The sequence below is a fragment of the uncultured Slackia sp. genome (assembly GCF_944321625.1).
Classification (GTDB): domain Bacteria; phylum Actinomycetota; class Coriobacteriia; order Coriobacteriales; family Eggerthellaceae; genus Slackia.
In genome coordinates this window covers 1-99,037 of record NZ_CALUMA010000029.1, presented here as the reverse complement: position 1 = coordinate 99,037, position 99,037 = coordinate 1, and the positions used below count along the sequence as shown (strand labels likewise).

General features: G+C 60.0%; 75 protein-coding genes, 5 tRNA genes, 1 pseudogene and 1 riboswitch. Of the genes and pseudogenes, 59 read left to right on the top strand and 22 right to left on the bottom strand.

All coding sequences use genetic code 11. From position 1 onward, the window contains the following. From Q0J60_RS02995 to Q0J60_RS02985, 3 genes and pseudogenes are all read left to right on the top strand, one after another. Positions 1-348: pseudogene (locus Q0J60_RS02995) on the top strand (peptidylprolyl isomerase); the annotation flags it as partial. A gap of 179 nt (positions 349-527) precedes the next feature. Further along, a tRNA-Ser gene (locus Q0J60_RS02990) sits at positions 528-619 on the top strand. Between the two features lie 50 nt (positions 620-669). Further along, positions 670-762 (top strand) — tRNA-Ser (locus tag Q0J60_RS02985). Positions 763-830: 68 nt separating this feature from the next. Here the strand turns inward: Q0J60_RS02985 and Q0J60_RS02980 are convergent. Continuing rightward, on the bottom strand, positions 831-1,427 hold the full coding sequence (locus tag Q0J60_RS02980; protein ID WP_294438749.1) for a helix-turn-helix transcriptional regulator: 597 nt from the start codon (positions 1,425-1,427) through the stop codon (positions 831-833). 310 nt (positions 1,428-1,737) lie between these two features. Further along, a complete protein-coding gene (locus Q0J60_RS02975; RefSeq protein WP_294438748.1) occupies positions 1,738-2,478 on the bottom strand; it encodes a hypothetical protein in 741 nt (246 codons plus the stop codon). Between the two features lie 60 nt (positions 2,479-2,538). Between Q0J60_RS02975 and Q0J60_RS02970 the strand changes: the two genes are divergently transcribed. From Q0J60_RS02970 to Q0J60_RS02950, 5 genes are all read left to right on the top strand, one after another. Continuing rightward, on the top strand, positions 2,539-3,495 hold the full coding sequence (locus Q0J60_RS02970; protein ID WP_294438747.1) for a LytTR family transcriptional regulator DNA-binding domain-containing protein: 957 nt from the start codon (positions 2,539-2,541) through the stop codon (positions 3,493-3,495). Between the two features lie 223 nt (positions 3,496-3,718). Continuing rightward, complete coding sequence (locus Q0J60_RS02965) at positions 3,719-3,883, top strand: hypothetical protein (protein WP_294438745.1); 165 nt, start codon at positions 3,719-3,721, stop codon at positions 3,881-3,883. Between the two features lie 99 nt (positions 3,884-3,982). Continuing rightward, positions 3,983-4,834 (top strand): ABC transporter ATP-binding protein, encoded by an 852-nt coding sequence (locus Q0J60_RS02960; RefSeq protein WP_294438744.1) that lies wholly within the window; start codon positions 3,983-3,985, stop codon positions 4,832-4,834. A gap of 2 nt (positions 4,835-4,836) precedes the next feature. Further along, a complete protein-coding gene (locus tag Q0J60_RS02955) occupies positions 4,837-5,598 on the top strand; it encodes an ABC transporter permease (protein WP_294438743.1) in 762 nt (253 codons plus the stop codon). 105 nt (positions 5,599-5,703) lie between these two features. Further along, positions 5,704-7,116, top strand: coding sequence for an ATP-binding protein (locus tag Q0J60_RS02950; RefSeq protein WP_367178767.1), 1,413 nt, complete (start codon positions 5,704-5,706; stop codon positions 7,114-7,116). A 12-nt stretch (positions 7,117-7,128) separates the two neighbouring features. Here the strand turns inward: Q0J60_RS02950 and Q0J60_RS02945 are convergent, their stop codons facing one another. Beyond that, positions 7,129-8,271, bottom strand: a complete 1,143-nt coding sequence (locus Q0J60_RS02945) for a DUF1648 domain-containing protein (protein ID WP_294438750.1) — start codon at positions 8,269-8,271, stop codon at positions 7,129-7,131. Between the two features lie 5 nt (positions 8,272-8,276). Further along, a complete protein-coding gene (locus tag Q0J60_RS02940) occupies positions 8,277-8,801 on the bottom strand; it encodes a GntR family transcriptional regulator (RefSeq protein WP_294438741.1) in 525 nt (174 codons plus the stop codon). Between the two features lie 326 nt (positions 8,802-9,127). Here Q0J60_RS02940 and amrA point away from each other — a divergent pair, with 326 nt between their 5' ends. Together amrA and amrS are read left to right on the top strand one after the other, a co-directional pair. Then, entirely contained in the window at positions 9,128-10,579 is a 1,452-nt protein-coding gene (gene amrA, locus Q0J60_RS02935; RefSeq protein WP_294438740.1) for an AmmeMemoRadiSam system protein A, read from the top strand. A gap of 124 nt (positions 10,580-10,703) precedes the next feature. Further along, positions 10,704-11,582 (top strand): AmmeMemoRadiSam system radical SAM enzyme, encoded by an 879-nt coding sequence (gene amrS / locus Q0J60_RS02930; protein WP_294438739.1) that lies wholly within the window; start codon positions 10,704-10,706, stop codon positions 11,580-11,582. A gap of 55 nt (positions 11,583-11,637) precedes the next feature. Here amrS and Q0J60_RS02925 read toward each other — a convergent pair whose 3' ends face one another. The 3 genes from Q0J60_RS02925 to Q0J60_RS02915 form a co-directional block, all read right to left on the bottom strand. Then, positions 11,638-12,837, bottom strand: coding sequence for an MFS transporter (locus tag Q0J60_RS02925; protein WP_294438738.1), 1,200 nt, complete (start codon positions 12,835-12,837; stop codon positions 11,638-11,640). Between the two features lie 3 nt (positions 12,838-12,840). Further along, complete coding sequence (locus Q0J60_RS02920; RefSeq protein ID WP_294438737.1) at positions 12,841-13,263, bottom strand: universal stress protein; 423 nt, start codon at positions 13,261-13,263, stop codon at positions 12,841-12,843. A 579-nt stretch (positions 13,264-13,842) separates the two neighbouring features. Continuing rightward, entirely contained in the window at positions 13,843-15,093 is a 1,251-nt protein-coding gene (locus Q0J60_RS02915) for a Bcr/CflA family efflux MFS transporter (protein WP_294438736.1), read from the bottom strand. A 598-nt stretch (positions 15,094-15,691) separates the two neighbouring features. Here Q0J60_RS02915 and Q0J60_RS02910 point away from each other — a divergent pair. The 19 genes from Q0J60_RS02910 (at position 15,692) to Q0J60_RS02820 (ending at position 38,829) form a co-directional block, all read left to right on the top strand. After that, a tRNA-Arg gene (locus Q0J60_RS02910) sits at positions 15,692-15,768 on the top strand. Positions 15,769-15,924: 156 nt separating this feature from the next. Beyond that, positions 15,925-17,274 (top strand): magnesium transporter, encoded by a 1,350-nt coding sequence (locus tag Q0J60_RS02905; RefSeq protein WP_294438735.1) that lies wholly within the window; start codon positions 15,925-15,927, stop codon positions 17,272-17,274. Beyond that, positions 17,274-18,665, top strand: coding sequence for an Nramp family divalent metal transporter (locus Q0J60_RS02900; protein ID WP_294438734.1), 1,392 nt, complete (start codon positions 17,274-17,276; stop codon positions 18,663-18,665). The genes Q0J60_RS02905 and Q0J60_RS02900 overlap by 1 nt, the downstream gene beginning before the upstream one ends. A 464-nt stretch (positions 18,666-19,129) precedes the next feature. Further along, a complete protein-coding gene (gene serC / locus Q0J60_RS02895; RefSeq protein ID WP_294438733.1) occupies positions 19,130-20,242 on the top strand; it encodes a 3-phosphoserine/phosphohydroxythreonine transaminase in 1,113 nt (370 codons plus the stop codon). 154 nt (positions 20,243-20,396) lie between these two features. After that, positions 20,397-21,560, top strand: a complete 1,164-nt coding sequence (locus tag Q0J60_RS02890) for a phosphoglycerate dehydrogenase (RefSeq protein ID WP_294438732.1) — start codon at positions 20,397-20,399, stop codon at positions 21,558-21,560. Between the two features lie 253 nt (positions 21,561-21,813). Then, positions 21,814-23,088: a DUF1015 domain-containing protein gene (locus Q0J60_RS02885; RefSeq protein ID WP_294438731.1), complete on the top strand. Its 1,275-nt coding sequence runs from the start codon at positions 21,814-21,816 to the stop codon at positions 23,086-23,088. Positions 23,089-23,265: 177 nt separating this feature from the next. Continuing rightward, positions 23,266-24,708 carry a citrate synthase gene (locus Q0J60_RS02880; protein ID WP_294438730.1) on the top strand — a complete coding sequence of 481 codons (1,443 nt, stop codon included), beginning with the start codon at positions 23,266-23,268 and terminating at the stop codon, positions 24,706-24,708. A gap of 179 nt (positions 24,709-24,887) precedes the next feature. Then, on the top strand, positions 24,888-26,042 hold the full coding sequence (locus tag Q0J60_RS02875) for a pyridoxal phosphate-dependent aminotransferase (RefSeq protein WP_294438729.1): 1,155 nt from the start codon (positions 24,888-24,890) through the stop codon (positions 26,040-26,042). 521 nt (positions 26,043-26,563) lie between these two features. Then, the gene (locus Q0J60_RS02870) at positions 26,564-27,565 is read left to right on the top strand and encodes a hypothetical protein (protein ID WP_294438728.1); all 1,002 of its coding nucleotides are present in this window, start codon (positions 26,564-26,566) and stop codon (positions 27,563-27,565) included. A gap of 591 nt (positions 27,566-28,156) precedes the next feature. Then, positions 28,157-29,224: a UDP-glucose 4-epimerase GalE gene (galE, locus tag Q0J60_RS02865; protein WP_294438727.1), complete on the top strand. Its 1,068-nt coding sequence runs from the start codon at positions 28,157-28,159 to the stop codon at positions 29,222-29,224. Between the two features lie 399 nt (positions 29,225-29,623). Continuing rightward, positions 29,624-32,296, top strand: a complete 2,673-nt coding sequence (locus Q0J60_RS02860; RefSeq protein ID WP_294438726.1) for an ABC transporter ATP-binding protein/permease — start codon at positions 29,624-29,626, stop codon at positions 32,294-32,296. A 281-nt stretch (positions 32,297-32,577) separates the two neighbouring features. Next, positions 32,578-32,653 (top strand) — tRNA-Arg (locus Q0J60_RS02855). 228 nt (positions 32,654-32,881) lie between these two features. Further along, entirely contained in the window at positions 32,882-33,937 is a 1,056-nt protein-coding gene (locus Q0J60_RS02850) for a transglutaminase family protein (protein WP_294438724.1), read from the top strand. Between the two features lie 52 nt (positions 33,938-33,989). Continuing rightward, positions 33,990-35,105: a type II secretion system F family protein gene (locus tag Q0J60_RS02845; protein ID WP_294438723.1), complete on the top strand. Its 1,116-nt coding sequence runs from the start codon at positions 33,990-33,992 to the stop codon at positions 35,103-35,105. A gap of 3 nt (positions 35,106-35,108) precedes the next feature. Continuing rightward, on the top strand, positions 35,109-35,435 hold the full coding sequence (locus tag Q0J60_RS02840) for a hypothetical protein (RefSeq protein WP_294438722.1): 327 nt from the start codon (positions 35,109-35,111) through the stop codon (positions 35,433-35,435). Beyond that, positions 35,432-36,178, top strand: a complete 747-nt coding sequence (locus Q0J60_RS02835; protein ID WP_294438721.1) for a DUF4860 domain-containing protein — start codon at positions 35,432-35,434, stop codon at positions 36,176-36,178. The genes Q0J60_RS02840 and Q0J60_RS02835 overlap by 4 nt, the downstream gene beginning before the upstream one ends. Next, positions 36,171-36,869: a hypothetical protein gene (locus Q0J60_RS02830; protein ID WP_294438720.1), complete on the top strand. Its 699-nt coding sequence runs from the start codon at positions 36,171-36,173 to the stop codon at positions 36,867-36,869. The genes Q0J60_RS02835 and Q0J60_RS02830 overlap by 8 nt, the downstream gene beginning before the upstream one ends. A 2-nt stretch (positions 36,870-36,871) precedes the next feature. Continuing rightward, a complete protein-coding gene (locus Q0J60_RS02825; protein WP_294438719.1) occupies positions 36,872-37,531 on the top strand; it encodes a hypothetical protein in 660 nt (219 codons plus the stop codon). A gap of 224 nt (positions 37,532-37,755) precedes the next feature. Further along, positions 37,756-38,829: a type IV pilus twitching motility protein PilT gene (locus tag Q0J60_RS02820; protein WP_294438718.1), complete on the top strand. Its 1,074-nt coding sequence runs from the start codon at positions 37,756-37,758 to the stop codon at positions 38,827-38,829. Between the two features lie 676 nt (positions 38,830-39,505). On the opposite strand, the gene Q0J60_RS02815 is transcribed toward Q0J60_RS02820, so the two are convergent. The 4 genes from Q0J60_RS02815 to Q0J60_RS02800 form a co-directional block, all read right to left on the bottom strand. Then, the gene (locus Q0J60_RS02815) at positions 39,506-40,603 is read right to left on the bottom strand and encodes a hypothetical protein (RefSeq protein WP_294438717.1); all 1,098 of its coding nucleotides are present in this window, start codon (positions 40,601-40,603) and stop codon (positions 39,506-39,508) included. A gap of 528 nt (positions 40,604-41,131) precedes the next feature. After that, entirely contained in the window at positions 41,132-42,028 is an 897-nt protein-coding gene (locus Q0J60_RS02810; protein WP_294438716.1) for a DUF362 domain-containing protein, read from the bottom strand. Positions 42,029-42,320: 292 nt separating this feature from the next. Further along, complete coding sequence (locus tag Q0J60_RS02805; protein ID WP_294438715.1) at positions 42,321-42,506, bottom strand: hypothetical protein; 186 nt, start codon at positions 42,504-42,506, stop codon at positions 42,321-42,323. Next, positions 42,506-43,210, bottom strand: coding sequence for a hypothetical protein (locus Q0J60_RS02800; protein WP_294438714.1), 705 nt, complete (start codon positions 43,208-43,210; stop codon positions 42,506-42,508). The genes Q0J60_RS02805 and Q0J60_RS02800 overlap by 1 nt, the downstream gene beginning before the upstream one ends. An 815-nt stretch (positions 43,211-44,025) precedes the next feature. On the opposite strand from Q0J60_RS02800, the gene Q0J60_RS02795 reads away from it, so the two are divergent. Both Q0J60_RS02795 and Q0J60_RS02790 read left to right on the top strand, forming a co-directional pair. Next, on the top strand, positions 44,026-50,886 hold the full coding sequence (locus Q0J60_RS02795; RefSeq protein ID WP_294438713.1) for an InlB B-repeat-containing protein: 6,861 nt from the start codon (positions 44,026-44,028) through the stop codon (positions 50,884-50,886). A 15-nt stretch (positions 50,887-50,901) separates the two neighbouring features. Then, the gene (locus Q0J60_RS02790) at positions 50,902-51,465 is read left to right on the top strand and encodes a hypothetical protein (RefSeq protein ID WP_294438712.1); all 564 of its coding nucleotides are present in this window, start codon (positions 50,902-50,904) and stop codon (positions 51,463-51,465) included. A gap of 222 nt (positions 51,466-51,687) precedes the next feature. Here the strand turns inward: Q0J60_RS02790 and Q0J60_RS02785 are convergent, their stop codons facing one another. Together Q0J60_RS02785 and Q0J60_RS02780 are read right to left on the bottom strand one after the other, a co-directional pair. Then, complete coding sequence (locus tag Q0J60_RS02785; protein WP_294438711.1) at positions 51,688-53,097, bottom strand: amidohydrolase; 1,410 nt, start codon at positions 53,095-53,097, stop codon at positions 51,688-51,690. A 557-nt stretch (positions 53,098-53,654) separates the two neighbouring features. Continuing rightward, a riboswitch (Lysine riboswitch) is annotated at positions 53,655-53,823 on the top strand. Next, positions 53,800-54,075 (bottom strand): hypothetical protein, encoded by a 276-nt coding sequence (locus Q0J60_RS02780; RefSeq protein WP_294438710.1) that lies wholly within the window; start codon positions 54,073-54,075, stop codon positions 53,800-53,802. It overlaps the preceding riboswitch by 24 nt. Between Q0J60_RS02780 and Q0J60_RS02775 the strand changes: the two genes are divergently transcribed. From Q0J60_RS02775 to Q0J60_RS02750, 6 genes are all read left to right on the top strand, one after another. Further along, entirely contained in the window at positions 54,053-55,330 is a 1,278-nt protein-coding gene (locus tag Q0J60_RS02775; RefSeq protein ID WP_294438709.1) for a diaminopimelate decarboxylase, read from the top strand. The two genes, Q0J60_RS02780 and Q0J60_RS02775, sit on opposite strands and share 23 nt — an antisense overlap. Positions 55,331-55,360: 30 nt before the next feature. After that, the gene (gene dapA, locus Q0J60_RS02770; RefSeq protein WP_367178769.1) at positions 55,361-56,248 is read left to right on the top strand and encodes a 4-hydroxy-tetrahydrodipicolinate synthase; all 888 of its coding nucleotides are present in this window, start codon (positions 55,361-55,363) and stop codon (positions 56,246-56,248) included. A 255-nt stretch (positions 56,249-56,503) separates the two neighbouring features. After that, a complete protein-coding gene (gene dapB / locus Q0J60_RS02765) occupies positions 56,504-57,223 on the top strand; it encodes a 4-hydroxy-tetrahydrodipicolinate reductase (protein WP_294438707.1) in 720 nt (239 codons plus the stop codon). Between the two features lie 340 nt (positions 57,224-57,563). Beyond that, positions 57,564-58,283 carry a 2,3,4,5-tetrahydropyridine-2,6-dicarboxylate N-acetyltransferase gene (dapD, locus tag Q0J60_RS02760; protein ID WP_294438706.1) on the top strand — a complete coding sequence of 240 codons (720 nt, stop codon included), beginning with the start codon at positions 57,564-57,566 and terminating at the stop codon, positions 58,281-58,283. 323 nt (positions 58,284-58,606) lie between these two features. Beyond that, complete coding sequence (locus tag Q0J60_RS02755; RefSeq protein ID WP_294438705.1) at positions 58,607-59,992, top strand: helix-turn-helix domain-containing protein; 1,386 nt, start codon at positions 58,607-58,609, stop codon at positions 59,990-59,992. 212 nt (positions 59,993-60,204) lie between these two features. Next, positions 60,205-60,480, top strand: coding sequence for a DUF1653 domain-containing protein (locus Q0J60_RS02750; RefSeq protein WP_294438704.1), 276 nt, complete (start codon positions 60,205-60,207; stop codon positions 60,478-60,480). Here the strand turns inward: Q0J60_RS02750 and Q0J60_RS02745 are convergent. Further along, positions 60,477-62,201, bottom strand: a complete 1,725-nt coding sequence (locus Q0J60_RS02745) for a response regulator transcription factor (RefSeq protein ID WP_294438703.1) — start codon at positions 62,199-62,201, stop codon at positions 60,477-60,479. The two genes, Q0J60_RS02750 and Q0J60_RS02745, sit on opposite strands and share 4 nt — an antisense overlap. Positions 62,202-62,634: 433 nt before the next feature. Between Q0J60_RS02745 and Q0J60_RS02740 the strand changes: the two genes are divergently transcribed. Further along, the gene (locus Q0J60_RS02740) at positions 62,635-64,434 is read left to right on the top strand and encodes an FAD-binding protein (protein WP_294438702.1); all 1,800 of its coding nucleotides are present in this window, start codon (positions 62,635-62,637) and stop codon (positions 64,432-64,434) included. A gap of 1,387 nt (positions 64,435-65,821) precedes the next feature. On the opposite strand, the gene Q0J60_RS02735 is transcribed toward Q0J60_RS02740, so the two are convergent. Continuing rightward, complete coding sequence (locus Q0J60_RS02735; RefSeq protein ID WP_294438701.1) at positions 65,822-66,433, bottom strand: GNAT family N-acetyltransferase; 612 nt, start codon at positions 66,431-66,433, stop codon at positions 65,822-65,824. A 130-nt stretch (positions 66,434-66,563) separates the two neighbouring features. Between Q0J60_RS02735 and Q0J60_RS02730 the strand changes: the two genes are divergently transcribed. Both Q0J60_RS02730 and Q0J60_RS02725 read left to right on the top strand, forming a co-directional pair. Next, a tRNA-Ser gene (locus Q0J60_RS02730) sits at positions 66,564-66,651 on the top strand. Between the two features lie 182 nt (positions 66,652-66,833). Continuing rightward, complete coding sequence (locus Q0J60_RS02725) at positions 66,834-66,980, top strand: hypothetical protein (protein ID WP_294438700.1); 147 nt, start codon at positions 66,834-66,836, stop codon at positions 66,978-66,980. A 113-nt stretch (positions 66,981-67,093) separates the two neighbouring features. Here the strand turns inward: Q0J60_RS02725 and Q0J60_RS02720 are convergent, their stop codons facing one another. After that, positions 67,094-69,016 carry an MDR family MFS transporter gene (locus Q0J60_RS02720; protein WP_294438699.1) on the bottom strand — a complete coding sequence of 641 codons (1,923 nt, stop codon included), beginning with the start codon at positions 69,014-69,016 and terminating at the stop codon, positions 67,094-67,096. 310 nt (positions 69,017-69,326) lie between these two features. Here Q0J60_RS02720 and Q0J60_RS02715 point away from each other — a divergent pair, with 310 nt between their 5' ends. From Q0J60_RS02715 to Q0J60_RS02700, 4 genes are all read left to right on the top strand, one after another. Then, positions 69,327-69,956 carry a TetR family transcriptional regulator gene (locus Q0J60_RS02715; RefSeq protein WP_294438698.1) on the top strand — a complete coding sequence of 210 codons (630 nt, stop codon included), beginning with the start codon at positions 69,327-69,329 and terminating at the stop codon, positions 69,954-69,956. 35 nt (positions 69,957-69,991) lie between these two features. Next, positions 69,992-70,441 (top strand): tRNA adenosine(34) deaminase TadA, encoded by a 450-nt coding sequence (gene tadA / locus Q0J60_RS02710; RefSeq protein WP_367178768.1) that lies wholly within the window; start codon positions 69,992-69,994, stop codon positions 70,439-70,441. A 135-nt stretch (positions 70,442-70,576) separates the two neighbouring features. Beyond that, positions 70,577-71,554 (top strand): 4-(cytidine 5'-diphospho)-2-C-methyl-D-erythritol kinase, encoded by a 978-nt coding sequence (gene ispE / locus Q0J60_RS02705; protein WP_294438696.1) that lies wholly within the window; start codon positions 70,577-70,579, stop codon positions 71,552-71,554. Positions 71,555-71,625: 71 nt separating this feature from the next. Next, entirely contained in the window at positions 71,626-72,180 is a 555-nt protein-coding gene (locus tag Q0J60_RS02700; RefSeq protein WP_294438695.1) for a LemA family protein, read from the top strand. Between the two features lie 53 nt (positions 72,181-72,233). Here Q0J60_RS02700 and Q0J60_RS02695 read toward each other — a convergent pair whose 3' ends face one another. Beyond that, positions 72,234-72,614: a metallopeptidase family protein gene (locus tag Q0J60_RS02695; protein ID WP_294438694.1), complete on the bottom strand. Its 381-nt coding sequence runs from the start codon at positions 72,612-72,614 to the stop codon at positions 72,234-72,236. Positions 72,615-72,750: 136 nt separating this feature from the next. Here Q0J60_RS02695 and Q0J60_RS02690 point away from each other — a divergent pair, with 136 nt between their 5' ends. From Q0J60_RS02690 to Q0J60_RS02655, 8 genes are all read left to right on the top strand, one after another. Further along, positions 72,751-74,190 carry a DUF4190 domain-containing protein gene (locus Q0J60_RS02690; RefSeq protein WP_294438693.1) on the top strand — a complete coding sequence of 480 codons (1,440 nt, stop codon included), beginning with the start codon at positions 72,751-72,753 and terminating at the stop codon, positions 74,188-74,190. Between the two features lie 15 nt (positions 74,191-74,205). After that, entirely contained in the window at positions 74,206-75,108 is a 903-nt protein-coding gene (locus Q0J60_RS02685) for an acetamidase/formamidase family protein (protein WP_294438692.1), read from the top strand. Positions 75,109-75,881: 773 nt separating this feature from the next. Beyond that, positions 75,882-77,270 (top strand): APC family permease, encoded by a 1,389-nt coding sequence (locus Q0J60_RS02680; RefSeq protein ID WP_294438691.1) that lies wholly within the window; start codon positions 75,882-75,884, stop codon positions 77,268-77,270. A gap of 174 nt (positions 77,271-77,444) precedes the next feature. Continuing rightward, the gene (locus tag Q0J60_RS02675; protein WP_294438690.1) at positions 77,445-77,864 is read left to right on the top strand and encodes a PaaI family thioesterase; all 420 of its coding nucleotides are present in this window, start codon (positions 77,445-77,447) and stop codon (positions 77,862-77,864) included. Positions 77,865-77,884: 20 nt separating this feature from the next. After that, the gene (locus tag Q0J60_RS02670) at positions 77,885-78,100 is read left to right on the top strand and encodes a hypothetical protein (RefSeq protein WP_294438689.1); all 216 of its coding nucleotides are present in this window, start codon (positions 77,885-77,887) and stop codon (positions 78,098-78,100) included. 409 nt (positions 78,101-78,509) lie between these two features. Then, positions 78,510-78,833, top strand: coding sequence for a hypothetical protein (locus tag Q0J60_RS02665; RefSeq protein WP_294438688.1), 324 nt, complete (start codon positions 78,510-78,512; stop codon positions 78,831-78,833). Positions 78,834-79,132: 299 nt separating this feature from the next. After that, the gene (locus Q0J60_RS02660; RefSeq protein ID WP_294438687.1) at positions 79,133-79,807 is read left to right on the top strand and encodes an FAD-binding protein; all 675 of its coding nucleotides are present in this window, start codon (positions 79,133-79,135) and stop codon (positions 79,805-79,807) included. A 27-nt stretch (positions 79,808-79,834) separates the two neighbouring features. Next, on the top strand, positions 79,835-80,836 hold the full coding sequence (locus Q0J60_RS02655; protein ID WP_294438685.1) for an FAD-binding protein: 1,002 nt from the start codon (positions 79,835-79,837) through the stop codon (positions 80,834-80,836). 561 nt (positions 80,837-81,397) lie between these two features. Here the strand turns inward: Q0J60_RS02655 and Q0J60_RS02650 are convergent. Then, a complete protein-coding gene (locus Q0J60_RS02650; RefSeq protein ID WP_294438684.1) occupies positions 81,398-83,155 on the bottom strand; it encodes a response regulator transcription factor in 1,758 nt (585 codons plus the stop codon). 311 nt (positions 83,156-83,466) lie between these two features. Then, positions 83,467-84,663, bottom strand: a complete 1,197-nt coding sequence (locus Q0J60_RS02645) for a pyridoxal phosphate-dependent aminotransferase (protein WP_294438683.1) — start codon at positions 84,661-84,663, stop codon at positions 83,467-83,469. A 387-nt stretch (positions 84,664-85,050) separates the two neighbouring features. Between Q0J60_RS02645 and Q0J60_RS02640 the strand changes: the two genes are divergently transcribed. Then, entirely contained in the window at positions 85,051-85,845 is a 795-nt protein-coding gene (locus tag Q0J60_RS02640) for a ZIP family metal transporter (protein WP_294438682.1), read from the top strand. A gap of 27 nt (positions 85,846-85,872) precedes the next feature. Here Q0J60_RS02640 and Q0J60_RS02635 read toward each other — a convergent pair whose 3' ends face one another. Together Q0J60_RS02635 and Q0J60_RS02630 are read right to left on the bottom strand one after the other, a co-directional pair. Beyond that, positions 85,873-86,472: a nitrous oxide-stimulated promoter family protein gene (locus Q0J60_RS02635; protein ID WP_294438681.1), complete on the bottom strand. Its 600-nt coding sequence runs from the start codon at positions 86,470-86,472 to the stop codon at positions 85,873-85,875. Beyond that, positions 86,465-87,112 (bottom strand): DUF1836 domain-containing protein, encoded by a 648-nt coding sequence (locus Q0J60_RS02630; protein ID WP_294438679.1) that lies wholly within the window; start codon positions 87,110-87,112, stop codon positions 86,465-86,467. Before Q0J60_RS02630 ends, Q0J60_RS02635 begins: the two co-directional genes overlap by 8 nt. Positions 87,113-87,344: 232 nt before the next feature. On the opposite strand from Q0J60_RS02630, the gene Q0J60_RS02625 reads away from it, so the two are divergent. Beyond that, on the top strand, positions 87,345-88,262 hold the full coding sequence (locus Q0J60_RS02625) for a DegV family protein (RefSeq protein ID WP_294438678.1): 918 nt from the start codon (positions 87,345-87,347) through the stop codon (positions 88,260-88,262). Between the two features lie 332 nt (positions 88,263-88,594). On the opposite strand, the gene Q0J60_RS02620 is transcribed toward Q0J60_RS02625, so the two are convergent. Continuing rightward, positions 88,595-90,262, bottom strand: a complete 1,668-nt coding sequence (locus tag Q0J60_RS02620) for an FAD-dependent oxidoreductase (RefSeq protein ID WP_294438677.1) — start codon at positions 90,260-90,262, stop codon at positions 88,595-88,597. Positions 90,263-90,518: 256 nt separating this feature from the next. Here Q0J60_RS02620 and Q0J60_RS02615 point away from each other — a divergent pair, with 256 nt between their 5' ends. The 5 genes from Q0J60_RS02615 (at position 90,519) to glmS (ending at position 98,928) form a co-directional block, all read left to right on the top strand. Next, on the top strand, positions 90,519-91,973 hold the full coding sequence (locus Q0J60_RS02615) for a LuxR C-terminal-related transcriptional regulator (RefSeq protein WP_294438675.1): 1,455 nt from the start codon (positions 90,519-90,521) through the stop codon (positions 91,971-91,973). 125 nt (positions 91,974-92,098) lie between these two features. Further along, complete coding sequence (locus Q0J60_RS02610; RefSeq protein WP_294438674.1) at positions 92,099-92,617, top strand: ferritin; 519 nt, start codon at positions 92,099-92,101, stop codon at positions 92,615-92,617. 399 nt (positions 92,618-93,016) lie between these two features. Then, positions 93,017-93,691 carry an ATP-binding cassette domain-containing protein gene (locus Q0J60_RS02605; RefSeq protein WP_294438673.1) on the top strand — a complete coding sequence of 225 codons (675 nt, stop codon included), beginning with the start codon at positions 93,017-93,019 and terminating at the stop codon, positions 93,689-93,691. Positions 93,692-93,778: 87 nt separating this feature from the next. Then, the gene (locus Q0J60_RS02600) at positions 93,779-96,589 is read left to right on the top strand and encodes a YhgE/Pip family protein (protein ID WP_367178766.1); all 2,811 of its coding nucleotides are present in this window, start codon (positions 93,779-93,781) and stop codon (positions 96,587-96,589) included. A 497-nt stretch (positions 96,590-97,086) separates the two neighbouring features. Continuing rightward, positions 97,087-98,928 carry a glutamine--fructose-6-phosphate transaminase (isomerizing) gene (gene glmS, locus Q0J60_RS02595; protein WP_294438671.1) on the top strand — a complete coding sequence of 614 codons (1,842 nt, stop codon included), beginning with the start codon at positions 97,087-97,089 and terminating at the stop codon, positions 98,926-98,928. Positions 98,929-99,037 lie beyond the last annotated feature (109 nt).

Below are 99,037 nucleotides of genomic sequence, written 5' to 3'. Positions count from 1 at the left end.
ACCAGCCTTGAGGAGCAGAGCAAGGAGGACTCCTTCATCGAGTGGTATCAGAACTACAAGGATTCCGCTGACATCCAGATCAACGACAAGCCCGAGGGCCTTCCCTACGACATCGATCTGAGCGGTTTCACCAAGACCGAAACCGATGATGCCACTACCGAGGATGGCACTGACGCCTCTGCCGACGATGCCGCAACCGATGAAGGTGCCACCGAGGGCGGCTCCGATGAAGCTGCCTCCGATGAGGGTGCCGAGGATGATGCCGCTTCCGACGATGCTGCAGCTGAAGAGGGTGACGAAGAGTCCGACCCCGCCACCCAGCAGCCCCAGGAAGTGACCACCGAGTAGGTTGAAAAGGACTCGTCGAATGACACCCGTCCTCCAGGTGTCATAACGCAATCAAACCAAGAAGCCGCCTCCAGGCGGCTTCTTTTTCTCTTTATGAACTTTTGCGAATTTCGTCACATTGCCAGCTTTTTTGCTATACTACGTTCTCGCTGCACATGATATGCAGTCATTCGAGCAGTGGAGAGATGTCCGAGCTGGCCGAAGGAGCACGATTGGAAATCGTGTATACGCCAAAAGCGTATCTGGGGTTCGAATCCCCATCTCTCCGCCAGAAACTTCAAGCGCCGTCCTTTTGAGCGGCGCTTTCATGTATCACCCTACGGAGGGGTGGCAGAGTGGTTGAATGCGGCGGTCTCGAAAACCGTTTTACCCGTAACCCGGGTAACGAGGGTTCGAATCCCTCCTCCTCCGCCAGAGAACAGTAAGAGCCCCGACATCGGGGCTCTTTTCGTATCCAAAGGTCGTGTGGGGAATCGCTTGGGCTACCCCACAAGCTTCTGGATAATGCTCAAGAGGCCCCATCCGCAGCAGAATCCGACGATCATCGCCACGAGGGTTTTCACTATGAGTTTGCCCCACCACGCCCGTCCGGCCTTCTGGTTCTCTTCACACAGCGCATCGGGGTCTTCCCCGCGCATGAACGCCTCGATGGACTTATAAGTGAACAGCTGGTTGTCGTGCTTGATTTTCTCCACCATGCCGGCAGCCACCGCCGCGGGGATAAACACTACGAGGGCGGGCACCAGAATCACCGGCAGACTCAGGTCCATCAATGCGGTTGCGACGGCCCAGATGACCGCGGCCGCCCCGCATACGACCATGACCGCGGCGAGCTTGTTCATGCGTTTGGCTTCTTCAGTGATAACCGACTTCATTTCCTCAACATCTCCTTTGATCAGCGAGTCGACGCTTACCTCGAAGAGATTGCTCAGAAGAAGCAGGCTTTGCACGTCAGGATAGGTTCGGTCGGTTTCCCAGTTGGAAATTGTTTGGCGTGAGACGAAGATCGCCTCCGCCAATTGTTCCTGGGACATACCCAGCCGAGCGCGGTGATCCTTGATGTGCTGGCTCAGTTCCACGTGCAATCCCTTCTGGTCGGAAATGTGCCGGATTGCGGAGAACTTTACCACCAAATGGCTTTGACACGCGCCATCGCGCCGCGAAATAAGCCTGTCAAAAGGTTTTTACAAGCCGTGTGAACTGGGGTTTCTTTCTAAAAGAATCGAGGCGACGCCCTCTGGGCAAAGCCCAGATCAAGGAAAATATGTGCGGCAGCTCCAGTGTGGCGCCACCCCGATGAAGGCAATCGTTCATTTGGGTGGTTTATTTCTGTAGTCTTGTCTTTCTGGCCGTGCTGCGCCGTGGGCTCGCGGATGAATCGCCCGCGCCTTATATCCTTTCAATTTCGCGAACGATGCGCTCCTTATAGCGGCGATGTGCCCAAACGACGAATCCTGCGCTCGCTGCTACCCAGAGCAAACAGAGCACGGCGATGACTGCCGGCGAAAGCGTGGCGGGCGCGCCTGTTACCAAACAGGCGGCTTCCGCCGCGAACCCCATCGGCAGAAAGCACGCCATATAGCGCAGGGAATTCGAGATCAGTCCCAGCAGCGGCACGATCGCCAGAACCACGATAGGCAGCGAATAGATGCTGCTTTTCATCTGGTCGGACGCAAGGAGGCCGCATCCTAGGCTCACAAGAAGAATAGGGAGTGATGCCGGAATGGAAAGCGCAAGCGTCACACTGAGCCGTTCAAGGGAAAATCCCAGCGTAAGGCCGCAAAGCACCACGGTGATAAGCGTCCATACGTAAGAGCACAGGAATTTTCCTGCAGCAATCTGCCTCGTGGTCATACCCGATTGAACGAGCGTCGCGGGCACCCCTCGTTCTATTTCCTCGGACATGGTGTACAGCGAGCAAATGGAGCCGGTGAAAGCGGGTGAAACGGCGATGACGGTGGTCATGAGGAACGCGTCCGACGTGAGGTCCGGACCGCCAGCTATGGAGGAGAAGACAAGCATCAGCAGCACGCATGCCGCCAACATGACAAGCATCACCGGCGTGCGCGCGGCGACGCGTATGTCGTGCGTCGCCAAGATGCCTATGTTTCTCAATGCGTTGCTGTTCATGGTTTGCCCATGATACTTGATTGGTGAGAGCGGCGCGATACATCGGGGCCTTCATATATAATGATGCGGCCCAAGTCGGACGAATCGCAGGAGATGGAAGTGGCGGATTACGGCACCATAGAGGAGCTGCTCGAAGGCGAGCGAGACAAGAGCGTGCATATCGAATGCCGCCGCGATGCCACCGATCGCGCGGTCCGTTTCATCCATCGCACATACGCGAACAGGCGATGCGCCTTCTACGTCGAAACCGATAAGGGGTTCGACCGCGATACGGTTCATTCCTACCTGCGCTTCTTCGCGCGCATAGCGGGTGGCACCATCACGGCGGAAGAGACCATCGCGCACTTCGGGCTCAAAGACGTCGCGCGAACCACGGTCAAGAACCTTTCCGCCGAGCAGCGAGCTCTTATGAATTTCGCTCGTATGAGCCTGTTTGAACCCGAGGTGGTGTTCTGCGAGCGCCCTTTGGTCGATATTTCCCCCGATATGCGCAGTCTGGTCCAAGCATGGCTCGGACAGGTGGTGGAATCGGGCGGCATCGTGATTACCTGCGGCGAACCTTTGCGCGAGGCGCTGCTTATGCCTGGCTCCGCGTTCTATGAGGAAGATGGCCGCTTCTACCAGGCGCAGACCGACGACGATGAAGAAGATTCCGTCGAATATGCCGGCGACGAGGTCCACGTGTTCAAAGTGGTGGCCAAATCCGGCGATGCCACGCTGCTGTTCGATCCGCGCGAGGTCGATTTCGTCGAAAGCGTTAACCGCGCGAACTTCGTCAGCGTGCGCGGTGAGCTCTATCCCGTGCAGATGACGCTCGACGAGTTGGAGGCGGAGCTCGAGCGCTACGGTTTCTTCCGCTGCCATCGTTCCTATATCGTGAACGTGCAGAAGGTGGCGAAAGTGGAGCGTTTCACGCGAAACAGCTTCAACCTCACGCTTGCTGACGCAGCGCGCACGTCCATCCCTCTTGCCAAAGGTCGTGCTGAAGAGATGCGCGAGCGTTACGGCTGGCGCTAGGGCAAACCGATTGCAAGATTGGCATTCCCGCGGGGCACAATCGCGCCCTGCTCCGTTCGTGTGCGCTGCGAATACAGTGCTCCATTCGTATCCTTCTATGCTCCTGTCGTAGCGAACGCGGCTCTCGTCAGGCGAAATCCGTTGTTTCATCGAGGCGGTGGCGCAATCATGGCTTCAACGAAAAGCCGTCCGGCATCCCCGGACACGATTGAAAGGAACGGCCATGATTACCGCAAGCCAACTCACCATCCTTGTCGCGGCTATGGCGCTCGTGTGCGTCATCAGCTTGATGCTGCACATGCGCGCCGAGGCTACCCGCAAACGCGTGGACGCCATCGAGCGCCGTATGGACGCGCTCGCCGCTTCCGTCGCGAAGGAGGTGCGCTAGCCATGCATGCCACCATCATCGATCTCGTCGTGGACGCGTGGTTCGCTGCGATGGATATCTTTTTGAGCAAGAAAGGCGCGAAGGGCAAAGGGGGTAACCATGGCAGCAACTAGCATCGTGCTCTCGATGGAAGGTGTATGCCTCTCCTTCGGCGCCAAGCGCGTGCTCGACGGGCTCACGTTCTCCGTCTCGCGCGGCGAATGCTTCGGGTTCCTCGGGCCGTCCGGCGCAGGTAAAACCACGACCATCAAGCTGCTTACTCGGCAGCTCAAGAAGGACTCCGGTCGCATCAACCTCTTTGGACGTCCCATCGAGAACGCATCGGACGCCGATTACGAGCGCATCGGCATTCTGTCAGACACAAGCGCGCTGTATGAGCGCATGAGCATCGAGGACAACCTCAAGCTCTACGCGAAGATTCGCGGCAAGGGCGCGGGCGATATCGACCGCCTGCTTGAGCGCATGAACCTCAGCCAAGACCGCAAGACGCTCGTCAAAAACTGCTCGAAGGGCATGCGACAGCGCGCAGCGCTCCTGGCGGCGCTCATCCATAGCCCTGAGCTGCTGTTCCTCGACGAGCCCACGAGCGGTCTCGATCCCGCGGCGCGCGCCGAGGTGCACCGCATGCTCGCGGAGCTCAAGGCTGCGGGCACGACGATCTTTCTCACCACGCATGATATGGCCGAAGCAGATTCGGTGTGCGACCGTCTTGCCATTCTGGATGAAGGACGCATCGTGGCCAGTGACGAGCCTGAATCGCTTAAACTGAGGTTCGCGCGCAATCGCGTGGTCGTTGTCACGCGTTCGCGCGGCACGCTCGAGGTGACGAAGGATGCTGCGTCGGCGGAAGAGATTCGTGAGCTCTTCGCATCCGACGAGGTGCTTTCCATCCATTCTGACGAGCCCAACCTCGAGGAAGTGTTCCTCGAGCTGACCGGAAGGGAGTTCTAGCGATGAACGCCGCAATGAGAAAGACGGGGGCGCTCCTCGCGAAGGATATCGTCGACCTGTTCAAGAACCCCACGATGCTCGTGGTGTGCCTGATGCCGGTGGCGTTCATGGCACTCTACACGTTCATGATCGGCGACGCCACCAGCGATGCGGGCATCACGGCCGAGCAGCAGGCGGCGGCGAACCCGATTATCGATCAATTCATGTTGGGATCGTCGCTTTGCATGACCATCGGCATGGTGTGCACCATGACGGTGCTTTACGGCATCGCCGAGGAGAAGGAGAAGCGCACGTTGCGCACGCTCATGCTTGCCAACGTGGGCGCCTCACAGATCGTTGTCGCGAAAAGCGTCGTTGCACTGATAGCATCGACCGCGGTGAACGCCATCTGTTTCTTCGTGGCGGGCGGAGAGCCTCCTATGCTGGGAACGTATCTGGCACTGGGCGTTTTGGGGTCGCTGCCCATCATCCTGTTCTCGCTCGTGCTAGGGCTTGCGTGCCGCGACCAGATGACCGCGGGCGTGTACAGCGTGCCGGTGCTGCTGTTGACGCTTGTCCCGATGTTTGGCATGTCCAACGAGAGCATCGAGAAGGTGGGCCATTACCTGCCCACCGGAGGAATCTACGACCTGATGGGCATGGCCATCGAAGGCAATATGAACCTTCAAGACGCGCTTATACCTCTGGCGGTGACGGCAGTGTGGATCGTAGCGGGCGCCGTGGTGTTCTCCCTACTCTTCAAACGACTCGCGCGAGATAACTAATTACGAAACACCTGATTTCAATGCACGCGATGGGTATCGGCAGGGTTCCGACGTAACCACCTTATTAAAAAACATGTATTTAAAATACACGTTTTCATAAATTTCATGTATCATGAATACATGAAATTATATCGATACAAGGTGGACCACATGAGAAGAAGCATAGAGACGCTTATTGAGGCGTGGGCAACCGCCCCAGTGAATCGCCCTCTTCTGCTGCGCGGCGCGCGCCGCGTGGGAAAGACGTATGTTATTGAGGAAGTGGGTAAACGTATCGCTGGCGACGGGTTCGTCAAACTGGATTTCCAGACTGACCTCGAGCTCATATCCCCTCTTTTTGATGGTCCCACCGATGACGTCGACGCCATCATGCGTCGTGTTTCGGAATATAAAAGAACGAAGCTCGACAAAGCTACGGCGTTCGTGCTCTTCGACGAGATACAGCTATGTGAACGTGCCTTAAACTCGCTTAGATTCTTCTCGGGTTCTGGTTGGCGCGTTGCGGCTACGGGGAGTCAACTTGGCGTCGCAACGCGCAAGCGTGACCTACCGTTTCCGAGTGGCGTCCAACAGGAGACCCTGCATCCGCTTACGTTCGAAGAATTCCTTTGGGCGCTGGGCGAAGAGGAAATGGCTGAAGCGATTAGAAATCACGTGCGCACGCTCGAGCCCTATCCTGCGCACAATCATGCTTCCGAACTTTTCCGCCTGTATCAGGTTGTCGGAGGCATGCCTGCAGCAGTTGCGGCGTATATCGAGACACGCAATCTGGATGAAGTGCGCGTCCAGCAGCGCGAGATTGACGAAACGTACACGGCCGACATGACCGACCCTGAAAATGGCATTAGTGGATTGGCGGCTCGCAAAGTGTGGCGGAGCATTCCCTCGCAGCTGCTCAGATCGTCTACGAAGAAATTCAAATACGCTCAGGTGGAGCGTGGCGGCAGGCGGGCTAAACTCATGGAGCCCCTTGATTGGCTGGCGGGGGCGGGCATGGTATCCATCAACCAACTCACCGAGTGCGTTGAAGCGCCGCTTGTTCCTTACGAGGAAGAAGAGGGAAGCTATTTTAAGGTATATCTTGCCGATACGGGACTCATGTTTTATAAGCTTGCGGTGAATCCGAGATTGTGGTTGGAGGCGGAAATGTCGTCGACCCTGCCGATCTCGTCTGACTTCCGCGGGGCGCTTGCTGAAAATGCGGTAATGCAGGCATTGATGTCAAACGATTTGAGAACGTTCTACTGGACACCGCCTGCTTCGTGGGGAGGCATGGGAGAACTGGACTTTTTACTGCAAGATGACTGCATGCGCATCATTCCTATCGAAGTGAAGTCTGCGCGCAACGTGCGTGCCAAAACGCTTTCAACGTTTATGGAGAAGTCGCATGCTCCCTATGCTGTCGTCCTATCCGACCGCGATTTCGGGCGTGTTCTGGGGGAGGCGGGCGTGGAAATTCATCAGATTCCCCTCTATGCCGCATATTGCATTGGTGACAGCTGTGTTCGCGTTGGCTGATTTAACGATTGCCTACACCAGCATGCTCACGGCCACGATAAACGCGATGGTGAGCACCGGGACTCCCAGCATGAGCGCCCAGGCAGCTGGGCGGGCGAAGTTCATCGTCCAGCCGATGCCGAATCGCTCGGGTACGATGAAGCTTGCGTCGTCAGGGTTGAAGTAGAACACGCCAAGCTTCCAGTGCTCGTCTTCGTCGGCGAGCAGGGCATCTTCATCCTGTATCCTCTTGAACATGCGCGACCCCGCCTGGCCGTACACCACCGAAAGCGCAATGGCGCCGATGACCACGGGGATGCATAAGACCATGATGATGACGCCGGTCTGCCCCAATCCGATGAACCCGGCGGAGGAAAGCAGGAAGAGAACGCCGATGCCGCCGCTCATGAGCACGCCTACAACCAGCAGATATACGCTTTGCGCGCGGGCGAACATACCGTATGCCAGCGCCGAGGTGGCGGGCGCGCCGGGGTCGGTCGGGCGCTTCGACCGCAGGATCATCCAGTGGCACAGCGTGAGGCACGCCGCCATGAACAGCTCGAAAACAATGGGGAACCCGATGGCGCTGCCGAGCGTTTTCGGCGCCCAATCATTCACGTTGCCGGCGAAATCGGCGTGCATGGGAAGCATGTCAGGCATGGCGGGGTACAACGCCAGACCAAACGCGAGAGTTCCCACGATGACGGGGATGTAAAGCAGGTTCCATTGCAGGGGCAATGCTTGAGACTGATCCGTCTCGACAATGGTTGCGATGGCTTGTTGCGCCTGGGCAGTCCACCCCTCTGCGCGCTTGATGTCTACGACACGCCTGCGGTTGCGCAGCATGAGCGCAAACGAAATAACGATAGGAATGAACAGGGCCGCACACTCCAATGCGATGCCGATGGCGGCCGGCTTGCCGTCCGACTGCGCTGATCCTTGAATCAGGAATACGCCGGCCACCAGCGCCGCAATGGAGGAAACCGCGGTAACCACGACCATGATTGTCGCGTAACGCTTCTTGAGTGCGATGAGACGCGGGTCGTGCTGCGCCGATGGCGGCACCGTCACGGCAAAGCACTCATTGCGGCGCATGAGGTACGGCGTGAATGCAAGGAGCAGCCCCGTTGCCAGCGCAAGGGCGACGAACATACCCACGGTTGCGACAGCGATCATATCGCTCACACCCCCTGCGGTGTTACGCCGAGGGCGTTCGATATGCCGCGAGCTTCTTGCGGACCCCTTTCTTTAAGGGGATTTCCGTTGGCATTGCGCCCCGATACACGCATATCACGACGGGTGCCCACCACGCCGGGGTCTGCGAACGCGCGATCGGCCTGCGATTTTGCTTCTTTCAAAAACTCTTCTTCGGTGCCGCCCTGCGCGCAGTGTTCAAGGGCAAGCTGATAGAGGGTTCCCGCGAGCCGTTCGGCCTGGGCGGCTTTTTTCTCGGGGCTTGCTACCTGCTGGAAGTCGGCTACCACGGCGCCCGCTCGGCCGCGCATGAACAGGTAACCTTCGTCGCGCAGCACCGCATATGCCTTGTTCACGGTATGCAGATTGATGCCTAAGTCGCTTGCAAGGGCACGCACGCTGGGCAGTCTATCGCCTGGAAGAAGCTCGCCGCGCCCGATAGCGGCAACAATCTGATCGCGAATCTGCTGATACACCGGGTCGGGCGACATTTGGTCTATGCGAAGGATCATGGCATCCTCCTTTGGGTTAAACATTAAATGTTATAGAGCATATATAACATTTAATGACGGGCGGTACAAGAGCGTTCATTCGAAAGCATATGTAAGACTGCGTTCAGGAAGGGAGTCCTCTCTATTCTCTCAACCGCCGTCCAAGCGATGCCGTGAGGCATCATCAAGAGGGTGAATGTCTTACGCGCACCACGATGTGCTTGCGCGAACGGCGCCAGGGGATTAAGGTTGAATCAGTTCGTGTTGCGCTTGGACGCGACACGCATTGAGGCGCGATGCGCCACCGTGGGCGCGTCGTCGTGTTCGCCGCAGAGGAGATGATTGCCATGTCCGTTCTTGCTGCTTTTGCCGTTCCCCATCCCCCGCTGATTGTGCCCGGAGTGGGCCATGGCCGCGAATCGGGAATCTCGGCAACCGTCGAGGCATATCGCGAGGTCGGTCGGCGCATTGCTGCACTCGCACCCGAAACCATCGTGATTTCGAGCCCGCATTCCACGGCCTATCTCGACTACCTGCATATTTCGGGCGGTCCAGGTGCTTCGGGCACGTTTGCGCAGTTCGGTGACACGCGAGACGGAAGCGTCGTCGAGTATGACGAAGGATTCGTGCATGTGCTGTGCGATGCCGCCGATGCTGAAGGGGTGGCAGCGGGAACCGCGGGTGAACGCACGCCTGATCTTGATTGGGGCGTGCTCGTGCCGCTCCATTTCGTGCAAGAGGCGTATGAAAAGGCGCGCGCAGCAGGCGAGAACCCTGCGCCGTACCGCGTGGTGCGCATCGGGCTTTCGGGTCTTTCTCCGCTTGAACATTATCGTTTAGGGATGTTGGTGCAGCGGGTTGCCGAAAAGCTGAACCGTCGTGCGGTGTATATCGCATCGGGCGATTTGTCGCACAAGCTGACCGAGGATGGCCCCTACGGCTTTGCGCCCGACGGCCCCGTGCTCGACGACTATGCCTGCCGGGCGTTTGAGGCCGGAGATTTCCTCGCTCTGCTCACGGCGGATGCCGGCATGTGCGAGCGTGCGGCGGAATGCGGATTGTGTTCGTTCCAGATCATGGCCGGCGCGCTTGACCGTACGCCGGTGGACGCGGAGCTGCTTTCGTATGAAGGGCCGTTCGGCGTGGGGTATGGCGTGGCGGCGTTCACGCCCACGGGGCCGGCGGGCTCCGATTCTGCGCGAGCGTTTGGCGAACAGTATGAAGCATGGCGCATGCGGGAGATGGAAGACCGTCGTGCAGACGAAAGCCCTTGGGTGCGTTTGGCTCGGTTCTCGCTCGAAAGCTACGTGCGCGACGGCAGGCACGTGCGCGGCGCTAGGGATTTGCCTGATGATCTGGCCGCGGCGTTGCCTGAAGAACTGTTCTCCATGCAAGCGGGCGCGTTCGTTTCCCTCAAGAAAGACGGCCATTTGCGTGGCTGTATTGGAACCATTTTGCCCACGCGGCATTCGCTGGCGGAGGAGATATGCGCCAATGCGATTTCGGCCGGATGCCGCGATCCGCGATTCAATCCGGTTGAGCCGGATGAACTTGATGACCTGGTGTATGACGTGGATGTGCTGTCGGAGCCGGAGGATATCGCAGGGCCGGAAGCGCTCGACCCCAAACGCTACGGTGTCATCGTGAGCTGCGGCGGGCGTCGCGGTCTGCTGCTCCCCGACCTTGACGGGGTGGATACCGTGGAGGAGCAGGTGCGCATCGCCGCGCAAAAGGGTGGCATCGACCCGACCGAGCCCGGCGTGACCTATCAGCGATTCACCGTCACGCGACACGTGTGATGCAACGGCGCTGTGGCTCCGTTTCGGTTTCTGGAAAGCTGCTCGAGCGCGCCGCTTGATGCGTGTCGCCTGTGCCGGCGCAATCATCCGGCCGCCGCGCTGCGCATGTATATAAGGGGTTCTCATGGTGGAAGAGCAAAACCGCATCGTTTGCGAGACCTGTCCGCATCACTGCCGACTTGTGGAGGGCGCTCGTGGCGTGTGTCGCGCCTGTATCAACGACGGCGGGAGTATTGTGCCCGAAAACTACGGACGGCTGACCTCTCTGGCGCTCGACCCTATCGAGAAAAAGCCGCTCGCGCGCTTCATGCCCGGCACCTTCGTGGTATCGGTGGGTAGCTACGGTTGCAACCTGCGCTGCCCTTTCTGCCAGAACGCCGAAATTTCCCAAGCGGGGGCGAGTGATGTTCCATGGCGCAGCGTCAGCCCCGAAGAACTCGTGTCGCTTACATGCGAGGCGCGTTCGCGCGATCCCCGCGTGGTGGGTATTGCCTATACCTATAATGAACCGCTTGTGGGCTGGGAGTATGCGCGTGATTGCGCGCGGATTGCCCATAAGGAAGGCTTGGTTAACGTATTGGTGTCCAACGGATGCGTTGAGCTTTGCGTGATTGACGAGCTCACTGGCTTAATCGACGCGGCGAATATCGACCTCAAGGGGTTCACCGATGCGTTCTACGATGCGTGCGCGGCGGGGCGGGGAGCGCTCGAATGCGTAAAACGCACCATTGAACGCCTTGCCGCCGACCCGTCATGTCATCTCGAAGTGACCACCCTCGTTGTGCCGGGTATGAATGATTCTGAAGCTGAGATAGATGCCGCCGCCCGCTGGCTCGCCGGCCTTGATGGCGGGCGCGGTGCCGAGACGCTGACCTACCACGTCACGCGGTTCTTTCCCCAATGGAGCATGACCGACCGCGCCGCCACGCCGGTGCAGGATGTTCACCGTTTGGCCGATGTAGCGCGGCGGCACCTAAACCACGTATATATAGGTAATTGCTGATAGCACGCGAATTACAACGGATTGCGCTTCGACGCAACGGTGTGGGATGCTGCCGCTATGCCCGCTTCGTCTTGACCTGGCCTTTCGCGATGACCACGAGGTAGAACACCATCGCGATACCGATAAGCCCTGCCATGGCAAGGTACACGCCGCTGTAGCCAACCAGGGGCACGAACGCGCCCAACAGAACCGGACCCAGTCCGACGCCGCCGTCCATCAGCACGTAGTACGTGGAGTTCGCCAGGCTGATGCGACGTACCGACGCCTTCTGCAGCGCGATGGTCAGGCCGCACGACTGCAGCGTGCCGATACCCGCGCCCAAAAGCGCCGCGCCCAGCAGCAGAATTGCGCCGTTGAAGGCGAGTCCCACCGCCGCCATACCTACAATCGCCAGCACGAAAGCGGGAATCATGACCACATTGGCGCCGCGTCGGTCGAAAATCTTGCCTGTGAACAGGCGAGATATAAACATCGTGATTGCGTATGCCACAAAGAAGAAACTCGCCGCGGTCTGGATGCCAACCTGCTCGGCGTACGACGAGAGGAACGTCAAAATGCTCGCGTAGCCAAAGAACACCAGGCATGCCACGATGCCGATGGGAATGGCCGTGGGCTCGATGAAGTCTCGCAGATGCGCCGCGCCGCCTGAGAACGGCTTGCGCTCCTCGCGAGGCGGCTTGAACCACAGGAGGCTCGCCAGGCAGATGAACGCGATCGCCAGGCACACCGCGAACAGCCCGCGGATTCCCACCGCCTGCGAAATCGCCATGCCCATGAACGGCCCGATTGCGGTGCCCAGCGTGTTGCTCAGCATGAAGTAGCCCACGCCTTCGCCCTTGCATTCCTCCGGGATGATTGAGGTCACGATGGTGCTTACGGCAATCGAGGCCGCGCCGTACGATATGCCATGCAGGATACGGATAACGAACAAGAACGCCAACCCCAGGTCAAGGAAGTACAGCGCCGACATCACACATTCTGCCACCACTGCGATCACGAGCATGCGTCGACGTCCGATGGAATCCAGGATGCCGCCGCCCACCAGGCGCGCGATGAGGGCGCCCACGATGAAGATGCTGGCGACCAGGCCCGCGAACGAAGCCGGTGCGCCGTATTCCTCCATCGCGTAGTCCGCCGTAATGACCATGAGAGCGAAATAATTCGCCATGATGAGGAAGTTGATGCCCGCTCCGATGATGAAATCGCGGGTCCAAAGCTTCGGTTTGGGTTTCGTCTGTGCGTCGGTCTGTGCCATGGTCTATGCGTGCATCCCTTCTTTGGCGATGAGCACGGCGCATTTCTCGGAGCGCTGCACTACCGCGTAGCTCACGCTTCCCAAGTAACCCTTGGCGCCGCCTACGCCACGACTACCCATGACAATCAGGTCGCATTCGTTGTCCGCCGCGCAAGAAAGAAGCAGGTCAGCAGGGGAATCGCCGCGCAGAAGCTCCACGCGGGTGGGGTTGGGCACCTGTGCCAGCTGCTTCTCGAGGTCGTCGGCCAGCGCCTCGGCCTGGCGGATGATGCTGTCCTGTGCGGCGCCGGCGCCGTATACCTTGAGAATGTGTGCGGCAAGGATTTCGATATCCTGATCCTGCTTGGCCACGTCGACCGCTAGCTTGAGCGCGTTCTTCGAAGCCGCCGACCCGTCATACGCCAAAAGAATCCTTTTGCACCACATGATTTGCCTCCTCCAAGCCAAGCACCTCGCGCGGCGAGGCGCTTCTTCGTCATGCGGCAGATGATACTCCTTTGTGACGCGACGTGATGCATCTTGTTGAGCGTGTCCGCTGCTTCTACTATCGCTACTAGGGAAGCGTATTGGTCCAGCTGCGCTTCCGGGCATGGGGCTCGCGTATAAAAACAGCCTTATTGGCTAACTTTTTGACCCCTTGGTATAAAAACGGCTTTATTTGCGTGGTCGCCTTGGCGCAATCAAGCAAGAAATCTGCTTTGCGCACGATACGGGTTGTTACGACCTGGTGTTTTACATAGAACGTCATAGAGATGCTTCAATGGCAGCCCGATCAACCACGCAAATAAAGCCGTTTTTATACCGACCACGCAATTTCTTAGCCAATAAGGCTGTTTTTATACCGGTCGGGGCTGTACTAGGAGCAGGGTGTATCGTTCGTGGCTGCATTAGGGATGGGACGCTCCGTCCGCGGATGTGTGTCGGCAGCATACCGCGACAATCGTTGTCGCTCATCTCATGCGCGGTCACGCCGCCCATGGTGCTTTCGGCAGCTGTCTATCAAATCTATAGTGGCTTGACCGGGGCTTCGTCTTTTACGCAGACCAGGGGGATGCGGCTGCGCAGAAGCGCGATCCAACCTATCAGACTTACCAGCATGAAGCCCGCCATCAATGCGCCCACGCCGAACACGTAGGTAGGCCACGGCAGCGCCGCCAGCACCATACCAAAGCTGCCGATGCACGTGCGGATGCAGTTCATGAGTGCCGACGCGCTGCCGGCATCGTGCGCGTTTTGTTCCAGCAGGATGTTCATGCTGTACGGGCGCGTGCACGATTCCGCCAGCGCGAACACGATGAAGATGATGCAGAACGCATAAGGGCTTGTGCCGCCGACGAGCATCTCGGCCACACCGGTGAGCACCGCAAGCGCAATCATGATGGTGGTGAAACGGCGCACCGACACGCGTCGCGACACGGCGATCCAGATGAGCGGACCGGCGGCGGTCACGATGGCAGCCACGGCGAAGAACGCGCTGTATCCCGCCTCGCCTACGGCGAAGAAATCAACATAGATATAAGAGCCGACCGCGATATACCCCATGAACCCAACTTCAAACAGGCTCGTTATCAGGAGGAATGCCATAAATCCTGGATTTTTGCCCACCACAGCAAGCTGCCCGATGGTTTGCGTGAGGCCTCCGGTGTAGCGGTCGCTCGCGTCGAGCGTTTCCTGGAAGAGAAACGCCAGCACCAGGCACAGCGCGCCCACCACAGTGAGAATCCAGAACGTCATGCGCCAGTCGGCAATCGCCAACACGCCTGCTCCAATGACGGGCGCGGCGGCGGGACCCACCACGAACAGCACCTGGATGATAGAGAGGATGCGTTCGCGCTGCTTCACCTCGAACGAATCCTTGACCGCGGCAGTGCACACGGCGCTGATGGAGCCTGCGCCCAGCGCCTCTACGATGCGTGCGGCAATCAGGAATTCGATGCTCATAGCCGCCGCGCACGCCGCCGACCCCGCGACGTACAGCACGATGCCCAGCAGCAGCACGGGACGGCGTCCGAATTTGTCGCTCATCGGGCCAAACACGAGCATGCCCAGCGCAAAGAAGAAGTAATATCCCACAAGCGTCATGTTCACCATGCCGGCGTCGGTGCCGAAATATTCGGCCATGTGTGGCACCGCGGGCGTGTACATATCCAGCGAAAGCGGCGTGATGACCGACGAAATGACCAGCAGAATGATGAGCCCAGCCGCCCCAAGTCGAGGCTGCGGTTTCACGAGCCATGTTGAGATGGTGCCAGTCATGGGGTCCTTTCCTTGTGTAACGTTGCGCTGCCCGATGCGACGTTGCGTTGCCCGGTTACCCGCTGCGGAGCAGACGGTCAATTTGTTTCATGCATAACGTTCGCTATTCTAGCGCAGGCGTTCAAGAGGCTGTGTTGAGGAAAGGTATTTTGCTTTAGCAAAACGCCAGAGGGCGATCGATGCTTGCTTGGGAAGAGGCCAAGAGTTCAATACTTAACTTAAATGCTGTTCGGGGTTCAATACTTGCTTCTGGTGAAGTTGGTTTACGAATAGAGCAAGTATTGAACGGTGATTCGCGTTTCTATGCGTTTACTGGTGATAATGAAGGAAATAATGCCAGGTCAAAAGCTAGTGCTCCGGAGCCAATCAACACTTTTGACTGTCGAAGGGTTCAATACTCGATTTATTCGTAAATCAACTGCATTTGCTTCGAGTATTGAACTCTGGGAGACAATCGTTGCGGTTTTATGTCGGCGATATTGCGGTCGCATGTGCGATGCCTATGGCTCTTGCGGGTCAAAAAACTTTTCGGAAACTTGAAAAAAGTTCTTGCATCGCCTTAGGGTCGGCGTTATTATTATCGAGCTGCATTTGAGATGCGCCGTTACCTCAGCTGGATAGAGGGACTGACTACGAATCAGTACGTCGGGGGTTCGAATCCCTCACGGCGCACCATTTTTCTTCTTGAAGATGCAGTCGCAGCGCCTCGGGCGCTTTTTTTATTTGTCCGAAGAAAGGTCAGACTTGAAGGTTCGAAAACACATCATCCGTTAACGACCTTCGCCTGGGGCTTCTGCCGCGGCGCTGGTCGTCGCGCGCGAAAGGAAGCCCATGTTCTACCTCTCCAGCATGCTGGGCCGGCCGGTGTATGATTCCGCCGGCGAAAAACTCGGAGTTGTATCCGACCTCGCCATTTCCACCGGCGAAGTATTCCCCCGCATCACGTCGCTCGCCTTCAAGGGGCCGGGCCGCACCCCGTTCATGATCAGTTGGCGCAAATACGTCGCCGACTTCACCGAAGATTCGGTCACGCTCAACACCGAGTCCTACAACATCCGCTTCAGCTATCTCCAGCCTACCGAGGTCCTGCTTGCGCGCGATCTGCTCGACCAACAGATCGTGGACACGCAGGGAATGAAGATCGTGCGCGTGAACGACCTCAAGCTTTCGCCTTCGGGCACGCAGCTGCGCCTGTTGGGCGCCGAGGTGGGCATCCGCGGCATCCTGCGCCAGCTTCATCCGCTGCTCGAGCGCGTGGTGGTGGGCGTATCGGGCCTGTTCCAGAAGAAGATCGACGAGAAGATCATCGCGTGGAACTACATGGACCTGCTCGACCGCGACCTGTCCAAGGTGAAGCTTTCCGTCACGCATAAGCGTCTGGACGAGTTGCATCCCGCTGATGTGGCAGACATTTTGGAGCAGCTTGATCCCAAGCAGCGCGCCGAGGTTTTCAAGCATCTGGATGAGGCCCGCAGCGCCGAGGTTATCGCCGAGTTGGAGGATGACGTTCAGGCCGAAACGCTGGACGACCTGGACGATCGCCAGGTGTCCAACATGCTGGGTCAGATGGATCCCGACGATGCAGCCGACATCATCCGCGACCTTCCGTACGAGAAGGCCGAGACGTTGTTGCGCCTGATGGGCGTGGAAGACGCCGCCGAGATTCGCAGCCTGCTGGGCTATCGCGAAGACACCGCGGGCGGCATGATGACCACCCAGTACGTGGCCATGAGCGAAGACTCCACCGTGATGGAAACCATCGAAGTGCTGCGCGGCTTGGATGAGGATTTCCCCACCGTGCACTTCGTGTACGTGCTCGAGGAAGACACCGAGAAGCTGGTGGGCGTGTTGTCTATGCGCACGCTGCTTCTGGCGCACCGCGACCAGCAGCTCCACGAAATCATGTACGACGAGATGCTCACTCTTTCTCCCGACGATCCCGAGGAAGAAGTGGCCGAAGACATCGCCAAGTACGATATGGTGGCTTTGCCCGTTGTGGATGAATCCGGTCGCATGCTGGGCCTGGTCACGGTCGATGACGCCCTGGATGTTATCGAGGAAAGCACCGAGAGCGAGAAGACCACCAACCTGTGGCTCAAGATTCTGGTGGGCGTGCTGTGTGGCCTGGCGTTCCTCGCGGTGTACACCGCCGTGCTCCTGCGCGTTGTGGGGGCCGTGTAATGGTTATCAGGAAGAATGCTTCATACGACGAGGTGATGCAAGCGGCCGCCGAGGGCGACCGCGATGCGCAGAAGATCGTGCGCGAGGGTGCGCAGGCACGCGAGGCCGAAGGTACGCATGAGGGCACGCTTGCCGCTTCCGCGACCGACGAACCCAAAAAGCGCCCGAAAGCCCTGCTCATCCTGGCAGCCATGGGTCCCGGCGTGGTGAGCGCCATGGCCGGTAACGACGCCGGCGGCATTTCAACATACTCCACCGCGGGCGCCAACTTCGGATACGGCACGCTGTGGGTCATTCCCGTCATGTGCATTCTGCTGCTGGTGGTGCAGACCACCGCCGCGCGCATGGGCGCCGTCACGGGCAAGGGCTTTTCCGCGCTGATCCGCGAGCGCTTTGGCATTCGCCTGACCACGCTTGCCATGTGCGCGCTGCTGGTGGGCAACGTTGCCACCACGTTCTCGGAGTTCGCCGGCATCGCCAGCGGCATGGAGCTGTTCCACGTTCCCACCTGGGTGAGCGTGCCGTGCGCCGCGCTGGTGGTGTGGCTTTTGGTTGTCAAGGGCAGCTACAAAAGCGTCGAGAAGATTTTTCTGGCGGTATCGCTGGTGTTCGTCACCTATGTGGTGGCGGCGTTTTTGGTGGGGCCCGACTGGGGGCAGGTTGCGCACGACACTGTGGTGCTGCACGTGCCCGCCGACCCGAGCTTCGTGTCGCTGGTCATTGCTATGATCGGTACCACCATCGCGCCGTGGATGATGTTCTTCACGCAGAGCAACGTGGTGGACAAGGGCGTCACCGACGACCCCGAGGAAATGATGCTGCAGAAGGTGGACGCCTGCACGGGCACCATCGTCGCGTGCCTGGTGGCGTGGTTCATCATCGTGTGCACGGGGTCGGTGCTTTACCCGCAGGGTATCGCCGTTGATTCCGCGGCCGCTGCGGCGAGCGCTCTGGCGCCCATCGCTGGCGATTACGCGCAGGTGCTGTTCGCGGCGGGTCTGACCGCGGCGAGCTTCTTGGCCGCGTGCGTGCTGCCGCTGACCACGTCGTTCGTGATTTGCGAGGCGTTCGGCTGGGAGGCCGGCATGGACTTCACCTGGAAAGAAGCGCCCATGTTCAAAGGCATCTTCACGGGTGTCATCGTGATTGCGGCCGTGGTGGTGCTGATTCCCGGGCTCAACTTGATGGGTGTCATGCTTACCGCGCAGTTCATCAACGGCATCATTCTGCCTATTCTGCTGGCGTTCATGGCGCTGATCGCCGCCGACAAGCGCATCATGGGCGTGCACAAGAGCGGCCCCGTGGGCAAAGTGATCATCTGGGCCACCGTAGGCGTGGTGGCGATTCTCACCGTAGCGCTGCTCGTAATGCAAGCGCTGGGGATTGGGTAATGTCAAAGGGGGAGGAGGAAAGGGATGTTTCCTTTTCCTCCTCCCCCTTTGGAACCCCCTCCTCCTTTTTCTCGCTCCAGGGCGCATCGGAAACCGGCCAATCGGGACTTCATTGCCCATCGGGTGGGCATTGCTTTTATTCGCTCGCGGTTTGCAAGCCGGGGCGAGGTTGGAACACCACCAGGTACCGCTTCTCAACTTTTTCGCTCTATTGTAATAAAGTGGACGTGAATCTTACGATTTGACGTTACAATGGACAGACCCGCTTGCAAGGCGGGTCTTTTCGTAATGACGATCGGCTGAGCGTTGCTGAAGCGACATGGGTCGCTTTCGTCGCGAGATGCAGGTGTTGCGGCTGCGAAACGGAGTGTTCTGGTTGCGGCGCGGACATCGTTTCACGGCGCTGCGACGTTCCGGTATGTGATGCAAAGCGTTCTCGAGATGTGCGAAGGAGGATAGGCGCCATGACAAGAGTGTATAACTTCTCGGCGGGACCTGCGGTTTTGCCGAAAGCCGTGCTGCGCGAAGCGGCCGATGAGATGCTGGACTACCAGGGGTGCGGCATGTCCGTCATGGAAATGAGCCATCGCTCCTCCGCGTTCAAGAGCATCATCCAGGAGGCCGAGCAGGACCTGCGCGACCTCGCGGGCATTCCCGATAACTATCGCGTGCTGTTCCTCCAGGGCGGCGGATCCACCCAGTTCGCCATGGTGCCCATGAATTTGATGCGCGGCGCAGCCGGTAATCCGGGCCACGCTGATTACATCGTGAGCGGCACCTGGTCCAAGAAGGCCCTCGCCGAGGCGCAGCGTTTTGGCGACGCGCGCTGCATTGCCACCTCGGCCGACACGAACTTCGACCGCGTGCCCGATATGGCGAACATCCAGGTCAACGCCGATGCCGACTACCTGTATATATGTATGAACGAAACGGTGAACGGTAACGTGCTGCGCGAGCTGCCCGACGCGCAGGGCAAGCCGCTTGTGGCCGATATGTCGTCGTGCTTCCTCTCCGAGCCCATTGACGTCGAACGATACGGCCTCATCTTTGCCGGCGCTCAAAAAAACGTGGGGCCTGCGGGCGTGACCATCGTCATCGTTCGCGACGACCTGATTTCCGATACCGATCTTCCCGGCGTGCCCACCATGATGCAGTACCGCACGCACGCGGATGCGGGCAGCCTCTACAACACGCCGCCGTGCTACGCCATCTACATCTGCGGCAAGGTGTTCAAGTGGCTGAAAGCGCAGGGCGGCCTTGCCGGTATGCAAAAGGTCAACCAGGCGAAAGCCCAGGTGCTCTACGAATATATCGACAAAAGCGAACTTTTCCGCGGCTTCGTGCGCCCTCAGGACCGTTCGCTCATGAACGTCACCTTCACCGCCGGCGAGGCGCTTGACGGCGAATTCGTCGCAGCGGCCAAGGCGGCCGGCTTCGAAAACCTCAAGGGCCACCGCAGCGTAGGCGGTCTTCGTGCCAGCATCTACAATGCCATGCCCATCGGAGGAGTCCAAGCGCTCGTCGAATTCATGCGCGAATTCGAAGCGCAGCATTCGTGTTCATCACAGTCTATGTAGGGGGAGCGCGGCGCGCCATCGCTGTCGCTCCTCGCGTCGTACCCTCGCGTGCGTCGCGGCTCCCCCGCCTCTCAACGCCGTCGCCACGCGGCGTTTTCTGTTTGACCATGTGCATTACCCAGGTTGTCCATCCAGAAATACGAGGAGATTCACCATGCGATACATCAAGACCATCGACGACATCACCAAAGACGGCCAGGTCACCTTCGGCGAAGGCTACGAGTTTGTGGACGAAGCGGCGCAGGCCGACGCCATTCTCATGCGTTCCACCGACCTGCACGGCTACGACCTGCCCGAAAGCATTCGCGCTATCGCGCGCTGCGGCGCGGGCGTGAACAACATCCCTGTGGAAGATTACGCCAAGCGTGGCGTGGTGGTGTTCAATTCGCCCGGCGCCAATTCCAACGCCGTGAAGGAAATCGTCATCGCCATGATGGTGCTTTCGAGCCGCGGCGCCCTGCAGTCCATGCGCTGGGTGCGCGAAAACGCCGACGATCCCGATATCTACGTGCATGCCGAGAAGGCCAAGAAGGCGTTTGTCGGCCACGAGCTCAAGGGCAAGCGCGTGGGCGTGGTCGGTCTGGGCAACGTGGGGTCCAAGGTTGCCAACGCGTGCGTTCAGCTGGGCATGGATGTGTATGGCTACGACCCGTTCATCTCGGTCGAGCACGCGTGGGCGCTCTCGCAGGAGGTGCAGCGCGTGGCCACGCTCGAGGATTTGTGCCGCGGCTGCGATTACCTGACCGTTCACGTGCCGTCCAAGGCCGACACCATCCGTATGATTGGCGCGAAGCAGATCGATATGCTGGCGCCTGGCGCCGTGCTCATCAACTTCTCGCGCGAGACCATCGTGAACGAAGATGCCGTGGATGCGGCGTTGCGCGAGGGCAAGCTTTCGTGGTTTGCAACCGACTTCGCCACGCCCAAGACGGTGAAGATGCCCAACACGTTTGTGACCACGCATCACGGCGCCGGCACGCTGGAGGCCGAGGCTAACTGCGCCGACATGGCAATCTCCGAGCTCAAGGATTACCTGGAGAACGGCAATATCGCCAACTCGGTGAACTACCCCACGTGCTCCATGGGCAAGGCGCGCGCCGCAAGCCGCATCGCCTGCCTGCACGCCAACGTGCCCAACATGATCGGCCAGATTACCGCTTTGCTGGCAAAGGATAACGCCAACGTGCAGCGCATGGTTAACGAAAGCGCCGGTGAAAACGCCTACACCATGTTCGATACCGACGAGCATCTGGACGACGCGACCATCGAGGAGCTCAAGCGGATCCCCTCGATCTACCGCGTGCGCGTGATTAAGTAGTGATTCCGTCGGCTTGCCAGCCGACGGAACAGCTCGACGCTGCGCGGCATTCTGGCGGTCTGCGCCCTCTCGGGCACGGAAGCGAGGAACTAAACAGGCCACTGGCCTGTTTACTGTCGCTCACGTACACAGTACGCTTCGCTCCTCGTTCAAGGCAACTCAACTCGCCAGAATGCCGCTCGCTGACTTTTCGGCGACCTGTAAAAAGCGTTTTACTCCGCGGTTCCGCGGCGGGATTCGGAAAGGACTCATCATGATTATCAGACCGTTCGCGGCGATTCGTCCTCGTGAGGATGTGGCGGCGCAGGTGGCGGCGTTGCCGTATGACGTGTACGACCGTGCCGAAGCGCGACATGCGGTTGAGGGCAAGCCGCTGTCGTTTCTGAACATCGACCGACCCGAGACGCAATTCGCGCCCGACGCCGACATGTATGCTCCCGAGGTTTACGCCAAGGCACGTGAGCTGTTCGACGCGCGGCTGGCGGACGGCACGTTTGTGCGCGAGGAGTCGCCGTGCTTTTATCTGTACGAGTTAGAGATGGACGGGCGCGTTCAGACGGGCATCGTGGCGTGCTGCCTCATCGACGATTATCTGAACGGCACCATCAAAAAGCACGAGAATACGCTCGAGGCCAAAGAGCGCGACCGCATCAACCACATCGATGCGCTGGACGCGCAGACGGGTCCGATTTTCCTTGCGTATCGCGATAATGACCAGGTGACAGAGCTGGTGGCGCAGGCGCGTACGCGGGAGCCGCTGTATGACTTCGTCGCCGATGACGGCGTGGCGCATCGCGTGTGGCGTATTGATGCGCGTGCTGACGTAGAAGCGCTTGCCCAGGCGTTCGCCCAGGTACCGGCGGCGTATGTGGCCGATGGGCATCATCGTACTGCATCGGCCGTGAAGGTGGGGCTCGCCCGCCGTGCCGCCAATCCTGACTTCGATGGGTCCGAGCAGTTCAATGGCTTTCTGTCGGTGCTGTTCCCCGCGAGCGACCTGGCGATTCTTCCTTATAACCGCGTGGTACATGACCTCAATGGCCTTACGGTTGACGAGTTTTTGGCTCGCATTCAAGAGGCGTTTGAGGTCCTGCATAAGCAGTCGCAGCCGCTCGAGCCGGTGGATAAGGGCGCCGTGGGCATGTGTCTGAACGGCGAGTGGTACGGCCTGGGCGTGTTGCCAGAGTTCGAAAGCGGCGATCCCGTGGCGGGCCTCGACGTGTCCATTCTGCAGGAGCGCGTGCTAGGGCCGGTGCTGGGAATCGACGACCCGCGTACCAACCCACGCATCGAATTCGTGGGCGGCATCCGCGGCCTGCATGCGCTCGAGCATCGCGTGATGCTTGCCGATGAGGCGGCGCGCGAAGCCGGCACGCTGGAAGAGCAGGGTCCCGCAGTCGCGTTCGCCATGTTTCCCACGTCGATTGAGGAACTTCTTGCCGTGGCCGATGCGGGTCTTCTCATGCCGCCTAAGAGCACCTGGTTCGAACCCAAGTTGCGCAGCGGCCTGTTCATCCATCAGATTTAGCACGCGACCCATAAGGGTTCCGGCAGGCGCTCGGAGCTCCTATGGGTATCGCGATGTCACGCGCTGTTTTCCGTAACAACTTTGTCACAGGCCGATTTCGCTGTTTCCAAGGCGAGCGCTATCGCGTACTATAGTGCCCGTGCCTTGAAGGGATTCATGCATAACGAAAGGGTTTCTATGAATACATCCGCTCCCATCGAGCGGACGGCCGCCAATGCCGTCGCTCAAACCGGCCTGTCCGATCCCGACAACCTTGCCGCCGACCCCGCTGTGGTGGCCGCGGACATCAAGCGATCGCTTCCTCTTTACACCGATCTGTCACGCATCCATTCGATCGACCCGTGCTATTTCAAGGCGTACGACATCAAGCGCGGCTTGCGCAACGCCGACGGCACCGGCGTGGTTGTGGGCGTGACCAATATCTCCAACGTTCACGGCTATGTAGTATCCGAGGGTGATAAAATCCCTGATGAGGGGCGTTTGTCGTATCGCGGATACAGCATCAATGACCTGGTTGACCATGTGGTCGAGGAGGGTCGTTTCGGCTTTGAGGAAACGGCATACCTGCTGATGGCGGGCGAGCTTCCCACGGCGGAGCAGCTGGCTGCATTCCGCAAACTGCTGGACGCCGCGCGCAACCTGCCCGACGGTTTCACCGCCAACTACATCATGAAGCCCCCCACGCGCGACATCATGAACGCCATGGCGCGCTCGGTGCTGCAGCTGTACGCGTTCGACCCGCACGCCGAGGACCGCACCTTCGAGCACGAGGTCGATGCGGCCATCATGCTGCTGTCGCGCCTGCCGCGCATCATGGTGCTGTCGTACCACGTGATGCGCGACAAGTTCTTCGGCGACTCGATGTTCATCCATCATTACATTCCTGGCCAGACCACGGCGGAGACCATCCTGTCCATGCTGCGCCCCGACCGCTCGTTCACCTCGGAAGAGGCGCATCTGCTCGACCTGATGCTCATGCTTCATGCCGAGCACGGCGGCGGCAACAATTCCACGTTCACCTGCCGTTGCCTGACCAGCTCCGATACCGATCCGTACTCGGCGTACGCGGGCGCTATCGGAAGCCTGAAGGGCGCGCGCCACGGCGGCGCGAACAACCGCACGCTCAACATGACCGACGACATCAAGGCCCACGTGGCTGACATCACGGACGAGGGCCAGGTGGCCGATTATCTGCGCAAGATCGTGCGCAAGGAGGCCTATGACCAGACCGGCCTGATTTATGGCATGGGGCACGCGGTGTACACCAAGAGCGATCCGCGCGCGAAGCTGTGCCACAAGTACGCCGAGCGCGTGGTCGCCGGCACCGAGTTCGAGCCTGATTTCCGCCTGCTTGAGATCATCGAGCGGATGGCGCCGGTGCTGCTGGCCGAGGCGGGCAAGAGCAAGGATATCTGCGCGAACGTGGACCTGTACAGCGGCTGCGTGTACACGGCGCTGGGCATTCCGCGTGATTTGCTGACGCCGATTTTCGCCTGCGCTCGCATGGCGGGTTGGAGCGCGCATCGCTTCGAGGAGATCGTGTCCAGCAAGCGCATCATGCGTCCGGCCTACAAAAAGACCGGTCACGCGCGCGACTACGTGCCCATGGGGGATCGATAGTCGAGCGGCCATCTGCTGGCTTATTCTGCTCTCGGCGGTATAATCGGCCTTTGAGCAACAACGAAGTCCGTCGCGACCATGCGGCGGACTTCTGGTATTCAACGCTGTGTGCGACGTCGCGTATGTGCAGGTATGCGCGTCGCGCCAGCGCTGCGTGACCAAGGATGATTGGAGTCAGCATGTCTCTTACGCTTAATTCGACCCTTGCCGCCCTTAAGCCTTCGGGTATCCGTCGTTTCTCAGCGATGGCAAAGGCCACGCCCGGATGCATTTCGCTCACGCTGGGCGAGCCGGACGGCAATACCGACGAAACGGTAAAAGCTCAGGTGACAGCTGATCTTGCTGCTAATCTGACGCATTATCCCGCCAACAACGGCCAGCCGTATCTGCGCGAGGCGATTGCCGCCCATATGCGCGACGTCCGCGGGTTGGGCGCGCTTGGCTACACGCCTGACGAGGTGGTCGTGACCAACGGCGCCACGGAGGCTTTGTGCGCGACGCTCGGCGCCATGCTCAACCCGGGTGACGAGGTCATCATCCCCACGCCCGCCTACATCTTGTATGAATCCATCACGATTCTGAATAGCGCCACGCCGGTGTATCTGGACACGTGCCCGACCGGCTTCCAGATCACGCGCGAGGCGCTGGCGGCTGTCGCGAGCGAGCGCACCAAGGCGATAATTATCACGTCGCCCAACAATCCCACGGGTTGCGTTCTGAACGCGGATAGCCTCGATGCCGTGGCAGACTTCGCGGTCGAGCATGATGTGTTTGTCATCTGCGACGATGTATATGGCCGTCTGGTGTATGCGGATGGGTTCCAAAGCTTTGCCGCGCGTCATCCCGAGCTGCGCGACCGCATCGTGGTGTGCGATAGTTTTTCCAAGCCGTACGCGATGACAGGCTGGCGCCTGGGCTGGATCGCCGCCGATGCGTGGTTCGTCGCACAGGCCGCGAAGGTTCATCAGTACATGGTGTCGTCGGTGCCGTCGTTTGTGCAGCATGCGGCAGTGGCGGCGCTTGAATCCGATATTGAGCCGGCTCTTGAGATGTATCGCGAGCGCCGTGACCTGGTGCTTCGCCGACTCGATGAGATTGGGCTGCCCGTGAATCGTCCCGATGGCGCCTTTTATGTGTTCCCGTCCATCGAGCAATTTGGCCTGTCGTCCGAGGAATTCTGCGAGCGCCTGATCAGGGAGGCCGGTGTGGCGCTGGTGCCGGGCTCATTGTTCGGGGCTGAGGGCCACGTGCGTCTGTCGTACTGCTGCTCGATGGAGGATATCGCCGAAGGCCTCAACCGCCTTGAGTCGTTCGTGCGCAAGCTGGAGGCGTAGCTTCGACGTGATGACGCGCGAAGGGTGCGAGGCGAAGAGCCGCTCGCATGCAGGCTGCTGCTGCAACTCCGCCCGTGGCATCAGGAGTGCGGCATCTAGAGTGTGGCACCAAGAGTCGACCTTCGGGGGGGGGTCGACTCTTTCGTTTTGTCCCCGACCTTGGGTGTGTTTCTGTTGCCCCCCTTCGTTCATGCTGCGTCATGTTTGGCGTTTTCTTGAGGAATGCCCCTTTGTTGGCCGTGGCCCAACGCATCCATCGCGCGCCGCGCAACACTTGACGATGCCGTGAAAACCCATGCCGCCAAACCCATGCTGTGAGAACTCACGTCATCGAGCGCTGCGAGAACTCGCGTCATCGGGTCCGTGACTCATCGAACTCGTGACGCGAGAACCCAGGCCGCCGGATCACGGTGTCCTTCCTTGCCGGATGGGAGTTCGGCCAGCTGGTCATTCTTGCTAGATGCGCATTCGTCATCTGCATCCGAGGAGAAGCACAGAAACACAATTTAGGAGCACCCGCCATGCCAATTTGCCTCAGCCACCAATCCGCACTCGAATACCTTAGGGCAAGTGACGAGCGCGACCCTCATCTGCTATCGGCTCCCCGAACTGGAAAAATAGAAGGCACCACGATAGCGAATGCGGAGGAAGCCCTTGCTGAGGCTTCGCTCCAATTTTTCCTCGAACGACCGGTCCATCTTCTTGTTGCCAGCGATAAGAACACCTCAGGAACAGCTGGGGTGGTGCGTCATGTCAACACATCGCCTCTTCCACGGCGCGCCGTTATTCAGGCAATGCCCAGCTTGTTCGTCGCCGCGCCGGAGTTTGTTTTTCTTCAAATGGCGAGCCTCCTCTCGGAAGCCGACGCAATATTGCTTGGCTTTGAGCTATGCGGGTCGTATGTTCCTGACGTCCACGACATGAGGGGGTTTCGCATAAGAGACCCTCTGACCAATATGAGACGTATAGGTGCATTTCTAAATGGGTGTTCAGGACAGCGGGGTGTGCATATGGCGCGAAAAGCCCTTGCGCATGTAGTTGACGGCTCAGCATCGCCTATGGAAACCGCCATGGCCGTAATGCTGACTTTTCCAACGCGTTTGGGTGGGATGGGCTTTGAGCGACCTGAGCTGAACAAGGAAATCGTCACGGAAGCGGGCGTGCGCAAGATTGACCTCTTATGGCCGAGGCTGAAGTTCGGGTTGGAGTATAACGGCAGGCCATACCATGCGGGCGAGCAGGCGCACGAACGCGATGAGCGCAGAAAGAACGCCATCCTTGCTTCGGGCGTGGAGCTTATGACCGTCTATTACAAAGATATAGCTCAGTCTTTTTATTTCGATCAACTAGTGAGCCGTATTTGTAAAGCAACCCATCAGCGACGTAGGGTTAGGGTGAAGGACTTCAAATTTCGACAAAGCCTTTTACGCGCGAAAGTGTTGCCTGCCTTACGAAGCTCCGAGTCTTGGATGGCATCTCCTCGTGAGAATGGAGGGGTTGACTGCCTACGGTGTGCCGATTGATTCATTGCGGATGTCTGGGGTTTCAATGCCCCATTTAATGAGTGCAACTTGGTTTGATGGGCAGCGTATTGGATTGGCTGTTTGATCAAGGGGCGCGCATGCGCGGACAAGTAGGACATAGTTGAATTGCGAGATTGCGAGTGGTCAAAAAACCAACCGAATGGGCGGCGTGTATGTTCGATTTGGCGCGCATGGTCAAATATGCATCGAATGGGCGAATATGACGTTTGCGAGTGGCGGTTTGAGGGGTTGAAGCCACACCAATATGCAACCTGGTGGCTTATTGTGTGCGAAATTCACAATGTTGTTCTTGTTGCAGACACGTTGGGTTGCTAATTTTATGACTGGGGGAATCGTGAAAGTTGGGAAATCGCCCATTCGATTAGTTTTTGACCTCAAGGAACGACTCCAATGCGTTGCTCGCCCAGACGAATGTTGTTTTGACCATGCGCGTAAAATTCGCGGCAAATTAATATGTCTTACTCGTTATCGGCGCACCCGCGTCTCGACTGGATAGATGGCGAGGCTATACTAGAAAAGTTTTATGTATCAAATCAGGTTTTGGATAGAGATAAAGATTGGGGAGCCGTTATGTCCGATAAGAAAACCATTCTTGTGACCGGTGGCGCCGGGTTCATCGGTAGCCATACGTGTGTCGAGCTGTTGCAGGCGGGCTATAACGTGGTCGTTGTGGACGACCTGTCCAACTCCAGCGAGAAAGCCATCGAGCGTGTGCGCACCATCGTCGCCGAGGCCGAGGCGGCGGGCAAGGCCCCCGCGGGCGCCGCGGACAGCATCAGCTTCCACCAGCTCAACATCCTCGACCGCGATGCGCTGTCCGCTGTGTTTGACGCGCAGCCGGTGGACGCTGTCATCCATTTCGCCGGTTTCAAGGCCGTGGGCGAAAGCGTGGAAAAGCCGCTCGAGTACTACCATAACAACCTGACCGGCACGTTCGTGCTGTGCGATGTGATGCGCGAGCACGGCTGCAAGAGCATCGTGTTCTCCAGCAGTGCCACCGTGTACGGCGAGCCCGACAGCGTGCCTCTGACCGAAAGTGCCCCCAAGAAGCCCGCGACCAATCCCTACGGTTGGACCAAGTGGATGATCGAGCAGATTCTGACCGATCTGCACACCGCTGACCCGGAGTGGGACGTCGTGCTGCTGCGCTACTTCAACCCCATCGGCGCGCACGAGAGCGGCCTGATTGGCGAGGACCCCAAGGGCATCCCCAACAATCTGGTGCCTTACGTTGCGCAGGTGGCCGTGGGCAAGCTCGAGGCAGTGGGCGTGTTCGGCGACGATTACCCCACGCCCGACGGCACCGGCGTGCGTGACTACATCCATGTGGTCGACTTGGCGCGCGGGCACGTGGCGGCGCTCAATTGGATGGCCGGTCGCACCGGCGTCGAGGTGATCAACCTGGGCACGGGCAAAGGCTCCAGCGTACTCGACGTGATTCATGCGTTCGAGCGCGCGTGCGGCCACGAGCTGCCCTACGTGATTAAGCCGCGTCGTGCGGGCGACATCGCCGAGAACTATGCCGATCCCGCCAAGGCGCGTGAGCTTCTGGGTTGGCAGGCGGAATACGACCTCGATCGCATGTGCGAGGACAGCTGGCGCTGGCAGTCGGGCAACCCCAACGGCTACGCGGATTAAGAGATATAGGGAATACGAAGAAACACGGGCTGCCTGGCAAGTGAGGCGGGCCGCCTGGCAAGCGGGCGGTTTGGTGAGCGAAATCGGCGCGGAGCTTCTGCCCCGCGCCTTTTCTCTGTCTTAACTATCCCGCCCCTGTGGTAACGACATGAATACAAGTCGGGTTTTTGCCCTTCATCTCAGGCGGCTGCGTTATCCTACGATAGATTTACTGTTGCCGCCACGATAGGTGCATGTGTGTGAACCATGCAGGCGAATGGGCACAGGCACGTGGGCGAATCGGCGAACTGGTATCGCGCCCGGTTGGCATCCGGCTTCGTCCGTCATCTGGCTCCGTCCGTGTTCACGCCTGCATCTGCCCTTGCATCGGCGCGGCCCGCATAAGAAAGCGAATCTCGCATGCTCGAGCTCAAAGACATCAAGAAGGATTACGTTTCCGGCGATACCACGGTGCACGCGCTCAAAGGCGTGAGCCTGCAATTCCGCGACAGCGAGTTCGTGGCGGTGCTCGGCCAGTCCGGCTGCGGCAAGACTACGCTGCTCAACATCATCGGCGGCCTGGACCACTACACCTCGGGCGACCTGGTGATTAACGGCACATCCACCAAAAAGTATATGGATCGCGACTGGGACTCCTACCGCAATCACAGCGTAGGATTCGTGTTCCAAAGCTACAACCTCATCCCGCACCAGACCGTGCTTGCCAACGTCGAGCTGGCCCTCACGCTGTCCGGCGTGTCCAAACGCGAGCGTCGCGAGCGTGCGGCGAAGGCGCTTGAGCAGGTGGGCCTGGGCGACCAGCTTCACAAGAAGCCCAACCAGATGTCGGGCGGTCAGATGCAGCGCGTGGCAATCGCGCGTGCCCTGGTGAACGACCCGGCCATCGTGCTGGCCGACGAGCCCACGGGCGCACTCGACTCCGAAACCAGCGTGCAGGTCATGGAAATCCTCAAGGAGGTGTCCAAGGATCGCCTGGTGGTCATGGTCACGCACAACCCTGAGCTCGCCTACCGGTACGCCAATCGCATCGTGCAGCTCAAGGACGGCGAGCTGGTGGACGATTCCAACCCCTACGAGATCTCGCAGGCCGACCGCATCGCGCTGGAGGACCGCTCGCTGGGCGGCTCGCCGCGCACGTCCATGAGCCTTGCTACGGCGTTCTCGCTCTCGCTGAACAACCTGTTCACCAAGAAGGGCCGCACGCTACTCACGGCGTTCGCGGGCTCCATCGGCATCATCGGCATCGCGCTCATTCTGTCGCTGTCCAGCGGCGCGCAGAATTACATCAAGGACATGGAGGAATCCACGATGGGAAGCTATCCGCTGACCATCCAAACCTCCACGATGGACCTCACGTCGCTCATGGGCTCCATGATGGGCACCATGGCCGATGACACGTCGGCATCCGAGGAGGGCGTGGTGCAGTCCAAGGACGTGATCACCGGCATGGTGACGTCCATGGCCAACGACACCACCGAAAACGACATGGAATCCATCAAAGAGTGGCTGGATTCCAACCCTGACAACCTGCAGGATTACGTCACCGATATCCAATACAGCTACAAGACGCCGCTCAACGTGTATCGCGAGACCGACGACGACACATACGTTCAGGTGAACCCCACAACCGTGATGGACGCGCTGGGCTTTTCGACGTCGGGCTCGGTGCAGACCGAAATGCTGGGAAGCATGTCGGCCATGGGCAGCGGCTACGATGTGTGGGCGGCGTTGCTCAGCAACCAGGAAAGCGTCGAGCGCGACTATGACCTGGTGACCGGCAGCTATCCGCAGGCGTGGAACGAAGTGGTGGTGTGCCTGGATTCCGACGGCAACATCTCGGACTACACGCTGTACTCGCTGGGCCTCAAAGACCAGGACGAGCTGCGCGACATGATGAGCGACGCGCTGGCGGGCAAAACGCTCGAAGACCCCGAAGCGGAGCAATACACCTACGACGAGCTGCTGGGCCTTACGTTCAAGCTGGTGCCCGAGCCGGCGTATTACGAGGAGCAGGACGACGGCACCTGGACCGACATGTCCGACGACGCCGACTACGTGAACGAAATCGCGGCGGCGGGTGACCAGATCAAGGTCGTGGGCATTGTGAAGCCCTCCGAGGATTCGTCGGCCAGCAGCAGCACGGCCATGTACGGCGGCGTGCTGTACACCAACGCGCTTATGGAGCACCTGATTCAAGAGGTGGACGAAAGCGCTGTGGTGCAGGCGCAGCGCGACGACGCCAATACCGACATCTTCACCGGATACGCCTTCCCCGCCGAGGACGAGGAAGACCTGACCATGGACGGCATCCAGGAGATGATCGACGAGATGCCCTTCGCGCAGGGCGAGCAGATTCAGGCATACATCGACCAGATGCGCGAGCAGGGCATGTCCGACGACGAGATCGCCGCTGCCTTCCAAAGCCAGATGTCGCGCGAAACCAGCAACGCTACGTATGAGGGCAACCTGGAAAAGCTGGGCGTGGCCGACGTGGACGATCCGTATGCCATCAGCATCTACCCGATCGACTTCGAGGCCAAGGAAAAGGTCGACCAGATCATCAAGGACTACAACAACCAAATGACCGACTCCGGCCAGGACGACAAGGTGATCAACTACACCGACATCGTGGGCGCCCTGATGTCCAGCGTGACCGACATCGTGAACTCCATCACGTATATCCTGATCGCGTTCGTGGCCATTTCGCTGGTGGTGAGCTCCATCATGATCGGCATCATCACGTACATCAGCGTACTCGAGCGCACCAAGGAGATCGGCATCCTGCGCTCCATCGGCGCGTCGAAGAAGGACATCAGCCGCGTGTTCAACGCCGAGACCTTTATCATCGGTCTGGCGGCGGGCGTGCTGGGCATCGGGGTCACGGTGCTGCTGGATATCCCCATCAACATGGTCATCGAGATGGTGGCCGGCGTGAAGGATATGGCCGCTGTGCCCGCGGGCGCCGGCGTGGTGTTGGTGGTCATCTCGGTGGTGCTCACGCTGATTGGCGGCGTGATCCCCAGCCGCATGGCCGCGAAGAAGGATCCCGTTACGGCTCTGCGTACGGAATAGAGGACGCACTTCGTCTGCATTCGGCGGACGGTTCTTCACGGGCGCTACCTGCTGCTATCTGCGGGTAGCGCCTTTTTTTGCAAGGCAAATCGTTCTCAATATTTTGAATCATTCTTAAGATGAAGTGGTCGAAAACATACATTTCCCAGTTCATAGAGGTCCTTGATCAAATTCCATTGAGAACGATTCAGCATGTTGAGAACGATTTAGTGGCAGTATGCGCTCTTTCCGGTTGTCAGCTGTCTGCGGCGGGCGGAATGGTACAATAGCCCAGTTGCGATGCCTCCGTAGCTCAGGGGATAGAGCACCGCTCTCCTAAAGCGGGTGTCGGCCGTTCGAATCGGCCCGGGGGCACCATCGAAATACCAGGTCAGAAGCTCATGCGAGTTTCTGACCTTTTCTTTTGTCGCTTGCTGCCGAGTGTTGTTGACCAAAAGTCGTCCATGGCGGGCAAGCGCGATGGGGAGAGCGACATTTGCAGCCTTGGTTGTTTGCTGGTGCCGCGCGCACATATGTCGACGAAATGCGTTAAGCTGCAAGCGGCTGCGGCGATACGGCGCAGCTCTGGTTCGATGAAGGAGCGGCGTGGGCAAGATAGGCCATAAAGAGTGCGAGCGACGCGCGACATGCGCGCGGTTGGCTTTCGTTCTTGTGGCGGCGCTGGTCCTCGTGTGTGCGGCTGCTCTGGCCGGCTGCTCTGGCGGTTCCGGCGCGAGGGCGGGTACTAACGCGGGCGAATCGAGCGGCGCTTCGGCATCGGGTGCCGGCGACGCCGGGTCGGGCGCCGGCGGCAACGTGGCGCTCGCCGACGAGGGCGAAACCAGCGGTCCCGCATGGAGCGCACCTTCGACCATCGTGCTTTCCCCCTACAACCCTGACGGCCTGGAGGGCACGCCGGAGGCGGGCGTGGATACCTCTTCTCTCTCGCAGGGCTATGTATGCGCGGTAGGCGTGTCAGACAGCCGCCTGAAGTTCCAGGTGGCCTGCGGCGATGCGGCCTACAACTACGATCTGCCGCAAGACGGCACGCCCATCGTGTGCCCCATCAACATGGGCGACGGCTCCTATACGTTCCGCGTGATGCAGAACACGTCGGGCGACAAATACGTGGAGCTGTTCTCGACATCCGCCCAGGTCGCGCTTGACTCTGAGTTCGAGCCCTTCATTCGTCCCAGTTTCTATTGCAGCTACGACGCGTCAAGCGCCGCGGTCAAAAAGGCGTCCGAGCTGGCCGCCGACGCCGCCAACGAGGGCGACGTTCTTCGCGCGGTGTATTCCTACATTGTGAGCAACGTGGCGTACGACAACGATAAGGCCGCCGAGCTTGCCACGCAAACCGGGTATGTACCAAATCCTGATGAAACCCTCGCATCCGGCAAGGGCATCTGTTTCGACTACGCGTCGCTTGCCGGCGCGATGCTGCGCAGCCTGGGAATTCCCACCAAGATTATCACGGGCTACGTTTCTCCTGATGGCATCTACCATGCGTGGAACATGGTGTATATAGACGGCAGCTGGCACACCGTTGAGATCTCGGTCGATCCTGACACGTGGACGCGGGTCGACCTGACGTTCGCGGCGTCCGGCGCCCTCGACACGGTGGGAGATGGGTCCGGCTATACGGACCGTTATGTATACTAGCTACGCGGCCGCGCCCACCCGACGCGGCGGCGAAGAGGAAAGAGAGGTGCCCATGGCAGCAACGACAACGGCAATGGAGTCGCCGTCGGCCGATGCGGCGATGGCGCAGAAGCAATCATCCGCGGCAAAACCGCTGGAAAGCGGCGCCGTCAGCGCGTTCTGCGAAGGCGTGGCCATGATGCTCGCCGCCGGCATCCAGACCGACGAGGCCGTGGGGCTGCTGGGCGAGAACATGAAGCCCGGCCCCTTCAAACAAACGTGCGACGAGGTGTATCGCTCGCTCATCGGCGGCGCGTCCTTCGCCGAGGCCCTGCGTGCATCGGGCCGCTTCCCGGCGCGCGCGGTGTCCATGGTGGCGTCGGGCGAAGAGTCCGGACGCTTGGAAAACGTTTTGCGCAGCCTTGCCGTGCAATACGGCGAGGAGGAGCGCCTGTTCGTCAAAATGCGCAGCGGCATCGTGTACCCCGCCGCGCTGCTCGCGGTGATGACGGTGATTCTGGCGTTCACCGTGGCGGTCATCCTTCCCGTGTTCATCGACGTGTACGAAAACCTGTCGGGCAATGTCGCGGCGGGCGCATTCGCCTATGTGAATGTGTCGGTGGGCATCGGCTGGGTCGCGCTTGTGGTGATGGCCCTGGTCACGCTGCTTGCCATTGTGGTGGCGGTGGTTAGCCGCGGGTCGGGTCGCGGGCGCGTGGTTTCTGCGTTTTCGCGCCTGCCGCTCACGCGCGATGCCATGTATCGTTTGGGGCTGAGCCGCTTCGCTTCCTCGCTTGCTACATATATTTCGGCAGGATTTGACACCAATACGGCCATGGAGCGCTCCGCCGCGGCAGTTGACCATCCTCGCTTGCGCGCGCGCCTCGACCAGGCACTAGCCGATATGACCAGCGCGAACAATCCGAAAAGCCTGTCGCAGGCCATCTACGACAACGAAGTGTTCGACCCCATGTATGCGCGCATGCTCATGGTGGGGTCGCGCAGCGGTTCGGTCGAGGACGTGCTGCAGCGCCTGTCCGACGCGTTCTTCGAGGACGCCGTGGCGCGCATGGACGACCTGATCGACGGCGTGGAACCGGTGCTCGCGGCGTTTCTCACGGTGAGCGTGGGCGCTACGCTGGTGGCGGTCATGCTGCCGCTCATCGGCATCATGGGAGCGATAGGGTAAATCATGCGCGGCCTTTACGAACAGACCGATCCTCGCGTGCGGCGCCGGCGCTTTGTCGCGTCGATCGTGGCGTGCGTGCTTGCGGCGGTCATCGCCTGGTTCGCCTGGGCGGCGATATCGGCTGACCTGCGCGAACAGGGCGCCGAGTCCATGCGTCAGGTCATTCTTGACGCAGCCGTGCAGTGCGCCGCCATCGAAGGGTCGTATCCCGCCACGCTGTCGTATCTGGAAAATCACTACGGCGTGACGGTGAATCACGATGATTACGTCATCACGTACGAGGCGTTCGCGTCCAACGTGATGCCCACGGTGACGGTGGTGCCGCGATGAGCGACCGCCGCGACATATACGGTGCATCGGGCGACCTTCGCAAAGATGCGGCGGCGCGTGCTGTGCAGGCGGCTGACCTGCGCGCACTCGCGCGCGTGGGCGCGGGCGGTTCCGGCAGGTCGGGCGGTTTTTCGCGCACGGCGGATCGAGCGGTCATGCTGCTGCTGTTTGCGGTGGTGATTTTCGCGCTGCTGGGCCTGCTTGCCCTGGGCGTCAACGCATATCGCACGCTTGCCGAGGACCGGACCGATGCCTCGGCGCTGCGCCAGGAGTCGGGTCTGCTGCTGAATACGGTGCGTGCCAACGATACGGGCGATGCGGTCGTGGTGGGCGAAGGCCCCGAAGGTCCGTCGCTCGTGCTGGTGGAGCGCCTGGATTCGGGCACGTATGAGACGCGGCTGTACGCGTATCGGGGTGCCATCATGCAGGAATACGTCGTGGCGGGCGCGGACTACGACCCGGCGAGCGCCACGCAAGTGGCGGATTCGCAGACGTTCGAGTTTTCGTACGATGAGACGTCGGGCCTGCTCACGGTCGTGACGGATGCGGGCGAGGCGCGTATTGCGTTGCGTTGCGCGAATGGTGCGGCCGATGTTGCCGGTGCCGCTTCCTCTTCCGCTTCTGCGGATTCATCGACCGGAGAATCGCGGCCCGCGTCAGCCGCCAATGAGGAAGAAGGGGCCGCGGAATTCTCGGCTACCGCCACCGGTCCCGCCGCGGGAGAGGAGGCCGACGATGAGTAAGCCCTTGTTCGCGCGCGCCGCCGCCTCGCGCGACCGCGCCTCGTGGCATGGCGCCGCTTTCGTGCTGGAAGTCATGGTGCTCGTGGCGTTTGTCGCCGCGTCGCTTGCCGTGCTGGCGGCGGTCTTCTCGGGCGCACAGATGCGCGGCATCGACGCCATCCGCCTGACGGATGCCGTGACGCTTGCCGCGTCCGGCGCGTCCAACGGTGCGGAAGACTTCGCCGCCGACCCCGAAGCAGCTTTTGAAGAAGGCGCTTCGACCACGTATTATGCCGTGGCCGCAGGCTCGGTCTCCGCGTGCGATCCCACGGCGAACAACGCGTGCGAGGTGACGCGCGTGGTCGAGCGGCACGCGACCGAATTCGGCGCGCTGTACGACGCGACCATCACCGTGACGCGTGACGACGAAGTGCTATACGAACTTGAAACCTCCGCCTACGTGAGCGCCCGCGCAAATGATGTCGTGTCCGATGCTGCGGCGTCATCTGATGACGCGACGGCTCCCGATGCCGCAGCGATACCCGATAGCGCAACCGCTCCCGATGCTGCGACGTCTTCCGATGACGTAGCATCCGGTAACGTGGTGATTTCCGATGCCGCGCCGGCGTCCGATGAGGCAGCCGCCTCTGATACAGCAGCGCCCGCCGATGCCACGGCATCCACCCTTTCCTTGGATGAAGGGGGACGATAGTCATGGCGCGTGAGAAAGGCTCGGTGCGCATCGGCCCCGTGAGTGTGTTTGCGCTGGTGGTTATTCTGGGGCTTGCCGTGCTGGCGGTGCTTTCTGCCGCAACTGCGCACGCTTCGTACACGGAGGCGCAGGCCCAGGCGGATTTCACGCGGAGCGCCTACGTGAACGATGCGGCCGCGGCTCAGGCCCTCGCCGACATCGACGCCGCGCTTGCCAAGGCTGCGTCCGCCCGGGAGGTAACCACCGTGGATGCCGAGTGGGGCGATGCGGACGCCACCGCGGCCATGTCCGCCGAGAATGCGGAAGCGGAAAACGATTCGGGATCCACACGTGGCGAGCAGGGCGCTGCAAACGCTGAGCAAGACGCTGAATCTGCCGCGCCATCTGCGTCTGAAGCCTCGGCTGTATCCGCCCCTGACCTTGATGCGGCCATGGAGGCTGTTTCCGCCGTGCTCCCCCAGGGACAGGTGGCAGATGGCTGCACCGCGGAATCGTCCGTAAATGGCGCCTCCGTGCGCATGACGTTCTCGACGGAGGATGGCCGCACGCTCGACGTGGAGCTTACCGTGCGCGACGACCTTACGTACTCGCTTGAGCGTTGGGCCGTGACCACCGCATGGAACCAAGAACCCGAAGAAACCAAGCTCTGGCAAAGCAGCTAATCGCTTCGCCAGGTTTCGCCCCCGACCGCCCTGACCCCGACTTCCCGTCCCCGACCGCCCACTGACTTACCCGTCCTCGTCCACCTCCTATTCCGTTCGCCCCCGATTTCGACCGACCCAACTGACCTGCCGAACCCAATCAACCTGCAAATCCCGACCCCGACCACCACTCTTAATCCTCAACCCGCCCCCGACCTGCCCAAACGATAAAGGAGAAAGCACCCATGGAACTCAAGGACATCCTGAAGCAAATGGTAGACGCCAAGGCCTCCGACGTATTCGTGGTGCCCGGCCTGCCGTTCACCTACCGCGTCGATGGCCGCCAGGTTCGCGCCGATGCCGCGCCGCTCATGCCCGCCGACACCGAGCAGTTCGTGCGCAGCGTCTACGAAGCGGCTCGCCGCGACATGGGCGTTTTCGCCGCCAACGTGAACCACGACGACGATTTCTCGTTCGCGCTGCCCGGCATCGGCCGCTTCCGCGCCAACGTGTTCCGCCAGCGCGGGTCGCTTGCCTCCGTCATTCGCGTGATTCCCTTTGGTCTGCCCGACCCGGCGGCGTTCGGCATTCCCGAGGAAGTGCTGTCGTGCGCGGACTTCCAAAAAGGATTGGTGCTGGTCACGGGCCCCGCAGGCTCCGGTAAGTCCACCACGCTCGCGTGCATCATCGACCGCCTGAACCACACGCGCCAGGGACACATCATCACCATGGAAGATCCGATCGAATACGTGCACAGGCACGAGAGCTGCATCGTGACGCAGCGCGAGGTGCCTACCGACGTCGCCACGTATTCCGAGGCGCTGCGCAGCGCCATGCGCGAAAGCCCCGACGTAATCCTGCTGGGCGAGATGCGCGACGCCGACACCATCGGCACGGCGGTCACCGCGGCCGAAACGGCGCAGCTCATCTTCTCGACGCTGCACACCACGGGCGCGGCAAGCACGGTCGACCGCATCGTGGACGCGTTCCCGCCCAGCCAGCAGCGCCAGATTCGCATCCAGCTTTCCATGTCGCTGCAGGCCGTGGTGAGTCAGCAACTGGTGCCCACGGTGGACGGCTCGGTGGCGCCCGCGTTCGAAATCATGTGCGCCAACCATGCGATTCGCAATCTGATTCGCGAGGAAAAGACGCACCAGATCGACAGCGTGATCGCCGCGGGCGGTGCCTCCGGGATGCGCACGATGGATCAGAGCCTGTTCGACCTGGTAAAACAGGGTCGCGTGGAGAAAGAGACGGCCCTGCAGTTCGCCGTGCACCAAGAAGCGCTCACCAAACGCTTCGAAGCCGAAGGGCTGTAAGTAAGGAAGGCCGCAGCAACCAGTGCGGGGCCGCGGCCTCTGAAGGCTGCGGCCGCCGAAAAACCGCGGCTCCTCCGGTGGTTACGGCCGCCGCGGGATCGCCGCCGCCGAAGAACCGTGCCCCCGGTGGTTGCGGCCGCCACAGGCTTGTCGCGGTCGCGGGCTCACCGCCGCCGAAAACCGCGGCTCCCTCGCCGCAGTTCTTGCGGTCCCAGGCCACTGCAGCGCTTGCGGGCTCGTGTCCGCCGAAAACCGCGGCTCTCCCGGAACCGTGACCACCTCGCCCGACGAGGCGCCAAAAATATCGAGTTGCGAACCTCGCGTACAACGGTTGGCTCCAAAAACGCCACTTTTCTCGAGTTACGAACCCTAAATGAGCCTTACGGCGCTGAAAAATGACGCGCTGTTTCGTTCCTGCTTGTTGGGCGCCTCTTGCGGAAAGAGCCCCATTTTCGAAACACGCGAGTTTTCCCAGGTCACAGGTCTTTTGGAATTGTCTGTCTCATATGGAGCGATCAAGATGGTTCTCGAATACGAGCATCGAGGCGTAATTGTCTTGTACGCGGAGTTCGTAACTCGAGAAAAGTGGCGTTTTTCGCGAAAATCGTTGTACATGACCGCGAATGCCAGCAGCAGTCTGGGCGCGTGAAAACGATGGGTACCGCTTGGAGCATGGCTAGGGGGCGGGGTGCTGGGCGGAGCCAGTCAATCGCCGCTGCTCTTCCCAGCGCTCATGTTTTAATCGGTTCAGTCTGTCCCAAAGAATTGCTTTACGCAGGGCGATTCTCGCATCCGTAAGGCCAAACGTCCCCTTGCGTATGCGCTTGCCCGTGAGCTTAGCAACCTTACGCGCAATCTGCTCCATGGACGCGACGCCCATGACCTGTTGCTTTGTTACGGTAATCACCGAAATGTTGGCCGCTGCAAGGTCGGCTCTTTTACGGGAGTCCTTCGCAATTCGACGTTCGCCGGAATGTTCGAGCTCGCTGTCGTATTCGATTGCAAGGTTGGCTTGGGGCCAAAGCATATCGCATTCGTAGCTGCCGAATGCTGCAAGAGGTGCAAGCTTGCCCTTCATATCGACGCGAGCATTCAAAAGGGGTTGCTCGATGCCAAAACCGCCGCGGAAAACAGGGAGGCACAGGAGCATCGCGCACACTGACTCCATTGGCGAAGCGGATTCGTTGAGAATGTGGGGGATCGCATCCAGCGCGTTTTTCTTGCCGTGCAAGCGTTTGGTTTTGGCCAGAAATGCCGACAAACGCTCGACGCTGGAAATCGGCGGACGATTGAAGAAGCCTCGGTTGCGAAAATCCTCAGCTGCGGTTTGGTCTTGATGTTCGAGGAGCGAGAGGTTGCGTATCGGGGGAACGCTGTATCTGCCGCAGAATTCGAACCCCAAAAGAACGGTATTTGGAAAGTCTAACCTTGCCACTTCTTGCACGAACAGCAGCTCAGGCGATGCGACAAAGATACCGGGCGCAATTCTGACAAACGAGTTTTCCGGGAGTGATGCTTTGCAGATGTGGCAGGTGATTCCAGGTATGTGGCGTCGGGATGCGTCCGAATCAACTAGCACATCGATGGGTTTACCCAGCTCCATAACGCCCATCTTGTCGAGTGCGAGAATAGCTTCATCGAGTGAGGTGCGGGTAGGGGAAGTCGGAGTATCGCGTGGCCAGGTGATTCGACGCGAACGCTTCCAGCGATTCGGGTCGGTGGTGAGCTGCCAAAATCGGCGGGCTGTGTCGTGGGTGAGGAAGATCGGTGACATGGCTGCTCCCTGAGTCGGTTCATTTATTTAGGAGCAGCTTGTATTTGCGTGCCGATGGCTCCGTGACTGGAATGGGCGGTGGCTCGCTATATGCGTCTGCTCTATGGGATAAGCTTAGCTTGCAAACCTTGCCGGACCCTTTCCCGTGCATTCGGTTTTTGCGGCGCGGATTATGCGCGGCGGGGGTGTGCGGGTGCGTAGAATCTTGCGGAAGTGCTCATCGCTTGGGTGTGAAATCTTGCTCAATTCTCCCGTGATTTTGCAGGAAAGATTGTTGGTTCTCCTCGGTCTTTCTTCAAAACCTTGCCGAAATCTTGCCAAGATGGATTGCGTCAAAAGGTGCTTTCAATCGTGCAGTGCTTGTTCGCACCAAAAAACGGACCCCGAATTATCGAGGTCCGTTCTGTAAGGGCGAAGATCAGCGATCCCCTCTCAGCGCTGGTGCATCGTGTGGGCCGTCCGGCGTGAGCTGCGCCTGCGGGTTGCGCCGCGAGCATCTTATCGGGCGTGCAGGGAATCCTGCAGCTCCTAAAACTCAATCAGCTCGTACTTGCGCGAGCCGTAGCCAAGTTCGGCGGCGGTCTCGATGGTGTGGATGCCGTTGCGGCTGTTCACGCGCTCCATGAAGTGGTCGCGGCCGGGATCGTCGGACTGCATCACCAGGTCAATGCACGCCTGGTCGATGGCCACCGGGTCAAGCGACGCCAGAATGCCGATGTCGGCCATGCACGGATCCTCGGCATTGCCGAAGCCCACACAGTCGCAGTCGACCGAGAGGTTCGCCATCACGTTGACGTAGGCGATCTTGCCGGCGAAATGCTGGTGCACCGTCATCGCGGCATCGGCCATGGCCTCGGGAAACGCGACGTTGCTGGCGTGCTGCTCCCAGCACTTATAGCGGTCGTCGGTTGCGCCGGCGGAATGGATAAGCGCCTTGCCCGCACGGCTAGCGCAGCCGATGGACAGCTGCTTGAGCGCGCCGCCGTAGCCACCCGCCGGATGTCCCTTGAAGTGGGCCAGCACCAGCATGGAATCGTAGTTCACGATGTTTTTGCCCACGAGATTTTCCTTGAGCTGCTTGCCGCCCTCGATGGGCCACACCAGGTCGGGGCCTTCGGCATCCATGAGATCCACGTCGAAGTATTTGTTCCAGCCGTGCTCCTCGATGAGCTTCAGGTGCGACTCGGTGTTGTCGCGCACGCCGCCCGCCGCGTCGCCGTATGCGGTGTTGCACTCGACGATGGTGCCGCCGACTTCCTCCACCATGGGCTTCCAAAACTCGGGATGCAGATAGTTCTGATTGCCCTTCTCGCCGGAATGAACCTTCACGGCCACCTTGCCCGGCAGCTGAATGCCCAGCTTGTGATAGATTTCGACCACTTTTTCAGGAGTGATTTCGCGGGTGAAATAGACTTTGGATGCCATGCGTTTTCCTCGCTCTCTGTTGCTGCCGATAGGTGAAAACGTCATTTTTGGACAACGTGGCATGTGCCAGGATCGCGCTGCGTGAGCAGGCGCAGGCAAATCTTCTGACACAATGTCAGTTATATCAGTATACCACCGTTGACCTCAACCCGGAGCCTTGGCCCTATTGTCCCCGAAACGATTCGAGCCTTTTTGACAAGTGGCAAATGCTTGGTAAGCAAAAACGCCGCCCGAATAAGGACGGCGCTGGATGTTGCGGGGCTGCGCTGGTGGTGTGCCGCGCATTCTGCGGCTACGCTATGGAGCGCTCCTTGCTTTCCTCTAGCATGGAGTCAAGGATGGCAATCGCTTCCGCATGGAGCCGCTCTTCCACCTCAGGGGGAACTTGGGGCATGTCTTTGGGGTCAAGAAAGCAGGATGTGTCGTCGATTGCCCAGCAATCCACTGGCTCCACAAATTGTTTCTCATGCGAATTCATCATCTTTCCTTTCGAAAAATGAATAGATCACGACGCTCATTATAGCTGATGAGATCGTCGACGGCCTTGATTTCCGAGAAGTCGCCGTAGGCGTCTCTATATTTAAATCTCAACTCCATGATCAGGTCAAACACCTTGTTGTCATTGATGGAAATGAACCATACGCTGCCGTCATGGCCAATAACAATTGAGCCGAACACCTGGTTATTCCATGATGCCATGACGAAGTCCGTGAAGGATGGCGGACTGCTTGATGGGTGGTTGTGAATGATGACCAGCGCACCTCGGTGATTGGAGGCAATGGACGCCTCTTCTGCCGAAAATGTGGTCTGTTTGCGAGAAGGTTCTCGTGCCAAGTTGTCTACCACGAGGCGCCCATCTCTTGCGTCTATTGCAGCCATGTATTCGTAGTCGGTGCCGTCGGCAGCCTGGAGGATGCGGCCCGCCTGTTGATATGCACCTTCGCGAACAGGCTTGGCGAGGGGCATACGCTCGAACGCGTCGTGATACTCCTTGGTGTTTACCACAGGGGACACCGAAAATGCGTTGCTCTGTGGGCTCAATGCGACGAGTCGCTCCTCGGCGGCAAAGTGTTCTTTTGGATATTGGTCGGTTTGCTGGGAGAAAGGCTGACCGGGACGATTTTCCGGGAATCGGAGCCCGTCTTTGTCATCGGGGACAAGATGGCGGCTACATTCCTGCATTGTTATCGGATCCTTTCGCAAGGTCTACCAGGCGTTTCTATGAATCCATCCTAGCTTGGAAACCTTGCAGAACCCTTGCCGGTGGATGCGTGTTTTGCGGCGCGGATTATGCGGAAGAGGGGTGTGCGAGCATGTGGAATCTTGCGGATGTGGCCGTTGCGGGCGGATTGAAACATCGCCGCCAGCCCCTCGACATCTCCCCAAAACCTTGCGGGAACCTTGCCGGAATCTTGCCGGCGGGCGATGGGCAAGGAGACACCAAACCACTGGCGCCGCCGCTCCCCGACATCACACGGCGTCATCAATTCCCCACACAGGAAAATGCTACCAATCTGATACCATATAGCGCGCTCGTGTTTGGGGCAGGTGCCTGTGGCGTATTGCTCTCGCGTTTGGGGCGGATGCTTGCGGTGCTCCGTGCCCGTGCCGGGCAGCGGGTCCCCGTACGCTCGCGTTTGGGGGCGGGTGCCCGCAGCGCCCCGCGCTCGCGTGGAGCCGGACGCCGCCCGGCAAAAGCACCCTCGGGCGCGCCGCTCTCGCAGCGCAAATCAGCCCTCCGCAACCCCTCGCGCACCCCGAAAGCACCCACCCGGACGACGCGAGGGCGCCAATCGCGAGAAAAATACAGTATCACCGAGAAACTTTTGGGAACAAACCACCGCTAACGTGTTAAGCTACTGGTGTATATCTGTAGCAAACCAGATGTAGAACCCCGCGACTCACGAATTCACAGGCACGTCCGACAACGTAATAAGCACGTTAGCCCACAGCTGGATAAGCAAAAAGTCGTTGCAAGCTAGTAGAGGTGTATCGGCATGATGAGGCTAATCGAACTTAAGGATACGTTTGTCGGCAAGGTCCTGGCCGTGTTCGTATCCATCCTCCTGGCTACGTCGCTGGTCAACGTAGCCGCATTCGCCACAGGCGAGGAGGGCAATTCCACAACTCCATACCAGGAGTCTATCGACGACCGCGGCGCCACCGAGGCGTCCGCTGACACGTCGTCGACCGACGCGGCGCAGGAGGTGACAGAACCCGCCCAGCCCGCAGCGCAGGAGCCGCAGGCCGCCGAGCCGGCAACCCAGGAGGTCGTCGAGCCCGAGCCTGAGCCCGCACCGGAGCCCGAACCCGAGTCCGCGGCAGATCCCGCTCCCGCGAAGGAATCCCAGAACAACGCAGCAACCTCGAGCGACAAGGGCTCTTCGAGCACCGAATCCTCCGAGGCAGCCAAGCCCGCGCAGGACAAGGACCAGTCCGAGCAGGCCGCGCCCGCTGACGCAACCGTCAAGCTGAAGCTGAACAACGCGTCGCTGGTCATCAAGAGCGACAACAACAAAAACGTCGTCAGCGGCACGCCCAGTGTCAAGGTTGACGCCCAGAAGAAGCTCGAGTTCAAGGCCGTCGCAGCAGACGGCTACACGCTTGATACGGTCAAGGCGAAAAGCAACGGCGCCGAAATCCAGCTGACCGAAAAGGCCGGCGACACCTACGTGGTGGACGCCGCCAACGTGGCTGACGGGCTCGAGATCGACGTGACCACCGAGGTCGTGGAGAACGAAGAAGAAGCAACCGAGGAAGAGTCCGCAACCGAAGAGGGCTCCGAGGAGGCAACTGAAGAAGAAACCGAGGAAGGCTCCGAAGAGGCCAACAATGCTGTCACCCTTTCCGTTGGGATCGAGAATAGCACCGTCACCCTGACCAACGCCGAGGGCGAGGAACAGAAGGTCTCCGAGTCCCAGGACGTTGAGGTTGCAGCTGACGAGGACCTCGCCCTGACCGTCGAGCCTGCCGAGGATTACGAGCTCGAGAGCGTCACCGTGACGGACGCCGGCGAGACCTCTGAGGTTTCCGGCGAGGACGGCGTTTATACCATTCCTGCCGAGCAGGTTATCGAGGGATCCAACATCCAGGTTTCTGCGGTTACCGCTGCGAGCGCTCAGGCTGCGCGTGCCGCTACCAAGGACATGAATGTCGGAGACGAAACGGATGTGACCTGCAACGATGACGGATGGTTTCATAGCCACAACTGGAGGTCGTCGAACACCAAGGTGGCGACCGTAACGACGTCTGGCAGATTCAGCCAAAACAACACCCAGACGGTCACCGCGGTTGCTCCCGGCGACGCTGTTATTACATGTAATGGCGAAGAAATCCTCCGCGTTCATGTTGAGGTCTCCGAGATCACCGTCACCTTCGATCCGAATGGCGGGCAGGGAGAGGGCTTCACTAAGACCACCTCTGAGATAGAGAACGGCAATTATAGGATGTCCCTCCCCACGCTTGAGGAGAGTGGATTCAGCAGGGACGGCTACACCTTCGTCGGGTGGTCCACTGATAAGACCGGTCAGAATCTGACGTATACGCCGCAGGAGATTACTGTTAGCAACGGAGAGACGTATTACGCCATTTGGGCGGATGACGATGCAGAGGACAACGTTCGCGCAGAGTTCTTCCTCCGCATCAAGGGCGACATTCCCTACGAGCCCGATGCGAATATCGGCGGTGGCGGCGCTGGCTACTTCCCCGGAGGCTGCGGTACGGGTATGCGGGGCTCCATCAAACAGGGAGTCGCAATCAACAACAACAATGCACTTGTAGCGGCGAACATCAACGAGGCGCCGAGTGACGCTACTATTCAGGCGAAAATTCAAGAGTGGAATCGGACTCATACTGGCGAAAACAGGATGAGCTACGACCCTGAGACGCAGGAGATTGTCTGGTATGTAATCAAGAAGAGCGGCGACCACTACCATGTCGATGGCGTAATTGTTGACAAGGCCGAGCATTGGGTTTCGTACAATCCGAATGGCGGCTCAAATTACGTGCCTACCAGTAAGCAGTACATGGAGGGTGCGACTGTCGACGTCGACTTCACCGCCATTCCTAGCAAGGCCGGCTATACATTCTTGGGGTGGGATACTGACTCTAGCGCCACAACTCCGACCTATACCGAGGACGGCACCAATAGCTTTGAGATGCCCGGTAGCAGCGTCACCCTCTACGCAATCTGGCAAGAGAAGGACGCCGTAGTTTACACATACTCGGTTGATCCGGATGAAGGCGGTACCCTGAGTAATTACAGGGACAGCGTCAAACCCGACACGGGCGAGCCGAAGGGCTCTACTCCGACAGCTAATGAATATTATGAGTTTGCCGGCTGGTACAACTCTGATGGCGAAGAGATTACAACCGAAAATGCTGCCGCAAACGGCGTTAAGCTTGAAGGCGACACGCTGACGCCCATCAAGAATGACGAAGGCGTGTTTACGGGCGGCTCTTTCACGGCGAAGTTCACCCAGGTCACTTTTGATGGCGACGCTATTACCGTGAAAGTGGAGAAAGACGGTACGCCCGTTTCGGCTAATGGCATTGTTGAGGCAACGGAATACACAGCTGGCGGCGGCACAGATAACTTCAATGCGGCCCCTGACGGCGATAATCTCAAGATTACGTATACCTACGACAATCTGAACTGCGCAGATATCGCGCTTAATATCGACGTACCTGAAGGCTATGACGTTGATGTTGTGTCTGATAAAACCAATGATACGGTTGGTGAAGTCGACAACAGCAAGGTTGCGAAGTTCGAGTTGAAGGGCAGCGGCGATAGCTGGATGCTGGACAACGTCCCCGGCGGCGCAACCGTTACCGTAAAACTCACCAAGAAGGAATTTACTGTTAACTATAAGGCCGAAAACGGCGGTCAGGTTGACCCGGAATCCGAGACGGTCAAGTACGGTGAAAACGCCAATGGCTCCACCGCTACTCCCAGCGAGGGCTATTACTTCGTTAACTGGACCGATGCTGAGGGCAAAGAGGTAAGTACCGACGCGAAGTTCGCTCCTCAGAACGTCAAGGAGGATGCGACTTATACGGCGCATTTCGCCAAGAAGATGGAAGTTTCCATCACTGGTAAGTCTGCAATCGACCTCGTCTATAACGGTTCCAAGCAATCAGTTTCTGGTTTTGAAAATGAAACCGAGAACGGCGTTTCTGTGAATGTCGATGGCCAAACCTATTATGTTAAGGGCGTGACTTCGACTGCTTCCGGCGCTAACGCGATGGGTGAAGCTGTAGACACCGAAGTCAATAGGGATAACCTCCAAGTCATCGATGCTGACGGCAATGACGTGACCGATCGCTTTACGGTTACCGTTAACCCTGGCCAGTTTAAGATTAATAAGCGCCCGGTGACCTTCACCGGCGAGTCCGCCACGCGCGACTACACCGGCTCCGAGATCGAGCTGACCGGCGTCACCACCAACGACGGCGAGGGCACCGGCCTGGTCTCCGGCCAGACCTCCAACGTCAAGGCGTCCGCCAAGGGCACCGTCGCCGGCACCTACCCCGGCACCATCACCGGCAAGGACGACGTCGAGATCACCGACGCCGACGGCAACGACGTGACGGCCAACTACACCGTCACCACCGTCGCCGGCACGCTGACCATCACCGGCGTCGAGGGCACCATCGTCATCACGGCCGACTCCGCCGACAAGGTCTACGACGGCGCCGCGCTCACCGACGACGGCTGGACCTCCAACGCCGAGGACATCCTGCTCGAGGGCGACAAGCTGGTCGTGACCGTCGAGGGCTCCGCCACCAACGTGGGCGACGAGGGCAAGAACGCCGTGACCTCCTACAAGGTCATGCGCGGCGAGACCGACGTCACCAAGAGCTACACCTTCGGCGAGAGCGTCGACGGCAAGCTGACCATCAACCCGCGCCCGGTGACCGCTTCTGGCTCTGCCATGAAGACGTACGACGGCACGGATGCTCTGCTTGAGGATGTGATTCTGACGCTTGGTGCCACGAGTGCACCCCAGTCCGGCGTGGTCAATGGTGACGACATCAGTGTTGGCGCTATTGCCAAGGCAGATGCTGCGTATGCTAAGGCCGACAAGCATGAGGACGAGCCTCTAGTCACGAGCAACGAGGGCGGCCTGATTGCGTTGACCGGCCTGACCGGAGAGGACGCGGGCAATTACGAGCTCGTTGAGGTGACGGCTACCGGCACCATCACGACGCAGTCGATTGATCCTGACGATCCCTCCAACCCGGGCGTTAAGATCTCCGCGCCTGCCGACCAGACGTACGATGGCGACTACCAGCTGCCTGAGATTGTCGTAACTGACTCCGACGGCAACAAACTTATTGCTAGCACTGATGGTGGCGTGACGGGCGACTACGTTGTCACCTACGACAACAACGTCAACGCTACGTCTGAGGACAGCCCTGCGACTGTTACCGTGAAGGGCATCAACAACTACTCTGGTGAGGTTGCTCAGACCTTCCAGATTGCTCCTGCTAAGGCGACCATCCTGGTGAATGACTCCACCAAGGTGTACCGCGAGAAGGATCCCGAGGACTACAACGGCTACTCCGTGGTGCTCGCGGGTACCGAATTGCCGCTCTACACCAACGTGGAGACCAAGACCGTTGATACCCTCGGCGACATCGCCATCGTCCGCGAGGGCGAAGGCACCGATGAGAATGTTGATGTATACGAGGACGCTCTGGACGCCACCGTTGCCAACCAGAATGCCAACTATGCCTACACGGTTGACAGGGGCAACTTCACCATTACCGCCGCTGGCGGCAATGAGGTGAAGCTCACCTCGCAGGCTGCGGACAACACTAAGGTCTACGACGGCCAGCCTCTGAGCATCGATGCGACGGCTTCCGAGTCCGGCTCCACGCTGCTGTTCTCTACGGACGGTGAGACCTGGACCACTGAGAAGCCCAGCATCACCAACGTGGGCACCTTGACAATCTACGTGAAGGCGACGAACCCCAACTTCGAGGATTCCGCAGTTGTGAGCGCTACCGTTCAGGTGACGCAGCGCCCGGTGACCATCACCACCGACAGCGCTTCTAAGGTCTATGACGGCACCATGCTCACCAATGAAACCTACGAGGTTACTTCCGGTTCGTTCGTCGAGGGTGAGACCTATGGCGTCGACTTTGGCGACAGCGGTCAGCTGACCATTGGCCAGAGCGCCAACGATGCCACTATGGTATTCGCGGGCGAAGGCAACGAGTATACGGCGCAGGCTGGTAACTACAACGTTACCGTTGTACCTGGCAAGCTGACCGTGTTCCCGCAGTCCATCGACCCTGAGGATCCTGACCCGAGCGACCCCGATCCGGACAACCCGGACCAGCCGTTCTACACCGGCGCGACGGTTAGCGACCCGAGCGACGTGTACTACAACGGTTCTGCCCAGGCTTGGGAGCCCGTCGTTACGGACGCGCAGGGCAAGGTTCTCACTAAGGGCGCTGACTACACCGTCAGCTACTCTGATGATGTGACCAACGTTGGTACTGTTACGGTGACCATCACGGGCATCGGTCAGTATGCGGGTACGGTTGAGAAGACCTATGAGATCTTGCAGGTCGAGCTCACCATCACTACGCCGAGCGCAAGCAAGGTGTTCGATGGCACGCCGCTGACTGCTGACGACTACAACGTTCAGGGCCTGCAGGGCGAGGACGCCATCGACGTTGACGTGTACGGTTCTCAGACCGAAGTCGGTCAGAGTTCCAACGCCTTCAGCTTCCAAATCAGCACCGGCGATCGCAATAACTACAAGGTTATTGAGAACCCTGGCATGCTGACCGTGTTCCCGCAGTCGATTGACCCCGAGGATCCCGATCCGGACAACCCGGAGCCTGGCGACCCCGATCCGAGCGATCCCGACCCGGACAACCCGGACCAGCCGTTCTACACCGGCGCGACCGTGGGCAGCCCGACTGACGTTACCTATAACGGCAACGACCAGACGTGGGCACCCGTTGTCACCGATTCCGAGGGCAACGTGCTTACTGAGGGCGAGGACTACACCGTGTCCTACAGCACGGACGACCGCACCAACGTGACCGGCACCATCACGGTGACCATCACGGGCATGGGCGACTATGCTGGCTCCGTGGAGCGCACGTACCAGATCAATCCTGCCGAGGTTGTGGTTCGCATCAACGATCAGACCAAGGTTGCCGGCTCCGCTGATCCGACGTTCACGTCCCGCTACAGCGGCGTCGTGGCCGGTGAGATTCCCGGCTGGTCCGGCGGCTTCACCCGCGATCGTGGCGAGGCAGTGGGCACGTACGCAATCAACCAGGGTAGCCTTGCTCTGGCTGACAACCCGAACGGCAACTTCCTGGCCAGCAACTACACGCTGACGGTTGTGCCTGGCACGCTTACCATTACGGCCGCACCCGACCAGGGTGGTGACGAACCTACTCCGCCGACGCCCGGCCCGGACACTCCGGACAACCCGACGCCCGGCCCGGACGTTCCTGGCACGCCGACGCCTGGCCCCGGCACGGGAGTTCCCACTCCCGCCGCGGGCGATGACGACGCCACCGACGAGGGCGACGAAGAGGCCACCGAGGAGACCATCGACGACGATGACACTCCGCTGACCTCCGGCCGCACCGAGTCCACCATCGCTGACGACTCCACGCCGTTGGCATCCGGCACCGACACCGGCGCCGACCAGCACGAGAACTGCTGGGTCCACTGGCTGATGATCGTGGGCATCGTGCTCTCGGGCATCTACTTCGCGGGCGTGGGCGTCCGCCGCAGCCGCTACACCAGCGACCTGCACAGCTACGAGAACCAGGTTCTGGGCGTCGACGACGAGCAGAACCCCAACCAGAACGCCGCCGCGTAAGGGAGGAGGATTAGGATGAAGAAGATCAACGTTGTTCTTACCGTTGTCCTGGCAGCCGTTTCCGCCTTCCTGCTCTGGCTGTGGTACTGGCTGGGCTTTAACCAGGTGGACCAGCCGCTGGACCTCATCGTGAGCATCGTCTGGTGGGCGGTCATCGTGATTGGCGTGATTGCTGTGGTGAAAACCGAGCAGAAGCGCCAGCACCAGATCCGCACCATGTTCGTGTCCGATGGCCAGTTCTACAACAGCGAGACGGGGCTGCGTTCCGTGGCTCCCGGCGCCACCGCCACCGCCTCCATCGCAGGCGCGCTCGCCAACCTGGAGTACGGCTTCTCCAAGGCCAACGAGCCCGATCTGAAGGATGCGAACAACCCCATCGAGTACAAGTGGGTCGTGCGCACCGACACGTTCAAGCCCGCAGAGGCCGGCTCGCAGACGGGGGCGCAGGGCGATGCCCAGCCCGCCGCTGAGGGCCAGCCTGAGTCCCAGGAAACCTGGGAGGGCGAAGTGGTCGAGGTTGCTACCGGCACCACCAAGCCCTTCGCCTCGCGCGAGGAGCTTGCCGCCATCATCGGCTAGCGCCCCACGCTAAATGCAACGAGCCCTGAGGAATCCCTCGGGGCTCGTTTTGTATATGAATGAATTTGGTGGCCGGCCAACGCCGTGTGACACTAACACAACCGTAAAACTGCCTCAAAATGACAGTAACACAACCAGAAATCAGGCCGAAATAGACAGTAACTCAACCAGTTAGCTGATTGAGTTACCAAGGTTTGCTTCTATGAGTATTTGGCTGGAGCCCTATTCCATCATCACGAGGGCCTTGTAAGCGGTCAGGCCCTGCAGCAGCACGCTCTCGTTGAAATCGAACGTGTCGGCGTGCAGGGGGATGCCCGTGCCGGTGCCCAGCAGCATGAACACGCCGGGCAGATGGCGCTGGTAGAACGCGAAATCCTCGGCGATCAGCAGCGGCTCGGGCAGCTCGACGGGGGCAAGCGCGGGGGCGGGCACCATGCCGTCGGGCGACTTGGCGGCCTGGGCCATGTAGGCGAGGTGCGCGGCATCCAGGGCGTCCATTTCGCCAAGCGAGTCGCCAGAGTTGGCCTTCTGGTCGAGCCCCTTTTGGGCGATTTCGGCATTCCTACGCATGGCAGCTTCTTCGGTTTGCAGTTCCTTCGCGCGTTGGACGTCGGCTTTCGCGAGCGCGTCGGCGGCCATCGCGTACAGTTCCGCATCGTTCACCACGGGCGGATACCCGTCGGCAAAATGCACATCGACGGTGCATCCCGCCTCGGCGGCGCGGCGTTGCGCGAGTTCGGCCAGTTCACGGCGGCACCGCTCACCCATCTCGACGCTGAACGTGCGCAGGCTGCCATGGATGTACGCCGTGGCGGCGATGGCGTTGCACACGGTACCCGCCTCCATGCGGCCGAACTTCAGCAGGCACGGCTCTTCCTTCTGGCGCTGCGCCATGTAATCGTATGCGTCCAGGTAAAAGCGCGCGCACGCCTCCATTGCGTCGGCCCCTTCGGCCGCCTTGGCGATGTGCGAGCTCTTGCCGTGGAACGTGACCAGGGTCTCGTTGCCGGCGGCGAGCAGCGCGCCGGGGCGGCTGGCGATCTGGCCGGCGGGCAGGTCGGGCCACAGGTGGAACCCGAAGATGCGGTCCACGCGGTAGTCCTCGAACACGCCCGACTTGCAGATGTTGTTGGCGCCGCCCGTGGTTTCCTCCGCAGGTTGGAACACCAGCAGTACATTGCGCGGCAGCTGGTCATAATATGCCGAAATCCATTGCGCGAGCATGAGCACCATGGCCATGTGGCCGTCGTGCCCGCACGCGTGCATGCGGCCTTCGTGCTGCGAGGCGTAGCGGGCGCCGGTGCGCTCGGTCACCGGGAGCGCGTCCATATCGGCGCGGATGGCGGTGGTGTGCTCGGACCCGCGGTCGAAGAACGCGCACACGGAGCCTTCGCAGGGCGAGAACACGCGGCAGAACCCCGGCCCGAAGCGCTCGTCGATGGACATGCGCACGCTATCCAGGCGCGAGGTTACGTACTCGATGGTTTCGGGCAGGTCAAAGTCCAGCTCGGGGATGCGATGCAGGTTGCGGCGGAACATCTGCAGCACCGGAATCTCAATGCTTGCGGTGGCATCGGCCGGGTCGACGGGGATGGCGGGGTATTTCGGCTGCTTCGTCTGCATTACGTCCATGGGCGTCCTTCGGGTGTGATTTCGTACTTTTTCGGCAGGTCATCCTGTAAAAAATGAGTCCTGCGCATTATACATTTCTTTATCGACTGCGCTATTCGGTTTGCAAGCGCATGGTATACTGATGTTGCCAGCGAAGCCCGTGTGGGTCTTACAATGTTACGGGCGGCGCAGGTCAACGATTTAGGAAGCCCGGTTGCCGCCGGGCTTTCCGCTATCTCCCTTCGTCATCCGTTTGTTGTTGCTTATGGTCCCGCCATAGCTCGGCAAGCTCAAGAGCAAGTGTAGCTACGGTCGCCACTGAGGCGAGGCAGTTCAGGATTTCAAGAAACAAGTTCATAGGCGAACACTCCTCTCTCAAGAAGCGCCGCCCGCAACTCGGACTTCGCTGGCAATTTGATTCTAACAGTGGTTTTGGGCAGCCCGTTGGGCCACAACCAACACATCCCATATTTATGAGAGCTCACCCTGCATTCTTATGCGTCATATTGCAAACAGGTTACTTTTCATGCAGCCTGCCGTTTCATTGTTGACTCCATCGCGCTCAAGCGGTACTTTCGAACGACGATAGAGGCGCGAGCGAGATGACCCTTGGCGGAGCCGGCAGGCTACGATGCCAGGGCGGGGCGAGCTCGCCGAATTCGGGCGCCGGGCGCGGCGTTCCGGGTGGGCCTGTGGGAAACACCTGCAGGACTGTCTGCGGCATTACGCAGGTGCGCTATCTTGCTGAAGGCTCGTCTGCGGCGGGTCGCGCGTGACATTCGCCAGCAGGGCAGCCGCCTTGCTGGCTTTTTTGTTTTGTGCGGCAGCGCGGCGCGAGGCAAATCCCGTCATTTTGGCGCTAAAAATCGCGATAAGGGCAGATTTTAACGTCAAAATGACGGGATAGTAGATGCTACAGCCGCCTATAAACATCGCCAGCCGCCGCACAGCAAGAGAAAGAGAGATGCGCACACCTATGGAGAAGAAGCCCTTCGCCACAAAAGAGCAGATGGAGGCCATCGCGGCCCAGTTTCCTACGCCGTTCCACCTCTATGATGAGGCCGGTATTCGCCGCAACATGGAGGCCATGCGTGATGCGTTCGCATGGAATCCTGGGTTCCGCGAGTATTTTGCCGTCAAGGCAACACCCAACCCGTTCCTCATCAACATCCTTCGCGAGTATGGTTGCGGCTGCGACTGCGCCACCGGCGTGGAGCTCATGCTGGCCGACGCGTGCGGCGCACACGGCCATGACCTGATGTTTTCGTCCAACGAGACCCCAGCGACCGACTACGCGCTGGCCGATGAGCTGGGCGCCATCATCAACCTGGATGACATCACGCACATCGATTTCCTCGAGCAGACCATCGGGCACATCCCTGAAACCATCAGCTGCCGCTACAATCCGGGCGGTCTGTTCAAGATCAGCAACGGCATCATGGATAACCCCGGCGATGCCAAATACGGCATGACCACCGAGCAGCTGTTCGAGGCGTTCCGCATCCTCAAATCCAAGGGCGCCAAGAATTTTGGCATTCACGCCTTCCTCTGCAGCAACACCGTGACCAACGACTACTACCCCGAGCTGGCAAAGGTGCTGTTCAACCTGGCCGTTCGCCTGCAGGAGGAAACGGGCGCGCACATTAGCTTCATCAACCTCTCGGGCGGCGTGGGCATTCCTTACTCGCCCGAGCAGGAACCCAACGACATCCGCGTGATCGGCGAGGGTGTGCGCCGCGTGTACGAGGAGGTGCTGGTGCCCGCCGGCATGGGTGACGTGGCCATTTACACCGAGCTCGGCCGCTTCATGATGGGCCCTTACGGCTGCCTGGTCACGCGCGCCATTCACGAGAAGCATATCTACAAGGAGTACATCGGCGTGGACGCATGCGCGGCCAACCTGATGCGCCCGGCCATCTACGGCGCGTATCACCACATCACGGTGGCGGGCAAGGAGGATTGGCCCTGCGACCACACCTACGACGTGGTGGGCGGCCTGTGCGAGAACAACGACAAGTTCGCCATTGACCGCGCGCTGCCCCGCATCGATATGGGCGATCTGCTGGTCATCCACGACACGGGCGCGCACGGGCACTCCATGGGCTACAACTACAACGGCAAGCTCCGCAGCGCCGAGGTGCTGCTGCGCGAGAACGGAACGGCCCAGCTCATCCGTCGCGCCGAAACGCCGGCGGATTACTTCACAACGCTTGATTGTTTCCCCGAATACGCCGATTTGGCCAAGCGTCACTAATCCAACCTGAAGGAGGTTGCTATGGCAAACATGAAGGATCTGCAGGGTTCCGTCGTCGCGCTGGTGACGCCGTTCGCGAAGGACGGCAGCGTCGATTTTGACGCGCTGGGCCGTCTGATTGATTTCCACCTGGAAAACGGCACCGATGCCATTCTGGTGCTGGGCACCACGGGCGAGTCGTCCACCATGTCGCACGAGGAAGACGACGCGGTGTGCGAGTTCGCCGTGCAACGCGTGGTGGGGCGCGTGCCGGTGATCGCGGGCAGCGGCTCCAACTCCACCGAGACCATGCTGGAGAAGTCGCTGAGCTTCCAGAAGCTTGGCGCCGACGGCCTGCTGCTGATTACGCCCTACTACAACAAGAGCAACGAAGAGGGCATCTATCAGCATTTCAAGACGGTGCTCGACGCGGTGGACATCCCATGCATCCTGTACAACGTGCCTGGCCGCACCGGCTGCTCCATCAGCGAGAACAACGTGATTCGTCTGGCGTCGCACCCCAACGCGTTCGGCATCAAGGAGGCGTCGGGCAACATTTCGTACGCCGCCAAGATCGCACGGCACCTGTCCGATGACTTCGTGATGTTCTCGGGCAACGATGACATCGTGGTGCCCATGATGGCGCTGGGCGCGCGCGGCGTGATCAGCGTGTGGGCCAACGTGATGCCGGCCGAGGTGCACGAGATGTGCCAGGCGTTCATCGACGGCGACACCGATCGAGCGCTGTATACGCAGCTCAAGTGCCTGAAGTTCATCAATTCGCTGTTCTGCGAGGTCAACCCGATTCCCGTGAAGGCGGCGCTCGAGATGATGGGCTTTGGCGAGGCTGTGTACCGCCAGCCGCTGGGTCCCATTTCCGATGCCGGCCGTGCGCAGGTAGCCGAGGCCATGCGCGAACTCGGGCTGATTTTGAAGTAAGAGGCGCGGCATGTGCAAGGCGCCCGCCGCGCACGGCGCATCGCGTCAGCTGTCACCCGCGTAAGGGCATGCAGCCGCTCTGGCTGCCACGCACGTGTGCGATGCGGTGCGGCATGGTGTCGGGCGACGCGGCAGCGGTGCGCTTGCTTCGCGTGCCATGCGCAAGGCGCCCGTCACGACCCGCGTGCTCCCGTCACGAGGCGCCGCGAACCCCGTGTCTGCTCCGCGTGTTTCCAAGAATGTGAGGGATGAGTTTTGATAAATGTACTGGTAATTGGCGACGGCCGCATGGGCACCATCATCCGCGAGCTGGTTGAGGCCGATCTTGATATGGAGCTTGCGGGGGTCATCAACTCCGACAATCGCGAGGATTTGCTGGAGGCAGCGCCCGCTGCGGCTGTTGCCATCGATTTTTCTCATAAATCTATGTTTGAGCAGGTGGAGGCGTATGTGAAGCGTACGCACGCGGCGCTGGTCAGCGGTACCACCGGCTACGATGACGACGAGATGGCGCGTTTGCGCGCGCTGGGCGAGTTCGCGCCGGTCATTCATGCCGCCAACTATTCGTTGGGTGTGGCGGTGCTCAAGCGCCTCGCCGCCGAGGCCGCGCAGGCGCTCGACGGTTGGGACATCGAAATCGTAGAGACGCACCACAATCAGAAGGTGGACGCCCCCAGCGGAACGGCAAACTTGCTGCTCAAAGCCGTCGATCCTGAGGGCGAGTGCGAAGTCGCATATGGCCGCGAGGGCTTTACGGGAGTGCGTCCCGCGAAGCAGATTGGCATGCATGCCTTGCGCGGCGGCACGGTGGCTGGCGTGCATGACGTGCATTTCTTCGGCCAGGACGAAGAGGTCACGCTGTCGCATCGCACCACCAGCCGTCGCATTTTCGCGACCGGCGCGCACGCCGCCGCCAAGAAACTCGTGGGCAAGAAGCCGGGATTCTATACGTTTGACCAGCTGATGTTTGAATAAGTCATTGCCGGAGGGTTGCGTTCACGGGCTCGTGCAGGCGATCCTCCGGCAAACTGCGTGCAATCCAGCGGCTTGCTAGAGCGAATACGCTCGAACTGCGTGGGTATATATGGCACAATTTGGATTTGGGTAAATAATTTGCGGTTTTCTACCGTTAGACTGTGAGCGCGCAGTCAAGAAGCGCGTCCAACCGCTCTTAAAACGGGCAAACGGCCCCAAGGTCATCTCGACCCGTCGCCATTTTCTCTGCCAACGGTAGAAAACCGCAAATTTTTGCGCAGTTTTTTGAAATCTCGAGTATCACCTGCCGAAAGCAGGCCGATTAAGGAGGAAAACGTTCATGAACGCAGAGGAAATCATCAATTTTATCGCCACGTCGCCCAAGAAGACGCCGGTCAAGCTGTACGTGCGCGAAAAGAAGGGTGCGAAGATCGATTACGCCGCCCATGCCAAGAAGGGCGAGGTCAAGGTGTTCGGCGGCCCCAAGGGTCGAGTGGTGTTCGGCGACTGGGCCGATCTTGCGCCCGTGCTTGAGGAAAACGCCAGCTCGATCAAGTGCTACGAGGTCGAAAACGATTGCCGCAATTCCGCTGTGCCGCTGCTGGACAAGAAGAACATCAACGCGCGCATCGAACCCGGCGCCATCATCCGCGACCAGGTGGAGATTGGCGACAACGCGGTCATCATGATGGGTGCCGTCATCAATATCGGCGCTGTGGTGGGCGAAGGCACCATGATCGACATGAACGTGGTGCTGGGCGGCCGCGCCATCGTGGGCAAGCATTGCCACATCGGTGCTGGCAGCGTGCTGGCCGGCGTGGTTGAGCCCGCAAGCGCTACGCCCGTCGTGATCGAGGACAACGTGATGATGGGCGCCAACGCCGTGGTGCTCGAGGGTATCCGCGTGGGCGAGGGCGCCGTGGTGGCCGCCGGCGCCGTGGTGGTGAACGACGTCCCCGCCGGTGCTGTGGTGGCAGGCGTTCCCGCGAAGGTCATCAAGATGAAGGACGCCAAGACCGAGAGCAAGACCGCCCTGGTTGACGCCTTGCGTACGCTGTAGAGCGCACCTTTGCCCGTCGCGTTGCGTCTGACGTAAATGGCGCCCTGATGCCGTCGGGCGCATCACATATATGAGTCTATTGCGATACGCTGGGCCGGGAATCCTCTCTCGGCTCAGCGTGTTTTTGCTTTGCCTCGCTTTGTACTTTGGGATAAATCCTATTGGACCATGGTGTGCTTCAAATGCCAAAACGGGTCGTCATGAAGGAGGACGACCCCAATGAGACTTCAGAGCTGTATTTCTGGTTTCGCTTGAAATGGCCGGCCTACATGTTTAGAATTATTTTCATTTGAATGATATTTTAAATGAAAGAAATACTAAACATGAAGAAATACGAGTTCAGCGAGAAAAAAGCGGCACAAGCATTAGGAGTGTCACTCGGCAGAGTGTCGCAGCTCATCGCCTCAAAGCAACTCGATTCCACAGCCATCAATGGCAAGATTCGTATTTCTGGTGAGTCTATTCAAGCCTATGCGCAAGCACGCCGTCTGGGTCGTCCCACTGCCGTTTCTTACGCGACAGCAGCCGAGTACACGTTGATGAACGCGACGTACGAAGTCGGCGAGATAGTCTTTGACACTGCGCTCGATGATCCGATTTCTATGGGGCGTGTGTTCGACGCCTCACGTGCGCCTTTCGGCGTCCTCACGTCGGGAGGCGCGCCCAAAAAGCGCGAGCTAAATGACTGGTGGCGGCATCGTTCTATTCCAAGCTCTCGTCCTGGCCTCGACGCCAAGTTGCTATCGTTGGGGGTTAGCGTCTCGAGTAACCTTCCGGTGAAGAATCTAGGCCTATCGCTTTCGGATTGCTATTGGCTCCGCCCGGCTGCGTCGCCTGCCTTGCGGTGGGATGACGTGAACTATTTCGAAAACGACTTCGTGGATTCCTCGCCTGACACGTGGGATGATTGGCTTTCAGGCGTGGGCTTGAGCTCGCCCGACAACACATCGGAAGGGGAGCTTCCCAAAAGGTGGGTCATTGACGAAGTCGGCAATCGCTGCCTGCTTAAAGGTTGCAAGGCGGATGACCAGCGTCCGTACAACGAGGCTGTTGCAACGGCTCTGTTCAAACGGCTTCTTTTGCCCGGAGATTATGCTGCGTATGACGTTGTCGCAACGAAGAATGGTCCTGCTGCGCGCTGCAAGAACTTTCTCAATGGCCACGAGGAGTATGTTCCGGCTTCTTCGATTCGCCAGCTTGGAGGTCGTCTTCGCGCGGCAAGCGTGTATGATCGGTTTTGCAGGACGGCTTCTTCTCTCGGTGTACGCGATGACGCGGTTCGAGATGCGATGTCCAAAATGATCATATGTGATGTGATTCTGGCAAATTTTGACAGGCACTGGCGGAATTTCGGATTCATTCGCGACGTGGTGACGCTCGAATTGCGCCCGGCACCGTTGTTCGATACGGGCAATAGCCTGTGGTTTAATAAGACCGATGTCGAGATTGCAGCGTGCGATTGGACTTTTATGCCGAGGCCATTTGCGCATAGTGTTGCCGAGGCGCTGGCGTGCGTAGATTCTCTCGAGTGGTTTGACGCGTCCCACCTTGAGGGTTTTGTCGAAGAGGCTGTGAGCATTCTTGAGCAAAGCACATACGCTACAAAGCCGGGGAGAATTGACTTCATCAGAGAGGGTCTTGAAAGGAATGTTGATACCGTAATTCAAGCCACACGGGTGCTTGGCCCGCGAATACTCCGTGGACGCTAGTGGTTTGAATTGAATGCGGCGTGCATTTCCATCTTAAATTCTGTATTCAAACACGAAATTCCTCACTCTCAAGTACAGAATTTTGTACAGTATTCCGAAATTCTGCATTCAGGACTCCAAAAACCTTACTTTTGTACGAAATTCTGTACAGTATTTCAGAATTCTGTACTTTTCGATGACGATTGCTTGAGTTGTTTCGAAGGGTGGTATGCATGGCGATTGAGCTAGGCGCATATAGGCATTTCAAAGGGAATCTGTACTGGGTGCTTGGCGTGGCGCGCCATTCCGAGACCGAGGAGCCATTGGTGGTGTATCGCGCGCTGTATGGCGAAGGCGGCTTGTGGGCGCGCCCGCTGGCGATGTTCCTGGAGCCAGTCGATAGGGCGAAGCATCCCGATGTGGCGCAGGAGATGCGCTTCGAGAAGATCGCGAACGACGCACCCGAGGTTAAGGCCCTGCGCGCGGCGCATCCCGAGTGGTTTTGTTAGAGCCTGCTCTCGTAGAGCGAGATGATTTCGTCGCGATTGTGCGTATCGCACTTGCGGTAGATGCTGCGCAGGTGCGATTTCACGGTGGACTCACTGATGAACAGGGTGTTCTCGATGTATTTGAGTCCACGTCCGGCTAGCCACAGCTCGAGCACGTCACGCTCTCGCGGTGAGATGTCGTAGTCGGCCACGAAGGCATCCAGTGGATTGGGCGCATTGGGATCGGGCGCGGTGGCGGCCGCGTTGGTGTCGGTGGATGCCGTGCCAGATGCGGGCGCTGCACCGGACGTGGCACCCATTCCGCTCTGGGAGAAGCCCGTGTTGGCTGCCGCGCTGGGTTCGGCAGCCGCGGCTTCCGCGTTGGACAAGGAGTTGGTGCTGGACGCGGAGCTGGTGCCGGATGCGGGGCCGATGCCGGGTAGGGAGCCGACACCGGATGCATCAAGGGTGCCTCCGGCAGCATCCCCGGCACTTCCTGCCATGCGCGCTGCTGCGCCATCTCCGGTCGCCTCGCTTGTGCTTGCGCCAACCTTATCACGTTTCGGCTGGTCATCTCCCTCGTCCTCAAACCCCACGTCGAGCATGAGCGAGCCTTCAGAAAACGCGAAGCCGACCGCCGCAAGAATCAGCATGAGCGCTACGGCGAAAAACGCCTGCGGCTGTCCGATAAACAGCGGCGCGAGCACCTGCCCCAGCGAGCTGCCGGCGCATTCCGCAATCCACCCCACGGCAAACACATGGTGCGGTCGTACGGGTGTCTTTTTGGCCAGCAGTGCCAGCACCGCCCACATCACTACTTCGGCAATGATATAGGCGTAGAACACGAGCGATGCGTTGATGCCGATGGAGAACGTGAGCAACAGCACCAGCGCCGCGAATGTGAACATCAGAATTTTAAAGAGAATCGATGGGTCAATCCGTTTGCGCACCACGAATGCGCTGGCGATGAAGAACGCCGTCACACCCAACGGCACCAGGAGCGAAATGGGCGACACAGCGCTCGAAAAGCTGCCGAACGCCGGAGCAAGCATGCCCAGCAAGTTCATGATAAAAAACGTGATGGCCAGCCCAATAAGTGTGCGAATGGGGAGCGCCGCTGCCACGATTTCCACCACGCTGCGATCGGCGGTGGGGTTGGGGTTTTCGTCGTAAGGCACACGCTCGGCATGGATGATGGTCTCGCCTGCGCCCGATGCGGGCAGCACCACGAACGAAAGCATGGGCAATAGCGACACAAGCACGCTCGAGGTGGTGGAGTCGCACGACAGGATGCCCCAGCACATCAGAGCGGAGAGCGTAATCGTGCAACCTGCTAGCACGATGACGGCGCGCGGTTTGAGGCGGGCGAACACGTCGAACCACGCCATGATGAGAACGATGGCAAAAAGCCCCGAAAGCGCAAGCCCCGCGAAACGCGTAATGGCTACGGACGAGGTTGCGGGAAACGTGCACAGCAGCGTACCGCCCGCCATGAGCAATGCGGAGAGCGCCACCGTGCCGGTGCGTCCTGCGATGGAGGGGAATTGCTTGGTGAAGACGAGGCTCGCCAGACAGGTGATAAGCCCCGGGAGCATTGAGGCGGGTGCGGCATGCACGGCCGGTGAGCCGATTCCAAAAACGGGCGCGATGAGCAAGATGACCGCCCACGCGCATACGCATGCATACCCAAGCGCGTAGCGAGCCTGGGCTGGTGCCATATCAACCGTGCGAAAACCTATCATGAATCCCTCCTCGGTGAATTATGGCACAAACCTCAGGTGTCGTTATCCGCGGGCGAGAAGGTTGAAAGGCTTTCTTCTAGGAAAAGGGCAAATTCGACCATAAGGGTTGATGCTTTTACCAGGCAAAATGCGCATATGCGCCCAAAACGCCCAATTTGGCGGGCAGTTAGTCACCCCATAAGAAGCCCTCAAATCTTATTCATCCCCAATTCGACCCTTACGGTTGGTGCGCGCGTGGGGCGGGCGGCGCACAATACGGGCATCGCCGCGGCGGAGGGAAGCCGCGGGATGCGTTGCGGATTACGGCACGAACATCGGCGGCACTCCCCTCCTTGCCGCCGTTTGATGTTTGCCGCGGACCGCTGCGCGAGACACCGCGAGCCATATGGTTCGCGCGATCCTGAAACCAAAAAGGGAACAGGGAGGATTAATCATGTCCGAAGAAACCAAGGGTCTTACTCGCCGCAATTTCCTGTCTGGCGCTGCCGTCGCCGGCGCGGCGCTTGCTGGCATGGCCGGCCTGAGCGCATGCTCGCCCACCACTGCGAGCAGCTCCGACGACGCCGCCGATGACGCTGCTGTCACCACCTCTGGCGCCACGGTTGGCTACGACGGCACCGGCACCATGCCGTGGCTGGGCGAGGCGCCCACCATCGACGAATCCGCCATCGAAGAGACCGTTGATGCCGACGTCGTAGTCGTGGGTCTGGGCTGCGCCGGCGTTCCTGCCGCTCGCGCCGCTGCAGAGGCGGGCGCCAAGGTCGTGTGCCTGGAGCCTTCTGCTCAGCTGAATAGCGCCGCATCCGACATGGCCATTTTCGGCGGCGAGACGCAGGCCAAGTGGGGCCGCGGCGACGGCTTCATGGATAAGAAGACCGTCGTGAACATGCATATGGAAGAGTGCAGCCACCACACCAGCTACAGCATCATCTCCAAGTACTACGACGAATCCGGTGCCGCGCTCGACTGGTTCGTGGCGGGCAGCCCCAGCCTCTACATGGTCAAGGACAGCAGCTACGAGGAGGTTCCTGAGGAGAACCAGGCCAACTACATGTTCCCCTACATGTATCCCGTGCCTGAGACCTATGACTACACCAAGGAAGACCTGCCTTGCTATCCCACTTCGGTCGGTTTCTCCAGCCTGGCAACCGTCATGCAGGACAACCTGCAGGTGGCTATCGACGCCGGTGCCGACGTGCGCTTCCACACCAAGGGCGTCAAGCTGATCACCGATGACTCTGGCGCTGTGACCGGCATCTATGCCCAGGCCACCGGTTCCGAGGGCTACATTCAGATCAATGCGCCCGCTGTTATCCTTGCGTGCGGCGACTATCTGGCCAACGAGGACATGATGAAGTTTTACGCCCCCGAGTGCGTTGAGAACGGCATCCAGATTCTCTCCATCGACTTTGACGACGAAGGCAACTACACCAACATCGGTGAAGGCTACAAGATGGGCGTGTGGGCAGGTGCCGCAATCGATCAGTGGCATGCCCCGATGATCCACCACATGGGCGGCGGTGCCGGCGCCGACGGCCGTGGCGTTATTGGTAACAACGGCTATTTGTGGCTGAACCTGCGCGGCGAACGCTTCATGAATGAGGACATTCCTGGTCAGCAGCTTGAGAACCAGGTGGAGCTGCAGCCCCAGCGCAAGGCCTACCAGTTCTTCGACTCCTCGTGGCCCGAGCAGCTGCAGTATTTCCCCGCGGCGCACGGCGTGGCTTGCTTCTATCAGGAAGAGGCTCTGCCCGAGTACACCGCTTCCGGCCTGCGCATTAACGTGCGCACTCCCGAGGACATCGACCTTGCCGTTGAGGAAGGCCGCTGCCTGAAGGCCGACACCATCGAGGAGCTGCTCTCCCAGATCGAGGGCATGGACGTGGAGACCGCCAAGGCTTCCATCGAGCGCTACAACGAGCTGTGCAAGGCTGGCGAGGACACCGATTTCTTCAAGAGCTCGCAGCGCCTGTTTGCCCTGGAGAACGGCCCGTTCTATGCGGCTGAGTGCGGATGCGCTCTGACGCTGGGCAACCTGGGCGGCCTTGAGTCTGACGCCGACTGCCACGTGTACAACACCAATCGCGAGCGCATCCCCGGTCTGTATGTGGCTGGCGGCATGCAGGGTGGCCGCTTCGCCGTGCAGTACCCCATCTCGCTGAAGGGCCTGTCCGCCGGCATGTGCATGGTGTACGGCAAGATCGCCGGCGAGAACGCTGCAGCTGGCAAGTAGTTCACTAGCTGGCGTGGCCTGCCTGTTGGCGCGGCCTGCTAGCAACCACAACCAACTCGCGGGCGCATCGGTCCCCATCCCCTCCCTTTACCGATGCGTCCATCTTCTGCTGATCCCCGCTCCGGCATGCCTCTCAAAGCGCCGGAGCGGGTCTTTTTGTGTGGGCTCCTTCACTGCGTGCCCCATTGACCCTCATGCGCGTGTCCCCCATTGACCCCTCATGCGCACTGTCTCCCCATGGACCCTCATGCGCGCCGCCCCCCTAGACCCTATGCGCGTGGACGCTTTCTCGCGCTTTACGCTGGCATGGCTCGGTGCCGGCCGGTATAAAAAACGCCTTATTGGCTAAGATTTTCGATGTTCGGTAGAAAAACAGCTCTATTTGCGTGGTGAATTCGGGCTCAAGGCGCCTTTCGAGAGCCCTTTTGCGCACCCTTTTGCTGGGATTCTTTCGCCGATAACCGCAAAGCCCCAGGTCAGAAGGTTTCTTCTTGCGCCATCTCGCCATGTGCGTCATCGATGCCCTCGCGGATGAGCTTGCCGCCCCCGCAAATAAGGCCGTTTTTATACTCGACCCCTTGGAAGTCAGCCAATAAGGTGATTTTTATACCTGATGCCCAAAATCTTAGCCAATAAGGCGTTTTTTATACCGAACGGTACCCACTCTCATAGACGGCATGAGGCGGCGTGCGATTAATGACGGATGACGCAGGGTGGCATGTGATTGATGGCGGTTGGTGCGAGCGCATGCGCCCAAGGATGGTTGATGCGATGCGTACGCGCCCAAGGATGGTTGATGCCGAAGAGCATACGCGGGTTGGCGGGGAATTCAGGGCATCACGCGCTCAATAGTGAAGGATCTGGGACGCCGCGGTTCGATGGCGGGCGATCTAGGGCGTCATGCGCCCAATGGGGGCAGGCTGCCGCTAAAAAAGCCGCGAATGGTATTGTTTCGGGCGTCTCGTGCTACGAATCGCGAGAATAGTACTCCCTGAAAGCCGGCTGGGAGACAGGAGGATAAAAGGTTCGAAAGCACCTATCGACGAATCCCCAGGTCAGAAGGTTATCGGAACTGAGTCAGATTAATCTGATTGCTGCATAGGGTGCAAGAGAGGCGAAATGAGTCTCACGGGGCTTACCAAAAGCATACTATTCTCGAAGTTTTTTAGCACGAACCCCGTCAAAAGATACTATTTGTGCAGTTTGTAGCAGCTATCGGATGAGTGGAGTCGCAGATGGGTCAACGTGTGCGGCACGATGCGCTGCATCCAGCGCACACCATGAGGACGAGTAGACGCAACACCTATGATGTGCGTTGGGCGCAGTGCGCATCGTGGGAGCCGATGCGATTTGTGATGCGTAGATATCTATGGGCGATTCGGGCAGATCACCACAGTACGATCTCGTAACCGACGCGCTTTTTGGTCGCTTCGAGCGGATTGCTGATTTCGATTTCGCAGCAGCGCTTCATCCCCAGTTTCTCGAAGGTTCGCTGCATGGGGATGTTGCCTTCGTGAGTATCAGCGCGCACGCTGCGGAATCCGCGAATGAGCGCGTCGTCAATGCATCGCTTCACCATGAGACTCGCCACGCCGCGGCGAACCGCCTGTGCGGATGTGGCCAGGCGATGAAGGGTGACGTACTCGATGCGCCTTCCCGTCGCGCGTGCCTCATCAGGGGAGTTGGGGGAATCGCAGAGCCATGCGCCCTGAGTGACGCACGAGTAATCTGCCTCTCCATCGGGGCAGAAGGCGACGGTTCCGACGATGGTTCCAGGGGCGATGCGCGGCAGGCCGTTTTGACGGTCGATGGCTTCATCTGCTTCGGTCGCTGCAACTACGCGCGTGTACCCCGCCTCTATGTCGGCGCGCAGGCGCTCCGGCGTGGGGCTCCCGTTCTGCCATTGATCGAGGCCGAACGCGGCAAGCGCCGCCCGCCCTTCGCTGGTAACGCGAATCACATCGTCGAGGTCGGCAAGCGTGGCGTGGCGGAATTCCATGGGTTTTCCTCCGTGGATTTTGCTGAGGCTATTATGGATGCATGATACAACAGTTTCGATAAACGAGGCCTCCTGCTTAAGGATCGCGTGGCGTGGGCGAATGCTGTTGTGGTAAACTCATACGGCTTACGGAGGAATGGCCGAGTGGTTGAAGGCACTTGTCTTGAAAACAAGCAGGGCGAAAGCTCTCGTGGGTTCAAATCCTACTTCCTCCGCCACAGGAAATCTTGCAGGTCCGGCGATGCCCGGGCCTGTTTTGCATTGTGGGCCAAAAGGATTTGAACCGCATAACCCTAATCACCGGATAGTTTTTTCGCCTAAAGTGCCACGTTACAATTGTGCGACCAGCGAAGTCTGCGTGCGGGGCGGAGCCTTATCCTCTTGGAAAGAGTGAAGTCCCATGAACATCGTTCTCGAAATTCTCAGTGCCCTGGCTGCGGTAGCCAGCATAGGCGAGTTCTTGCTCGGCCTATGGGGGAAATATAAAGCACAAAAGCAGATGAAGTCGGAAGAAACAAAAGAGCCTGGCGGCAACCAGGCTCTCTAATCGTCAGACCGGCTCCGCCCGCCACTAAACCCATACCGGGCTTCGCTGGTCAGCTGCATTATAGCATGCGTCTCTGCGGGTCATGCAAGGTGTCTGCGGGCGCAAACGAACTACTAATTTGCGGGTGCTGTCTCTTCGCTCTGGTTGCGCGCCTCCAGGTACTTCGACATGGTGTAATGCGCGATGTCGGAGCGGTTGACCACGCCAACCAGGTGCCCCTCGTCGGTGACGGGAATCTTCTTCAGGTGGTTCTCGCCCAGGATGCGGCACACCTCGCGCAGGTCGGTGTGCACGTCCACGGTGATCACGCCGCGCGCGCCGATGGAGCACACGTTGGATTCCATGACGCTCTGCGCCTTGTCATCGAACTCATCGTTGTCGGCATCGGTGGTGAGCTGGGTGAACAGCACCGGGTCGGTGAAGGTGGTCTTGCGCTTGGCCAGCACGCGCGCCACGTCGCCGTCGGAGATGAAGCCCACGGCGTGCCCCTCGGAATTCACGATGGGCGCGGCGCTGATGTGCTTGCTCACGAACAGCTCCACGGCGTCGCATACGGTCGCGGTGTCGGGCAGCGTGTACACGTCGCGCTGCATGATGCGCTCGAGCGTGCTGCGGTTGCGGCTGTCGGGATCCACCGCTGCCGCCTCGCCCGGCTTGTCCTTCACGCACACGATGGTGATGATCAGGCCAATCAGGCACAGCAGCGTGCCCACGAAGAACGCCGCGTTTACGCCCAGGATGCCGGCGTGCGTGCCGTCCATGCCGCTTTGCGCCGCCATGTTGGTGGCCATTGTGGACACCGAAACCAGAATGGCCGTGCCCAGCGAGCCCGCCACCTGGCGGAACGTGTTGCCCACCGAGGTGCCGTGGTTGATGAGCGAGTTATCCAGCGCATTCATGGCCCACGTGTTGATGGGCATGTTCACCAGCGACATGGAGAACATACGCACCGCGTACAGCACGGTCAGGTAGATTACGCCCGTGGCGTCGCCCAAGAACGCGAACGCCAGCGTGGAGGCGGTGAGCAGCGTCATGCCGATGAGACTCAGCACGCGCGGCCCGTGCTTGTCGAACAGGCGGCCGGCGATGGGGCCCATGGCGCCCATGATGACGGCGCCCGGCAGGATGACCAGGCCCGATACGGTTGCCGAGTAGCCCATGTAGGACTGCAGGTAGATAGGCATCAGGATGCCCGCCGCCAGCAGCGAGCCCTGCACCAGCATACCGATGATGGTGCCGATCAGGAACTTGCGGTTGGCCAGCACGCGCACCTGTAGCATGGGTTCGTCCATGCTCAGCTGGCGGCGGAAGAACAGCACCAGAATGACCACGCCCACAAGCGTAATGGCGATGTCGGCCACATTCACGCCGGTGGATCCGATAGTCGAAAGGCCATATAGCAGTCCGCCGAAGCCCAGCGTGGAAAGGATGACCGAGGGCTTGTCCAGCGTGGAGTCAGGCTTGAAGCCGCCCATAGCCTTGTCGATGAACACCACGCTGGCGATAACCACCAGCACCGAAAGGATGGCGATGGCGTAGAACAGCACGTGATAGCCGTAGGAGTCGATTACCACGCCGGCGACGCTGGGGCCGGCGGCCGGGGCGAACGCGATTACGATGCCGAAGATGCCCATGGCCGATCCGCGGCGCTCGGGCGGGAAGGTGAGCATCAGGGTGGTCATGACCAGCGGCATGCTGACGCCTGCGCCGGCGGCTTGCAAAAGGCGGCCCACAAGCAGGATGGGGAAGTTGGCCGCCCAGCCGGCAAGCGCGCTGCCCGCGGCGAACACCGCCATGGAGATGGCGAACAGCGTGCGCGTCTTATAGCGGTCGGTCAGATAGGCGGTCACAGGCACCATGATGGCGTTGACCAGGGTAAATCCGGTGGTTAGCCATTGCGCCATAGACGCGTCGACCCCGGTTTCCGCCATGATGGACGGCAGGGCGGGGGTCACGACGGTTTGGTTCAGGATGGCGACGAAGGTGCCGAACACCATGACTGCCAGCATCAGAAACTGCTTGCGAGTAAGTTTCACGTACTTATTCCTCCTTCGTATGGGTCAATCGTTCGACGAAGACGACCTTGGCGTAACGGCGTGGGCATTGCCCGCGCGGCGGTGCGGCCGCCGGGCCCGCTTTTGGCAGAAAAGCGTTCGGCAGATGCGCTTCGCTCGGTAAAAAACGCTCCCGACGGGCAGACCCGCGGAAGCGTTTGGAAGGCAACGGTATGGAAGAGCGGCAGAACGCCTCGTTTTGTTGCATATAAAGTGTACACCCGGTGTAAAAATCCACCAGGTGTGAGGAAGAACTATAATAAAGCCTCCATAAGCAACAAGGAGGATTCCCATGGAAGAGGCCGGTGCGAACGAGGGGCTTCGCAGCCGAAAAAAGGCACAGTCCAGGCGCGATATCGAGCGTGCCATGCTGGAGCTCGTACTCGATCGAGGGTATGAAGACGTTACCGTGGGCGATGTGTGCGAGCGTGCTTGCGTGTCAAAAAAGACGTTCTTCAACTACTTTCCCTCCAAAGACGCAGCTGTGCGCGGGCGGTTCGAACCCACTCCTTCCGACGGTGAGTTGGTGGAGGCGCTGGAATCCGATCTCAAGAAGAATTACATCGATGTGGTGGTGGAGGCCGCGCAGCCTGATCTTACTGCCGAGCTCCAGGAGGACCCGCAGGTCAAAGAGCTGCGCCAAAATGTGTTTGTGCAAAGCCCTCAGCTGTTGTTCCGCGGGCATAAAGACATAGCCGAGATGCAGGCCGCTATTGCCCGCGCGCTTCGGACGCACCTCACGCGCCACCCCGAATGCCGTCTCCTCCCTGACGAGCCTTTGTCGGTTGAGATATTGGCCGCCACATCTGCCGTCGCCTCTGTTATGCGCATTCGCCTCGTGGCATCCATTCGCGACGACCGCGTGCCCGACGTTTCTGAGGTGCGTGCCCTGCTTGAGCGCATTGTCGGAAGGGGGCTGTGATGCTGCCGGGAATCCCGCCGTCGGCTGATGAGGTGATTGAGGCCGACGAGCGCTTCATGCACCGTGCGCTTGAGTTGGCCCGCGAGGCCGGCGAGGCGGGCGAAGTGCCCATCGGCGCCGTGGTGGTGTGTCAGGGCGAGGCGATCGCCGAGGCGGGCAATCGTCGCGAGCGCGATAACGACCCTGCAGGTCACGCTGAGTTTTTGGCCATCTGTCAGGCGGCGCGCGAACTGGAGCGATGGCGCCTTCCCGACTGCACGGTGTACGTGACGCTCGAGCCGTGCATCATGTGCGCGGGCCTTATGCACCAGGCGCGCGTCGGGCGCTGCGTGTACGGCGCGGCCGACCCCAAGGCCGGCGCGCTGGGGTCGCTCTACGCGATTCATGACGATAGGCGCCTCAACCACCGCTTCGAGGTGAAAAGCGGCGTCTTGGCCGATGAATGTGCGACTGTGTTGCGCGAGTTCTTCGAGCGACGACGCTGACGGCACGGCACCCGCCGCCGGAAGCAGACGCAGGATTGTCGAAAAGATAGACAACAGGAACGAGGCCTTACGAAAAAGGAACCTCCCGGACCCCGGAAAAGAACCCTCCGGAAAACGCCAGAAAAGGAATCTCCCATGAGCCAGACCATTAAAGTAATCGCCCCCGCCAAGGTGAACCTGCATTTGGGCATCGGCGCTGCGCAGCCGGACGGCTATCACGCGGCGACCTCGGTGCTGCATGCGGTTTCGCTGCACGACACGCTGACCATGCGCTTCGAGGAAGCGGCGCCGGGCGCCGGCCTTGCGGTGCAGGTGCGCTGCCAGGGGGCGCCGGGTATCGAGGCGCCCGAGATTGCTTCCGAGGACAACATCGCGCACAAGGCGATTGTTGCGCTCGCGCAGGCGCTGGGGCGTACGGCGGATGAGTCGGTGACTGTGGATATCCTGAAGGCGATTCCCCATGCGGCGGGTTTGGGCGGCGGATCGTCCGACGCTGCCGCGGCGCTTGCGGGCGCCGCGCAGGCATGGGGCGTCGATGCCCTGTCTGACCAGGTGGTAAAGGTGGCGGCGGGCCTTGGGGCCGATGTGCCGTTCTTCCTCTACGGCGGCTGCGTGTGCATGACCGGTAGGGGAGACGTGTTCGACCACGAGCTCGCGCCCATGCGCAAGCCACTGGTGCTGGTGCGCCCCGACGCGGGCGTCTCCACCGCGGCGGCGTACAAGGCGTTCGACGAATGTGGCACGCCGGAGTCGACCGAAGAGACCCAGGCGGCCTGCGCGGTGCAGTCGGCAGAAGACTTGCCGCTGTTCAACAACTTAGCGGTCGCCTCCGAACAGGTGTTGCCGCAGCTTGCAAATGTGCGTGCGTGGCTGGAGGTGCAGCCGGGCGTTGAACACGACGCGGCGGGCAAGCCCGAGGTGCTGCTTTCCGGTAGCGGATCGGCAAGCTTCGCCGTGTGCGAGAGCATGGATGCAGCGTATGCCCTGGTGGCGGCCGCAAAGCTGCAGGGTTGGTGGGCGCGCAGCTGCTCGTTTGCCCCTATCGGCGCTCGCGTGCTGGACGCCCCCGCAAGCGCGCGCACCAACTTGGGCGCCGTGCATAAGAGCTGGTAGTCCCGGCGTTTTGCCGCTTATCTACCTATATAATGGAGCGGTTCTAATTGAGATAAGAGAAAGGTTCTCTCATGCCTATCTGGGCCATCGTTCTGATCGTCATCGTGGTCGTGTTGATTGTCGCGATCATCGGGCTTTACAACAACCTGGTCAAGCTGCGCAACATGGTGGACAACGCCTGGGCGCAGGTGGACGTGCAGTTGCAGCGCCGTTTGGATCTCATCCCCAATGTGGTGGAAACCGTGAAGGGCTACGCCGCGCACGAAAGCGGCACGCTCGAGGCTGTGACCGCCGCGCGTTCCGCCGTGGCCAACGCTGGCACGCCGGGCGACAAGATGGCGGCCGACAACATGCTGACCGGTGCGCTGAAAAGCCTGTTCGCCGTTGCCGAGGCCTATCCCGATCTCAAGGCCAACACCAATTTCCAGCAGCTCCAGACCGAGCTTTCCGCCACCGAGGACAAGATCAGCTACATGCGTCAGAGCTACAACGACACGGTGATGAAGTACAACACCGCCATCCAGACGTTCCCCGCGGTGCTCGTCGCCGGCATGATGGGCTTCAAGGAGCGCCAGAGCTTCGATGCCGTCGCCGGCGCCGAAGTCGCTCCCAAGGTGCAGTTCTAGCAGCTGCGCAACAACCGATCATTTGTATAAGGCCGCCTGATCGGGCGGCCTTTCTAGTACCCAATCTTTCGCAGGGCGGCGTCGTCCATGCCGAAGTGGTGGCCTATCTCGTGCACCACGGTCCTGCGAATCTCTTCCACGATGCGTTCGCGCGAGTTGAAGCAGCGCTCATGCGGGCCTTTGAAAATGGTCACGACGTCTGGCATTTCACCCTCGCCGTACCACTCGCCGCGTTGCGTGAGCGCCACGCCTTCGTAAAGCCCCAGGATTTCGCCGCCGGGACCCTCGCTTCCCGACGACATGCGTTGGCGGGCGTTGGGCTCGTTCTGAACCGTCACCATCACGTTGTCCAGCGCCTCGAGGAAGGCGTCGGGTATGGAATCGAGCGCATCTTCCACCGCCGCCTCGAATTCTTCGTCCGTCATCGTGTACATGGGGCCTCCCTGTCTCGTAATTTGCACCATTATGGCACGATGCGCGCGTATTGCTGGGGGCGCGATGGCAGTGTGGTGGTATTCTGAAAACGTTCCTTAACTTTAGGAAAATGTGTCTTTAGAAAAGAGGGTGAAGATGGAAGAGAAGACCCCTGGCGTTCCCGCTCCCGAACAGCCCGAGTCCCCCGTAACGCCGCCTGCTCCCGAAGCGCCTGCCGCTCCGGTTGAACCTGCTGCGCCGGTTGAGCCTGCAACGCCCGCCGCGCCCGCAGAACCTGTCGCTCCGGCATGCCCCGCTCAGCCCGCGACGCCGCCGCAACCGGTCGCACCTCCGCAGCCGACGGCTCCGGCTTCTGAGGCGCCTGCCGCTCCTGAGGTCCCTGTGGCGCCCTCCACTCCTGAGGCGTCTGCGGCCCCGCAAGCTCCTGCCGCACCTGTGGCTCCTGCTGCGCCGCAGCAACCGACTCAACCTCAGCAGCCCGCTCAGCCGGTGGGCGCGCCCGCGCAACCCGCCCAGCCCGCTGCACCGGCGCAGCCCCAGCAGGCTGCCGCTCCGGTTCAACCTACGGGCTTCGACCCCACGCAGCCGTTCGGTGGCAATCAGCCGCAACCTCAGCCCCAGCCGCAGCAGCCGTACGGTCAGCAACCTCAGCAGCCCGCGCAGCCGGCTCAGCCCATGGGCTATAACGGCCAAGGCGCTTATCCTCCGCCTCCGGTGGCGCCCGCATACGCCCAGAAGAGCAACGGAAAGGCAATCGGCGCGCTCATCTGCGGTATTCTCGCCATCCTGTTCTCGTGGCTGCCCCTGCTGGGCATCATCTTGGGTATCGTCGCCATCGTGCTTGCCTCCAAATCGGCCAAGCAGTTCGGCCGCGACGGCAAGGCCACGGGCGGCAAGGTGTGCGGCATCATCGGCATCGTGTTCGCCGTTTTCGGCTTCATTTTCTGGGGCATGGTCAGCTGCGCGGTGATCTCCTCGATGGACGATTACGCCGACACGGGCTATAGCGAGCTCGATGCGGTCATCGACTCCGGCGATTCCGGCTCCGTCTCCACTGATTTGACCGAGGCCGAGCAACAAGCAGAAGCCGCCGCCACCGCCGAGCTAGACAAACTCGTCAACCAGGACGAGGCTACGGTGCAGTATCTGGCATCCGAGCTGGACGAGGGATTCACCGAGGCCATGGACGTGAGCCATACCGATTTGGGCATCGACCCCGCAGATCTGGCGCGTTGGATGCTGACCGACCTCACCTACACCCCTGATGGCGTGTATGTGTATGAGGAAGACGGCGAGGGCACCATGTATGCCGACATCGAGATGCGCGACTCGTATGCGTTCATGATGAACTTCTACGACAAGGTGAACGCGCTCAATGGCTCCGAGGAAGTCAAGACGATGACCGAGGATGAGGCCAAGGCGCGCATCGGCGAACTCTACTATGAAGCGATGGACGAAACCACCGACATGACCACGTACTACGCCACCGTTGACCTGGTGAAAGAGGGCGACCAGTGGGTCGTCGACCAGGACAGCTGGGAGGAAGAACTGGATTACATGTTCGGGATCTATTAGGGGAAGAAGGGAACCATGAAAATCATCGAAGCGCAGGTGTACGACTTCAATAAGGAGAACGCCCCGTGCGACACGGCTAAACCGGGCGACATGCTGCTGTTCAAGACGCTGGACTGCTTCTCCAACCGCATCCCCGACGAGGACACTACCATGGCCGACCTGGATTACACCTACGGCTTCGCGAACCCTGCCGCCGGCCCCGTATACGTTGAGGGGGCCGAGCCGGGCGACGTGCTGGTGGTTGACGTCTACGACATCCAGGTGGCCGACGAAGGCACCATCGCCACTGATGACCACTGCGGCCCGCTGTTCGAAACCACGGGTTATCGCACCAAGAAGATCCAGATCAAGGACGGCGTAGCCGATTTCAATGGCGTGAAGTTCCCTATCAACCCGATGATCGGCGTCATTGGCACCGCGCCCGACGGCGAGCCCGTGATTGACGGCTTCGTGGGCAACCACGGTGGGAACATGGACAACAAGCACATCACCAAGGGCGCGCGCCTGTACTTCCCGGTGCGCGTGCCGGGCGCGTTACTGCAGATGGGCGACGTGCACGCCACGATGGGCGATGGCGAGCTGTGCGGAACCGGCATTGAGATTCCGGCCGAGATCCTCGTCAAGATTCAGCTGGTCAAGGGCTTCGAGCTCAACTGGCCCGTGCTGGAGACGCACGACAAGTGGTACGTGAACGCCTGCGCGCCCAAGTATGACGAGGCGCTGATGAACGCGGCAAAGGAGATGCAGCGTCTGATCATGCGCATCACCGGCTGGGATGCCGAGGAGACGTACATGTATATGTCCGTCCAGTCTGACGTGGAAATCAGCCAGGGCTGCGAGCCGTGCGAGGTGCAGCTGTCGCTGCGCATCGGCACGCCCAAGCTCTACGACCTGGAGCCCCTGATCCCGCAGCCGTAAGGCGTTTCCCGCAAGGTGCCGCAACGCTCAAAGGCGCGGAGGCTGACTCCGCGGCAGCAAGGGCGGTTCGGCTACAGACTGCAGAGTCGATTTACGAAAGAGGCCCGCTTTGTACTTCTCCGGAGGTGCAAAGCGGGCCTGAATTGTAAAAAGGGGTACAAAGTAGACTCGGAATGCAAATCGGAGGTGCAAAGCGGATCTAATTCGTAAGCGCACTGCAAAACAAGGCTGCTTTGTACCCCCCTATTTGCGGAAGGGGTCCCGCCAGCGCGCTGAGCCCATGGACGAGGGTCTTTACCTCGTATTCGTGGATATTCGCGGAAGGGGTTCTTTTTGCGCACTGCGGAAGGGACTTTTGTTGCGCACCATGCTCGCGATGGGGCTCATTTTGCATCTCCATCTGCAGAGGGGATCTGTGCCTCGCATCTTTTCCACCTCTCCTCTTTTCGTCTCAATTGCGCCGCCGGCTTAGCTCGGGTGACCGTTCACCGCGCATCTGTTTCCGATGCGCTAAAACATGTGCACAAGTTCTCCACATATGCTAAAGGCGATGCTAAACTGCTCTATCGCGTTAAAGCGATATGTCAAAACCAAGCGACGTGGGCATGCGATGCCAAAGGGGGAATACCGCGAAGCTGCAAGGTTTGATCATGGGTTTCTCGGAACAGCAAGAGCGGCACGCCATCTGGGAAAATGAGCAAACCGACGCAAGGGCAACATGCGTATGCCGCTGGCTTTTGGCAGGTAAGGAAAGCGAGTAGAAGGAAAAGGCAATGGCAGAAAAACTTTCGAGCGCCGAGAAGCTCGAGCAGCAGTTCGGCTATAAGCAAGAGCTGCGCCGCGGCATGGGCCTTTGGGACGTCGTTTTGTACGGCGTTCTGTTCATGGTCATCATCGCCCCGCACTCTATCTGGGGCCTTGTGCAGCAGCAGGGCCTGGGTATGTCCACGCTGGTCTACCTGGTAGGTTTCGTGGCCATCGGCTTTACGGCTCTGAGCTATGTGCGCATGAGTAAGAAGTTCCCCATCGCGGGATCGGTGTACTCCTATGTGCAGCGCGGTCTGAACCCGCATGCGGGCTTTATTTCGGGCTGGATGATTCTGTTGGACTACTGCATCGCTCCTGCTCTGCTGTACACCATGGTTGCCAACTGGGGCGTTATGCTGGTTCCCAATAGCCCCTGGTGGTTGTGGATCATCGTGTTCGTTGCATTCAATACCTTCGTCAACATTCGCGGCGTTTCCCTCACCCGCGGCATCGACTTCGTGATTTTCGCCATCGAGATCATCGCCGTTATTGCGTTTGTGGCTCTGGGCTGCAACTTCATCATGGGCGGCGGCGGCGCTGGCGAGTTCAACATGGACCCCATTTGGCAGCCTGACGTTGTCACCCCCACCTTCATTGCTGCGGGCATTTCCATCGCGGCGCTTAACTTCCTTGGCTTCGACGGCATTTCCACGTTGGCTGAGGAAACCCACGAGCCCGAGAAGAACATCGGCCGCGGCATCATGATCGCCCTGCTCATCATCATCGTGTGCTTCAGCGTTCAGACCTACATCGCTTCGCTGATTCAGCCCGACTGGATGAGCTGGGATGAAGAGCACGCCAACAACGCGTTCTTCTATGGCTGCCAGCTGATCGGCGGCAACCTGTTCATGAACATCATGCTGGTCATCAACATCGTGGCTGTGGGCATTGCCAACATCATGAACGCTCAGCTCGCCGCTTCTCGTCTGCTGTACTCCATGGGCCGCGATGGCGTTATCCCGCGCATCTTCGGCAAGGTACATCCCAAGTACAAGACCCCCTGGGTAGGTTCGATCTTTATTGGCATTGTGGCATTCATCCTGGTGGCGATTTTGGGAATGGCTGACCTCGCTACCCTGGTGAACTTCGGCGCCCTGTTCGGCTTCATCATGCTGAATTTCTCGGTGTTCTGGTATTTCTTCGTGAAGCAGAAGGAGCGTTCTTTTGGCGGCGTAGTGAAGTACCTGATCTGCCCCTGGATCGGCATCGCCATTCTGGTGTATGTATTCACCGGCTTCCAGGCGCTCACTTGGGCGATGGGCATCACTTGGTTCGTTATCGGCATGATCGTGGCGGCCGTGAAGTCCAAGGGCTTCAAGGAGGTTCCCGAGGCATTCAAGAACCTGGACGCGTAAGGGCGAAGGCTTTGTGGGCGCATGGTGCGCCGCAAGGCCAAGCGGCGGCTGCGCGTTTCGCTGCGCCGCAAGTCTGAGTGGCGTGCGTGTATCGCGCCAAGCCGCAAGACCGGATGTTTGGAAGGGGCCGCAGAATATGCGGCCCCTTCTTTTATATGAGATGAGGAGAGAAATATGGCAGAACCCCTGGTCGCGGCGGATGCGTCCTTTGACGAGATACGCGCGACGTTCGAGAAAGACCGCTATGCCACCACAACGCTTACGCCCACGATCGAAGATGCGCGTCCTGGCTACGCTCGCGTAAGCATGGAAATAGGGCCGGATCATCGCAACGGCATGGGCGCGCTTATGGGCGGCGTGTCGTTTACGCTGGCCGATTTCGCGTTTGCGATTGCGTCCAATGTAGGCCAAGCGCCCACGGTTACCGCTTCGAGCACGATTGATTTCATGAGCGCGCCCAAGGATGCTCGTCTGATTGCCGAGTGCGAGGTCGAAAAGAGCGGCCTTTCGCTGTGTTTCGCTGCCGTGCGCGTGATCGACGGTGCCGGCAATCCTGTTTCGCGCATCTCCGTGACGGGCTTTCGCAAAGGATAGGGGCAGGGATAAAGGTCGACTTGCTTGAGCGCTGGGTGTTTTCAGCCTTTTGCGAGGGCTCTGCCGAAAAAGAATGCCGTCATGCTGCAGTTTTCAGCGGGCGCCGCGAGTATGCACGTAATCAGTACTCGTCTGACCTGGCGTTATTGTTCTGCTACGACAGGGCTACTTGCCGCATTGCCAAAAAACTGCAGCACGACGGCATCCGCATTGCTTCTCGCCCGTTTGTGCCGTAATTTAACGGTGTCGTAGCTGACAATGGGACGCCCCTCCATCCCTCCCTTAATGTTCCGTTGCGCGAAGCCCGACCTGCGCGATACTGCGGGTCGGACTTCTTGCGTTAGATACCGGAAGATCATGGTGTCGAATGATCGTGCCATGCGGGATTGACCGCGAAATTATGACAAGGGGCTGTTGGACGAGAGCCAAGCTGTTCGTGCTAAAAGCGTGGCATTCTCGGCGGTCTTGAGCGCGTGAATGGAATGTGCGTTAAAACTTTCTTTTGCCATCTGGACGCTTTGGACTGGTGGGCGTACCATCTGCCGAGCTGTTTTGGACGAAGCCCGCCATAAGCGTCATACGCGCTCTGAGTCATGATCGTCATGCGCCATGCGCGGCGGGCGTTGGGAAAGGGATGTATGCCCCATGGCTGAGATACTGGAAGCCGTCATGTTGATTTGTTTTGGCCTTTCGTGGCCGATGAATGCCTGGAAGGCGTATCGCGCGCGTACGGCAGCGGGCACCAGCTGGCAGTTCATTTTGCTTATCACGATGGGGTACGTCGCGGGCATCGCCGCTAAGTTTTGCGCGGGAGCCATCAATTGGGTGCTTGCCGTGTACTTCCTCAATATGATTTTCCTTGGTTTCAATTGGGCGATTTATTTTCGCAATCGCACGCTGGACAAGACGAACGCTCTGCAGCGTGCCGCCCGCAAGGTCGCCAAGATGCATCAAAAACAAGAGGCGTAACGGAATCGGCGGCAGTGTCGATAACCGGCCTCCCTTCCGAATTGGCCGTGCGTATCCCGTATCTGGCATACCCTACTTTCGGGTATTTCTCACTGATTACATGCAAATCCCCTGATAAATCCCCTGTACCACGCGATGATTCCCCTCCGTCGCGCAGGTAGAGTGCACATCATCAAAGCCGGGCGGGCCAAGCCGTAGAGGGCGGGTTGGCGGGTGTGATGCGCAACACGCAACGCACATGCATCCGACGCGTGCCACGCAATGCAGCCACCGTCTGGCATCGACAATAGGAGGGAATTATGGAACTCACTCGTCGCGATTTGTTTAAGTTCGGCGGCGTCGCCGCTGCGGGCGCTGCGACTGCCGGCGTGCTGGCTGGCTGCTCGCCCAGCACCGCAAGCAGCTCTTCCGATGAGGCTGCGGCAACCACCGGCTCTTGGCGCGACCAGCCCGAGATGCCCACCGAGTTCGCCGAGACCGTTGACTGCGACCTGGTGGTTGTGGGCGCGGGCAACGGCGGCCTGGTTGCTGCCACCACCGCCGCTCAAAACGGCGCGAAGGTCGTCGTGCTGGAGAAGGCCGGCGCCATCGCCATGGCTCGCGAGGCCATCGGCGCGCTGAACTCCAACCTTGCGTCCGACCACAAAGAGGATGTGCCCACGCTCATCAACCACGCCGCTACGGTGAACGCCGGCGACATCAACGCCCCGCTCTACAAGACCTGGGCCGAGAAATCCGGCGAGATGATCGAGTGGATGAAGGAGACTTTGGAGCCCAAGGGCATGCTCTTCCCGTTCGAGTGGCATGCGCCCGACGATCCGCACGCCTACTACCCGGCCATGTGCTATAACCCCTGCCTCGATGAGTACAATCCCGATGGCCCCAACTACGGCGCCTACATGCACCTCGAGGTCATGTCCGACGTGTTCACCAACGATTTGGGCGGCGAGATTCGCTTCAACACCCCGGCTTAGCAGCTTATCCAGGACGAGTCCGGTCGCGTGACCGGCGTTGTCGCCGAGGGCGAGGACGGCTTCATCCAGATCAATGCCTCCAAGGGCGTTATCGTGTGCACCGGCGGCTATGGCGCCAACCTCGAGATGCTTGACGAGCTGGCCCCCGGCAACTCCACCTGGTGCGGCCTGACCAGCGCCACCGGCGAGACGGGCGACGGCATCCGCATGGCTTTGTGGGCCGGCGCCGAGCTTGAGGCGGGCGGCGGCTGCATGGTGTGGAACCGCGCCATCCTGCCCGACGGCTTCGAGTTCGACGGCTCCCGCACCGGCGGCGACATCTTCCTGCCCGGCAGCCAGCCGTTCCTGCATGTGAACATTCGCGGCGAGCGCTTCATGAACGAGGACCAGTGCTATCCCATGAGCTTCGCCGCCGGCGCCAACCAGCCCGGCCACTACAGCTGGATCGTGTGGGACGGTAATTACTGGGACGACATCAAGCAGTTCGACACCTGCGGATGCTCTCGTCTGTATCCTGCACCCAGCGGCACTGCCTTCAACGCCGACGTGTACGACTGCGAGGCGCTCACCAAGGAGCACCTGGATTCCTTCTGGCTGCAGCCCCGCCTGGAGAACGGCATGCTCAAGAAGGCCGACACTCTTGAGGGTCTGGCCGAGGCTATGGGCTTTGACGCCGAGACCACCGAGACCTTCCTGGCCACCGTCGAGCATTACAACGAGCTGTGCGCCAAGGGCGAGGACACCGATTTCGGCAAGCCGGCTTACCGTCTGTCCGACGTTGAGGCCGCTCCGTTCTACGCTGCCCGTATCGCCGGTGCTCTGCTGGTGACCATCCACGGCGTGATCACCGACACCAACAGCCAGCCGCTGCGCGCCGACGGCTCCGTAATCGAGGGCCTGTATGTGTGCGGCAACGACCAGGGCGGCTTCTATCCGCACAACTACCCGTCTAATTTCACGGGCATGAACGCCGGCCGTACCGCGACCTTCGCTCGCATCGCTGCCAAGCACGCGCTGGGCGTGGAGTAACGCATCTTCCTTACCAGGCAACTCAATGTCACCCTCCCAAGGAAAGGGCCCTGCGGGGCTCTTTCCTTTTGTATGACACTAGGCTGGGATGCAGGTTGCGCGAGAACTCCGGCTGCCAGTCCGTCGTCATCCCCGGAGGCGTCCTGTGCGCCCCGCGAGCGGGTCGTGCCCGGCCTCCTTGGCGGGCGGCAGGGGCATTTTCAGGGCAAAATAGGTTTGATATATGGTGCAATACATGATGCGTCCGAAATTTGGACAGAAAATCGAGAATCTTTGCGTATGCAGCTTTTATTTCGGCGTCGCCCGAGTCTCATGGATTGCGTTTTCTCAGGTCGCAATTTTTTGCAACCAAGATAGTGCCTTGTTTCGATACCCTTGGCACAAACATTCTCGATTTTTTGTCCCGTATTTTTGGGTGTCTAGTAGCACGTTTGCTATTAATGCATTAATTCGCATATTAAATATATAACATGCTTGTATATGAATATCAATATCCTGATGGATTAGGATGCACCTGATGTGGGGCGTCGGGTCCTTTGATGCTATTGCTGGTGCTTTTCCTTAGGCATCATGCTTCTCTGCTGGGCTGGGGCGATAGTCGGCTACGAGGTCGATGAGTTCTTGGCGGCTGTGAACGCCCAGTTTGGCGTAGATGTGTTTGGCATGGGTGGCTGCGGTCTCGCGCGAGATGACCAGCGCATCGCGCACGTACGGTACGGAGCGCCCGCGTGCGAGCAGCGCAAACACTTCTGACTCGCGACGCGTGAGCCCATATTCTTGGGCAATCGAAGCTATACGGTCATCCGTTGAGAGCGTAGACGGATCGGCGTCCATTGCACTTTCGTCTTCGGCGGTTTTGGCGGAGTTAGTGGGCTTAGGTGCTGCGGTCGTGCCACTTGCCTGAATATCCGCGGAATCGTTGGCGGTCGAAGCATCCTTGGCGACCAAATTGTCGGCGGGCGAGGCAAAGCTTCGTTTGTCGTCGATAACGAACATCGTTGCCACCACCAACGCCGCCATGGACGCGGCGGCAACCTGGTCGAGTGTAATCATACTGTCGGCAATTGCTTCGGCAAACGCTGCGGTGGCGAGCACTCCCAGAAAGTCGCCCAGGTGGACCGAAATCCAGCCCCAGCCATACGCCTGAACGGCGGTCATCTTGTTCTCCGAAGTGACGCGCGCAAAATACATCTGCGTGATCAGGCAGAACGCAAAGCGCGCCGCTACCGACATAGTAAATGCGAGATAACTGCCCAGCGTGTCTCCAAAAAGAATGATGGCGGCAAATCCCAGCACGAGTGCCGGGCACATCCAGCGATAAAAGAACGAAATAGAAATGCGCCTTGGCCCCACGACCGAAATGAACGCGATGGCAAGCGTAAATAGGGTGGACACAAGCAGCGCAATTTGAATGCCCAAGCTGTCGAAAGAGTTTCGTCCCTCCACGAGCGCTCCGGCAACGCAAACAAAAAGACACGCCACCATGATTCCCACAATGGTGCGCCCCATCGTGGCGGGAATGGCAAGGGCAGAAAACGGGGAAGCGTCTTCATGCGACGCGTTGTCCGGGGAAGCGTCGGTATGGGCGGTAGTGCTCTGGATTGCTTCGGCGCTGCTTGCGAAGTTATCGGTCGGCAGCACGGCGACGTGTGCCGCCTTGCCACCCGCGGCAGGTGCCGGCGCGCCATTGGCCTCGTCCTCTTTGCGTGCGATGAAAAGGCAAAGCCCCGACAGCAGGGGGAACGATGCGACAACCGCCACGACAACCCAGCCGCTCATGGCAGAAACGCCCAGCGTAATGAGCGCGCCCAGCACGGCGGAAACGGGACCGAAGAGCTCCACGTCTTCCTGCGGAATGCGTGCGTAATGCTCGCCCCACGACACCCACATGACGCCGCTGCCGATGCCGGTCAAAAGGGACGCCGCGGCAAACAAAACGGTCGTCAACGCGACGTCGCCCGCCGAAACAAGCAGCAGAGGTGTGCCGACGGAGGCGATGACTGCCATTGCGAGTTCGATGCGCGGGTGCGCCGATGGAGGGCCAAGCCTGCGCTCCGCGGCAATCACGGCAGCCAGCGTGGCGATGGACACGAAAACGGGAAACGCATCAAAGAACAGGGCCAAGGTCCCGGGCACTGCGTCTGCCGCAATGAGCGCATCGCCCGACGGCACGCCGAAAAGCTGCAGGTAGAACACGCAAAACACCCAGGCGAGCAAGAACGCCCAGCCTAGGCGATAGGGCGCCTTCGCCGCATCGAGCAGCGTGGGTCCTGCCGAAAAATCGCGTAAATCAGCCTGATTCGCAGTGGTAAATTGCATGGCTCCCTTTCCCTGAATATTGGGAGAATTGTACTACGTTCCTGCGTTGCACACGAGGCAAGATGGCGGCGGCGAATGCTGCGCCGTGCAACCATGGGACGGCAATATCATGGGGCGGCGCGCTTCCTGATCGGGCGGTCGTGTGTGCGCCGCATGTCGATTGGCAAGAGAAAGCCTCCCATCTCTCGGACTTTTTCTTATCCAAGAAATGGGAGGCAGTTCATACGTTCTTTGGGGTTCGGCCAATCTACCTTGTAACGCGGAATCTCGCGTAGGGTCTAATGCGGGACTCCATGCGGGGCCGGCGCGAATTATCCCTTGAGTTTCTGCTGATACTCGCGCATAAGCTCGGCGAACGCGGACAGCGAATTCACGATGGTCTCGTGGCTCACGCAGTAGCCGATGCGCACCCATCCGCCCACGCCGAAGCTGTCGGAAGGCACCAGCAACAGCTCATGCGCCTTCGCGGCCTCGGAAAACGCCTGCGCATCGGGCTCCAGCGCGCGCACCCACAAGTAGAACGCGCCCTGCGGCGTCACGCATTCATAGCCCAGCTCGGTAAGGCCCTCGTACAGTGCCTCGCGGTTGGCACGGTATGCTTCCACGTCACATGGCGCGTCTACGCAGCGCTCGATTACGCTCTGGAACAGCGCCGGCGCGCATACGAACCCCAGCGCGCGGCCGGCACCGCACACGGCGGCGTACACCTTGCGTGCGTCCTTCATCGCGGGCGGCACCAGGATGTACCCGATGCGCTCACCCGGCAGGCTAAGCGACTTGGAGTACGAGTAGCACACGAACGTGTTCTCGTAGAGCGACGGCACCCACGGCACGCCGGGGCCGCCGTACACAATCTCACGATACGGCTCGTCGGCGATCAGATAGATGGTGGTTCCCAGCTCGTCTTGCTTGCGGCGCAGCGCGCTGGCGAGCTCGGTCAGGTCGCACGCGGGGTACACCGCGCCGGTGGGGTTGTTGGGCGAGTTCACGATCACGCCCTTGGTGCGCGGCGTGATGGCGCCCTCGATGGCCTCGATGTTCAGCTGGAAATCGTCCAGGCGGGCAAGCACCTCCACGCAGGTGCAGCCGGCGGACTCGATCCACACCTTGTATTCGGGGAAGTACGGCGCCACCACGATGAACTCGTCGCCGGGGTTGGCCACCGCGTTGATGGTGATGGAAAGCGATGCCGCCGCTCCCACGGTCATATACAGGTCGTCCGCTGAGTAGGTGGTGTCAAAGCGGCGGTTGAGCGACTCGGCGATAGCGGTGCGCACGCCCGCGGACCCCTGGGCGGGCGTGTAGGCGTGCACCTGCTCGGGCGGCAGCTTCATCAGGTCGATGATGGCGTCGTGCACCGCGGCGGGTGCGGGGATGCTGGGATTGCCCAGGCTGAAGTCGAACACGTTCTCGTCGCCGATCTCAGCCTTGCGCGCCATGCCGTAGGCGAACAGCTCGCGGATGGCGGAAGGCTCGCTTCCTAGTTCATACATGCGCTGGTTGATCATGGCATCCTCGTTTCACTTGGGGCAGCGCGGCGGCGTTTTGGCGAAGGGGCGCTCATGAACGCTGCCGAGTTGGCGGAAACTGCTCGGGCGCTTTGGCATGCGCGGGCGAAAACAGTTCATACTGCAAGTCTAACGCGTGCGACGTTGTTCTATGGCGAATTTTGCAATGATTTCGACGGCGTGTGTTAAAAAAAGAAAAAATAGGGGATGATGGGCGCGGAATGTTGTGCGTTCGCCTTGCGGTTTGCCGCTCGCTCCGAGGAGGCAGAGCCGGAAGGTGCGCGCTGAGAGGGCCAAAACGAACCGTGCGCGAGTGCTTTCGGGCAAGTGCCTCGGAGGCATTTGGGCGATAGCGGCTCGGGAAGTGGCCCGAGAATAGGAGATTGTATGCTTGATGCATTTCTGGGTGCCGCCGCTGGCACCGGGTTTACGTTCTTGTGCACCACGGTGGGTGCCGCCGCGGTGTTTTTGATTCGCGGCAAAAAGGGCGGTATCGCGCAGACGCTGTTTTTGGGATTCGCCGCAGGCGTCATGATAGCCGCGAGCGTATGGAGCCTGCTCATTCCCGCCATCGAGCGCGCGGAGGAGATGGGCCAGATAGGATGGATTCCTGCGGCGGGCGGCTTCGTGCTGGGCGCAGCGTTCCTGTTCGTGCTGCACGCGCTTCTGCCGCACCTGAACATCGGCAAGAGCCACGCCGAGGGCCTGCCGTCGCGGTGGGGCCGCTCGACTCTCCTGTTCACGGCGGTCACGCTGCACAACATCCCCGAAGGCATGAGCGTGGGTCTGCTGTTTGGCATGGCCGCTCAGCAGGGCGGCGACCCGGTGCTTCTGGGCATGGCCACGGCGCTCGCGCTGGGTATTGGCATTCAGAACATCCCCGAAGGCGCGGCGGTCTCGCTGCCGCTTGCGCAGGAGGGCATGAGCCGCGCGAAGGCGTTCGCCATGGGCAGCCTGTCGGGTCTGGCTGAGCCGGTGTTTGGGTGCCTGGTGGTGCTGGGCATCGGGTTCATCACGCCGTATATGCCGTGGATGCTGGCGTTTTCCGCCGGAGCCATGATGTTCGTGGTGGTCGAGGAGCTCATCCCCGAGGCGCACCTGGGTGACCACAGCAACTGGGGCACCGCCGGCGTGATGGCGGGCTTCCTCCTAATGATGATCCTGGATGTGGCGCTGGGATAGTCGCTCTAGGTCGAGCCTTTGCCCGGTTTAGCTCAAACGCGTCTGAATCAGGTGGCGAATTGCCTCGATTGCGTGTCCGCGGAACATTGCGCGTGGTCCGGCGTAGGCCATCGCCTTGCGCTGGAACGCCTGCTCAGCTGGTGCATAGCAGTGGTTGGAGCAGGTTTTGCAGCTAGGGCGCGGCTCGCGACGGCAGAGCGCGCGTCGCACCTCGCCGTAGCGGGTATGAGCGGCGCATTCGGGGCATAGGCGGGGAATCTTGTGCGCGGGGTACACGCCGGCGCGAACAGCCTCGCTTTCATAAGGGGTGCGCAGAGAGTCATCATGGTGGTCGGCGCAATAGATTTCGGTCATGCCTGCCAGCGTGACAATATCGCGGGCGACTTCTTTGTCCTCGAAGCGTGCCATAATACGTTCGCGGCTGCGCTCGTATGCGCGCGCGGTCAGTTCATCGGTCTTGCGGGCAATTTCGGCGTCGGAGGCAGGGCGGGACGTGTCGTTGCCCTGCGACATTTCATTCTTCTGCGATGCCTCATCGTTCAATGCCACTGCGCCATCCGTTGCATCGTTCGAAGGAATGCCGTCGTTTGGCAGCGCGTCTTTTTCGTCCTGAAGCATGCTAGTCATCGTCTCCGCCGTTTCCTTCGTCGCTCGGCTGGGCAAAGGCGCCCCCAAGGATGCTCAGCTCGAAACACTTTTCTACGTAAATCTTATTGGCGGCGCAGGTGGCGGCCGAGATGGCCATGCGTCGTTCGGGCGTGAGGTTGGCGGCGTCGGCCACCTTGAGCGCGAACGCGAACCCTTCGCTGCGCTCGAGCGCCCAGCTTCCCAGGCTGTCGGATTTCACGGTGCCGCAGAACAGCACGCGCAGGCTTTCCTCGATGGTGGTGCAAAAGAAGTCGTAGGCGCGGTTGGCGTCGTGCGTGGCGGCCTGCGCTTCCAGAAGCCGCTTGATGTCGCTGATGGAAAACGTGCGCTTGAGCAGGCAAATCGCAATCAAGTAGGCGATGTGGTCGCGCGTGTAGCGCTTGCGCTGCGGCGTGGGAATCACGTGCTGCTTAACGTAGTTGTTCACCATGGAGGACGTGAGCAGCTTCTCGTCGGCCGAGACCAACGGACGCAGGTGCTCTTCAACGTAGGTGAGGAGCTGGTCCATGTAGAGATCGATCGGCGGAAGCTCGGCGTAGCGCGGCAGGTGCAGCGTGCGGATGAGCTCCACGAATTCGTGCTCTCCCATGGGAGGAATCTGTTCATGTTTCTTAGGCATGGCTCGTAGCCTACCAGGTGCGGGGCGCTTCGTGCTATGGGCGAATCGGCTTGCGGCGGGGCGTTCAACTAAACTCCACATTGGTTGACACGGTTACAACGATTACTTAATCTGGTTTTCAATACCAGATTGATTCCTGCGCAGGTTCGCTAGGCACGGGTGGCTCTCGTGGGCATACGAGGCGCAGGCGAAGACGGCTGCAGGCGTATGCGGCACGAAGGAGGCGCCGATTATGGTTCCCGATATCCGAGAGGTAGTGCGAGGCGTGCTCGAGCGCGATTCGTCGCAGGAGGCTGCAGGCCAGAAGATCGCCGTGGTCACCGATTCGTGTGCCGACGTTCCCGCCGATACAGCGCTTAAGCTGGGCATTCGCGTGGTGCCGCTGCACATCAACTATCTCAACGAGTCGTTCCGCGACCGCGTGGACATCCAGCCCAACGAGGTCTACGCGCGCTTCTCGGAGGAAATCCCCAAGACGTCGCTTCCTTCGCCCGCCGAGGTGTCTGCGCTGTTCGACCAGCTTGCAAGCGAGGGCTACACGCATGTGGCGGTCATCAGCATTTCCTCGGGGCTTTCGGGCACGTTCGACATGATGCGCAGCGTTGCCGCGGGCTGCGGCTCCATGCATATCGAGGTTGTGGACACGCGCAGCATCGCGTTGGGCGCGGGGTTCGTCGCCATCGCAACGGCGCAGGCGGTGTGCGCGGGCGAACCTTTCGATAAGGTGATGAAAATCGCACACGAGGCGGCGGCCAAGACGCGGGTGTTTTTCTGCGTGGGCACGCTGGATTACCTGTATGCGGGCGGGCGCATCGGCAAGGTGACGCATTCGCTGGGCACGGCGTTCGACATTCGCCCCGTTATCACATGTGACGAAGAAGGCACGTATGTGACCTGCGCAAAGGCGCATGGACGCAAAGCGTCGCTCAAGAAGACGATTGCCATGGCCCAAAAAGCATTGGGCAATTCGCAGGCGTATCGCGTAGCCATCGTGCACGGCGACGCTGAGGCGGAGGCGCGCGCCATCTACGATCGTGCGGCGGAGCTGTTCCCCCATGCGCGCGAGGTGTATTTCGAGCAAATCAGCCCCGCGCTGGTGGTACACACCGGCCCGGGCCTCATCGGCATCGGCGTGCAGCGCATGGATTAGGGCGGCAGAGGCCTTTTTCTTCCTTCTGTGTCGCCCTGCTCGCGCAAAACCCCCTGAAAATCAGGGTTATACGCGAGCGAGCAAAGTACGTGAATAACAGCAAACCTGTGACCTGGTGTTTTGTAATAGCAAAACTGAGACTGCCTGGCAGAAGGAGGCAAAACCCTGATATTCAGGGGGCTTGGCCCTTTTATGCATCTATCGCATCCCATTTGAGTGCATAAAGAGCCCCGCCTGCCAAGGGAGGGGGTGCAGGCGGGGCGAGTGGTTGTGCTTCGGTTTGAATGAGGCGGCGCTAAGTCGATTACTTGTCTTGGTGAACGGCGGCTACTTTACGCGCCAAGCGCTGCGTCGGCGGCGAATTGTCCGGCGCGGCGGCCGCCCGTGCAGGCACGCCCGTGGCTTACGCCGGAAATCGTAATAGGGTAGTCATCGAAGAAGAAGCTGCCCGAGCAGTTGCCCGCAGCCCACAAACCAGGAATCGGGTGGGCGTTAGCGTCAATAACCTGCTGGTTCTCGTTGATCTGCAGACCACCCAGGGTAACGAGCAGCGTAGTACCTGCGTGCACCGCATAGAACGGGGGCTCGGTGATTGAGCTCAGACACTGTTTGCGCTTGCCAAAGTCAGTGTCTTCCCCGGCGGCACACAGCTCGTTGTAGTGCTCGATGGTCTTCTTAGCGGTTTCGACATCGATGCCTTCCATCTTGCCCAGTAACTCGTCAATAGTGTCTGCCGACATGATGCTGCCGTCTTCGATGAACTGCTTAATTTGCTCGGGGTCGTGCAACGGCGAACGGAAGTCCTTGCACACGATCATGCCCATGGCGGGACCGTCGGTTTCCCACTTGGCATCCCAAATGACCCATTTCATGTGGCGCGGCTGCGCATTGTGGGCGCGGCACACGTAAGCATAAGGCATGTCTTCGTTGCAGAAGCGTTCGCCCAGGTCATTGAGGTAGAGCCAGGGCTGGCGCGTCAGCGGGATGGACGGCATGTGCTCGAGACCCTCAACACCTTCGTCAAAATACATCGGGCAATGGGGTGCGGGGTCGATGGCGGCGCCTGCCCACGCACCCATGCGAATGCCGTCGCCGGTGTTATGTGCGGGGGTGGTGATGTTGTGAATGTCTTCGGCGTGGTTGGGAATGAAGGCGTCCATCATCTCTTCGTCAGCGCCGTAGCCGCCTGTGGCGAGAACGACCGATTTCGCATCAACCTGGATGGTTCCCTCTTCACCTTCATACACTACGCCCGTCACGGTGCCGTCTTCGGCTTGCACGAGTTGGAGCGCTTCGGAGTTGAAGCGCACGTCAACGCCGAGCTCTTCAGCGTATGCGGTGAATGCCTTCGCCCATCCAATGGCGTAGGGAGGCTCATAGCCGGCTTCGCCGCCCTCGGCGATGAGCTCGTCAGTGGGAACAATCTGGAACGCATCGGTTGCGAAATGCTCGTACCAAGCGTCGGGAATAACTTGCATCTCAATAGGCATGGGGGCAACCTGAATGCCATGAGAAGAAAGCATGTCGGCAGCCCAATCGAGCGCTTCGGCGGAATTATCGAGCCACGCTTTAACCACGCGGTAGTCGCCGCGATGGCTTCCCCAGCGAAGCACCTCTTGCAGTACGTCATTCTTGCGGTCGCGAAGATCGATGCCGGCCTCAAGCTGAATTTTGCCGCCTACGGCACCATAGTCGATTCCGCGGAACTGGGCGGCACCCGTCTTTTCGATAAGCACAACCTTGGCACCCTTTTCAGCGGCCGAGCATGCGGCGGAAAAGCCCGACATGCCACCGCCAATGACCACAACGTCGGTACTTTCGGTGGAAGAGATATCTGCTACAGGTTCGGGTTTGGTCTCCCAGGTATGTGCGTTATTCTCCTCAGATGAAGAGTTTGAGCTTACCTGGGTGGGTGCGCATCCGGCAAGGGCGCTGCTGGCAAAGATGGCGGCTCCTGCTGCACCGGCGGCTCCGAGGAAGTTGCGTCGCGTGAGTTCCATGATTCTCCCTTTCTTCCTTGCGTTGCATCGATGTCCTGCGCTTAGTAATTTCCGTTCTGGCGTTCGTTTTGGATACGTTGCGTGCCATGTCGCAAGCGCATGCCGCATCAACCAAAACTTCGTGAGCGCTTCGCATCGGGTGACCTCAGATTGCCGTCTGCTCTGTCTATGCACAATCGGTATAATGCATGTATTGTGGGGATATGGGGTATCGGTAAAAACGCACGATGCCTTCTGACGAGGGGAAACATTCTTTATGGCAATAAATCTTATGCCTCCGGTGCGACTTAAGAAGATGCTTCGGGGCGTGCACATTTATGCGCCGCTCGGGGTCGCTTTACTTTCTGCGTGGTTATTGTTGCTTGCCATATCGCCTGTATTTTCCCGTACGCCAACGCTTGCGGGGGAATATCTCTCATGGCGACTCCTTGTGTGTGTCGGCGTCGCGTGCATGTTTGCGGCGATTGCGTTTGTGCCTCGGGTTGGGCAGTGGGTTTTGAGCGCCCGCTCGCATTCCTTTGCCATGGCGGTTTGCTGCGGGGTATGCGGTTTATTCGGCGTGCTTATTTCCGAATATGCCCATGCTTTGATGTTTGATGTTGTTTCGGCAATCATGACGGCAGTGGCGCTTGTTTTATTGTGCTGTATATGGGCATGCCGCGTCTCGGCCGTGTTGCTTCGTGAGCGCGTATTCATTTTGGCCGGAGGCGTGATGGCTGGTTGTGTGATATATGGGGCCATCGCTATCATCCCTCAACCTTTTGCGCTTTTCGTGGGCGGATGCCTTCCTGCACTATCCGCAGCGTTCGCTTTTGCTGCTGATGGCGAAGATGCGGTGCGTGAGTCTCCGGTTCAAGAGAAGGTGTCGACTTTTCCGTTCGAGGCGGAGCTTGCTTCTTCGGCGATCTTGTTCGGCGTGCTTTTTGTGCTGTGCGGGCACGCTCTTCCCGAGCAAGAAGCCCAGTGGGTTTCCGCTGCTGCGCCCGGCATGATTCATGTGGCGGCACTTTTTGTTCTGGAGGCCATCATCACGCTGGTGATGATGTTTGGGTCGGGAAGGACGAATCCTCTCATTGCGGTTCGCCCCTCGGCTATCGTGGTAGCAGTGTCACTGTTGCTCTTGCCTTTTGCAAGCGAGATATGGCGTATGGGCTGTCTGGCGCTTGCGTTCGCTGGCTTTGGAAGCTTCATGGTGTATTTCGTGATAGTCATGGGTAATATTTCGCAGGAGCGCGGAGCCAATGCCTCTCAGGTGTGTGCATGGGGCATGCTGCTTGTTGTCACGGGGGCGCTCATTGGGGAGGCCCTGTCGGCAGCGCTTCTAGCCATCCGGCCGATAATGCCGATAGATTATGTCAGCGCGCTGAGCATCTGCGGCCTGTTTGTTGTGGTGGTTATGCAGTGGGGTATGGCCAAACGCTACGATTTGGCGCATGAGACACGCGAAATGGGCGGACATTATTTTTTGGACGAACGTCCCGCTGAGGCTTTGAAATTCCAAGAGATTGCCCGTCATTTCTCGCTTTCTCCGCGTGAGACTGAGGTGCTAGTAATGCTGGCAAAGGGGCGCAGTATTCCTTATATATGTGAAGCTCTGTGCATTTCCAAAAGTACGGCGCAAACTCATGTGCGCCATATATATGACAAGATGGAAGTGTCGGAAGGCCGCCAAGGACTCATTGACGCCATTGAGCAATTTGGAGCCCAATAAGTTCTCATCATGACGAAACCATGTCGTTTTGCTTATTGATACTCATTCTCAATAAGAAAGAGCACGATGCGTCGTACAATGGGGCCACGCAAACGATTCCGCTTTAACACAGGAGGAGAATCACCATGGATCAGAAAGTCTACGAGCTTATCAACGCCCAGATCAACGCCGAGCTGTACAGCGCCTACCTGTACCTGTCCTTCGCCGATTACTACGAGGAGGAGGGCCTGGAGGGCTACGCCAACTTCTACGAGATTCAGGCCGCCGAGGAGCGCGACCATGCGCTGATCTTCCGCAATTACCTGCATGACAACGGTGTGAAGGTGAAGCTTTCCGCCATCGCGCAGCCCGACAAGACCTTCTCCAACTTCCTGGAGCCGCTTGAGGCCGGCCTGGAGCATGAGAAGTACGTGACCTCGCTGATCAACGACATCTACTCCGCCGCCGCCGAGGCCAAGGATTACCGCACCATGAAGTTCCTGGATTGGTTCATCGAGGAGCAGATGGAGGAGGAAGACACCGCTGACACCATGATCACCAAGATGAAGCTGTTCGGCTCCGACGCCAAGGCGCTCTACGACTTGGACCAGGAGTATGCCGCCCGCGTGTACACCACGCCCAGCCCGCTGGCCACCGCCGAATAACATCACATTCGCCGGCAATCGCCAAACGGCATTACGTCTTTTGGCTGCCGCCCAGTAAAGAGCATCGCTTCCGCCCGCGCCTTCGTTGTGCGGGCGGTTTTGTTTTGCGCGAGAAAAGGCCGCCGGCTGCGAATCGCCTCCTGTTTCTTGCCAGGAGGTTTTATCAGGAGGCTCCATGCGCCCAATGCCCAAGGCTGGAAACAGGAGATTCTATATGCCCAAATGCCTGAGGGTGAGGTGCGACGGTGCCATGCGCGACGGCTCTTTTGCGTTCCCTCGCGTTTTCCAGCTTGGAAACAAAATGGAGGGATTGCCTATCGGCAACCTCGCACAATTGGGTCAGGTGGTACCATTGCGTGATTCGAGGGAAACAAACGCGCATGTTTGAGAAGGATACGCATGGTGGAAGCCGAAGAAACTGCTTTGAATGAGGCCCTTTCGGCCGATATGGTATACGCGCAGGCGCGCGAGATCGGTTTGCGCACGTCGCAAGGATGCCCTTACGCCGGCATGACGTGCACGGTGCGCAAGGGCGAGCTTACGGCGTTGCGCGGCCGCGATGGCAGCGGCAAGACGGCGTTGCTTCTCACGCTGGCGGCTCGCATGGCGCACAATCAGGGCGAACTCACCATTCTGGGCGAACGCATGCCTAAAGGCGCGCGCCGCGTGCAACGCCGCATCGGCCTGGGGCTTGTGGCGGGCGTGAACGATTTGCGCGAAAATCTGACCGTCGCGGCAACCGTTGCGGCGGAGCTTTCGCTGTTCGGCAAGCCTTCCAAGCAAGACGACGTGGAAGCGTATCTGCGCGAGTGGGGCATCGAAGATTTGTCTCGCATGAGCGTGGGCGACCTTCCGCGTGAACGGCTGGTGTTGCTGGGCATCGCTTTGGGCATGGCGGGCGACCCCGAGGCCTTGGCGGTGGACGATGTGGAAACCGGCCTGACCGCGCGGCAGTCCGCGCGCCTGATGGAGCGCTTGTCGCGCATCGCCCATGAACGCGGCATCGCCGTCATGGCCGCATGCGCCGATCGCGATCTGGCGCAGGCCGCCGATTGCATATACGAGTTGAGCTAGTAAGAACAAATTCGTCCGAGCCGATTCGCTTTGCGCGGACGAGTGGGGCGAGCGGGTCGCGTTGGGCGGCCTCACCTAGTGAAATAAATGTTCCCAGGGCATTTCGCATTACGGAGGAAGAGCATGGCATTCGGAGGATTTCGCTTCGCCGGCTTAGAATTGAAGAACATCGCAGGGAGCGGGGGCATGAAAGCCCTGCTTGTCGCGCTTCTCGTGATACCGTGCTTGTGCGCTGCGTTCTATCTTGGCTCGCTCGCCGACCCGTACAAGTCGCTTGAGGCCGTGCCGGTCGCCATCGTCAATGAGGACGAGGGCGCCACCATCAACGGCGAAGAGCGCAACGTGGGCGAGGAGGTGTGCGACGATGTGGCGGCGCGCACCGACGGTCTGAAGTGGAGTTTCGTGAGCGCCGACGAAGCGCAGGCGGGCATGGAGTCGGGCGCGTACTACATGGTGTGCACCATTCCGTCCGATTTCTCCGAGAAGATCGCATCGGCCGACACCGGCGAGCCCAAGGCGGCTGACCTGGGCATCGAATACAACGAATCCAAGAACGCCGCTGCCAGCCAAATGGGCCGCAGCGTGTGGCAGTCCATTCAGACCCAGGTGACCAATTCCGTGACGCGCCAATATTGGAACACCATGCTCACGCGTTCGAGCGACGCGGGCGAGAGCATGGAGGAGTCGTCCGCCGGCGCCGAGCAGCTTGCCCAAGGCATGGAAACCGTGATGGAGGGCAATTCTGCCATTACTGAGGGGATTTCAAGCATGGGTCAGGGTGCCGCCGCGCTGCAAAGCGGCTTGAGCACGCTGGCGTCGGGCGGCGATGCGATTGCCCAGGGCGCCGCCGCTCTTGGGTCCACCGGTTCGGTGCTCGACGCGGGTGCGCAGGGCATGGCGACGGGTTTGTCCGCTCTGGCCAGCCAAACGTCCGCATTGGGCGAGCAGACCGGGCAGCTTGCCTCGGGCGCTCAGGCGGTTGATGAGGGACTAAAGGCGACGGTCGACTCCATTGGGTCTTCCGACCAGGCGCTCGATATGGAAAATCCCACGCTTGCGGCATCGTCGCAAACGGTCACGTCGCTTTCCCAGGCGACAGGCGCGGGGCTTGAGAGCCTTGACGGGAGTCTTGCGTCTATCGAAGGCAACGCCGCGGCCGCCCTCGACGAGGGCCTTTCTTCCGCCAAGCAGGCGCTTGACGGTGTTGCCGCCGACTTGCGAGCAGTGGCCGATCAGGCAGCCGCCGCCGAGGACGACCAGGCTGTGGCGGGCCAGGTGGCGGAAGTGTCTGACGCCGCGAACGCCGCTGCAGGCAATGTGACCGATGCGCAAGGTGCGGTTAGCACGGCTCAGCAGTATGAGGTCGATGCCCAGGCAAATATCGCCGATGCGCAGGCTACGCTCAATGCGCTTTTGCAAAGTGGAACGCTGAGCGAAGCGGATGCTACTACGGTTTCCGCCGCAATCGACTCGCTTAACGATGCATCTGGCGATCTCGGCAACGCAAGCGCATCGCTCGCTACGGCAGCCGATAATCTTACTTCCGCATCCGCAAATGCCAGTGCTGCATCAACGGCGGCAAGTGCCATTTCCGGCATGACCTCCTCCGGCATTGCAACGCAGATAGATGCGGCGGCGCAGGCGGTAGAAAGCGTCTCGTCGAACACGATTGGAACCTCGTCCGACGCCCCGCTTCTCGATGCGAGTTCGTCCGGCACCAAAACGCTTTATGCCGCTGCTAACGGCATCGATGCCGGCCTGCAGGGCGCTCGAGCAATCGGGTCGGGCATTTCGCAGTCCAATGACCTGGTTTCTACCGCATCCAGCGGCGTGACCCAGGGCATCGATGCGTTGGGCCAGGGGCTGTCTCTCACTCAGCAGGGCACCTCGGCGCTGTCTTTGGGCACGTCTGCCCTGGCGGCCGCCACGCCTGCGCTCGCCGAGGGCATCGATCAACTCGACCAGGGCGCGCAGAGCCTTGCCACGGGCGTTTCGGCCTACGTGAGCGGTGCGAGCGTTTTGGCGCAAAGCCTGCCGGCGTTCACGCAGGGCATTTCCACGGTTGCATCCAGCACGGGTGCACTCGTGAGCGGAGCCGACGCGCTCGCCCAGGCATCAGGCCAGATGGGCGAGGGCATGACCATGGTGGCCGAAAGCAATCAGTCGCTTGCCGACCAGCTTTCCGAAGACTCCGAGGGTCTGCGCATGCCCAAGGCTGAAATCGAGGACAAGGCCGACATGATGTCGGAGCCCGTGGAGCTTTCCGAGTCGTATTACACGCATGTGAACAGCTTCGCCGCGGGCCTCGCGCCATACTTCCTGGCAATCGGCCTGTGGATTGGCTGCCTTGCTGCAAGTTTCGCGCTGCGCCCGTTCGACAAGCGACTCTCCGCGTCGGGCGCCAATCCTGTTGCGACGGCGTTCGCGGGTTTCGTCCCCTTTGCCCTGATCGCTGCGGCGCAGGCCGTCATCATGATGCTGGTGCTCCAGTTCGTGCTGGGCATGCAGGTGGAAAACGTGCCGCAGTTCTATGCGTTTGGGCTGCTTGTTGCGTTGGTGTTTGCCGCCATCGCGCAGCTGCTCTCTGCGGCGTTTGGCTTGGGCGGTCGCCTTACGTCCATCGTCTTGCTCATGCTGCAGGCGGCATGTGTGTCGGGTGTGTTCCCTGTTGAAACCATGGGTGGACTCTTCCAGGCGTTTTGCTCGATTCTTCCCATGACGTATGCGGTCGAAGGTATGCGTCAAATCATGACGGGCATCGGATTCAACGTGGCGCTGAGCAGCGCGGTCGTGCTTGCGGTGTTTCTGGTCGCATGTTTCGCCCTCACGGCGCTTGCTATATGGCGCAAACGCATGGTGCGCATGACCGACCTGCATCCAGCGCTCCGTGCGGTGTAGCTGTGGCCGATTTTCTGGATAATCGGAACAAATAATTAGCGGAATGTGCCCCATGGATGTCTTTCTACAGGGCACATCTCAATTTCGGTCAAAAAATCGAGAATCTTTGTGCCCATTGGGGCGATTTTGCCGTTCGCGGGCTTCGAAGAAAAAACTCACCTGGGATTATGTTGGCGCAAGGCCGCCTAATCCCTTGTTTTGACGCCGAGAGCCACAAAGATTCTCGATTTTTAGACCGATTTTCGGAATCGCCTAGTATTAGAGGCCATATCGGGGCGTCAAAACGCGTCAATCGCGCCTCCGACCTACCTGTTAGGCGCGTGTGCGTACCGTCCGGCGCGCCGTTAACTCTCCCTTTATATAGCAGCGATACAATTCACGGGTTTTTGGTTCGCTGCTTTCTGATGCTGGTCGCGCACGCGCTCGGTGTTCGTCTTGGGCGAACCCAGGGAGCCGAATAAGGCATGCACGCTTTGAACGATAGGGAGGGTGCGAACATGTGCGGAATCGTCGGATACACCGGAACGCTCCAGGTGAAAGATATCTTGCTGCGTGGACTCAAGCGCATGGAATACCGCGGCTACGACTCGGCGGGTATCGCCGTGCAAACCGCCGAGGGCATCAACGTCAAGCATAAGGTGGGCAAGGTTGCCGCGCTCGCGAACATGGTGGACTCCATGAGCATCGAGGGCACGTGCGGCATCGGGCACACGCGCTGGGCCACCCACGGCAAACCGAGCGAGCGCAACGCGCACCCGCACACCGCCTGCGCAAACCATATCGTCGTGGTGCACAACGGCATCATCGAGAACTTCGCCAGTCTGCGCGAGGAGCTGGAGGGCCGTGGCCACGTGTTCTCCAGCGAAACCGACACCGAGGTGGCGGCGCACCTGATCGAGGAGGCCTATGACGGCGACCTGCTGACCGCCGTGCGCGCGGCGTGCAATCGCCTTGCCGGTGCGTATGCCATCGCTGCCATCTGCGAGTCCGAGCCCGGCGTGATCGTGTGCGCCCGCAAGGATTCGCCCATCGTGGTGGGCCAGGGCAAAACCGGGGCGCTCGTGGCCAGCGACATCGTGGCGCTCATCGACGAGACGCGCGATGTAGTGGTGCTCGAGGACGACACTTTCGCCAAGCTGACCTGCGACGCTGCCACGGGCGAGACGTCCATTGAGTACGTGGACATGGAGGGAAACGCCATCCAGCCCGAGGTCACGCATGTGGACTGGGATATCGACGCCGCCGAGAAGGGCGGCTTCCCCGACTTCATGCTGAAGGAAATCTACGAGGAGCCCCGCACCATCCGCGACACGCTGGCCGGCCGCATGGTGAACGGGCATCTGCAGTTCGACGAGCTGGCGCTCAACTACGACGAGCTTGCCGCCATCGACCGCGTGTACATCATCGCTTGCGGCACCAGCTACCACGCCGGGCTCATCGCAAAGAACCTCATCGAGGCGTGGAGCCGTATCCCCTGCGAGGTGGAGGTTGCCAGCGAGTTCCGCTATCGCAACCCCATCGTCACGCCGTCCACCCTGGTGGTGGCCGTGTCACAGTCGGGCGAGACGGCCGACACGCTTGCCGCCATCCGCGACGCGCGCATCAAGGGCGCCAAGGTGTTCGGCATCACCAACGTAGTGGGCAGCCCCGTGGCGCGCGAGAGCGACGGCGTGATTTACATCAAGGCCAATAAGGAAATCGCCGTGGCGGCTACCAAGAGTTTCTTGGGCCAGGTGGCGGCGCTCACGCTTCTGGCGATGCTTCTGGGCCAGCTGCGCGGCGGTCTCACCACGGCGCAGATTCGCATGCTGTTCCGCGAGATGGCTGACACCGCCCAGCAAATCGAGCAGATTCTGGCTGACACAAGCGCCATCGAAGAGGCGGCGCTCGCCTGCAAGGATGCGCAGAACGCCCTGTTCATCGGACGTGGCATCGGCTCAACCATCTGCTACGAGGGAGCGCTCAAGCTCAAAGAGATCAGCTACCTGCATGCCGAGGCTTATGCTGCCGGCGAAATGAAGCATGGGCCCATTGCGCTGATCGACGACGGTTTCCCGGTCATTGCCGTGGCGACCGAAAGCCCTGTGTACGACAAGCTGGTCTCGAACTTGAAGGAGTGCGAAGCCCGCGGTGCGCTCATCGTCGCCATTGCGACGGAAGGGGACGAAGAGATCAAAAAGATCGCCCGGCATGTCATCTACGTTCCCAAAGTGCGCGACTGTTTCACGCCCATTACCGCAAGCGTTCCCTTGCAGCTGTTCGCCCGCGCTATCGCACTTTTGCGCGGATGCGACGTCGACCAGCCGCGCAACCTCGCGAAAAGCGTCACGGTCGAGTAGCGGTCCTGTCGGCTCCTGTCGCCAGAATCGTTCAACGTCGCACCGCATGAGAAAAGGGGTCAGTCACTTTGTCTCGTTTCCACGTCCTACAGACAGGGTTGGTCGAATG

What these genes read in the sequence shown, in the direction of transcription:
- Q0J60_RS02975 (WP_294438748.1), bottom strand. Translation starts at nt 2,478, where the DNA reads ATGAACAGCAACGCATTGAGAAACATAGGCATCTTGGCGACGCACGAC.
- Q0J60_RS02970 (WP_294438747.1), top strand. Translation starts at nt 2,539, where the DNA reads ATGATGCGGCCCAAGTCGGACGAATCGCAGGAGATGGAAGTGGCGGAT.
- Q0J60_RS02965 (WP_294438745.1), top strand. Translation starts at nt 3,719, where the DNA reads ATGATTACCGCAAGCCAACTCACCATCCTTGTCGCGGCTATGGCGCTC.
- Q0J60_RS02960 (WP_294438744.1), top strand. Translation starts at nt 3,983, where the DNA reads ATGGCAGCAACTAGCATCGTGCTCTCGATGGAAGGTGTATGCCTCTCC.
- Q0J60_RS02955 (WP_294438743.1), top strand. Translation starts at nt 4,837, where the DNA reads ATGAACGCCGCAATGAGAAAGACGGGGGCGCTCCTCGCGAAGGATATC.
- Q0J60_RS02950 (WP_367178767.1), top strand. Translation starts at nt 5,704, where the DNA reads ATGTATCATGAATACATGAAATTATATCGATACAAGGTGGACCACATG.
- Q0J60_RS02945 (WP_294438750.1), bottom strand. Translation starts at nt 8,271, where the DNA reads ATGATCGCTGTCGCAACCGTGGGTATGTTCGTCGCCCTTGCGCTGGCA.
- Q0J60_RS02940 (WP_294438741.1), bottom strand. Translation starts at nt 8,801, where the DNA reads ATGATCCTTCGCATAGACCAAATGTCGCCCGACCCGGTGTATCAGCAG.
- amrA (WP_294438740.1), top strand. Translation starts at nt 9,128, where the DNA reads ATGTCCGTTCTTGCTGCTTTTGCCGTTCCCCATCCCCCGCTGATTGTG.
- amrS (WP_294438739.1), top strand. Translation starts at nt 10,704, where the DNA reads ATGGTGGAAGAGCAAAACCGCATCGTTTGCGAGACCTGTCCGCATCAC.
- Q0J60_RS02925 (WP_294438738.1), bottom strand. Translation starts at nt 12,837, where the DNA reads ATGGCACAGACCGACGCACAGACGAAACCCAAACCGAAGCTTTGGACC.
- Q0J60_RS02920 (WP_294438737.1), bottom strand. Translation starts at nt 13,263, where the DNA reads ATGTGGTGCAAAAGGATTCTTTTGGCGTATGACGGGTCGGCGGCTTCG.
- Q0J60_RS02915 (WP_294438736.1), bottom strand. Translation starts at nt 15,093, where the DNA reads ATGACTGGCACCATCTCAACATGGCTCGTGAAACCGCAGCCTCGACTT.
- Q0J60_RS02905 (WP_294438735.1), top strand. Translation starts at nt 15,925, where the DNA reads ATGTTCTACCTCTCCAGCATGCTGGGCCGGCCGGTGTATGATTCCGCC.
- Q0J60_RS02900 (WP_294438734.1), top strand. Translation starts at nt 17,274, where the DNA reads ATGGTTATCAGGAAGAATGCTTCATACGACGAGGTGATGCAAGCGGCC.
- serC (WP_294438733.1), top strand. Translation starts at nt 19,130, where the DNA reads ATGACAAGAGTGTATAACTTCTCGGCGGGACCTGCGGTTTTGCCGAAA.
- Q0J60_RS02890 (WP_294438732.1), top strand. Translation starts at nt 20,397, where the DNA reads ATGCGATACATCAAGACCATCGACGACATCACCAAAGACGGCCAGGTC.
- Q0J60_RS02885 (WP_294438731.1), top strand. Translation starts at nt 21,814, where the DNA reads ATGATTATCAGACCGTTCGCGGCGATTCGTCCTCGTGAGGATGTGGCG.
- Q0J60_RS02880 (WP_294438730.1), top strand. Translation starts at nt 23,266, where the DNA reads ATGAATACATCCGCTCCCATCGAGCGGACGGCCGCCAATGCCGTCGCT.
- Q0J60_RS02875 (WP_294438729.1), top strand. Translation starts at nt 24,888, where the DNA reads ATGTCTCTTACGCTTAATTCGACCCTTGCCGCCCTTAAGCCTTCGGGT.
- Q0J60_RS02870 (WP_294438728.1), top strand. Translation starts at nt 26,564, where the DNA reads ATGCCAATTTGCCTCAGCCACCAATCCGCACTCGAATACCTTAGGGCA.
- galE (WP_294438727.1), top strand. Translation starts at nt 28,157, where the DNA reads ATGTCCGATAAGAAAACCATTCTTGTGACCGGTGGCGCCGGGTTCATC.
- Q0J60_RS02860 (WP_294438726.1), top strand. Translation starts at nt 29,624, where the DNA reads ATGCTCGAGCTCAAAGACATCAAGAAGGATTACGTTTCCGGCGATACC.
- Q0J60_RS02845 (WP_294438723.1), top strand. Translation starts at nt 33,990, where the DNA reads ATGGCAGCAACGACAACGGCAATGGAGTCGCCGTCGGCCGATGCGGCG.
- Q0J60_RS02840 (WP_294438722.1), top strand. Translation starts at nt 35,109, where the DNA reads ATGCGCGGCCTTTACGAACAGACCGATCCTCGCGTGCGGCGCCGGCGC.
- Q0J60_RS02835 (WP_294438721.1), top strand. Translation starts at nt 35,432, where the DNA reads ATGAGCGACCGCCGCGACATATACGGTGCATCGGGCGACCTTCGCAAA.
- Q0J60_RS02830 (WP_294438720.1), top strand. Translation starts at nt 36,171, where the DNA reads ATGAGTAAGCCCTTGTTCGCGCGCGCCGCCGCCTCGCGCGACCGCGCC.
- Q0J60_RS02825 (WP_294438719.1), top strand. Translation starts at nt 36,872, where the DNA reads ATGGCGCGTGAGAAAGGCTCGGTGCGCATCGGCCCCGTGAGTGTGTTT.
- Q0J60_RS02820 (WP_294438718.1), top strand. Translation starts at nt 37,756, where the DNA reads ATGGAACTCAAGGACATCCTGAAGCAAATGGTAGACGCCAAGGCCTCC.
- Q0J60_RS02815 (WP_294438717.1), bottom strand. Translation starts at nt 40,603, where the DNA reads ATGTCACCGATCTTCCTCACCCACGACACAGCCCGCCGATTTTGGCAG.
- Q0J60_RS02810 (WP_294438716.1), bottom strand. Translation starts at nt 42,028, where the DNA reads ATGGCATCCAAAGTCTATTTCACCCGCGAAATCACTCCTGAAAAAGTG.
- Q0J60_RS02805 (WP_294438715.1), bottom strand. Translation starts at nt 42,506, where the DNA reads ATGAATTCGCATGAGAAACAATTTGTGGAGCCAGTGGATTGCTGGGCA.
- Q0J60_RS02800 (WP_294438714.1), bottom strand. Translation starts at nt 43,210, where the DNA reads ATGCAGGAATGTAGCCGCCATCTTGTCCCCGATGACAAAGACGGGCTC.
- Q0J60_RS02795 (WP_294438713.1), top strand. Translation starts at nt 44,026, where the DNA reads ATGATGAGGCTAATCGAACTTAAGGATACGTTTGTCGGCAAGGTCCTG.
- Q0J60_RS02790 (WP_294438712.1), top strand. Translation starts at nt 50,902, where the DNA reads ATGAAGAAGATCAACGTTGTTCTTACCGTTGTCCTGGCAGCCGTTTCC.
- Q0J60_RS02785 (WP_294438711.1), bottom strand. Translation starts at nt 53,097, where the DNA reads ATGGACGTAATGCAGACGAAGCAGCCGAAATACCCCGCCATCCCCGTC.
- Q0J60_RS02775 (WP_294438709.1), top strand. Translation starts at nt 54,053, where the DNA reads ATGGAGAAGAAGCCCTTCGCCACAAAAGAGCAGATGGAGGCCATCGCG.
- dapA (WP_367178769.1), top strand. Translation starts at nt 55,361, where the DNA reads ATGAAGGATCTGCAGGGTTCCGTCGTCGCGCTGGTGACGCCGTTCGCG.
- dapD (WP_294438706.1), top strand. Translation starts at nt 57,564, where the DNA reads ATGAACGCAGAGGAAATCATCAATTTTATCGCCACGTCGCCCAAGAAG.
- Q0J60_RS02755 (WP_294438705.1), top strand. Translation starts at nt 58,607, where the DNA reads ATGAAGAAATACGAGTTCAGCGAGAAAAAAGCGGCACAAGCATTAGGA.
- Q0J60_RS02750 (WP_294438704.1), top strand. Translation starts at nt 60,205, where the DNA reads ATGGCGATTGAGCTAGGCGCATATAGGCATTTCAAAGGGAATCTGTAC.
- Q0J60_RS02745 (WP_294438703.1), bottom strand. Translation starts at nt 62,201, where the DNA reads ATGATAGGTTTTCGCACGGTTGATATGGCACCAGCCCAGGCTCGCTAC.
- Q0J60_RS02740 (WP_294438702.1), top strand. Translation starts at nt 62,635, where the DNA reads ATGTCCGAAGAAACCAAGGGTCTTACTCGCCGCAATTTCCTGTCTGGC.
- Q0J60_RS02735 (WP_294438701.1), bottom strand. Translation starts at nt 66,433, where the DNA reads ATGGAATTCCGCCACGCCACGCTTGCCGACCTCGACGATGTGATTCGC.
- Q0J60_RS02725 (WP_294438700.1), top strand. Translation starts at nt 66,834, where the DNA reads ATGAACATCGTTCTCGAAATTCTCAGTGCCCTGGCTGCGGTAGCCAGC.
- Q0J60_RS02715 (WP_294438698.1), top strand. Translation starts at nt 69,327, where the DNA reads ATGGAAGAGGCCGGTGCGAACGAGGGGCTTCGCAGCCGAAAAAAGGCA.
- ispE (WP_294438696.1), top strand. Translation starts at nt 70,577, where the DNA reads ATGAGCCAGACCATTAAAGTAATCGCCCCCGCCAAGGTGAACCTGCAT.
- Q0J60_RS02700 (WP_294438695.1), top strand. Translation starts at nt 71,626, where the DNA reads ATGCCTATCTGGGCCATCGTTCTGATCGTCATCGTGGTCGTGTTGATT.
- Q0J60_RS02695 (WP_294438694.1), bottom strand. Translation starts at nt 72,614, where the DNA reads ATGTACACGATGACGGACGAAGAATTCGAGGCGGCGGTGGAAGATGCG.
- Q0J60_RS02690 (WP_294438693.1), top strand. Translation starts at nt 72,751, where the DNA reads ATGGAAGAGAAGACCCCTGGCGTTCCCGCTCCCGAACAGCCCGAGTCC.
- Q0J60_RS02685 (WP_294438692.1), top strand. Translation starts at nt 74,206, where the DNA reads ATGAAAATCATCGAAGCGCAGGTGTACGACTTCAATAAGGAGAACGCC.
- Q0J60_RS02680 (WP_294438691.1), top strand. Translation starts at nt 75,882, where the DNA reads ATGGCAGAAAAACTTTCGAGCGCCGAGAAGCTCGAGCAGCAGTTCGGC.
- Q0J60_RS02675 (WP_294438690.1), top strand. Translation starts at nt 77,445, where the DNA reads ATGGCAGAACCCCTGGTCGCGGCGGATGCGTCCTTTGACGAGATACGC.
- Q0J60_RS02665 (WP_294438688.1), top strand. Translation starts at nt 78,510, where the DNA reads ATGGCTGAGATACTGGAAGCCGTCATGTTGATTTGTTTTGGCCTTTCG.
- Q0J60_RS02660 (WP_294438687.1), top strand. Translation starts at nt 79,133, where the DNA reads ATGGAACTCACTCGTCGCGATTTGTTTAAGTTCGGCGGCGTCGCCGCT.
- Q0J60_RS02650 (WP_294438684.1), bottom strand. Translation starts at nt 83,155, where the DNA reads ATGCAATTTACCACTGCGAATCAGGCTGATTTACGCGATTTTTCGGCA.
- Q0J60_RS02645 (WP_294438683.1), bottom strand. Translation starts at nt 84,663, where the DNA reads ATGATCAACCAGCGCATGTATGAACTAGGAAGCGAGCCTTCCGCCATC.
- Q0J60_RS02640 (WP_294438682.1), top strand. Translation starts at nt 85,051, where the DNA reads ATGCTTGATGCATTTCTGGGTGCCGCCGCTGGCACCGGGTTTACGTTC.
- Q0J60_RS02635 (WP_294438681.1), bottom strand. Translation starts at nt 86,472, where the DNA reads ATGACTAGCATGCTTCAGGACGAAAAAGACGCGCTGCCAAACGACGGC.
- Q0J60_RS02630 (WP_294438679.1), bottom strand. Translation starts at nt 87,112, where the DNA reads ATGCCTAAGAAACATGAACAGATTCCTCCCATGGGAGAGCACGAATTC.
- Q0J60_RS02625 (WP_294438678.1), top strand. Translation starts at nt 87,345, where the DNA reads ATGGTTCCCGATATCCGAGAGGTAGTGCGAGGCGTGCTCGAGCGCGAT.
- Q0J60_RS02620 (WP_294438677.1), bottom strand. Translation starts at nt 90,262, where the DNA reads ATGGAACTCACGCGACGCAACTTCCTCGGAGCCGCCGGTGCAGCAGGA.
- Q0J60_RS02615 (WP_294438675.1), top strand. Translation starts at nt 90,519, where the DNA reads ATGGCAATAAATCTTATGCCTCCGGTGCGACTTAAGAAGATGCTTCGG.
- Q0J60_RS02610 (WP_294438674.1), top strand. Translation starts at nt 92,099, where the DNA reads ATGGATCAGAAAGTCTACGAGCTTATCAACGCCCAGATCAACGCCGAG.
- Q0J60_RS02605 (WP_294438673.1), top strand. Translation starts at nt 93,017, where the DNA reads ATGGTGGAAGCCGAAGAAACTGCTTTGAATGAGGCCCTTTCGGCCGAT.
- Q0J60_RS02600 (WP_367178766.1), top strand. Translation starts at nt 93,779, where the DNA reads ATGTTCCCAGGGCATTTCGCATTACGGAGGAAGAGCATGGCATTCGGA.
- glmS (WP_294438671.1), top strand. Translation starts at nt 97,087, where the DNA reads ATGTGCGGAATCGTCGGATACACCGGAACGCTCCAGGTGAAAGATATC.